The 113439-nt window shown below is 63.3% G+C and carries 104 protein-coding genes, 1 tRNA gene, 1 CRISPR repeat array and 1 riboswitch (2 of these 107 only partly in view); of the genes, 44 read left to right on the top strand and 61 right to left on the bottom strand.

Features of this window, described 5'->3' with window-relative positions; translation table 11 throughout:
• Positions 1-1937 carry the 3' portion of a malto-oligosyltrehalose synthase gene (treY, locus tag ACVCMJ_RS14925; protein ID WP_447082182.1) on the top strand. 610 nt of this gene lie to the left of the window's left edge, so the window shows 1937 of its 2547 coding nt (coding positions 611-2547); the start codon falls outside the window, past its left edge; the stop codon is at positions 1935-1937.
• Between the two features lie 15 nt (positions 1938-1952).
• A complete protein-coding gene (locus ACVCMJ_RS14920; RefSeq protein ID WP_447082181.1) occupies positions 1953-2951 on the top strand; it encodes a DNA topoisomerase IB in 999 nt (332 codons plus the stop codon).
• Positions 2952-2972: 21 nt separating this feature from the next.
• Here ACVCMJ_RS14920 and ACVCMJ_RS14915 read toward each other — a convergent pair whose 3' ends face one another.
• The 10 genes from ACVCMJ_RS14915 to ACVCMJ_RS14870 all read right to left on the bottom strand — a co-directional run bounded on the left by ACVCMJ_RS14915 (position 2973) and on the right by ACVCMJ_RS14870 (position 12622).
• Positions 2973-3878 (bottom strand): glycosyltransferase family 2 protein, encoded by a 906-nt coding sequence (locus ACVCMJ_RS14915; protein WP_447082180.1) that lies wholly within the window; start codon positions 3876-3878, stop codon positions 2973-2975.
• Positions 3817-4587: a PIG-L deacetylase family protein gene (locus ACVCMJ_RS14910; protein WP_447082179.1), complete on the bottom strand. Its 771-nt coding sequence runs from the start codon at positions 4585-4587 to the stop codon at positions 3817-3819. The genes ACVCMJ_RS14915 and ACVCMJ_RS14910 overlap by 62 nt, the downstream gene beginning before the upstream one ends.
• A gap of 312 nt (positions 4588-4899) precedes the next feature.
• Complete coding sequence (locus tag ACVCMJ_RS14905; protein WP_447082178.1) at positions 4900-6057, bottom strand: glycosyltransferase family 9 protein; 1158 nt, start codon at positions 6055-6057, stop codon at positions 4900-4902.
• Positions 6054-7046, bottom strand: coding sequence for a glycosyltransferase (locus ACVCMJ_RS14900; protein ID WP_447082177.1), 993 nt, complete (start codon positions 7044-7046; stop codon positions 6054-6056). Before ACVCMJ_RS14900 ends, ACVCMJ_RS14905 begins: the two co-directional genes overlap by 4 nt.
• Positions 7030-7638: a D-glycero-alpha-D-manno-heptose-1,7-bisphosphate 7-phosphatase gene (locus ACVCMJ_RS14895; RefSeq protein WP_447082176.1), complete on the bottom strand. Its 609-nt coding sequence runs from the start codon at positions 7636-7638 to the stop codon at positions 7030-7032. The genes ACVCMJ_RS14900 and ACVCMJ_RS14895 overlap by 17 nt, the downstream gene beginning before the upstream one ends.
• Positions 7629-8357 (bottom strand): SDR family oxidoreductase, encoded by a 729-nt coding sequence (locus ACVCMJ_RS14890; protein WP_447082175.1) that lies wholly within the window; start codon positions 8355-8357, stop codon positions 7629-7631. Before ACVCMJ_RS14890 ends, ACVCMJ_RS14895 begins: the two co-directional genes overlap by 10 nt.
• A gap of 87 nt (positions 8358-8444) precedes the next feature.
• Positions 8445-8861: a PRC-barrel domain-containing protein gene (locus ACVCMJ_RS14885; RefSeq protein WP_447082174.1), complete on the bottom strand. Its 417-nt coding sequence runs from the start codon at positions 8859-8861 to the stop codon at positions 8445-8447.
• 159 nt (positions 8862-9020) lie between these two features.
• Entirely contained in the window at positions 9021-11744 is a 2724-nt protein-coding gene (locus ACVCMJ_RS14880) for an ATP-binding cassette domain-containing protein (RefSeq protein WP_447082173.1), read from the bottom strand.
• Between the two features lie 10 nt (positions 11745-11754).
• A complete protein-coding gene (locus ACVCMJ_RS14875; protein WP_447082172.1) occupies positions 11755-12075 on the bottom strand; it encodes a DUF883 family protein in 321 nt (106 codons plus the stop codon).
• 82 nt (positions 12076-12157) lie between these two features.
• Positions 12158-12622, bottom strand: coding sequence for a hypothetical protein (locus tag ACVCMJ_RS14870; protein WP_447082171.1), 465 nt, complete (start codon positions 12620-12622; stop codon positions 12158-12160).
• A 351-nt stretch (positions 12623-12973) separates the two neighbouring features.
• Here ACVCMJ_RS14870 and ACVCMJ_RS14865 point away from each other — a divergent pair, with 351 nt between their 5' ends.
• A complete protein-coding gene (locus ACVCMJ_RS14865; protein WP_447082170.1) occupies positions 12974-14452 on the top strand; it encodes an RNA polymerase factor sigma-54 in 1479 nt (492 codons plus the stop codon).
• Positions 14453-14566: 114 nt separating this feature from the next.
• Here ACVCMJ_RS14865 and ACVCMJ_RS14860 read toward each other — a convergent pair whose 3' ends face one another.
• The 4 genes from ACVCMJ_RS14860 to galU all read right to left on the bottom strand — a co-directional run bounded on the left by ACVCMJ_RS14860 (position 14567) and on the right by galU (position 20326).
• Positions 14567-14719 carry a DUF3309 family protein gene (locus ACVCMJ_RS14860; protein WP_447082169.1) on the bottom strand — a complete coding sequence of 51 codons (153 nt, stop codon included), beginning with the start codon at positions 14717-14719 and terminating at the stop codon, positions 14567-14569.
• A gap of 97 nt (positions 14720-14816) precedes the next feature.
• Complete coding sequence (locus ACVCMJ_RS14855) at positions 14817-16181, bottom strand: sigma-54-dependent transcriptional regulator (RefSeq protein WP_447082168.1); 1365 nt, start codon at positions 16179-16181, stop codon at positions 14817-14819.
• A gap of 219 nt (positions 16182-16400) precedes the next feature.
• Positions 16401-19397: an ATP-binding protein gene (locus ACVCMJ_RS14850; protein ID WP_447082167.1), complete on the bottom strand. Its 2997-nt coding sequence runs from the start codon at positions 19395-19397 to the stop codon at positions 16401-16403.
• Between the two features lie 80 nt (positions 19398-19477).
• Positions 19478-20326 (bottom strand): UTP--glucose-1-phosphate uridylyltransferase GalU, encoded by an 849-nt coding sequence (gene galU, locus ACVCMJ_RS14845; protein ID WP_447082166.1) that lies wholly within the window; start codon positions 20324-20326, stop codon positions 19478-19480.
• Between the two features lie 152 nt (positions 20327-20478).
• Here galU and ACVCMJ_RS14840 point away from each other — a divergent pair, with 152 nt between their 5' ends.
• Entirely contained in the window at positions 20479-21486 is a 1008-nt protein-coding gene (locus tag ACVCMJ_RS14840; RefSeq protein ID WP_447082165.1) for an SDR family oxidoreductase, read from the top strand.
• Here ACVCMJ_RS14840 and ACVCMJ_RS14835 read toward each other — a convergent pair.
• The 9 genes from ACVCMJ_RS14835 to ACVCMJ_RS14795 all read right to left on the bottom strand — a co-directional run bounded on the left by ACVCMJ_RS14835 (position 21461) and on the right by ACVCMJ_RS14795 (position 32801).
• Positions 21461-22504, bottom strand: a complete 1044-nt coding sequence (locus tag ACVCMJ_RS14835; RefSeq protein WP_447082164.1) for a UDP-glucuronic acid decarboxylase family protein — start codon at positions 22502-22504, stop codon at positions 21461-21463. The genes ACVCMJ_RS14840 and ACVCMJ_RS14835 overlap by 26 nt on opposite strands.
• A complete protein-coding gene (locus tag ACVCMJ_RS14830; RefSeq protein WP_447082163.1) occupies positions 22498-23463 on the bottom strand; it encodes a glycosyltransferase in 966 nt (321 codons plus the stop codon). The genes ACVCMJ_RS14835 and ACVCMJ_RS14830 overlap by 7 nt, the downstream gene beginning before the upstream one ends.
• The gene (locus ACVCMJ_RS14825) at positions 23460-25202 is read right to left on the bottom strand and encodes a carbamoyltransferase family protein (protein WP_447082162.1); all 1743 of its coding nucleotides are present in this window, start codon (positions 25200-25202) and stop codon (positions 23460-23462) included. The genes ACVCMJ_RS14830 and ACVCMJ_RS14825 overlap by 4 nt, the downstream gene beginning before the upstream one ends.
• A gap of 10 nt (positions 25203-25212) precedes the next feature.
• Positions 25213-26301: a glycosyltransferase family 9 protein gene (locus ACVCMJ_RS14820; protein ID WP_447082161.1), complete on the bottom strand. Its 1089-nt coding sequence runs from the start codon at positions 26299-26301 to the stop codon at positions 25213-25215.
• Between the two features lie 27 nt (positions 26302-26328).
• Positions 26329-27627 (bottom strand): glycosyltransferase, encoded by a 1299-nt coding sequence (locus ACVCMJ_RS14815; protein ID WP_447082160.1) that lies wholly within the window; start codon positions 27625-27627, stop codon positions 26329-26331.
• 36 nt (positions 27628-27663) lie between these two features.
• Entirely contained in the window at positions 27664-28254 is a 591-nt protein-coding gene (locus ACVCMJ_RS14810) for a BON domain-containing protein (protein ID WP_447082159.1), read from the bottom strand.
• 87 nt (positions 28255-28341) lie between these two features.
• The gene (yfcF, locus tag ACVCMJ_RS14805; protein WP_447082158.1) at positions 28342-28980 is read right to left on the bottom strand and encodes a glutathione transferase; all 639 of its coding nucleotides are present in this window, start codon (positions 28978-28980) and stop codon (positions 28342-28344) included.
• A gap of 33 nt (positions 28981-29013) precedes the next feature.
• Complete coding sequence (locus tag ACVCMJ_RS14800; RefSeq protein ID WP_447082157.1) at positions 29014-31671, bottom strand: AAA family ATPase; 2658 nt, start codon at positions 31669-31671, stop codon at positions 29014-29016.
• Positions 31668-32801: a metallophosphoesterase family protein gene (locus ACVCMJ_RS14795; RefSeq protein WP_447082156.1), complete on the bottom strand. Its 1134-nt coding sequence runs from the start codon at positions 32799-32801 to the stop codon at positions 31668-31670. Before ACVCMJ_RS14795 ends, ACVCMJ_RS14800 begins: the two co-directional genes overlap by 4 nt.
• A 143-nt stretch (positions 32802-32944) precedes the next feature.
• Between ACVCMJ_RS14795 and ACVCMJ_RS14790 the strand changes: the two genes are divergently transcribed.
• Positions 32945-33751: a MipA/OmpV family protein gene (locus tag ACVCMJ_RS14790; protein WP_447082155.1), complete on the top strand. Its 807-nt coding sequence runs from the start codon at positions 32945-32947 to the stop codon at positions 33749-33751.
• 8 nt (positions 33752-33759) lie between these two features.
• Here the strand turns inward: ACVCMJ_RS14790 and ACVCMJ_RS14785 are convergent, their stop codons facing one another.
• From ACVCMJ_RS14785 to ACVCMJ_RS14770, 4 genes are all read right to left on the bottom strand, one after another.
• Positions 33760-34440: a TorF family putative porin gene (locus ACVCMJ_RS14785; RefSeq protein ID WP_447082154.1), complete on the bottom strand. Its 681-nt coding sequence runs from the start codon at positions 34438-34440 to the stop codon at positions 33760-33762.
• A riboswitch (TPP riboswitch) is annotated at positions 34431-34523 on the bottom strand. It overlaps the preceding gene by 10 nt.
• An 84-nt stretch (positions 34524-34607) precedes the next feature.
• Positions 34608-34928: a BON domain-containing protein gene (locus ACVCMJ_RS14780; protein ID WP_447082153.1), complete on the bottom strand. Its 321-nt coding sequence runs from the start codon at positions 34926-34928 to the stop codon at positions 34608-34610.
• A gap of 76 nt (positions 34929-35004) precedes the next feature.
• Positions 35005-35166 carry a DUF1328 domain-containing protein gene (locus tag ACVCMJ_RS14775; protein WP_447082152.1) on the bottom strand — a complete coding sequence of 54 codons (162 nt, stop codon included), beginning with the start codon at positions 35164-35166 and terminating at the stop codon, positions 35005-35007.
• Positions 35167-35384: 218 nt separating this feature from the next.
• A complete protein-coding gene (locus tag ACVCMJ_RS14770; protein ID WP_447082151.1) occupies positions 35385-35837 on the bottom strand; it encodes a hypothetical protein in 453 nt (150 codons plus the stop codon).
• Positions 35838-35993: 156 nt separating this feature from the next.
• Here ACVCMJ_RS14770 and ACVCMJ_RS14765 point away from each other — a divergent pair, with 156 nt between their 5' ends.
• A complete protein-coding gene (locus tag ACVCMJ_RS14765) occupies positions 35994-37118 on the top strand; it encodes a permease (RefSeq protein ID WP_447082150.1) in 1125 nt (374 codons plus the stop codon).
• 65 nt (positions 37119-37183) lie between these two features.
• Here the strand turns inward: ACVCMJ_RS14765 and ACVCMJ_RS14760 are convergent, their stop codons facing one another.
• The 3 genes from ACVCMJ_RS14760 to ACVCMJ_RS14750 all read right to left on the bottom strand — a co-directional run bounded on the left by ACVCMJ_RS14760 (position 37184) and on the right by ACVCMJ_RS14750 (position 40177).
• The gene (locus tag ACVCMJ_RS14760) at positions 37184-38395 is read right to left on the bottom strand and encodes a CynX/NimT family MFS transporter (protein ID WP_447082149.1); all 1212 of its coding nucleotides are present in this window, start codon (positions 38393-38395) and stop codon (positions 37184-37186) included.
• A gap of 44 nt (positions 38396-38439) precedes the next feature.
• Positions 38440-39828, bottom strand: coding sequence for a magnesium transporter (locus ACVCMJ_RS14755; protein ID WP_447082148.1), 1389 nt, complete (start codon positions 39826-39828; stop codon positions 38440-38442).
• Positions 39829-39979: 151 nt separating this feature from the next.
• Positions 39980-40177 carry a DUF3008 family protein gene (locus ACVCMJ_RS14750; RefSeq protein WP_447082147.1) on the bottom strand — a complete coding sequence of 66 codons (198 nt, stop codon included), beginning with the start codon at positions 40175-40177 and terminating at the stop codon, positions 39980-39982.
• Positions 40178-40583: 406 nt separating this feature from the next.
• Here ACVCMJ_RS14750 and ACVCMJ_RS14745 point away from each other — a divergent pair, with 406 nt between their 5' ends.
• Both ACVCMJ_RS14745 and ACVCMJ_RS14740 read left to right on the top strand, forming a co-directional pair.
• On the top strand, positions 40584-41090 hold the full coding sequence (locus ACVCMJ_RS14745) for a Dps family protein (protein ID WP_447082146.1): 507 nt from the start codon (positions 40584-40586) through the stop codon (positions 41088-41090).
• Positions 41091-41164: 74 nt separating this feature from the next.
• Positions 41165-41374, top strand: a complete 210-nt coding sequence (locus tag ACVCMJ_RS14740; protein ID WP_447082145.1) for a CsbD family protein — start codon at positions 41165-41167, stop codon at positions 41372-41374.
• Between the two features lie 79 nt (positions 41375-41453).
• On the opposite strand, the gene ACVCMJ_RS14735 is transcribed toward ACVCMJ_RS14740, so the two are convergent.
• The 4 genes from ACVCMJ_RS14735 to ACVCMJ_RS14720 all read right to left on the bottom strand — a co-directional run bounded on the left by ACVCMJ_RS14735 (position 41454) and on the right by ACVCMJ_RS14720 (position 45759).
• Positions 41454-41837, bottom strand: coding sequence for a BON domain-containing protein (locus ACVCMJ_RS14735; RefSeq protein WP_447082144.1), 384 nt, complete (start codon positions 41835-41837; stop codon positions 41454-41456).
• Between the two features lie 78 nt (positions 41838-41915).
• Positions 41916-43205 carry a cytochrome c gene (locus ACVCMJ_RS14730; protein ID WP_447082143.1) on the bottom strand — a complete coding sequence of 430 codons (1290 nt, stop codon included), beginning with the start codon at positions 43203-43205 and terminating at the stop codon, positions 41916-41918.
• Positions 43206-43215: 10 nt separating this feature from the next.
• On the bottom strand, positions 43216-44979 hold the full coding sequence (locus tag ACVCMJ_RS14725; RefSeq protein ID WP_447082142.1) for a GMC family oxidoreductase: 1764 nt from the start codon (positions 44977-44979) through the stop codon (positions 43216-43218).
• 9 nt (positions 44980-44988) lie between these two features.
• Positions 44989-45759: a gluconate 2-dehydrogenase subunit 3 family protein gene (locus ACVCMJ_RS14720; protein WP_447082141.1), complete on the bottom strand. Its 771-nt coding sequence runs from the start codon at positions 45757-45759 to the stop codon at positions 44989-44991.
• 272 nt (positions 45760-46031) lie between these two features.
• On the opposite strand from ACVCMJ_RS14720, the gene ACVCMJ_RS14715 reads away from it, so the two are divergent.
• Genes ACVCMJ_RS14715 through ACVCMJ_RS14700 form a run of 4 tightly spaced genes read left to right on the top strand, consistent with a single transcriptional unit; the run spans position 46032 to position 48930 of the window.
• Positions 46032-46910 (top strand): metal ABC transporter solute-binding protein, Zn/Mn family, encoded by an 879-nt coding sequence (locus ACVCMJ_RS14715; protein WP_447082140.1) that lies wholly within the window; start codon positions 46032-46034, stop codon positions 46908-46910.
• On the top strand, positions 46907-47704 hold the full coding sequence (locus tag ACVCMJ_RS14710) for a metal ABC transporter ATP-binding protein (protein WP_447082139.1): 798 nt from the start codon (positions 46907-46909) through the stop codon (positions 47702-47704). Before ACVCMJ_RS14715 ends, ACVCMJ_RS14710 begins: the two co-directional genes overlap by 4 nt.
• Positions 47697-48518: a metal ABC transporter permease gene (locus ACVCMJ_RS14705; protein ID WP_447082609.1), complete on the top strand. Its 822-nt coding sequence runs from the start codon at positions 47697-47699 to the stop codon at positions 48516-48518. Before ACVCMJ_RS14710 ends, ACVCMJ_RS14705 begins: the two co-directional genes overlap by 8 nt.
• A gap of 1 nt (position 48519) precedes the next feature.
• Positions 48520-48930 (top strand): Fur family transcriptional regulator, encoded by a 411-nt coding sequence (locus ACVCMJ_RS14700; protein ID WP_447082138.1) that lies wholly within the window; start codon positions 48520-48522, stop codon positions 48928-48930.
• Between the two features lie 48 nt (positions 48931-48978).
• On the opposite strand, the gene ACVCMJ_RS14695 is transcribed toward ACVCMJ_RS14700, so the two are convergent.
• Together ACVCMJ_RS14695 and ACVCMJ_RS14690 are read right to left on the bottom strand one after the other, a co-directional pair.
• Positions 48979-50223 (bottom strand): MFS transporter, encoded by a 1245-nt coding sequence (locus ACVCMJ_RS14695; protein WP_447082137.1) that lies wholly within the window; start codon positions 50221-50223, stop codon positions 48979-48981.
• Between the two features lie 27 nt (positions 50224-50250).
• Positions 50251-51015, bottom strand: a complete 765-nt coding sequence (locus tag ACVCMJ_RS14690) for an N-acetylmuramoyl-L-alanine amidase family protein (protein ID WP_447082136.1) — start codon at positions 51013-51015, stop codon at positions 50251-50253.
• A 305-nt stretch (positions 51016-51320) separates the two neighbouring features.
• On the opposite strand from ACVCMJ_RS14690, the gene ACVCMJ_RS14685 reads away from it, so the two are divergent.
• The 9 genes from ACVCMJ_RS14685 (at position 51321) to cas2 (ending at position 60454) form a co-directional block, all read left to right on the top strand.
• Positions 51321-51692, top strand: coding sequence for an antitoxin Xre-like helix-turn-helix domain-containing protein (locus ACVCMJ_RS14685; RefSeq protein WP_447082135.1), 372 nt, complete (start codon positions 51321-51323; stop codon positions 51690-51692).
• On the top strand, positions 51689-52408 hold the full coding sequence (locus ACVCMJ_RS14680; RefSeq protein ID WP_447082134.1) for an RES family NAD+ phosphorylase: 720 nt from the start codon (positions 51689-51691) through the stop codon (positions 52406-52408). The genes ACVCMJ_RS14685 and ACVCMJ_RS14680 overlap by 4 nt, the downstream gene beginning before the upstream one ends.
• Positions 52409-52728: 320 nt before the next feature.
• Positions 52729-55050, top strand: a complete 2322-nt coding sequence (locus tag ACVCMJ_RS14675) for a CRISPR-associated endonuclease Cas3'' (RefSeq protein WP_447082133.1) — start codon at positions 52729-52731, stop codon at positions 55048-55050.
• Between the two features lie 52 nt (positions 55051-55102).
• The gene (gene cas5c, locus ACVCMJ_RS14670; protein WP_447082132.1) at positions 55103-55777 is read left to right on the top strand and encodes a type I-C CRISPR-associated protein Cas5c; all 675 of its coding nucleotides are present in this window, start codon (positions 55103-55105) and stop codon (positions 55775-55777) included.
• Positions 55774-57573, top strand: coding sequence for a type I-C CRISPR-associated protein Cas8c/Csd1 (cas8c, locus tag ACVCMJ_RS14665; RefSeq protein ID WP_447082131.1), 1800 nt, complete (start codon positions 55774-55776; stop codon positions 57571-57573). Before cas5c ends, cas8c begins: the two co-directional genes overlap by 4 nt.
• Positions 57570-58466 carry a type I-C CRISPR-associated protein Cas7/Csd2 gene (gene cas7c, locus ACVCMJ_RS14660; RefSeq protein ID WP_447082130.1) on the top strand — a complete coding sequence of 299 codons (897 nt, stop codon included), beginning with the start codon at positions 57570-57572 and terminating at the stop codon, positions 58464-58466. Before cas8c ends, cas7c begins: the two co-directional genes overlap by 4 nt.
• Before the next feature lie 21 nt (positions 58467-58487).
• Positions 58488-59114: a CRISPR-associated protein Cas4 gene (cas4, locus tag ACVCMJ_RS14655; protein ID WP_447082129.1), complete on the top strand. Its 627-nt coding sequence runs from the start codon at positions 58488-58490 to the stop codon at positions 59112-59114.
• 3 nt (positions 59115-59117) lie between these two features.
• Positions 59118-60155 (top strand): type I-C CRISPR-associated endonuclease Cas1c, encoded by a 1038-nt coding sequence (cas1c, locus tag ACVCMJ_RS14650; RefSeq protein ID WP_447082128.1) that lies wholly within the window; start codon positions 59118-59120, stop codon positions 60153-60155.
• 5 nt (positions 60156-60160) lie between these two features.
• Positions 60161-60454: a CRISPR-associated endonuclease Cas2 gene (gene cas2 / locus ACVCMJ_RS14645; protein ID WP_447082127.1), complete on the top strand. Its 294-nt coding sequence runs from the start codon at positions 60161-60163 to the stop codon at positions 60452-60454.
• Between the two features lie 193 nt (positions 60455-60647).
• Positions 60648-63279: direct repeats of the CRISPR family, unit length 32 nt; unit sequence GTCGCGCCCCTCGCGGGCGCGTGGATTGAAAC.
• Between the two features lie 137 nt (positions 63280-63416).
• On the opposite strand, the gene ACVCMJ_RS14640 is transcribed toward cas2, so the two are convergent.
• Positions 63417-63542, bottom strand: coding sequence for a hypothetical protein (locus tag ACVCMJ_RS14640; protein WP_447082766.1), 126 nt, complete (start codon positions 63540-63542; stop codon positions 63417-63419).
• Between the two features lie 301 nt (positions 63543-63843).
• Here ACVCMJ_RS14640 and ada point away from each other — a divergent pair, with 301 nt between their 5' ends.
• Positions 63844-64761: a bifunctional DNA-binding transcriptional regulator/O6-methylguanine-DNA methyltransferase Ada gene (ada, locus tag ACVCMJ_RS14635; RefSeq protein WP_447082126.1), complete on the top strand. Its 918-nt coding sequence runs from the start codon at positions 63844-63846 to the stop codon at positions 64759-64761.
• An 8-nt stretch (positions 64762-64769) separates the two neighbouring features.
• Here ada and ACVCMJ_RS14630 read toward each other — a convergent pair whose 3' ends face one another.
• Positions 64770-65666 (bottom strand): hypothetical protein, encoded by an 897-nt coding sequence (locus ACVCMJ_RS14630; RefSeq protein WP_447082125.1) that lies wholly within the window; start codon positions 65664-65666, stop codon positions 64770-64772.
• A 313-nt stretch (positions 65667-65979) separates the two neighbouring features.
• Between ACVCMJ_RS14630 and ACVCMJ_RS14625 the strand changes: the two genes are divergently transcribed.
• Complete coding sequence (locus ACVCMJ_RS14625) at positions 65980-66282, top strand: hypothetical protein (RefSeq protein ID WP_447082742.1); 303 nt, start codon at positions 65980-65982, stop codon at positions 66280-66282.
• Positions 66283-66549: 267 nt separating this feature from the next.
• On the opposite strand, the gene ACVCMJ_RS14620 is transcribed toward ACVCMJ_RS14625, so the two are convergent.
• Positions 66550-66747 carry a hypothetical protein gene (locus ACVCMJ_RS14620; RefSeq protein WP_447082123.1) on the bottom strand — a complete coding sequence of 66 codons (198 nt, stop codon included), beginning with the start codon at positions 66745-66747 and terminating at the stop codon, positions 66550-66552.
• Positions 66748-67117: 370 nt separating this feature from the next.
• On the opposite strand from ACVCMJ_RS14620, the gene ACVCMJ_RS14615 reads away from it, so the two are divergent.
• The 3 genes from ACVCMJ_RS14615 (at position 67118) to ACVCMJ_RS14605 (ending at position 69438) form a co-directional block, all read left to right on the top strand.
• Complete coding sequence (locus ACVCMJ_RS14615) at positions 67118-68149, top strand: hypothetical protein (protein WP_447082122.1); 1032 nt, start codon at positions 67118-67120, stop codon at positions 68147-68149.
• Between the two features lie 404 nt (positions 68150-68553).
• Entirely contained in the window at positions 68554-69027 is a 474-nt protein-coding gene (locus tag ACVCMJ_RS14610) for a superinfection immunity protein (RefSeq protein WP_447082121.1), read from the top strand.
• A 189-nt stretch (positions 69028-69216) separates the two neighbouring features.
• Positions 69217-69438, top strand: a complete 222-nt coding sequence (locus ACVCMJ_RS14605) for a hypothetical protein (protein WP_447082120.1) — start codon at positions 69217-69219, stop codon at positions 69436-69438.
• A gap of 384 nt (positions 69439-69822) precedes the next feature.
• Here the strand turns inward: ACVCMJ_RS14605 and ACVCMJ_RS14600 are convergent, their stop codons facing one another.
• Positions 69823-70260, bottom strand: a complete 438-nt coding sequence (locus ACVCMJ_RS14600) for a hypothetical protein (RefSeq protein WP_447082119.1) — start codon at positions 70258-70260, stop codon at positions 69823-69825.
• On the opposite strand from ACVCMJ_RS14600, the gene ACVCMJ_RS14595 reads away from it, so the two are divergent.
• Positions 70259-70591 (top strand): hypothetical protein, encoded by a 333-nt coding sequence (locus ACVCMJ_RS14595; protein ID WP_447082118.1) that lies wholly within the window; start codon positions 70259-70261, stop codon positions 70589-70591. The two genes, ACVCMJ_RS14600 and ACVCMJ_RS14595, sit on opposite strands and share 2 nt — an antisense overlap.
• 26 nt (positions 70592-70617) lie before the next feature.
• On the opposite strand, the gene ACVCMJ_RS14590 is transcribed toward ACVCMJ_RS14595, so the two are convergent.
• Positions 70618-70878: a hypothetical protein gene (locus ACVCMJ_RS14590; RefSeq protein WP_447082117.1), complete on the bottom strand. Its 261-nt coding sequence runs from the start codon at positions 70876-70878 to the stop codon at positions 70618-70620.
• A gap of 397 nt (positions 70879-71275) precedes the next feature.
• On the opposite strand from ACVCMJ_RS14590, the gene ACVCMJ_RS14585 reads away from it, so the two are divergent.
• The 5 genes from ACVCMJ_RS14585 to ACVCMJ_RS14565 all read left to right on the top strand — a co-directional run bounded on the left by ACVCMJ_RS14585 (position 71276) and on the right by ACVCMJ_RS14565 (position 75923).
• On the top strand, positions 71276-71479 hold the full coding sequence (locus ACVCMJ_RS14585) for a DUF4224 domain-containing protein (protein ID WP_447082116.1): 204 nt from the start codon (positions 71276-71278) through the stop codon (positions 71477-71479).
• A gap of 72 nt (positions 71480-71551) precedes the next feature.
• Positions 71552-72265, top strand: a complete 714-nt coding sequence (locus tag ACVCMJ_RS14580; RefSeq protein ID WP_447082115.1) for a hypothetical protein — start codon at positions 71552-71554, stop codon at positions 72263-72265.
• Positions 72232-72516: a hypothetical protein gene (locus ACVCMJ_RS14575; protein ID WP_447082114.1), complete on the top strand. Its 285-nt coding sequence runs from the start codon at positions 72232-72234 to the stop codon at positions 72514-72516. Before ACVCMJ_RS14580 ends, ACVCMJ_RS14575 begins: the two co-directional genes overlap by 34 nt.
• Positions 72517-72885: 369 nt before the next feature.
• Positions 72886-74178: a tyrosine-type recombinase/integrase gene (locus ACVCMJ_RS14570; RefSeq protein ID WP_447082113.1), complete on the top strand. Its 1293-nt coding sequence runs from the start codon at positions 72886-72888 to the stop codon at positions 74176-74178.
• Between the two features lie 872 nt (positions 74179-75050).
• Positions 75051-75923: a rolling circle replication-associated protein gene (locus tag ACVCMJ_RS14565; protein ID WP_447082112.1), complete on the top strand. Its 873-nt coding sequence runs from the start codon at positions 75051-75053 to the stop codon at positions 75921-75923.
• 1029 nt (positions 75924-76952) lie between these two features.
• Here ACVCMJ_RS14565 and ACVCMJ_RS14560 read toward each other — a convergent pair.
• The gene (locus tag ACVCMJ_RS14560; protein ID WP_447082111.1) at positions 76953-79694 is read right to left on the bottom strand and encodes a class I SAM-dependent DNA methyltransferase; all 2742 of its coding nucleotides are present in this window, start codon (positions 79692-79694) and stop codon (positions 76953-76955) included.
• 1670 nt (positions 79695-81364) lie between these two features.
• Here ACVCMJ_RS14560 and ACVCMJ_RS14555 point away from each other — a divergent pair.
• Positions 81365-82189 (top strand): hypothetical protein, encoded by an 825-nt coding sequence (locus tag ACVCMJ_RS14555; RefSeq protein ID WP_447082110.1) that lies wholly within the window; start codon positions 81365-81367, stop codon positions 82187-82189.
• A gap of 21 nt (positions 82190-82210) precedes the next feature.
• Here ACVCMJ_RS14555 and ACVCMJ_RS14550 read toward each other — a convergent pair whose 3' ends face one another.
• Complete coding sequence (locus ACVCMJ_RS14550; RefSeq protein ID WP_447082109.1) at positions 82211-83362, bottom strand: IS3 family transposase; 1152 nt, start codon at positions 83360-83362, stop codon at positions 82211-82213.
• A gap of 389 nt (positions 83363-83751) precedes the next feature.
• On the opposite strand from ACVCMJ_RS14550, the gene ACVCMJ_RS14545 reads away from it, so the two are divergent.
• The gene (locus tag ACVCMJ_RS14545) at positions 83752-83886 is read left to right on the top strand and encodes a peptidase (RefSeq protein WP_447082108.1); all 135 of its coding nucleotides are present in this window, start codon (positions 83752-83754) and stop codon (positions 83884-83886) included.
• Positions 83887-84023: 137 nt separating this feature from the next.
• Entirely contained in the window at positions 84024-84692 is a 669-nt protein-coding gene (locus tag ACVCMJ_RS14540) for a recombinase family protein (protein ID WP_447082107.1), read from the top strand.
• Positions 84693-84800: 108 nt separating this feature from the next.
• On the opposite strand, the gene ACVCMJ_RS14535 is transcribed toward ACVCMJ_RS14540, so the two are convergent.
• Both ACVCMJ_RS14535 and ACVCMJ_RS14530 read right to left on the bottom strand, forming a co-directional pair.
• A tRNA-Leu gene (locus ACVCMJ_RS14535) sits at positions 84801-84885 on the bottom strand.
• 42 nt (positions 84886-84927) lie between these two features.
• On the bottom strand, positions 84928-85899 hold the full coding sequence (locus tag ACVCMJ_RS14530) for a GlxA family transcriptional regulator (protein ID WP_447082741.1): 972 nt from the start codon (positions 85897-85899) through the stop codon (positions 84928-84930).
• A 206-nt stretch (positions 85900-86105) separates the two neighbouring features.
• Here ACVCMJ_RS14530 and ACVCMJ_RS14525 point away from each other — a divergent pair, with 206 nt between their 5' ends.
• Genes ACVCMJ_RS14525 through ACVCMJ_RS14515 form a run of 3 tightly spaced genes read left to right on the top strand, consistent with a single transcriptional unit; the run spans position 86106 to position 89007 of the window.
• On the top strand, positions 86106-87518 hold the full coding sequence (locus tag ACVCMJ_RS14525) for an L-serine ammonia-lyase (RefSeq protein ID WP_447082105.1): 1413 nt from the start codon (positions 86106-86108) through the stop codon (positions 87516-87518).
• A 35-nt stretch (positions 87519-87553) separates the two neighbouring features.
• Positions 87554-88006, top strand: coding sequence for a PaaI family thioesterase (locus ACVCMJ_RS14520; RefSeq protein WP_447082104.1), 453 nt, complete (start codon positions 87554-87556; stop codon positions 88004-88006).
• The gene (locus ACVCMJ_RS14515) at positions 88003-89007 is read left to right on the top strand and encodes an LLM class flavin-dependent oxidoreductase (RefSeq protein ID WP_447082103.1); all 1005 of its coding nucleotides are present in this window, start codon (positions 88003-88005) and stop codon (positions 89005-89007) included. The genes ACVCMJ_RS14520 and ACVCMJ_RS14515 overlap by 4 nt, the downstream gene beginning before the upstream one ends.
• Before the next feature lie 90 nt (positions 89008-89097).
• Here ACVCMJ_RS14515 and nadE read toward each other — a convergent pair whose 3' ends face one another.
• From nadE to ACVCMJ_RS14500, 3 genes are all read right to left on the bottom strand, one after another.
• Positions 89098-89898 carry an ammonia-dependent NAD(+) synthetase gene (gene nadE, locus ACVCMJ_RS14510; protein ID WP_447082607.1) on the bottom strand — a complete coding sequence of 267 codons (801 nt, stop codon included), beginning with the start codon at positions 89896-89898 and terminating at the stop codon, positions 89098-89100.
• Between the two features lie 96 nt (positions 89899-89994).
• Complete coding sequence (gene ilvD, locus ACVCMJ_RS14505) at positions 89995-91689, bottom strand: dihydroxy-acid dehydratase (RefSeq protein ID WP_447082102.1); 1695 nt, start codon at positions 91687-91689, stop codon at positions 89995-89997.
• Between the two features lie 103 nt (positions 91690-91792).
• Positions 91793-92494, bottom strand: coding sequence for a Crp/Fnr family transcriptional regulator (locus ACVCMJ_RS14500; RefSeq protein ID WP_447082101.1), 702 nt, complete (start codon positions 92492-92494; stop codon positions 91793-91795).
• Between the two features lie 284 nt (positions 92495-92778).
• Between ACVCMJ_RS14500 and ACVCMJ_RS14495 the strand changes: the two genes are divergently transcribed.
• A complete protein-coding gene (locus ACVCMJ_RS14495; protein ID WP_447082100.1) occupies positions 92779-93468 on the top strand; it encodes a GntR family transcriptional regulator in 690 nt (229 codons plus the stop codon).
• A gap of 72 nt (positions 93469-93540) precedes the next feature.
• On the opposite strand, the gene ACVCMJ_RS14490 is transcribed toward ACVCMJ_RS14495, so the two are convergent.
• The 13 genes from ACVCMJ_RS14490 to ACVCMJ_RS14430 all read right to left on the bottom strand — a co-directional run bounded on the left by ACVCMJ_RS14490 (position 93541) and on the right by ACVCMJ_RS14430 (position 108985).
• Complete coding sequence (locus ACVCMJ_RS14490; protein WP_447082099.1) at positions 93541-94557, bottom strand: PdxA family dehydrogenase; 1017 nt, start codon at positions 94555-94557, stop codon at positions 93541-93543.
• Positions 94558-94599: 42 nt separating this feature from the next.
• On the bottom strand, positions 94600-95670 hold the full coding sequence (locus ACVCMJ_RS14485) for an ABC transporter ATP-binding protein (protein ID WP_447082098.1): 1071 nt from the start codon (positions 95668-95670) through the stop codon (positions 94600-94602).
• A 61-nt stretch (positions 95671-95731) separates the two neighbouring features.
• Positions 95732-97423, bottom strand: coding sequence for an ABC transporter permease (locus ACVCMJ_RS14480; protein ID WP_447082097.1), 1692 nt, complete (start codon positions 97421-97423; stop codon positions 95732-95734).
• 42 nt (positions 97424-97465) lie between these two features.
• Positions 97466-98503, bottom strand: a complete 1038-nt coding sequence (locus tag ACVCMJ_RS14475; RefSeq protein ID WP_447082096.1) for an ABC transporter substrate-binding protein — start codon at positions 98501-98503, stop codon at positions 97466-97468.
• 257 nt (positions 98504-98760) lie between these two features.
• Positions 98761-100134: an MmgE/PrpD family protein gene (locus ACVCMJ_RS14470; RefSeq protein ID WP_447082095.1), complete on the bottom strand. Its 1374-nt coding sequence runs from the start codon at positions 100132-100134 to the stop codon at positions 98761-98763.
• A 12-nt stretch (positions 100135-100146) separates the two neighbouring features.
• Positions 100147-101598, bottom strand: a complete 1452-nt coding sequence (locus tag ACVCMJ_RS14465; protein WP_447082094.1) for an MmgE/PrpD family protein — start codon at positions 101596-101598, stop codon at positions 100147-100149.
• A gap of 458 nt (positions 101599-102056) precedes the next feature.
• Entirely contained in the window at positions 102057-102989 is a 933-nt protein-coding gene (locus ACVCMJ_RS14460; RefSeq protein ID WP_447082093.1) for an SMP-30/gluconolactonase/LRE family protein, read from the bottom strand.
• A 10-nt stretch (positions 102990-102999) separates the two neighbouring features.
• The gene (kdgD, locus tag ACVCMJ_RS14455) at positions 103000-103905 is read right to left on the bottom strand and encodes a 5-dehydro-4-deoxyglucarate dehydratase (RefSeq protein ID WP_447082092.1); all 906 of its coding nucleotides are present in this window, start codon (positions 103903-103905) and stop codon (positions 103000-103002) included.
• Between the two features lie 234 nt (positions 103906-104139).
• Positions 104140-104871: a FadR/GntR family transcriptional regulator gene (locus tag ACVCMJ_RS14450; protein WP_447082091.1), complete on the bottom strand. Its 732-nt coding sequence runs from the start codon at positions 104869-104871 to the stop codon at positions 104140-104142.
• A 77-nt stretch (positions 104872-104948) separates the two neighbouring features.
• On the bottom strand, positions 104949-106223 hold the full coding sequence (locus ACVCMJ_RS14445; RefSeq protein ID WP_447082090.1) for a glucarate dehydratase family protein: 1275 nt from the start codon (positions 106221-106223) through the stop codon (positions 104949-104951).
• Positions 106224-106322: 99 nt separating this feature from the next.
• A complete protein-coding gene (locus ACVCMJ_RS14440) occupies positions 106323-107186 on the bottom strand; it encodes an ABC transporter permease (protein ID WP_447082089.1) in 864 nt (287 codons plus the stop codon).
• 2 nt (positions 107187-107188) lie between these two features.
• Complete coding sequence (locus ACVCMJ_RS14435) at positions 107189-107950, bottom strand: ABC transporter ATP-binding protein (protein WP_447082088.1); 762 nt, start codon at positions 107948-107950, stop codon at positions 107189-107191.
• An 18-nt stretch (positions 107951-107968) separates the two neighbouring features.
• The gene (locus ACVCMJ_RS14430) at positions 107969-108985 is read right to left on the bottom strand and encodes an ABC transporter substrate-binding protein (RefSeq protein WP_447082087.1); all 1017 of its coding nucleotides are present in this window, start codon (positions 108983-108985) and stop codon (positions 107969-107971) included.
• 303 nt (positions 108986-109288) lie between these two features.
• Between ACVCMJ_RS14430 and ACVCMJ_RS14425 the strand changes: the two genes are divergently transcribed.
• From ACVCMJ_RS14425 to ACVCMJ_RS14405, 5 genes are all read left to right on the top strand, one after another.
• Positions 109289-110461: an ABC transporter substrate-binding protein gene (locus ACVCMJ_RS14425; protein WP_447082086.1), complete on the top strand. Its 1173-nt coding sequence runs from the start codon at positions 109289-109291 to the stop codon at positions 110459-110461.
• Between the two features lie 71 nt (positions 110462-110532).
• Positions 110533-111612, top strand: a complete 1080-nt coding sequence (locus ACVCMJ_RS14420; RefSeq protein ID WP_447082085.1) for an ABC transporter ATP-binding protein — start codon at positions 110533-110535, stop codon at positions 111610-111612.
• Entirely contained in the window at positions 111609-112484 is an 876-nt protein-coding gene (locus tag ACVCMJ_RS14415) for an ABC transporter permease (protein WP_447082084.1), read from the top strand. The genes ACVCMJ_RS14420 and ACVCMJ_RS14415 overlap by 4 nt, the downstream gene beginning before the upstream one ends.
• 63 nt (positions 112485-112547) lie before the next feature.
• Positions 112548-113354 carry an ABC transporter permease gene (locus ACVCMJ_RS14410; protein ID WP_447082606.1) on the top strand — a complete coding sequence of 269 codons (807 nt, stop codon included), beginning with the start codon at positions 112548-112550 and terminating at the stop codon, positions 113352-113354.
• A 41-nt stretch (positions 113355-113395) separates the two neighbouring features.
• Positions 113396-113439, top strand: partial view of an aldose epimerase family protein gene (locus ACVCMJ_RS14405; RefSeq protein ID WP_447082083.1) — the start only. Its footprint extends 841 nt past the window's final position; 44 of the gene's 885 nt are visible here — the first part of the coding sequence; it begins with the start codon at positions 113396-113398; its stop codon lies off the right edge, out of view.

Below are 113439 nucleotides of genomic sequence, written 5' to 3'. Positions count from 1 at the left end.
CGGCCACCGATCAGTTGAACTGGCGGCGGTTTTTCGAGGTCAGCGAACTGGTCGGCGTGCGCGTCGAAGACCCGACTGTCTTCGACAGGACCCATGCGCTGATGCTGCACCTTTACGGCCAAGGCGTTTTCGACGGATTCCGCATCGACCACGTGGACGGGCTGGCCGCACCCGGCGAATATCTGCGGCGGTTGCGCACAGCGCTGAAACGGACTGATCCTCGGCGCGAGCCCTATCTGGTGGTGGAAAAGATTCTGGGTCCCGACGAGCACCTGGATCCGCGCTGGCCCATCGAAGGCGCGACGGGATACGACTTCATGGACGACGCCTGCGCCGTGCTCCACGCCCCGTGGGCAAGGACGCCGCTCAAGCGCCTCTGGCAAGGTCTGGGCGGCGCAAGCACCCCGGTGCCCGAGCAGATCCGCGCCACGCGCACGGAAATCCTGAAGCAGCATCTCGTCGCCGAACACGATGCCCTGCTGGCCGCATGGTGCCAGCGGGCCACCCAGGACCCGGAAGCGCGCGACCGGGGCCTACAGGCGCTGGGCCGCGTCATGGACGGCTGGCTGGCGGGGTTTCCGACCTACCGCAGCTATGCGGAGGACGGTGGGCCATCCGCCGCCGACCGGGCAGCGTGGGAACAGGCCACGCGGGCCGCACGGCTGGCGATCGGCCCCGACGACGAGCCGCTGCTGGGCCGATGGAGGGCGGAACTGGAACATCCGGCGGCCGGCACCCCGAGTCTCCTGCGGCGCGTACAGCAAATAACCCCGCCTCTGGCCGCAAAATCGGTGGAGGACACCTTCTTTTATCGATACGGAATGCTGCTCTCGCGTAACGAAGTGGGCTCTTCCCCCATCCGCTTTTGCCTGGAGACGGAAAAATTTCACCGCCGCAATCACTGGCGGGCCCTCCACCAGCCGCACGGCATGCTCTGCACCGCCACCCACGACCACAAGCGTGGTGAAGATGCCCGGGCACGCCTGGCGGTCTTGACGGAAATGCCCGGGCTGTGGGGACAATGGGCGCACGAGTGGCTGCGCCTCCTGCCGGAAAACGCCTGCACGAACACCGACCGCTACATGCTGCTGCAGACGCTGATCGGCGCGTGGCCACCGACATGGGGTCCCGATGTCCGCGCGATCGCGCCCGATTCGATCCGCGAATGGCTCGGGCGTGTCGCCCAATGGCAAACCAAGGCGTTGCGCGAGGCCAAGCTCCGGACATCCTGGACCGACCCGGACGAAGATTACGAGGCCGCCGCCGCGGCCTGTCTGGCCGCCATCGACCCCGGCGCCGTCGATGCGCGGCCTCTGGCGGAGCTCGCCCGGTTCGCCGCCTTCCTGGTTGCGCCCGGCCAGATCAACAGCGTGGCACAAACGCTGTTGCGCAACACATCACCCGGCGTGCCCGACCTCTACCAGGGCGCCCAGGCCTGGGACCAGAGCCTCGTGGATCCGGACAACCGCCGCCCCGTGGACTGGCAGGCGCTCCAGGCATTGCTGGCGACTCCCGAGCCGCTAGAGCCGGCGGCCTCTCAATGGCGGAACGGCCGCGTCAAACTGCACCTGATCCAGACCTGCCTGCGGTTGCGTGCCGACATCCCGCAGGCTTTCGAGTCAGGCTATACGCCGCTGCGCGTCCGCGGTCTGCATGCGTCGCGCGTGCTGGCGTACCTGAGGGGCGACGGCGCCCAGCGGGTTCTCGTGGCCGTGCCGCGCCTGTGCGCATTGCCGCTCGCCGGCTACGCGCAGGACCAGCGGCCCACGGCACGCGACTATTGGGGCGATACCGCCATCATGCGGCCCGACGGCTGCTCCAACCGATGGGTGGACAGACTGGCGCGGCGGGAACTGCGGGCCGCTCCGGACGGCGCCCTGCCATTGAGCGACGTGTTTCGCCATTGGCCGGTGGCCGTTTGCGCATCGGCCGACTGAGGCGGCCGACTCCACATGCCGCTTGCCTACACCGACGACTCCGAGCCTGGATACCGCCGCGAAGCGGACGGGGAAGGCGGCTTCCGATATCTGGACCGCCGAGGGCGGTCGATCCGCCACCCGGCGATACTCGCGCGCATCCGCATGCTGGCGATACCGCCCGCCTACGAGGATGTCTGGATCTGCGCGCGCGCCAACGGTCACTTGCAAGCGACCGGGCGCGATGCCCGCGGCCGCAAGCAGTACCGCTACCATGACGAGTGGATCGCGCAGCAGGACGCCCACAAATTCGGCCAACTCGCGGAATTCGGTGCGGCGCTGCCGCGCATCCGCCGCCACGTGCTTCGGGACCTCCGGCTGGCGGGCGTGCCCAAGGCGCGCATATTGGCACTGGTGGTCATGCTGCTGGACCACACGCTGATCCGCGTCGGCAGTACGCAATATGCGCGGATGAACCGCAGTTACGGTCTGACTACCCTCGAAAAAAAGCACACCCGCGTGGCGGGCACGCGGATCCGCTTTCAGTTTCGCGGCAAGAGCGGCGTCCAGCACGATGTCTCCTTGCATGACAGACGGCTGGCCACGCTGCTGCGTCATTGTCTCGAGATCCCCGGCCAACGGCTGTTCAAATATCGCGACCCGGAAGGCCGAAAACACGGCATAAGCTCGACCGACGTCAATACCTACCTGCAGGCCATCGGGGGCCAGGACTTCACGGCCAAGGATTTCCGCACCTGGGGCGGCTCGGTGATGGCGTTCGAATGCCTGCGACACGCCCCGGCGAAAAAGGAGTCGCCCCCTCCGCCGAAGCAGGAAAAAGCAGCGCTCAAGGCGGTGGCGGGACGCCTGGGCAATACCGTCGCCGTGTGCCGGCAGTGCTACGTCCACCCCGCCATCCTGGAGGCGCATTCCAGCGGTCGTCTTGACAAGGTAGGGCCGGCGCCACGGACGCCACGCGGGCTCGATGCGGCGGAACGCCGCTTCCTGGCGTTCCTGAGCCGATGGCCCGGATGAATGCGCCGCACTCACGCTCCACTAATGCAGGGCATGCTGGCGGCGAGGCGGCGCTTCGGCGCCCCGCACACGGGCCAGCAGGCTGCAGGTCCGCTCGCTCACGGGGCGGTGCCTGGCGCCGCTGATATGGGCATGGTGTGCGGCTTCCATCAAGGCATCCAGGCGCACGTGCCAGTCCGGCAACTGACGCAGCGTGCGCCACATCTCGCTGACGGCAGGCCTCCAGGGCAGCCGCATCCATGCGATCAGCAGCGCGTTGCGCGCGAGCAGCCGCCGCCGGGCCGCCGCGTCCCGATTGAGAGACGGCCAGTGTCGAGCCATGATCTGAGGCGCGTACAGGATGCGCCATCCCTTCTCCATCAGATCCAGAGCCAGGAGCAACTCCTCGCCCCCCAGGAACAGACCGGGCCAGTATCCCCCCACCTGACGGAAGGCCGAGACCCGCATCACGCACGCACCGGCCATGAAGCCGACCAGCGCCGGACCAATGTCCGGCTCCCCGGGCAGGGGACTGCGCGCCATGGGTTCACAGGCGGGATCCGGACTGCCCTCCGCTCCCACCACAATCGCCGCGCTCAGCACGGCCACATCCAGATGGCGATCCAGGATTTCGCAAGCCCTTGCCAGGGCCTGGGGCATCCACCCTACGTCGTCATCACAGAACGCCACGTAGTCGGTATCGGCGATTTCGACGCCCAGATTCCGGCCGGCAGCGCCCAGGTTGGTGGCCGAGCTGACAAGGTGGACGTCGGGAAAGTGCTTCCGGATCTGGCTGACCGTGTCGTCCGTGCTGGCATTGTCCACAACGATCAGCGGAGACTCGGGCGCCGAACGCCGCGCCCAGTTCAGTGCCCGGATCACCTCTTCACGGCGATTGTGGGTCAGCACCACCACGCTCACACGGTGGGATTGCAGTCGATTGTCCATAGTCCACCTGTTCGTCACCCAACTTCCAGTAATGCTCCGGGAGCGCGTCGTCACCGCGCCCCGGCGTCAGCCCCAGGGGCTCGAGCTGGCTCGCATAGGCCGCCACCGCCCGCCGCTTGACCGGCAGATCGGCGGGAACCGTGAGCCACGGAGTGGCCTGAATCCCGCGGGCGCGCAACGCAGCGAGCCGCTGCTGCATGAGCCCCGCGTAGCGCCTGTACAGCGCATCTTCGTAGGCGATCCAGGAAATGCGGCTCTTGGTGACCCAGCGCCTCGCGCGCAGCGCCGCATTGCTCACCCGAATGTGGTCCTCATGGAACAATCCGATGGGCAGCAGCACCATGCAGGGCCGCAGGCGCAAAAGCTCTTGCACGATGCGCGCCGCCAGCCCGGTGCACTGGCCGCCGTACTGGCCGTCGAGCATGTCGAACTCCAGCCCGATCGCGCGAAGCTTCTGCAGCGCATACTGGTTCTCTTCCCGGCGCGCGAGCATGGCCTCGCGCGCACCATGGAAGCCGCACCGCCGGTCCCAATCCGTAACGGGAGCATCTCCAGGAGGCACGCCAGCGCAAACGGTCAGCACGATACTGCCGGGCCTCCCCGCCAGAAAGGCGCCGCATCCCAGCACCGCATCATCAAAATGGGGGGACAGCACCAGAATGCCTCCGGATGCCGCGGGCACCGTCCCCTCGCTGCTTTCGGGCCGCATCGTTCTATCCTGCTGGACTCTATTGGTTGATCCTTGCAGAGCAAGCCGCGTGCCGCTGCAGAGTCTTCAGGCACGCCACTTGCCGCTCCAGCGGCACCCGTCGGTACCCCCCTCCCCGCCAGCGGGTTCACTCGATGAGGAGCTGGCCATGAAACGCCATCCAACCACCCCACCCGCCCGCGCCACCGAACAACCAGAAGACCGCTTTGGTCCCAGCGACAGCTCGGATACCGCCAGCGAACGGCCTCCCCAGGAGCGCGACTTGGAAAGCGACGCCGCAGGGACGGGCGCCCGGCCGGCTGCAGAGCCCCCCTATCTGGCACCCGACGCGGATCCCCAGGACGTGGAACCCGACAAGAGCGTCGACGCCGACGATGCCGGTCTCGCATATTCACCGCCCGATCCCGCCCGCAACGGGGGTGACTCCGACGTCTGAAGCGCCCGCCGGGCATGCGCGAGCACCTGCTCGACGGTGACGCCAAGCGCACAGGGATGACCGATGGGACACCGCCGATGCATGCAGGGACGGCACGGCAGATCCACCGACAAAACGTGATGGCGGCGCCTGTCCAGAGGCGCCCAGCGCCGCGTGTCGCTGCCGCATGCGACGATCAGGCTGCAGGCGCCGCGCGCCGCGGCGACGTGGGAGACCCCGGTATCGTTGGAGATCAGCAAGCGCACCCGTGTCAGCAGGGCCGCCAGTTCGCCGAGTGTGGTGCTGCCGCACAGATTCGCCGCCGGCACCGAGCATTGATGCAGGACATCGTCCACAATGCCGAACTCGTCGGCGGCCCCCGTGAGTCCCACCTCCCATCCCTCCTTTGCAAGCGCGCTGATCACGCTGGCAAAGCGGTCCGCCGGCCAGCGGCGGGACGGCAAGCGCGCGCCGGGGTGCACGAGCACCGTCCGGTCAGGATTCAATCCCTCTGTATCCAGCAGCGCCCGGGCGGCCAGGTCCTCGCCGGGGAACAGCGGCAATTCCAGCGCCGCGTTCTCCGCCGGCAGCCCGAGATGCCGCAGGAGCGCAAGATAACGAAGCGGCTCGGGCAGGTCGGTCGGCCACTCCATATGCCAGCCCGGCACCCCCTGACCGGGGTCGGGTACGAAACCCGCCTCGAGCCGGGCACCGAACTGCCGGACCACGCCATTCGACTGCGCGCCGCTCCCGTGCAACTGCAGCGCCAGATCGAAGCGCCGCTTGCGTACCGCGCCATAGAACGCCGGCAGCTCCGTCTCGCGGGAGGTTTGTTCGGGAAATGCGGTCAGCCCCGGGAATGGCAGCAATTCGTCCACGTAGGCCGAAAACCGGCGGACGAAATCAGCCGCGTTCGGCAAGCCCACCAACGCAATGTGGGCCCGCGGATAGGCGGCTCGCAAGGCCCGCAGGGCCGGGATGCTACACAACATGTCGCCCAACTGCAAAGCTCGCAGGACCACGATACTTTCGATCGAACAATCGCGAAGCGTCATGGAATTCCGCCTCCGAAACGGGCCATGCCGACCACCCGCCAGCCAATGGAGAGCGGCGGGATCAGCACTGAGGTCACCAGGAGATCCGCAAGATCCAGGGGCCGGCGCGAAGTGCCCCTGGCACGCCGCGCAAAGAACCACGCCGTCAGCAGCACCCACAGCCCGAACGAGGCGCCAGCGGCCTTCCACGCACCGGCAAGCGCGCACCCCACCGCGATCGATCCCGCCAAGGTCGTCAGGAGGTAGAACCACGGCAGCCCCGGACGAATCCGCTCACGGTAGAACTTCGGATGCTTCCGAAACAGCAGGGAATCGAACACGATTTTTCGCTGCATCCGCAGGGACGCCGCAAATCCGGCCGGCCGTATCGGGTGAAGGACGCGGGCGTCTGGCGCCCGCACGATCATCAAGCCCGCTTCCATCAATGAGAACTGCAGATCGGAATCTTCCCGCCATGCGATGCTGAAGCGCGGATCGAAGCCGTTGACCTTCTCCAGCGCTTCCCGGCGGACGAAGCAATTGGCAGTCGCAAACTCCGCCGCCGCGAGCCCCGACGCGTCGCGTTCGTAATCATTGGGCCGGGGAGGCACGGGCATGATGATCCGTCCGCTGACTGCGGATACGCCCGGCGGCATGGCCTGCAGACCCCGGACCAGCCAGTCGGAGGCCGGTACCGTATCATCGTCGGTAAACGCCACCACGGGCGCCCGGGCCTGGCGCCACCCTCGATTACGGGCGGCGGCCGGCCCATGTTCCCCACCGGGGACCAGATAACGCAACACCGGCCCATCGGGGCACCGCTGCGCCAGCGATTCCACGACCTCCAGCGTTGCAGCATCGGGCCCGTCGTCGCACACCAGTATCTCGACTGACTCCGCCGGAATCTGCTGGGCCTGCAAGGCCTCCAGGCACCGCCGCAGAAGCGCGGGCCGCCGGCGCGTCGGGATCACCACCGAGACCTGCGGACTCTGTTCACGCGGCTGCGACATAGTGTGCTTCCCGGGAGGCATGCAACCGCAGAGCCGCTTCCTCCAGGCTCTGCACCCGCCAGTCCGGCACGCGCGCCGGACCCGCCTTCCATTCGGTTTCGTGGCCGGCATCCAGAAGCGCACTATGGCAGCCCGCACGGTGCCCCGCCTCCACGTCATCCAGAATGTCGCCGATCATCCATGACTCGGACAGATCCAGATTCAGATCGCTCGCGGCCCGCAGCAGCAGCCCGGGAGCCGGTTTGCGGCAGCCGCAGAAACAGGCAAGGGGCGCCACGCGCCCCTGCGGATGATGCGGGCAAAAATAAGAGCCTGCGAGCGAGACGCCTGCCTGATCGAACAGCTCGTAGAGCCGTTCCCTCATTGCCTCCAGGGCCATACGGTCGAACCGTCCCAATGCCAGCCCGGGCTGGTTGCTGACCACCACCAGCGGCCGGCCGGTCGCAGCCAGCGCCTGCACTCCCGCCCGCGCCCCGGGGGCCCACCGCATCAGTGACGGATCGGCGTTGTAGGGCACGTCTTCCAGCAGCGTCCCGTCCTTGTCGAGAAAGATCGCCGCGCGTGCGTCGGGTGTCGCATCCTTCACGGCCATGATGTCTCCTTCATGGGAAGCACCATGATTTCGGGCACCACGCTTTCTTCCGGTTGAGTCAGCGCAAAAAGAATGGCCCGCGCCACGTGCGTCGGGTCCTGGAGTGTGCCGACGTCGATATCTGGGAACCGGTCCAGCAAAAATGGCGTGCGCATGCCGCCGGCGATGATGGCGCTGACCTTGATACCGCAGGGGCGCAGCTCGGCATGCAGCGCCTGGGTCAGGCCCATGAGCCCCCATTTGCTCGCATGGTACGCACTTGCATTGGGCCATGCGCGGCGCGCGGCCGTGGAGACGACATTGACGATATGCCCACTGGCGCCCAGATGATCGAGCGCCAGTTTCGACAGCAGGAACGGCCCGATCAGATTCGTGCGCACCACGCGCTCCCATCCCGCCACATCGACGTCCCGGATAGGGGCCGTGATGTCCACGCCGGCGCAGTTCACGATCGCATCCAGGTGGCCGAACGCCGAGACAGCGGCCGCCAGAACCCGCGCATCGTCTTGCGCATTTCCGACGTCCCCGGTGTAAGCCCGCACGCGACCGCCGTCACCGCGGAGGCGCTCCGCCAGCGTGTCGACATGCTCCGCGTGGAGATCCAGCGCCGCGACACAAGCGCCCTCTTCCACCAGCCGCGCGCACAGGGCCGCGCCCAGCCCGCTGCCCGCGCCGGTCACCAATATCACACGGTCCCTGAGTGCCTCGAAACCTCGCATGCCTGTTCTCCTGGTCAGATGCTGAAGATGTGCCGCCGAGCCCGTGAGGCCCATCCCGAGCTGAAGCCCGGGACGGCCGCCCGCGCCCTACCAGTAGGGATCCTGTCCATAGTAGGCATAAGTGCGGCGAGCCCACGCATCGTCGGCCATGGACGGCCAGTGGTCCTTGTCGAAACCGGGATCTTCCTTCAGCCGGTCCGCACTGACGTCCAGGACGAAGCATTCGCGGTCCGTATCGAGGGTGAGGGCCCCCCAGGGAATGGCATACAGCTTGTCGCCAATCCCCAGCACGCCGCCCCGCGAGAGCACGCCATAGGCAATGCGTCCGTTGAGCACATCGAGCATGATCTCGTCAATGCTGCCCAGCTTCTCGCCCTGGCTGTTGTAGACATCGTTGCCCTCCAGCGTACTGGCGGCCATCACCTCCGGCCCCGGTCCGGAAGCGTTCGACTTGGGGCTGCCGACGATGTCGGCACCCCGAACTTCTTCCTTGTCTCGATTCATGCTTGACTCCCTTTCCTCGATTCGGCGGACTTCCGTCCGCCTGCGGCAGTGCAACACTGCCTCCGACTGCCACCCAACCGGGCGACCCGCTTTCGGAGCCCACAGCGAAATGGCCCCGGTTGCCGGGAAAGAGCAAGTAGCGTGCCGTCCGGGCGGCGGTCAGTGTGGAGCGGGTACCGCTGGCAGACGCGCCCGCGGATGAGCCATCGCGGCGACGCTGGCAACGAGTTCGCGCGGATCCACCGGCTTCCCGAGGTGGATCTGAAAGCCCGCGAGCAAGGCCCGCAGGCGATACTCCGGCGCGTCGTGGCCGGACAGGGCAATCGCCGGCAAACGCTTTCCCAGAGGAACCTGCGCGGCGGCCTCGCGGGCCCGGACGCGGGCGATGACCTCGTCCCCATCGATATCGCCCAGCGACATGTCGCAGACCAGCACATCGGGCCACTGCGCGCGGGGCCGCCGCAATGCATCCACTACCGCGGTCCCGTTCGTCAACACTTCCAGCCGCGCTCCGGCCTCCGTCAGCACGGCCGCCAGCAGCGCGCGGGCTTCCTCCTGGTCGTCGACCAGCATGACGTCCAGTCCGTGCAGATCGCTGTGCTCGGGGGGAACCGGCGTTTGAGTTTCCACGGGCGCCACCGATCGCAGCGAAAATTCCAGCGTATAGCTCATCCCCCCTCCTTCCTCGGACCTCGTGCTGAACTGCCCTCCCTGCCGCTGCGTCTCGGCGGCCAGGGTGGCCGGATCCAGGGCGGCCGCCCTGGCCAGTACAGGGTCGGCCGGCACGTCGACTACGACGTCGGCTTCACGGGGCGCCCGCCCGTCGGTCACCGTCAGCCTCGTCACCGAACCCTCTCGCATGAGATGCAAGGCCATGCGTCCACCGGGCGGTGTCGAGCCCAGCGCGTGCAGGAAAAGATCCCAGATGAGCCGTTGCAAGGCCCCGGGATCCCCCGTAATGCGGGCTGCCTCGGCACCAATGAAGGTATACAGGTTGACGCCGCGACTCCGCAGCATGTCGCGGGTGGCATCCAGCACACCCGCCGCCAGCGCCACCAGATTGACCGGCTGATGCGCGGCCGCCCGGTCTGTTTCCTCGAGCGCGCCGAGCTGACGCTGCAGTTGCCACATCTGCGCATAGACGCCGCCTGTGGCCAGTAGCGTATCGTGCGTGCCCGACTCGATGACCCTGCCGTGGTCGAGCACGACGATGCGATCCGCGCCCACGATGGTCGAGAGCCGGTGCGCAATGATGAGCGTGGTGTGGTCGCGGGCGATGCGATCCAGCTCGTGCTGGATCGCTCGCTCCGTGCGGGTATCCAGCGCCGAGGTCGCTTCATCGAAGATCATGATGGCCGGCCGCTTGAGCAAGGCTCGGGCAATGGCGATCCGCTGGCGCTCGCCGCCCGACAGCTTCAGGCCGCGTTCGCCCACCGGCGTCTCATAGCCCGCGGGCAGGCTCTCGATGAATTCATGGACGCGCGCCGCACGGGCGGCCTCGATGATTTCCTCGCGAGTGGCGTCCGCGCGTCCGTAGCCGATGTTATAGCCGATCGTATCGTTGAACAGCAGCGTATCCTGGGGCACGATGCCGACCGTTCCCCGCAGACTTGCGATGCCGACCTGGCGCAGGTCCTGGCCATCGATCAGCACGCGGCCCTCGCCGGGATCATAGAAGCGCAGCAGCAAGCGCGCCAACGTGGACTTCCCCGAGCCGCTCCCGCCGACCACTGCCAGGGTGCTCCCGGCCGGGATGTGCAGGTCCACGTCCCACAGAATCTGGCGACCCGGTTCGTAGCCGAACGATATGTTTTGAAAGACCACCTCGCCGGGGCCCGCCTTCAGGGCGGGCAGTCCGGTTTCGCTACCCGGTTCTGGAGGCAGCAGCAAGAGCGCACAAACGTTCTCGGCGGCGATGAACGATTCACGGGCCTGCCGCACGATCATCCCCAGCGCATTCAGCGGCAGACAAATCTGGATGATGTAGGCGTTGATCAGCACGAGGTCGCCCACCGACATCCGGGCGCCCGCGACTTGCTGGCCGGCCAGCACCATCACCGCTCCCACTCCGAACGCGATGATGCCTGCCTGGCCGACATGCAGCCGGGACAGGGAATTCTGATTCCGCACGCCGGCATGCACCCATTGGTTCAGCACGTCGCCCAGTCGTGCCGCTTCGCGCCGCTCCGCGGAATTGAGCTTGACGGCCTCATAGTTGAGGAGGCTGTCGACGAGCCGCCCGCTCATTTGGGAATCGAACTCGTTCAGCCGCCTCTGCAGCGGCGTGCGCCGACGGATCAGTATGGACGTATAGCTGGCATAGGCCGCAAAAGTGAGGGCGACCATCAGCGCGAACCAGAGGCTGTAATCGGCCACCAGAACGATCACGACGGAGACGATCTCGACGAGGGTCGGCAGCAGCGAAAACAGCGCCGTGCCGACAAGGAAGCCGACGCCGGCAGTCCCCCGCTGCAAGTCGCGCGTCATGCTGCCCGTGCGTTGCCCCCCGTGAAAGGCGGCCCCCAGCGACTGCAGATGCCCGAAAAGGCGCAAGGTGAAATCGGCCACCGTGCGCTGCGCGATCGGCGCGAACACGACGTCGCGCAGTTCGGTGAAGAGACTGCCGCCGAAGCGCAGCACCGTATAGCCGAGCAGGAGAAATACGGGCAGAGTCAGGGGACCTGGACCGCTGAGCACGTCGACGATGTGCTTGAGCACCACCGGCACGGCCACCATCAGCAGTTTGGCGGCTACGAGCAACGCGAGTGCCAGACCCGTACGGCCGCGCTGGTCCCAGAGCGCTGCGGCGATCGTGCGAATCAGTTCACTGCGCGCGACCGCAGCCGCAGCCTCCTCGCCCATGGGGGGCGATCGACTTTCCATGGAGCGAGGTCTACCGCCGCATGGAACGACGCGCCAGGCAGAACGCCGTGATCGCACCGATCACGGCAGCCACCGCGATCGATTCCCAGGCGTGGCGGTGCGCACACTGGTCGGTGGCGCGGGCCAGGCGGCTCACCCCGTCCGTCGCAGCGTCCCGCCACTCACCCGCACGGTCAGCAGCGCTTTCCCATTGGCGCCGGAGCCGGTCCCGCCCCGTATCCAGGTCGGCCTCCGCGTAGGAAACGCCGCGTCTCAATAGCTCGCCGGTATCCCGCATGGCCCGGCCCAGCCGGCCTTCGTCGCCGGAGTCTTCGCGATGATGTCTGTGCATGGTTTCTCCCCGTTTCAAATGATCGTCCGGCGACGTGCCGGACTCGTGGCGCCCGTCGGCCTCGTGCCAACGGCCGCCGGCTTCAGGCTGACGCTGCGAATCGGGCTTCCTTGATGCAGGCGATGAACGCATAAGCGACGGCACCGGCGAAGGCTTCGTCGAACCATGGGTAGGCCCCGCTGACGCCCACCACCACGCCGTCGATGGAGACGCTGCCCCAGAGGGGCTTCTCGCCCTCGGTCAGGCACTGGGGCGCGATGTCGCACACCCGATGGCCATCCAATCCGCTGCGCCAACTCATCCAGGCCTTGCCGCGCGCATACGCGGCGTAATCCGCATCCCACTGCTCCCGGTCTCCCAGGCTCTCTTCATAGAGAATGGCCTCCTCGAATTCGGCCGTGCCCGCCGACATCAGCGGATTCATGACGACCACGTGGAGGAAGCCACTGTCGCCCGCCTCGCGCGAAGCCATCGCGGAAGTGATCATCGGCATCACGAGGCGCACGGCACGCGCCGCCGTCTCACGGTCAAAGAAGGCACCCCTCATGACCACTCTCCCGCCACAACCGCCACCGTGTTGTCCGCCACCCGCAGCCTCCAGATTCGCATTGCTTCAGCCGCTGCGGGCCGCAAGTCTCGTTCCCGCCGCCCCCCGCGCAGTCCCAATTCGCCGCAAAGCCCTATAAATATTGCCGACACCGGCACATTCTTCCCACGCCAACACACTGACCGCCGGCGCGACACACCGCCGCGCAAAACGTCATCAGCGTTGCAAGAGTAGGGGAAGCGGCTCGATCGGCCTTCCCGGCCGGCTTCCGAACGCCTGTACGAAAACCGGGCATGATTTTTGCTTTCAGTTTGGAGTCGACAGCCACTCTGTCCTTCAGGGGAACATCCGATGTACGCCAGACAGGAACTTCAGATGCGTCAGAGCGTGACGCTTGCGCCCAAGCTGCAGCAGTCCGTCAAACTGCTGCAGATGTCGACACTGGAGTTTCAGCAGGCAGTCCGCCATGCGCTGGACTCCAACCCGTTCCTCGAAGAGCCCGAAGACGGCCTGGATGGAGAGACCGACGGGACGCCCGGCGGTAATGCGCTGCCGGTCGTCCCGGACCAGAACGAAAGCATCCTTCCGATGGGGCCCGCGGACGAGGCCGTCGAGACGCCCGAAAACCTGACTGCCACCGAGCCACAGTCCGCCTACCCCGGGGATTACCCTCGACCTTATGTCGAAGGCTACAGCGATCCCACCGAGCGGGAAGCCACCGCCGGCTCCTTGCGGGAACAACTCTTCAGGGCGCTGGGCGCGCTGCCGCTCTCGGTCCGTGATCGCAACCTGGCCGCCTACCTGATCGACTCGCTGGATGGCGACGGCTATTTGCGCTGCTCGCTGGATGAGTTGGCCAGCGCGGAAGCGTTCGATCCAGCCCCCGAAGAGAGCGAGTGGCGCACGGCGCTGTATCACGTCCAGCACATGCTGGCCCCCGGGATCGGGGCGCGCGATCTGCGCGAATGTCTGCTTCTGCAACTGCGGGCCTCCCACCCTTCGGTGGCCGAAGATTCCGTCCACCGGCTCGCCCTCACCATCGTGGAGGACCATTTGCCCCGCATGGCGCGCAACGATTGGGCGGGATTGCTGCGCGAGCTCGACGTCGATGGGGTAGCCCTGAAGGAGGCCTTTGATCTGATCCGGACGCTGGACCCCAGACCGGGCCTGCGCTACGACGAAGGACCCGTCCAATATGTCATCCCCGACGTCGTGGTCGACAAGGTCTCGGGCCACTGGCGCGTCCGGCTGAACCGGGCTGCGATGCCGCAGGCGCGCGTGCACCGGCAGTACGCCGACTGGTTGCGAAATGCCCGCTGTGCCGACCGCGAACCCCTGGCGCAAGAACTGCAGGAAGCCCAATGGCTCATCCGCAATATCGAGCAGCGCTACACCACCATCCGCCGCGTCGCAGAGGCGATCGTGCTCCGTCAACGGCGGTTCTTCGACTACGGCGACGTGGCCCTGCGGCCCATGATGCTGCGAGAGGTGGCCGATGATCTCGAAATCCACGAGTCGACCGTCTCGCGCGCCACCGCCAACAAATACATGATCACTCCCCGCGGCCTGCTGGAATTCCGCCATTTCTTTTCCCGTGAACTGGGAACCCAGACGGGCGGCACCTGTTCCGCCAACGCAGTGCGGGCCCTGATCCAGGAGCTGGTGGAAGCCGAGGACACCACGCGGCCCTTGTCCGACGTGGACCTGACTCACCAGCTCGCCCGACATGGCATTGTCGTGGCCCGTCGCACGGTCACCAAGTATCGCGGGCAACTCCACATCCCCGCCGTCGAATTGCGGCGGGTTCACGCCCAGGCCAGCGCAGAATGAATGATGTCCCGCCGCTCCTGGGAGCGCCGGGACACGTGCCTGACGGAGGACGGGTCGGGAATCCCGAACGGGCTGCTGTGCACCCTGCTCTCGCCAGGCCCGTTCAGCGGTGCCTCAGATTCTTCCCATCAACAGCAGAACGATGGCGATGATGAGCAGCACCCCGACGGTGCCACCCGGAAAATAGCCCCAGGTGCGACTGTAAGGCCACGCAGGAATCACGCCGATGAGCAGGATAATCAACAGCACAACCACGATCGCGGACATTAGCTTCTCCTTGTTGGGGTGAACAGACAGCCCCTGCTGTCCGCCCCCTTACAAGCAAATCGCGTGCCTGACTTCGACGCGCTCACTCACGCCATGGTCAATCGTCCTGGCCGTCCGTACCGCCGCCCTGGGGCACCCGATAACCGTCAGCGGTATAGGTCTCCAGGCGGTTATAAAGCGTCTTGGAGCTGACCCCCAGCGTTTCCGCCGTCCGCTTCTTGATTCCGCCGCAATGGGCCAACGTCGCCAGGATCAAACGGCGATCGGCCTCGGCCAACGTGGTACCTACCGTGAGGGTGATGCCATTCGCGTCGTCCCCACTGCCCTCCGTTCCCAGGCCGACCGGAAGAGAAGCCGCATCGATCTCATCGCCATCGGCCATGATGTAGGCGCGCCGTACGTGATTGCGCAACTCGCGGACATTGCCCGGCCATTCGTACGATTTCATCCAGGCCAAGGCGGATTCGCTGAAAACGTTCGACGTGCCGCCCTCTGCGTTCAAACCAGCGAGAAAGTGGTTGGCCAGCAGTTCGATGTCATCCCCCCGAGCGCGCAGCGGGGGCAGCTCCAGGGGGAATACCGCAAGGCGATAATAAAGATCCTCGCGCAGCTTGCCTTCGCGCACCGCCTCTTCAGGTCTGCGATTCGTCGCCGCCACCACCCGCACGTCGCAGGACAGTTCCTGATGGGTCCCCACGCGCATGAAGCGGCCGGTTTCCAGCACGCGCAGCAGTTTCACCTGAAGATCGGCCGGCATTTCCGTGATCTCGTCCAGAAAGAGCGTGCCGCCGTCCGCGCGTTCGAAATAGCCCTTGTGCTGGCGCTCGGCGCCGGTAAAGCTGCCGCGCTCGTGACCGAACATCTCGCTTTCAATCAGGTTGGTGGCGATCGCCCCGCAATTCACGGCAATGAACGGCTTGTCACGCCGCTTGCTGAATTGATGGACCGCACGGGCCGCGAGTTCTTTTCCTGTCCCGCTTTCGCCGATCACAAGGACGGTCGCATCACTAGGGGCAACGCGGGAAATCTGTTGATAGACGGACAACATGGGCGCCGATTCACCAATCATGTCGCCGAAGCGGCCTTGATCGGACACCGCCGCGCAGCCGTGAGCCGCCGAGACTCGCCGAAAGATTTTCTCCAGGCGGTCCATGCTCACGGGCTTGATCAGATAGTCCTGGGCACCGAGGCGCAGCGTCTGCACAGCCGTTTCGGTGCTGCTCTGGCCCGTGATGACCACGATCTCCGCGCCGAGCGCCGCAGCGCTCCGGCAAACGTCGATGCCGTCGCCGTCAGGCAGGCCAAGATCGGCCAGCACCAAGTCGGGGGGCTGCATGTCAAGTTGAAGCATCGCGTCCCGGATGGTGTCGACCTCCGCCACCGAATATCCGCAATCCCTGGCGACTTCCGCCAGCGTCTCGCGTACCAACGCATCGTCATCTATAACAAGCACATGAGGCATGATCTCTCCGTTTTTAATCTTCTGCCAAACACCACAACGAAGCTCGGCACCCGTCCCGAGACGGGTGCCGACAATCCCCAGACAAAGTCATTATGCCGAACGACAATGCAAATGCTGCATGAAGGTTCGGATTATTTCCGATTTTGCATTTGCTAGCAGTTGAGAAACCATCGGCAGGAATACCGGGCTAGCGGATTGCCGAGAAGGAGGCAATTCCAGTCACGAAGCAGACGTCGGGATGTGCGGCGAATGCAGGCGGTTATGTTCCGCCAGCATGTGGCGCACTCGCGTCGCCAGCGCCTCCAGGGTGAACGGCTTGATGATGTAATCCATGCCCGGCCCGCGCAGCACGGGATTTCCGGAAGGGTCCTGCAAGTAGCCGGTCATGAACAGCACGGACAGGTCCGGATAGAGTTTGCAGGCCCGCGCCGCCAGCTCCGGGCCGTCCAGGCCCGGCAAGCCGATATCAGTGATCAACAGATCCAGGCGCGAGGCATCGGCCACCTGCTGAATCCCTCCGGGGCCATCGACGGCCGTCAATACCGTCACCCCAAGGCCGGCTATGGTCTCCGCCGCCATCTCACGAACCGTTTGATCATCTTCAACCACCAGGACCACCGCGTCGTGGACATCGTCATCCTGCAGGCCCACATCCGCCGCCAGCCGCAGGGTCTCCATGGATCGATGTCCTACGTGGCGGGGCAGCACCAGACGGACCGTGGTGCCTTCGCCCGCCGCACTGCGGACGACCAGCGTCCCTCGGGCCTGCTGAGCAAACCCGTACCCCATCGGCAAGCCGAGCCCGCTGCCCGCTCCCGTGGGCTTGGTCGTAAAGAACGGCTCGAATACCTGCGCCAGGACATCGGGGGCCATGCCACTCCCGTTGTCGCTGACTGCAATCTCGACATAATTGCCGGCCGGCAACTCGGGCGCCGTGTCCGACCCTGGGCCTTGGATTCTGACGTTGCGGGTGCTCAGCACGATGGTGCCCGAGGCCTCGATCGCATCACAGGCATTGATGACGAGATTCAGCAACACGCTCTCCAACTGGTTGACGTCGCAGCGTACCGGCCAGATATTGGGCGACAGATCGAACCTCAAGGCAATCCGCTCGCCCGTATACCGGCGAAACAGATCTTTCATGGAGAGCAGGACGTCGCCAGGATCGCAGGGCTGCGGATCCACGGGTTGCCGGCGCGAGAAGGTCAACAGGCGCCTGGTCAATTGTCCGGCGCGCCCGCAGGCCTTGCCGGCAAGCGTGATGTAGCGGCGCACTCCCTCGAAGTCCTGGCCCGCCAATTTGCGTTCCATCATGTACAGCGAACCCGTGATTCCCTGCAGCATGTTGTTGAAGTCATGCGCAATTCCGCTGGTCAAGCGACCGACGGCCTCGAGCTTCTGGGACTGGCGCAGGGCGGCCTCCGCTTCGGTCAGAACCCGCGCCTGCTCCTTGATGAGCGTCTCGTCCCGCCCGACCAGATACAGGTGCCCCATGGCGGAGGACATGGTCCAATGGATCCAGCAGTAGCCTCCCCCATGGCGGCGCATCCGATTCTCCATATGGAACAGCCCGGTACCCTCGCCGGATAACGCCTGGTTGACGATGGCGCGCGTGGCCGGCTGGTCCTCGGGATGGACCAATGCGGAAAACCCCATCGCAATGAATCGCTCGGGCGTCCACCCCAGGATGGCACGTGTGGCGGGACTCACGCTGAGAAACTGCGCGCCAGCATCCATCAACCCCAGGATGTCTGGCGACAGGCGCCAGACGCGGTCCCGTTCGGCGATGGCCTGTTCGACGCGCTCTTGCAATTGCAGCGCATGCTGGCACCGCTCGAGTGCGTTGCAAAGGCGCTCGGCGGTGTTCTCGACCGTCTCGCATTCCAGACGAGAAAGAGGCCGGGCATCCGCGGTGCGCGCAACCAGGGCGGTGTGAAATCGTCCCCAGTGGCCCAACGGCACGATCAGCCCATCCTGTCCCGAGCCCTCCAGCTGCCGCAGCGGCAGGGCGACATCGCCCTTCACGGCCTCTCGGATCGCAGCCAGAGCGTCCGCCAGGGGCGCTTGTGCATCATCACCATGCGGCCAGTGTGCCGTCGTTTCCAGCGTTCCATCGTCCTTGGCGAGCCTCAATACGCAGACCGAGTCGAGAGCCAGATGCTGTCCCAATGCCTCGCACGTTGCATCCTCGACTTTCTGGGGCTCGTTGAGCATGCGCAACTGGTCGCCCAATGAAAGCTGGAAGGCCTTGTGCCGCTGGTCTTCGAGCAGCTCGGCCTCGACGATCTTGCGCGCGGACACATCGAGCAGCAGCACGATGATCCGGTCGGATCCTTCCTGGCGCGAGCGCGCCTCGTACCAGGCGGGCGGCGGCCCGGGTATGGAATATTCGGCCTGCGCCGGCTCCCCGGTTTCCGCCACCCCCACGAACATGTCGATGATCCTGGAGGGAATCTGGCGGAGTACCTCGCGCAGCGAGCGGCCCACGCAGTTTCCGTCGCACACGCCATCGCAGCAGGCGCACTGGGACTGGAAGGCCGGATTGACCTCCAGCAGCCGAAAGTCGGCCACGGCGCCGCCATCGCTGCGAACTGCCTCCGCCAGGAAGAACCCTTCCCGCATACCCGCGAACATGCTGCGCCAACGGCGGGCGCTTCGCAGCAACTCATGTTCGGTGCGATGGCGCTCCATCGCCAGGCCGATGGTATGCGCCACCAGCGCAACGGCGTCCAGATTGTGCTGGGAGGGCAGAAGATTGCAGGCGTAGTAGTTCGAGAACACGCCTAGCAGCGCGCCATCCGGGCTCTTGATGGGCGTCGACCAGCAGGACTGGAGTCCCAATGGCCGCAAGGACTCATACCACGATTGCCATTCCGGGTGCTGGGGGATGTCGACCACGTAGGCCGGCTCGCCGCTGGAGCCGGCCTGCCCCCACGGGCCGAGCGCCGGACTGATGGAGGCACCACTGAATGCGGCGAGGTGGGCAGCCGGCAGACTGGGACCGACTCCGGAGGAGAAACGGCCCGCTCCGTCGGCCAGCAAGACGGACGTGCGCAGCGGCACGCTGGACTGAGCCTCGATCATTGCGAGGAGGCGCTCCAACACGCGGACCAGCGGCTCGCCTTCGTGAATGCGGCGCAGCAGGGCGCGCTCGTCTTCGAGCCGGGTCCGTGTATCGGACCAAGCGTTACCCAGCGGGCTGGATCGGGTCAACATCTTCCGGCTCCCCCATGCTTTCCATGCAGCCACCCGGCCCCGACAGGGCCACATGCCGAATCACCGTGGGAGGCTCCCGATCAGGCCACGATTTCCGCCTCGAACTGGTGATACTTGCGCCCAAGTTCGACAGTGGCCTGGTAGAAACCTTCCTTGCTGCCACAATCATATCGCGTACCTTCGTACTGGTACCCGAGGACCCGGCGCTTTTTCATCAGGGCCGCAATCCCGTCCGTGAGCTGGATCTCTCCGCCCACGCTTGGAACCAGATTCTCCAGGCATGCGAAGATCTCGGGCTCAAGGACATATCGTCCGACCACGCCCAATGTCGTGGGGGCCGTTTCCGGGGAAGGTTTTTCCACGATTCCCTGCAGCAGCATCGTATCGTCGCGCTGGCGCCGTCCGCGGACGATTCCATATCGGTCCGTATGCGCCAGCGGCACTTCCTGCAAGGCCAGCACGCTCGCATCGTGCTTCTGCGCGACCTCCAGCATCTGCCCGATCGCCGGGCGCTGTCCGTCGATCAGGTCATCGGCCAGCAAGACCGCAAAGGGCTCATCGCCCACCAGGGATCGTGCGCACAGCACCGCATGCCCCAGTCCCAGCGGCGATGCCTGCCGGGTATAGACGCATTCCACCTGGGGGGGCAGCACATCGCGCACCGCATGCAGCAACACGGTCTTGTGCCGCTGCTCCAGCGCGCGTTCCAACTCGGGGGCCCGGTCGAAGTGGTCTTCGATCGGATGCTTGTTGCGTCCCGTCACAAAGATCAGCTCAGTGATACCCGCCGCAATGGCCTCTTCCACCGCGTACTGGATGAGTGGTTTGTCGATGATGGGAAGCATCTCCTTGGGCATGGCCTTGGTGGCCGGCAAAAAACGGGTGCCCAGGCCCGCGACGGGGAAGACTGCCTTGCGTATCGTCTGCATGGTTTGTTCTCATCGAATGACGGCCAGCCAGCCGCAACAGACGGCAGGAAGCAATTGCCATGCCCGAGCGGCCGCCGCGTCGAGTCGGGAACGCGCCTTGCCATCCCAAGGCCGCACACTCCGTCCTCAAGCCCGCCTCCAGGAGAACCACCATGGCCAAGAAGACTTCCCACAGCGACGTCGAGCGCACCGCGTCCCGCCAGCGCGAGATTCAGCAAGAACAGGAATCCAGGGAACGGAAAGGCGGCTCCGGTGAGTCGCGGGACCAAGCCGCAAGCCACCGCTCGGCCGCGCCAGGACAAGAGAAAGAACCCAGTCCGCCGCAGCCGAAACAGCATCAGGAAAAGCCCGGCCATGAATCCGATCTGAACCCCGCACCCCGAAACCGCGCGCCGGCCTACCAAGGCAGCGGCAAGCTCAGGGGCATGGCAGCGCTGATCACCGGGGGGGACTCGGGCATAGGCCGAGCCGTTGCGATTCTGTTTGCCCGAGAAGGCGCGGACGTCGCCATCGTCTACCTGAACGAGCACAAAGACGCGGCGCATACGCGGGATGCCGTGCGGGCGGAAGGTGCGCGGTGCATCGTCATCAGCGGCGACGTGCGCGATTCCGCCTTTTGCGAGAGCGCCGTGGCGGAGACCGTCGGAAAACTGGGCCACCTGGACATCCTGGTCAACAACGCCGCCTTCCAGGAGCACGCCGCTTCGTTGGAAGAAATCTCCAATGCCCATTTCGAAGAGACCCTGGACACCAATATCGGCGGCTACTTCTACATGGCCCGCGCGGCGCTGCGCCACATCCCGAGCGGCGGATGCATCATCAATACGGGCTCGGTCACCGGACTGCGGGGCAGCGCCAAGCTGCTGGATTATTCCGCCACCAAAGGTGCGATCCATGCCTTCACCCGGTCGTTGGCCTCCAATCTGGTCGAACGCGGCATCCGCGTCAATGCCGTCGCTCCCGGCCCCGTCTGGACCCCGTTGAACCCGGCCGACGCCCCGGCCGACAAGGTGTCGAGCTTCGGGCAGCAGACCCAGTTCGGGCGCCCCGCGCAACCCGAGGAACTCTCCCCGGCCTATGTTTTCCTGGCGTCACCGGCCTGCGCGAGCTACATCACCGGCATCGTGCTGCCCATTACCGGCAATGCTGGCGACTATTGAGCTCCTGAATCACGGTCAGGGCAGCGCTGGCTGCGTCCGCTTCCGCGCGCTCCGATGCCCGCGCGAGCCAATGCTCGAAGTAGGCGGCCGTGCGGCGCAGGCCTTCGCGCGGCCGCACGGTGGGCCGCCATCCCAGCAGCCGCCGGGCGCGCTCGATGTCGGGGCGCCGATGCGTGGGATCGTCCGCCGGCCGCTCCTTGTGGACGATAGAGACCTCGCGCCCCGTCACTTCGCCCACGAGGCGGGCCAGCATCAGCATGCTGAGTTCTTCCGGATTGCCGAGATTCACCGGAGCGGATATTTCCGGTCCGCTCTCCATGAGCCGGACCATTCCCTCGATCAGGTCGCTGATATAGCAAAATGAACGAGTCTGCATCCCGTCGCCATACACGGTCAGCGGCTCGCCGGCGAGGGCCTGCATCAGGAAGTTGGAGACGACGCGCCCGTCATCCGGCGCCATGCCCGGTCCGTACGTATTGAAAATCCGGGCGATCTTGACGGTGATGCCGGTCTGCCGCGCGTACTCGGTGCACAGCACCTCCGCGCAACGCTTGCCCTCGTCATAGCAGGCGCGGGGTCCCACCGGATTGACGTTCCCCCAATAGGTCTCGATCTGGGGATGCACCTGTGGCTCGCCGTAAATCTCGCTGGTAGAGGCCTGCAACACCCTGGCTCCCTTTTCCTGCGCCAGATCCAGAACGCGCATCGCGCCCAGCACGCACGTCTGTATCGTGTCGACCGGATCCGCCTGGTAATGGACGGGCGACGCGGGGCAGGCCAGGTTGTAGATACGGTCAAGCCCACCCTCCAGCCGGATCGGCTGCGCCACGTGCTGCTCCAACAGCGAGAAACCGGAATGAAGGCTCAGCTCCGTCAGTTCCTCGCGGCTACTGCTGTGAAAGTCGTCCAGGCAAATGACTTCGCTGCCCTCCCGCAGCAGCCGCAAGATCAGGTGCCGGCCCAAAAAACCCGCTCCCCCCGTGACAAGAACGCGGGAATGGTTTCCCATCGTCAACATGTGTCCTCCAGTACCGTGTTGAACGCCGCATTCCAATCCGCGGCAAATCGCGCCATGCCGAAGCGGGCCAGCGCCTTGCGCCTGGCGTTCGCGCCCCAGGTGCGCGCCATGACCGGATCGCGCTCCAGCCGCAGGGCTGCATCCAGCCATGCCTGCTCTTGAGTGTCCACAAAGCCATCCTCTCCGTTGCTGATGAGGCTTGCGAGCTCCGTCGCGGCAAAGCCCACGACCGGTACGCCGCACAGCATGGCCTGCACGATCGACAATCCCAGGCTGGTATAACGAATGGGCGAAAAAAGATAGCGATACCGCCCCACGAGCCGCGAAACGTCCCGACCGGGCACTTCGCCCAGTCCCCCCGGCAGGTGCTCCGAGCCCATGCCGATCAGATCCAGCGACAACCGTTGCCGCGCGCGCTCGTACAGATCCAGGCCGAGGCGCCGGCCGCGGCGCTCGATGTGATTCACGACCGTGATGCCGCGCGGCAATTCGCCCGTCTGGAGCGGACCGGGATCCGGCAGGCCGTGCTCGATGACCCGGGCTGGCATCCCGGGGGAAAGCCACATGACCGCGTTGTAATGCGTGACATGGACCAGCAGGCCGCGTGGATGGCGAAAGGGATGCCAGCTGTCGGTGGGATGGGGCTCGGGCGTGTTGTGCTCGATGTAGATGCTGGGAAGGCTGCGCTGCGCCCGCGTCAGCAGTTCGGCGGCGTCCGCCAGGTTGTCGCGGGACTGATACACCACCAGATCCAGAGCCTCGTCCCGCAAGGCCGAGGGCGCCGTCAGGTGAAGGCCGTCCGGCCAGTCCAGGGCGGGCGTGGGCGGCGTGTACCCGTTGCGCCCGCCCTCGACCGGAATGATCCAGTCGTGCGGGAGCTGGGTCAGCGCGTGCAGATAGTTGCCATGCACGTTCCAGACGAGAATGCGAAGGCGGCGCGGGGAGTCCTGGCCGATCATTCGGATTTCTCCACCAGGAAGCTGCCGATCGCCAGTGCGTCCAGCGGCGACGTGAAGAACGCTTCGAGCGCATCCCGGGGCGTGCAGACAATGGGTCGGCTGCGGGTGTTGAACGACGTATTGACCAATACCGGTACCCCGGTGCGGTCCTGGAAGGCGCGCAACAGGTCGTAATAGAGGGGATTCTGCTCCCGACGCACCGTCTGGATGCGGGCGGTGCCGTCCGTGTGGCGCACAGCCGGAATGAGACCGGCGCGCCGGGGCAGCACGTCGTAGACAAACAGCATGAAGGGCGCCGCGATGGAAGATTTGGCGCCGGCGTCAAACCATTCGTGCGCGCATTCCTCGATGACCGCGGGGGCGACAGGCCGGAAGTCTTCGCGATCCTTCAGCCAATTCAGCCGCCCCTGCATGTCGGCGTCCATGGGCGAGGCCAGGATCGAGCGATGGCCCAGCGCACGAGGGCCGAACTCCATCCGGCCCTGGAACCAGGCAATGATCTTGCCCGCCGCAAGCAGCTCCGCCGCAGCGGTGGCAATGTCCGGCTCGCGACGGTACTTCAGGTGAGCACGGTCCAGGTCCCGTTCGATGTTCTCATCCGAAAAGGACGGTCCCAGATCCGCGCGAGTCATCGTCCATCGAGCGCCCCGGTGCGGTCCGTGAAAATCGTCGACGTAAAGGGCGGCGCCCAGCGCCGTGCCCGCATCCCCGGCCGCTGGCTGCACCCAGACATTCTCGAAAGGCCCGTCGCGCGCAATCCGCGAATTCATCACGCAGTTCAGGGCCACGCCGCCCGCCATGCAGAGATTCCGTTCACCCGTCCTGCGGTGCAGCCACCCCGCCATGTGCAACACCGTCTCCTCCAGCACCTTCTGCAGCGAACTCGCAATGTTCAGATGATGGGGCTGGAGGGTTTCACCTCGCCGGCGCGCCGGGCCAAACCGTTCCACGAGCCGCGCCGGCTGCAGGGAAAATCCGCCATCCTCCTCCAGCCGCAGGATGTCCCGGAATTCTGCCAACAGATCCGGCTTGCCGTACGAAGCCAGGGCCATCACCTTGTACTCGTCGCTGGCGCGCAAGAAGCCCAGATACTGCGTGACTTCCTCATACAGCAGCCCGAGCGAATGCGGCATCCGGATCTGCTTCAGGCGCGTGTATTCCCCGTTGCGGAACTGGCCGTAGCTGGTCGTCACGCCTTCTCCCCGCCCGTCCATCGTCAGCACCGCGGAGGACTGAGCCGGCGAAGCCAGGTACGCGCTGGCCTCGTGGCATAAATGGTGATCCAGATACGTCCAGCGCTCGCGTATCTCTTCAAGGGTCGCGCTCTCGAAGCGCGGCTTCAGGTGCAGCGGCGCAGCCGCCGCCAATTGGCGGGGCGCGTTCACGATATAGGATAGAAACAGGGGATCCCACGGAGACCTGCCGGCCTGTGGCGCCCCCGCGCGTGACGGCTCCAGGGGCAGCCGGATATCTCCGTCCGGCGTCACCGCCCCATGGTCCAGCAAAGCGGGATCGAAGGCATAGGCAATGTGGTCGACCGCCCGCAGGGCGATGCCGGCGGCGCCCAGGCAATAATCCATGGCATGGAAGGGAAGCTCCCAGGCCGTGAACGGCACGGGCCGCTTGCCGTGCTTGACGCGGGTGAAACGCTCTTCCTCAGCCGCCGCGATGACTTCGCCGTCGCGCACCAGCGCGGCGGAGCAATCATGAAAGGCAGCATTGACTCCCAGCGTATACATAATGACTCCGTTACGGCACCGTGGCGCGCATAGACAGCAATTCGCGTGCCGCTTGCACAACCTGTCCGGGGGTCACGCCGGCCAGGCATGCCGGCTCCCCGTACGGGCACACGCTGCGATAGCAGTTGCGACAAGGCACCGGGCTGTTGAGCACCCGCTGAGGCGCCTGCCAGGGGGTATGCTGCGGATTGGTCAGCGCGTAGAGTTCGACAATCGGCACCTGCAGGGCCGCCGCAATATGCGCCGGCCCACTGTTGTTGCAGACAAAAACGTCGGAGGCGCCAATCGCGGCGCCGAGTTCGCCCAACGTCAACGCCCCGCTGAGATCGATTAGATCGCGGGCAAGCCCGCTATGCCTGGCCACGGCGGCGGCAAAGTCCGCATTTTCCGCACCGCCGAGCAACAGCATGCGGCGTCCCTCCTGGCGCAGCCCGTCCAGGGCCTGGGCAAAGAGCCGGGCCGGATAGCGGCGCGACGACGCGGAAGCCCCCCCATGAGCGGCGATCCAACCTCCCCGTTCCTTGACGCCACAACGCGCCAGCTTGCGCCACAGCCCCTCCCGGTCCACCGGACGCACGAGAAATCCCAGACGGGAATCCTGCGTCGCAGCGCCCACCTTTTCGACCAGCTCGAGCTGACGCAAGACTTCATGCCGCTGGATCTGCGCGGGCTCGGGTTCCCGTACCCAGTCACTGAGCAGCTGATACGGATTTTCGCGGCTGTAGGCGAGCACGCGCGGCACGCCGGCCAGATGCAGCATCAGTGCCGCGGGCAGCGCGCTTTGGCTGTACACCGTAAAAATGACGGCGGCGTCCGGATGCAGGGCTGCCACCCGCTGGATGGCCTCACGGTCCCGTGCCGCGGTTGCAAAGGGGGCCTTGACCCACGACGCGTCGTATTCCATCACCTCGTCGACTTCGGCCAAATGAGGCGCGAGCACCGCGCCTGCGGTAGAAGTCAGCAGCGTCACGCGCCCGGCGATCGTCCGCAGCGCGCGCAGTGCGGGCGTCGTCATCAGGACATCACCCATATTGTCCAGACGGACGCCCAGGACATGGCGGATCCCACTCCAGACCACGGCGTCGCCGACTTCAGACATGACGCACCAGATCACCTCGCATGCCGATCAAGCCGCCACTGCTGTGGCGCTGCCCGAGGCGCGCACTCGCACATCGAGATGCGTGTGGCTGCCGCGAATCCCGCTCAGACCCCCGTACACGTCGAGCAATTCCGTGGCCACCCTCTTCCAGGTGTACAGCCGGCGCGCCCGGCGCAGTCCCGCATTGCCCATTTGCGCACGGAGCGCGGGATTGCGAGCCAGCGCCGCCAACCGCTCCGCCAGCGTCTCCGCATCGCGGGGAGGCACCAGGAAACCGGTACGGCCGTCCACGACCGTGGTCCGGATCCCTCCCGTGTCTGCGCCGACCACGGGCCGCTCGCAGGCCATAGCCTCCACAGGGGTGATGCCGAAGGGTTCATACCACGGCGTCGTCACGAACACATCGCTGGCGCCGTAATACCGGGCGAGCTCGAAGCGGTCCCGCCGGCCGGCGAACTCCACCACATCCGTGACGCCTTCCTCGGCACAGACGGCGCGCAGCCGCGCCACTTCAGGCAGTCGGGACACGCTGAGATCGCGTGCGTCTCCTCCGACCACGCAGAGCCGGGCATCCACCTTATGGCGGCGGCGCAAGCACGCCACCGCCCGGATGACGTTATCCACGCCCTTGCGAGGCACCAGACGCCCGAGCTGCAAAATGCGAAACCGGCCGTCCCGCCAACCCAGGTGCGCCCGCGCGGCGGCCATGTCGCAGGGCTGCATCTCCTGCGGATCGTAACCGCAGGGCACCACCGCAATGCGGCTGGCGTCCGCCCCGTAGAGCGCAACCAAGTCGTTTCGATCCTGCGGGCATTCGGCAATGATGCAATCGGCTTCGCGCACGACAGCCGCCTCCATCGCGAATCGCGCATCCGGAAAACCGTCGGCCTCGCCCTGATGCTGACGCCGCACCTTGCCAAGCGCATGAAAGGTCACGATCAGGGGGCAGCCGACGATACGCGCGGCCTTCAGGCCGACGCTGGCGGACATGAAAAAGTTCGCATGAACCACGTCATAAGGATCCGCCTGACTGATGAAGTGCTGGATCAGTCCACTTTCAAAATCCGGGAGCCACGGCAGCAGCGACTCCTTCGGGAGGAAGCGCGCTGGCCCCGCCTCGATATGGATGACCCGCACACCCGGGAGCCAATGGACGCAGGCTGCCTGATCCACCGCGTCCTTGCGGGTATAGATGTCGACCTGATGACCCGCCGCCGCGAATTGTCGGGCGATCTGGGCCACATAGATGTTCTGGCCGCCGCTGTCCACGCTGCCTGCGGCCGCCAGCGGGGAGGCGTGCTCGCTGATCAAGGCTATATGCGCCATGATGGTCTCCGGTGAGAGAAAAGGAGCATGCCCGCGCTATACCGGCCCGCTGGCATAACCGCCGCTGGAAAACACCTGGACGCGGTTCTCGACTTCTTCGACACCGGCGCACGCATGGGCGCAGTCTTCCACGGCGACGCGCGTTGCGTGGTCCGGGACGTTCCCCGTCAGGGTGGCCTTGGCATTCTGGACGCTGACCTCCACGTTTCCCACCTCGAGTCCGCTGTCGCGCAGCCGCTCACACAGCGCACCGCGAATGTAATCGTCGGTGCGCACGGAACGGGTCGAGTCGGTATACGGAACGCTGGAATCGACGGGCGATACGCCCTGTCCCTCCACCGCCGGGCGGACCGCCTCGCTGCGCGGGGCATCGTGGTGGTAATAGGGGTCCCGGACGGTGCGGGTCCCGGGGTATTTGCCGCCCTGCTCGTACTGCGCGCCGTGGGGATTGGCCTCGCCGTAGCCATACTCGGCGGGATCCTGGCTACCCGAGTCCCCGTGGGGCCGTTGCCCCGATGTGCGCTCCTGAGAGGTAGGAGGCTCGGCGTAGCTGTCGTCGCTCGCCTGGCGCCTTTGCGGGTCGTGAAGCGCTGGGCGATCGTTTTTGCCTGGATCGTCGTGATGCATCTCGGAACTCCTGGGTGTGCGCCGCCCAATGGCGACGACACTCCAGCGAGCAAGCAGCGTTCCCGAGAGGCACCCTGGGCCGCTGCCTCAGCGGATGCGCGCGCTCCACAAGCCGATCCAGCGCTGAACCGAGGATCGGTCCCACTGGCGATGGACGTAATCGACCAACCTGGAGGGTACGGCGTCTCCTGCACTGACCAGGCGGTTGAGCATGAAGGCCAGCTCGAAATCCGCGATGCTCCAGGTCTTGAATAGCTGGCCCGCACCCTGTGGAAGTGTGTGTTCGGCAAACGCGATCAACTTGGCGGCTGCCGCGCGCGCGGCATCGCTCAGGGCCGGCAGCGGCTGCGCCGGTTTCCGGAACAGATTGTCCGATGAGCGTTCCTGGCGGACCACGGCCAGGTCCGTGCGCACCCAGGCCTGGATCTGGCGCGCGCGGGCGCGCTCGCGTACATCCTCTGGATAGAGCGGCGCCCCCTCAAAGGCCTCGTCGACATACTCGATGATGGCCAGAGACTCGGGCAGCGCGAAATCACCCTGTACGAGCAGCGGCACCTTCCCCGTCACCGACAGCGCCTGGTATTCGGGCCGGTGCTGTTCGCCCTTGGCCAGGTCCACGGGCGATACCTCGAATGGAATACCCTTTTCGGCGATCGCCACGTAGGCCGCCATCGCGTAAGGGCTGACGAAATTCGCGTCGGTATACAAAACCAGTTTGTCAGTCATGACGGGATTCTCCTGTCTTGGAATTGAGTCAGCCTATAGCGTACTGCGGGCCGGGTGCTTCAGGATCTCCATCTCCATCGGCACGGCGCCCAGGTCCAGCCAGCGATCAGGATGGCAGGAAAACAGCAGGACCTGATGGCGCCCGGCGGCGTCGAACAGGATGCGCTTCATCTGCGCAAGCCGCTGCGCGTCGCTATGCACCAAGGCGTCGTCCAGGATGATCAACGTGGGCCGCCCGGCATCCCGGAGCAGATCGGCGTAGGCCAGCCGGCTGATGAGCCCGAGCTGTTCACGCGCCCCGAAGCTGAGCGCCGCGTAGCCCGCGTGCGATTCACCTCCCGGATCGCTGCGAGCCAACGTGTCCGGAATCAGGTGCTCGTCGACCGACAGCCGCGCATGCGCAAACAGGAGTTGAAGATAGTGCTCCAGCCGGCGCTGCAGCGGCGCCTGAATGCGGCGGGTCAAGGCGTCGCGCTGAGTCCGCAGAAGCTGCAGCAACAGGTCCAGCGCCGCGGCCCGACGCTCCAGCTCATTGCAACGCCGCTCCAGGTACTGAAACCGCTGAAAGGTGTCCGCCCGCCGTTCCTCCAGGCCGCTTGCGCCCAGTACCTCGAGCCGGCCTTGCAGGCTGGCCAGCTCCATGGACCGCTGGGCGGCAGCCGAGGCCAGGGCATCGGCCGTGGCGTTGAAGCGCTGAATGTCCTGGGCCAGGATATCGGGCTGGGCGGACCGAATCTCGCGCTGACGCTTGTCCATGCCATCCCGCAAGGCGGCCTCTTGCGCGCGCAACTCCACGAGCCGCAGATTCAAGGCCTTGCTGCGTTGTTGATGCTCCGGCGATTCGACGGACGTCCGCAGCCGGTGCCATTCCTCGCGAGCACTGGACGCCGCCTGCCGTGCCAGGCCCAAATCCCTCTCATGGCCGCTGGCGGCCTGTTCGGCTTGCCTGAGCGCCTCGCGTGCCCCATCGCGCGCGCGCTCCGCAGCGCCGACCGCCATCCCGTCGTCCTCCAGCGGCAGCGCCAACGGATCCATCTCGGCCCGCAAGGCGGCCAAACGGTCTGTCGCCTGGGCGAGACCCGCCGCCAGGCTGTCGAAGCCTTCAGGCGCCAGCGTCGCCAGCAGGGCCTCGGCCTGCCGGATATCCTGCTCCAGCGCCGTGCGCCTCTCGGCGAACACCTCGGCCTGCCCCGCATCCGCCACCCGCAGCTCGTCGAGCAGCCCCCGCAACGCGGATTCCGCCGCCTCCCGGCGGCGTCCCAGATCCGCCAGATCCGGGCCCCCGGGCAAAATGTCCAGGTGTCCCAGGCCCGGCAGGTCCAGTGCCGCGGGTTCGACCAACAACCGCTCGCCTCGGCCCTCGAGCATATCCCTACCCAGATGAACACTGCGTCCGGGCTGGAGATCGAAGCGCAGCCGCGTGGCTGCGGACTCCTGCGCGATACCAAGCACTTCGCAGTCCTGAGCCAGCGTCCTGATGCGCTTTAGCGCGGCGGCATCCACGCGTAGCGGCTGCAGTTCGGCCCGGTACGTCTTCAACTGTTCGAGCAGCCCGTTCGACCGATCCAGGCGCTGTTGCAGATACTCCTGCTCGTGCATCAGCCGCTGCTGTTCACGCTGCAGTGCCACCCGCTTCTCGCGCCGATATGCCTGCTGGCATGCCCGTTCCGCAGTCTGATAGGCCAGTCGCGCCCGCTCCAGGCCGGATTGAATCAGCGGCTTGCGCGCCTCCTGGATCCGCAGCGCATCGGCTGCCTGGTCGCGGACACGCTCGCGCTGGATCAGGTCGTCCCGCAGGCGGCCAAAAAGGCCAAGCTGCTCCAGGCACACCTGCTGCCCGGCCTGCGCATGTTCCAGCGCCTTGGCATCCTGCTCCTGGACCCGGATCCAATCCTGAACCTCGGCCAGGCGCGCCTGTGCCTGAGCCGCCTGCCGGCGATAGGACTCCCACCGGCGCTCCGCGTCTTCGCGCTGTTGTGTGCGCAATTCCGCCAGCCGGTCCACCTGCTGCCGATAGGCGGCAATCTCCGTGTCCAGCCCTTCCAGCTGGCGCTGACATTCGCCGAGCGCCTTCAAGGCCGCCGCACGATCGCCGGTGGGAGTGCGTTTCCGGGCGGTGAACAGCTTCAGCCATTCCTGCTCCACCTGCGCCATCAAGGCATCGCCCGCACTGCTGGCGACTTCCCCCAGGCTCTCATCCAGCACCGACTTCAGGTAACCGCCCGCATACCGGACCGAAGGTTCGATGTCCTGCCCGGCGCCCTGTTCGATCCACAAAAGGCCGGGGATGCCCCAGTGTTCTGCCTTGCTGGCTCCCCGGCCCGGGAATTGATAACCCAGCAGATCCGCCAGCTTCTCCTCGGCGGCTTCTCCGCTGAAGGGCCGCCCGGCGACTTCCAGGTCACAGCGCTGTCGCCTGAGGAATGTCTTGGTGAGCTTCCAGGATTCGCCCCGCCACTCGAATTCCAGCGATACGGTCGGCGAGGCGGCGCTGTCTCCCCACGGAAGCAGGTCCTCGACACTGCTGGACTTGTAGCGCTCCAGGAAAGCCGCGCGAATGGCCCGCACCACCGTGCTCTTGCCGGATTCATTGGGCCCGACGATGAGATTGACCCCCGCCGCGAGACCGCTGATTTCCAGCGGCTGCCGGAATTGACGAAGCTGCTCGATGCGCAGACGGTTGAGTTTCATGCCCGCCCCCCCGCGGCGCCGTCTCGCAGCATACCCGCCAGAAGCGCCAGCGCCTCCCGGGCAATCTCGGCGGAGCCGGAGTCCGCGGCGTCCTGGCGCTCGCGCAAATCGGCGATCACTTCGCTCAAATAGCCATCCGCCCGCAGGGCGGTAATGTCCTGCTCCGTCGGCACCAGCCGGAGCGCACCCCGGTCACACTGGACGCTGCGGCATTGGCCCTGTGCGATCGACAGCGCCTGCTGCAGCCGGGAATCTCCGTCCAGATCAATCTGCCCCGATACCGTCAACTCCAGCACCACATCGGGTTCAAGGTGCGACAGGCGCTGCAGCAAAGGCTCCAGATTGGATGATACGGACACCTCTTCCCGCCAGGACAGCCAGCGGTATTGCGTGACGGCGTGCGGCGTCACCGCAGGCGGCTCCCCCGGAGCGGACAGTTCCACCATCAGCACCTGCCCTGCGCCGTTGTCCTTGAATCGCTCGTATTCGGGGGTGCCGCTATACCAGACCCGGTCATTGATCTGCTTGAGGCCGTGCCAGTCGCCCAGCGCCAGATAGTCCAGCCGCGCTCGCTCGGCGCGGTCCGCCGCGATCGGGTTGGACGAATCAATGTCTTCGGCCAGGATGCCTTGGACACTGCCATGCGCCAAGCCGATGCGCAGCAGGCCCGGCGCCGTCTCCTTGGCATCGAACCAGTCGGTCAGATCCAGATGCGTCTGGCGCTGCGTCAGCGGCGCCGCCAGGACGGAGAACCCCAAATCCGCGAATTCGTACACGCCGGGTTCCAGCAATACATGCGCATTGGCCGGGATCGCGCCCAGGCGCGCCGCCTGCGTCCAGACACTCTCGGCCAGCGCTGCGTCATGATTGCCGGGGATCAGAATCCAGGGGCCGGCGAATCCCTGCAAGGCGTTGAATACCCGCCGAATGGTGCGGTCCGATACGGTCTGCGCATCGAATACGTCGCCGGCCACCAGCACCGCGTCAGCCTCCTCCGCTACCGCAAGTGATGCAATGCGCTCTACCGTCGAAAAGCGAGCTTCGGCCAAGACCACGGCGTCTTCGGGGGCAAAGCGCCCGTACTGGCGCCCCATCTGCCAATCGGCGGTGTGCAGGATCCTGACTGTCATCAACCTATTTTAGTGTGGAGACCGCAAAAGGTCGCGATGGCCGCCGCAGGCCCGAGCACGGGCGCATGCCGCGCTTGACGGGCGGAAACCGGGAGGACTAGGATGCGGTCACACAACCTTACCTATGTCACGGAGGCCTCTCCATGCGCCGTCCTGCCGCCCCAGCCCGCACGGGGCTCTGTTCCACTTTGCTGGCCTGCGCGTTGTTGGCGGCCGGCCTGGCTGTTCCAGGCGCCGCAAGCGCCGAGGGCCCGGACCAGATCGCGCTGGGAGGAGGGATGACGGTGCTGCCGAGCTATGAGGGTGCGCGGGACTACAGGGCGCGTCCATTTCCGGCCATCAATGCGCAGTCGGGGCGCTTTTTCGCGCGTACCGGCGATGGTTTCTATGACAGTACCGGAGATGGCGTGGGGCTGAACCTGGTCCAGACCCCGAATCTGACCTTGGGCGTCGGAGCCAACATCATGTGGGGCTACGACCAGGACGATATGCCCCACGGCGTCGGCGGTCTGCCGGACGCGGTGGGGGCCCATGCGTTTGTCTCCACGCGGCTGGCCGAGTATGTGCTGAAGCTGTCGGCCACCCAGGCTGTAACGCACCAGGACAGAGGGATGCTGCTCAACGCCCGCCTGTCCTATCCCTATGCCGCCACCGCCGCGCTCACGCTGACCCCCAGCGTGGCGACCAGTTGGGCCAACCAGAAGTACATGGACAGCTACTTCGGAGTGTCCCCCGATGCCTCAGCGAACTCCGGCGTGGATGCTTACGCGCCGTCGTCGGGGATCAAGGACGTATCGCTGCGCGTCGGGGCGAAGTATGCGGTCACCGACCGCCTCAACCTGACTGGCTCCATTGGCACCAGCCGGATCGTGGGCGAGGCGGCCAACAGCCCCCTCGTCCAGCAAAAGACGCAGATGCGGTCTTCGATCGGAGGCAGCTACGCGTTCTGACCGGGAGCCTAGAACGTGGCGCCCAGCCCTACGATGAAGCGCGTATCCCGCGATCCATCGTCCACCTGATCGCGGTGATTGGCACCGGCGACCGTACCGGAGACGGTGAGGTGCTTCGCAAACGCATAGCTCAGACCCGCGCTGTAGTCAGTCTTGTTGCTCAGGCCTTCTGTCTGGTAGTCCAGGTAGCCTAGCCCCAGATTCAGACTCACGGCCCCTGTGAGCGGATATGAATATGCGAGCTGGTAGTACAGGTTGCCTTCGTTCACATTGGCGAGCATGCCGCGATAGGCCTTGAAGGTGAGCTGACGGTAGCTGAGGCCGACATAGGCTTCGCCATCGTTCCAGGAGCGTTCGTTCGGGTAGAGGTAGTGGATGTAGCCCACGTCCAGCCCGAAGTCCTTGTTGATCTGTGCCTTGTAGCCACCGTAGAGGTCCATCTCTACGCGGGCGTCGCCAAAGTGACCCGTGGAGTTCCAGTTGCCGACGTAAAGGCCGCTGGAAGACGCATAATCCACGCCGCCCTGCACGGCCGGCCGGAATGCCTTGTCGCGCCCGTCCTGGTCCACGCCCCTGCTCTTGTAGAGCGAGACAGTGGAAAGATTGAAGGAAGTGTCCGCGTGAGCAACCGTATTGGCGCCAAAGGCCAAGCTGCCCAGCATGAGAATGCCGAGTGTATGTGCTTTCATGAATGCTTTCCTGCGCGAGGATGATCTCAATCAGGTTCCAAGGGACTATCTCAGCCGCTGATGCGGCACCCCTAGCATGCTTCGGAAGTGAAGCGGGACGGATTGTAGTGCAAAAAAACCCCCGCGGACGCGGGGGTAGGGTCGGACGAAGCCGAGGACGCCGGCGCTCAAGGCACCACGGTGATGTTGTTGCGCACCTCAGTCACGCCCTTCACGGTGCGTGCCAGTTCGGCGGCACGGTTCTTCTCGTGCTGGGACTTGGCAAAGCCCGACAATTGGACGATGCCGCCCTGGATGGTCTTCACATTGATGTCCAACGCCGAAGTATCGGGATCGTTCGCGAGTTTGGCTTTGACCTGCGCGGTCACGACGGAACCATCCACATATTCGCCAACGGATTCCTGCTTGTTGGCCACCGAGCATCCGACCAGGGTGATGGTTGCCAGACCGGCGACCACGGAAAATGCAATTTGACGGGCGATTTTCATAGTGTTTTATCCCTCTCAAAAATGGAATCTGGACAGAACTGGCAGGCAGACCCCCGCCAGCCTGTGCGGTTGCGCGTCAGCCCCTTCGCCGACCGAAGATCAGCGAAATGATGAACAGTATGACGAAGATGACGAACAGAATTTTGGCGATCTCTGCAGCCAAACCCGCAACACCGAAGAAGCCGAAGAAACCGGCGATGAGTGCAATGATGAAAAAGACTACTGCGTAGTACAGCATGGGCTCTCCTCATCGTGATTATCCCTACTGCTACCGGGGCTGCTTTTAAGGTATCATCGCCGCCCTGCGATACGTCGCTCAAGCTGTAACAATTTCGCGCCCGGTTGGCATGCCTCAACGGGTCTATTCACAGGCGTACGGCGGCCCTTCGACAGCTCCGCCGCCCGCCCTGCTTTCACACCAACTGACACGCATGTCACGAAATCACATAAGCGGATTCAATGCCCGTACCGCCCGTGATCGTGGCTTTCGCCATGGCCGTGGCCATGATCGTGCCGGTATTCGGCTCCGTGCCCGCGCTCCGGTCCGCGCTCATGGACCCGCGCATACTCGCCGCGGTGCCCGCGGTAATACGGCACATAACGGTTGACGTACCAGTCATCGCGCACGAAATAAACGGGGCGGCCGCAGGCGCCATACCGCGCGCAGTGCTTGCTCCAGTGTTGGGCATAGCCGGGCGGCACGCGCAAATAGATCGGAGGGGCACCTACGAACTGAGGCGCTGGGGCCACGACCACGGGCTGGGGATAGATCAGTTCAGGGGCAGGCGCTCCGCCGATATTGAGTTGGCCATAGAAGCCGGGCTCGCCGACGCTGATGGACACACCGACCTGGGCTACGGCGGGCACGGACGCTGCGGCGAGCAGAGCCGCCAAAAGGATATTCTTCATCTTTTTCAAAACCTCCAACAGTACATCCGCCCGATAGCGCATCACGGAAACCTCCGATTACCGACGGGCGGAAACGGCCATTCAGTGTAGGCAGTCGTCCACAGTGATATTGCTACGCATGGTATGAGGAATGACCAATCGTAGCGCCGGGACACAATGGGGTTAACATTTCGCCTGCGTTCCACCCCCAGACAATCCGTTGTGACTCATTCCGCCAGCACTCGACACGCCCTGCATCCCGCTTGGGGAATTGCTGTTTTTCTGCTGATCGCACTGATCGGCCTGTTCGCCGTCAAATGGTCGCCCTATTACGACCGCGCCTTCGTGGCCGCCCAAACGCATTCCATCGGCCAGTCGATCCTGGCCGGACCGGGCGGAGAACTGCCGCCCCCTTCTTTCCAGGCCGCACTGGGCTATGCCATGTCCTACGGGGCGGCCATCTGGAAGGCGCTGCTGCTGGGCCTGCTACTGGGCTCCGCGATGCAGGCCCTCCTGCCTGCGGACTGGATCCGGCGCTGGCTCGGCGGCTCGGGCACCGGCAGCATTCTGGCGGGCACCCTGCTGTCCATCCCCAGCATGATGTGCACCTGCTGCTCGGCGCCGGTCGTGAACGGATTGCGGGATTGCCGCGCGGCCCCGGGGAGCACAGCGGCCTACTGGCTGGGCAATACCATGCTGAATCCCGCCACACTCGTGTTCATGGGGTTCGTGCTGGGATGGCACTGGGTCGGGCTCAGGCTCGTCGTGGGGCTCGTCATGGTAGTCGGACTGGGATGGCTGCTCAACCATACGGGCCGGACAGACGGAACCCTCCCTGCCATGTCCGACGAGCCCCCCTGCTCTTCGGCGACAGTCCGGCCGGCGCTGGATGCCGCCCGCGCCCTGCGGCGCTGGGCCCGGGCCTTCACGGGCATGGCGCTGCGCCTGCTGCCGGAATACCTCGTGTTGGTATTGCTGCTGGGCGCCGCCCGCGCCTGGCTTTTCCCGGTGATGGACGGGGGCATGGACAACAGCGCGCTATGGATCGCGGCCGCCGCTGTCGCGGGACTGCTGTTCGTCATCCCCACCGCCGGCGAGGTCCCCATTGTCCAGGGGCTACTTTCGCTCGGCGTGGCCGCAGGACCGGCCGCTGCCCTGCTCGTGACGCTGCCCCCCGTCAGCCTGCCGTCGCTTTTCATGGTGGCCCGCTCATTCCGGTCTCGAGAGTTGGCGATTCTGGTCGCCGGTGTGCTGGCGATGGGTCTGCTGGCGGGCATTCTGGCCATCGGACTCGGGTTCTGAGAACAGGAGCACGACCGGGAGGATGGCGCCCCGGCAGCGTCCCGCCTTGGGTGCCCCGAATCGGATCAGCCGGCCTTGACGTGCAGGGCCCGGCCAGCGCCCAGGCCGCTCAGGCATCCCCCCACGGCAACCGCCGCGAAGAGCCACCCGGATGCGCCGAAATGCCCCGTCCAGCTCTTGATGAGGCCAATCAGCAGAGGCGCCCCGGAGGCCACCAGGTAACCCACCGTCTGGGCCATGCTGGATAGATGGGCCGCGACATGGGAATCGGGAGAGCGCAGCACGATGAGCGTGAGAGCCATGGCAAAGAAGCCCCCTTGGGCGATTCCCTGCACCACCGCCCAGAGCCAGACAGTGCCCAGCGGCGCGAACAACACGCCCACAAGCGACAAGCCGGCCACCAGGCTGAGGCCTACGCTGAGCAGGCGCTGGTCATGGAAGCGGGCGATCAGCGACGGCAGGAGCAGGCTGCCGAGAACATTCATGAAAATGCACACCGACGTGACCAGGCCCGCCTGCGTCCCATCCAGGCCGCGCTCACGCAGAATCGGCGCCAGCCAGCCCGATACACTATAGGCCAGTGAAGACTGCAGCCCCATGAACAGCGTGACCTGCCAAGCCAGCGGGCTGTGCCAAAGACGCCGCATGTCGCCCGCTGAACGCTTGGGACCGGAAGCCGCCGGACGGTGCCGGATCCGCAGGCCCCAGACCGCGGCCACGGCGAGTGGCGGCAACGCCCAGACGGCGACGCCCACCCGCCAGGAATCGCCAAAATGATAGGCCAGCGGCAGCGTCACCGCTGCCGCCAAGGCCGCCCCGCCATTGAGCGCAACGGTGTACAGCGCCGTCATGAGCGCAACGTGCCGGGAAAAATCGCGCTTGACCAAGGCGGGCAGCAGCACGTTGGTCACCGCGATGCAAGCACCCGCCAGCGCCGATCCCAAAAAAAGGCCGGGCAAACCCGGCCAGGCCCGCAGCGCCGTTCCGACGGCCAGCAGCAACAGCGCTCCCAGTACGGTACGTTCGATGCCAAACCGCTGGGCAAACGGTGGCGCAAACGGCGCGAAAGCCCCCAGACACAAGACCGGCAAGGTCGTCAAATAACCGGCCGTGGCGGATGATATCCCGGTCTGCTGAATGATCTCGGGCAGCAGCACGGACAGGGTGGGGAAGATCATCCGCAGGTTCAAGGCCACCAGCATCAGGATGATGGCCAGCCAGAACAGGCCACGACGTGCCGTCGTGGAAGGTGCCACCCGCGATTCGGATCCGGACATGAGCGCGCTCGAAAGAAAAGGGCCTCATTCTACCGAACGCCGTGTCAGAGATGGGCGGAAAGCAGCGTGGCCATCCCGAGAAACACCCCGAACCCGATGACGTCCTGGAACGCGGTTTCGAACGGGCCCGCTGTGGTCGCGGGGTCAAAGCCCATCCTCTTGGAAATGATGGGGAACAAGGTTCCCATGAACGCAGCGGTCACCATCGAGCAGGTCAACGCCACGCCGATGACCACCCCGAACATGAAATGCGTCGACCAGAAGCCGCCGATGGTGCCCAACACGGCGCCGCAGGCGACGGCCATCATCACCGTGGTGAGCACCTCCTTGACCACCGTCGCCATCGCGGCCCTGGTGCTCGTGGTCCCCATGTCGATCTTGCGCACGGTGATGGCAGTGGCCTGCAGCCCGACATTCCCCGATACGGCGGAAATGACCGGCATGAAGGCCGCCAGGAGGATCACCTGCTTGAGAATCGCATCGAACTGATCAATCAGCAAAGCGGCGGCCATTTCGATCACCATCGTGCCAAACAGCCAGGGCAGGCGCGTTTTTGCCGCCTGCACCGGCGACATGGCTTCCATCGCCGCCGCGTCGGTACCCACGGCTCCCCAATACCGTTCATACAGCTTGGCGATCGTGACCTGCATCAGGTCCTCCTGAGGGACCACGCCCACCAGGAAACCGTCCCTGTCGGTCACGGGCAGCGAAAGAAATTTGTGCTTGGACAACAAGCGGGCCGCCGAAGTGCTCTCGGTGTCGACCGAAACGCAGACGACCTGTTCTTCCATGGCGTCGGCGACCAAACGGTCCCCGGGCTGCATCAATGCGTCGCGAATCGAGATGACTCCCAACAAGCGTTCTCGTGTGCGGCCCGAGACCTCTTCCTGCCGCACCACCTGCATGTCGTTGGGCAGCTCCTTCTTGGGGTCGCTGCGCGGCACCTGAGCCAGCGCCTGGCGCAGGGTCATGGCTGGATCCAGCCGCACGAAATGCTGCGTCATCATGCGGCCGACGGTTCCTTCGGGATAGCACTGCTGCTGGGCCGCCTCGCGCACGACATCGGCCCCGATGAGGCCGGCATTGGTACTCTCTTCGATGGCCCGCTTCGATTGATCCGACAGAAGCACGGCGGCGTCCCGGCTCGGCAGCTGATCAATGAAGCCGGCCAATCGGTCTGGGGCCAGCGTCGCCGTGATCGTGGTGGTCAGTTCGGGCGCCAGAAGAGTGAGCACATGCGCCGCGCATGCGTCCTGCAAGGTATTGAAAGCCTTGACCGCGTCGGCGGGGTCCAGCCCTTCCAGCACCAGCGCCACCTCGGCGGGCGCCTGGTCCCGGAGCAGCCTCGCGATCGCATCCTCATCCACTGGCTCCTGCTCAAGCCTGAGCCGAACATCCTCAAGCAGTTTTTCCCAAAGCGATCGTTCGTTCAAAAGTCCCTCTCCCGGCCCAGCTGCGGCGGCCGGAAAGAGCAAATGGCGTGCCCGAGAATTGAAACCGGCGCACCCACCTCCTGCGGGATGACGGGGAGCTCGTCCCGAAAGCCCCCGGACAGATCAGGCGGCGATCATCCTGCGCCCATCCTCAGTCATCAGAATCGTCGGATGTATGTTCCGGTTTGCCTTTGCGTTTGGTGGAGGCGAGTTCCTCCAATTCCTTCTCGGACATCGATTTCACCATGGACTTCGACGCGCCCTTCAGCTTGCTTTTGCTGGTCTCGCCGCGCTTGGCCGACAACGCGGCTCCGGCAGCTTTCTGTTGGGCCTGTGATTTCGCTGGCATCTGCATCTCCTGTCGCACTGAAGCCGCCGACCGGCGAGCCGACCGGCCCCTGCGCGCCCGGAAGGGCGCGCCGCTTCCAGTCCCGTGCAGCAAATGCCATGCCGCGCCTGCCGAGGCGCCGCTGCCCGGCCCCCACCGCACCGGGTGACCGATTCGCCAGCACGCAGACGCTACGGGCGGTCACCGCTCGAGGAATACGCGTGAGGCCGCTGTATTAATAGTCTCTGACTATCGAATTGATAATAATAATGGCTTTTGTATTTTTGGCCGGAACCAGTAGACTTGTTTCAGGGGCACCACTTCCAGGGGCCTCTGAACCGCTGCCGGACAGGCGGCGTTGTGCCATGTTCGAGAGTCCCTGGAGCGAGCCGCATTTCCAAAATACCTGACAGCAAGGAGTCTGACTATGGCAACCCGGAAAACGGTCACCCGCAAGGGACGGCAGATGGACATCGGCATCTCGGAAACCGACAGGGCGGCAATCGCCAAGGAATTGTCCACGCTGCTGGCGGACACCTACACACTGTACCTGACCACCCACAATTTCCACTGGAATGTGACCGGCCCGCTGTTCAACACGCTGCATACCATGTTCATGGAGCAGTACACCGAACTCTGGAACGCCGTCGATCCGATCGCCGAGCGCATCCGCGCGCTGGGATTCGTGGCGCCGGGATCCTATGCCGATTTTGGGCGCCTGAGCACCTTGCCGGACGTCCCTGCCCAGCCGCCGAAGGCCCTGGAGATGATACGCATCCTCGTTGATGGCCATGAAGCGGCGGCCCGCACTGGCCGCCAGGCGCTCGAAGTGGCGGACCAGGCCAACGATCAGCCCACGGTCGACCTGTTGACGCAGCGGCTGGACCTGCATGAGAAGGCGGCGTGGATGCTGCACGCGCTGCTGGAGGACTGAAGGCGGGGGCCCTCGGGCACGGTAATTGCTGGGGATATCTTGATCTTTAACTTTTCACAGCAAGGAGAAGCAGCATGAACAAGGATACGATCAAGGGGAACTGGCTCCAATACAAAGGGAAGGTAAAGGAACAGTGGGGCAAGCTCACCGATGACGATCTAGATGTCATCGACGGCAAGCGCGACCAGCTCGTCGGCCGGATCCAGGAGCGTTACGGCATGACGAAGGACGACGTAGACCGGCAAATCAAGACCTGGGAAACCGATAACCGGTATGAGTGGTAGGCCGCCCTACCCTCCCGTCCCACAGCAGCGTTGAAGTGGAAGGGCCCCGCACCGGATAGAGTTCGGGCGGGGCCTTTCTCTACATCACCTGCAGGTCGTAATCGACGCTGCGCACACCGGGAACCTGGCGGGCAGCCTGCACCGCGTTTTGGGCGGCGGCCTGGCTGCTGACCGTCCCGCGCAGCGTCACAATTCCATTCAAGGTCCCGACCTGGATATTCGAAGTCTGCATGCCGGGAACCGCCGACACGGCGCTGACGACGTTGGCGTTGATGGCGGCATCGTTGGGGCTCACGACGGCCATCCCGCTCTCCGTGCCACGGTAATAAGTCGGCGGGGGCGATGCCGTGATCGACTCCCCCGGACCGCCATGGTCAGAGGGTTGATAAGGCGCCACGCAAGCGGACAGAACAAGCGCTGCGGCGCCCGCGGTCCACATCTTGAGATATCGGGATCGAATCATGATGGCCTCCTCAGGCATAAAAGTTCAGAGATGGAGTGAACTCAGCAATTCCCATGCCCGCCGATGGTATCGATCCGCTCAATGCTCCGACTGCGTCAGCATGCGCTTGAAGCGCGGTCCGTACTTGTGGAAATCCTTGCGAACGTCTCCCACATCGTCGGCAGACACGGCAGGCGCCTGATTGCCCCAGCTATTGCGTACATACGTCAGCACGTCGGCCACCTGCTGGTCGTTGAGTTTCCAGTCGAATGCCGGCATCGCGAGCCCGGTCGGCAAAGATGGGGGATCAGCCATAAAGTCGCCGCCCAATACGACCTGGATGAGCGATTCCGCATTCCTCGCCTGCACTGGGGAACTGTTCGCCAACGGCGGAAACGCGTGCGGCTGCCCTTTGCCATCCGCCATGTGGCACCCCATGCACTGATCCACGTAGAGGCCTTTGCCGCGCGTCATCGAGTCGCTGCTGACGGCCGCGGTCTTTTCGGCCTTGTCGCCCTCGGCGCCCTGAAACGGCAAATCCTTCAGATAGGTCGCCACCGCCAGCAAGTCGGTATCCGACATGTGCTGCGTCGAGTTCATGACGACTTCCGTCATGGGGCCCGCACTGGCCGTATCCTTGTTGGCGCCGGTCTTCAGATACTGAATGATGTCCTCCTTGGACCAACTGCCCAGCCCGTCGCGCTCCTGGCCCGTAAGACCGGGCGCGAACCAGCTCTCTCCGGCCTCGCCGCCCTCGAACGCATGATCGTCATCCGTGGCGCCCAATACGTTCTTGGCCGTATGGCAGGCGGCACAGTGCGCCGGTCCGTTCACGAGGTAGGCACCCCGGTTCCACAGGTCGGATTTGTCAGGAGCGGGCTGGTAGTTGCCTTCGTGAAAGAACAGCAGATTCCATCCCTTCACCAGTTCGCGCCAGCCCAGGGGCCAGATCAAATGGTTCTCGGGCGGCATAGCCCGTACAGGTTCCAACGTATTCAGATAGGCCTTGATGTCGTTCACATCCTCCCGGGTCATCTTGGTGAACCACGGATACGGGCAGGCCGGATAGATGGGCTTGCCGTCTTTGCGTATGCCTTCATGCAGCGCCCGATAGAAGTCGTCCGTCGTCCAGTTGCCGATCCCCGTCACCACGTCGGGCGTGATGTTGCTGGAGTAGATCGTGCCAAACGGGGTTTCCACCGGGTAGCCCCCCGCGAACGGCTTGCCGCCCTTGACGGTGTGGCAGGAAATGCAATCGCCGGCAGCCGCCAGATAACGGCCCCGCTGGATGCTCACGTAGTCGTCGGTCTGTGCGCAGGCGGCTGCCGCGAAGATCAGGCTTCCGGACAGCGCCGCAAGCGTGACCATCATGGGTTTGTTCACGTTCATGAGAATCTCCCTAGACCTGGACCAGGGGTCCGGGATGCTTCAGGTACATCTTGCGAATCGCGTCTGCCGCCCAGAACGCCAGCGCGCCCACCGTCCCCGTCGGGTTGTAGCCCGCATTCTGCGGAAAATTGCACGATCCCACGACGAACACATTCGGCACGTCCCAGCTCTGCAGATAGCGATTGACCACACTGGTGCGGGGATCGTCCCCCATCACCGCTCCACCGGTGTTGTGGGTGGTCTGGTACGGGATGATGCTGTAGGGCGGCTTGCGTTTCTTGACGCTGATGGAACGCGGCCGCATGGCCTTGGCGATGCCCTCGGCCTTGCCCGTCAGATAATCGGACATCTTGTAGTCGTTCTTGTGGAAGTCGAAGGTCAACCGCAACATCGGATTCCCATAGATATCCTTGTAGGTAGGATCCAGATCCAGGTAGGCCTCGCGGTGGCTCACCACGCTGCCATGGGTGGCGATGGAGACGTTCTTCAGATAATTGTCCGCCATGGCCTTCTTCCACCCGGCGCCAAATGTGGGCGTCCCCTCGGGAAGGCTATGTTGCAGGATGGGACGCCCGCCGGTGGTCCACAGTGCGAGGTAGCCACCGCCGATGAAACCCTCCGGCCCGTGGTCGAAATTGTCGCCGTTGAAATCGTCGATGGCCTGGCCGAGTGCCCCCGCCCCCATATACGGGTTTATCAGCTCATCGACAAAAACCTGGACGGCCGACGTGATCTGGTAGGCATAGTTGCGGCCCACCACGCCAAAATTTTTCGCGGGATCGTAGGGCTGGCCGATGCCCGACAACAGGAGCAGGTGGACATTGTGCTGAGCGAAGGCGCAGAGAATGACCAGTTCCGCAGGCTGCTCGAACTCGCGGCCCTCGCGATCCCGATACATCACTCCGCGAGCCTTCTTTCCGGACCGGTCCATCAGCACCCGGGTCACGTCACAGCCGGTGCGATACGCAAAATTGTCTTTCTTGAGCAGGACCGGCAGAATTGTGGACTGGGGCGAGGCCTTGGAGTTGTTGCCGCACCCGAACCATTCGCAATAGCCGCAATAAGTGCACTGCCCCATCTGCACGCCCAACGGGTTCAGATAGGGCCGTGACGTGTTGGCCGCCGGTGCCGGAAACGGATGATAGCCCAGCTCGCGCGCCGCCTTGTCGAACATAAGGGTCCCCGCGCTGCGCTCGAGCGGCGGAAGCGGATAGTCGCGCCGCCGATTGGCTTCGAACGGGTTGCCTTCCTTCCCGCGCTGCCCCGCGACGTTGGCCGCCTTGCCCGCTATCCCGCACAGATACTCGAAGCGGTCGTAGTAGGGCTCCAGATCGTCGTAGGTGACCCCCCAGTCCTGAATCGTCAGGTCCTCGGGAATGAAACTGGCGCCATAGCGTTCTTTCGTATGGGACTGCAATACGAAATCTTCGGGAAGAAAGCGCCAGGTCTGTCCGTTCCAGTGCACCCCTCCACCGCCCACACCCGCGCCAGGACGAAACGATCCCAGATGGCGCATGGGCAACGCGGTCTGGTCGCGGGTATTGCGAAAGCTCAAAGTTTCCCGCACCGGAGCCTGGAACAGTCCGTTGCGCACGGCATACCGGAGTTCGTCCTGAATGTGCGCCGTCGAAAAATCGGGCACGGTCGCGCGGTCCACCCCACGCTCCAGCGCCAGCACCTGCAGACCCTCGTCCGTCAGCTCCTGCGCGATAATGGATGCCGTCCAGCCAAAGCCGACCAGCACGACATCCACTGAATTCAATCGGGTCGCCATGGTCTCTCCTCAGATGTCGGCATTCAGCCGCGTGCCGTCCCGGCCCATGATGCCCACGGGCGGGTAGGGGTACGACTTTCCGTACTGCGTGATCTCGTGCACATAGTTGTATCGGGGGCCCGGAAATCCGATGAGGTCCCACCCCACGAAATTGCGGTTGCCGCCATACATGGGATCGGCGAGGAAGCCTTCCTGGGTGTTCTGCCACAATATGGAGAAGAAGGCGACGGCAGGCACATTGCCCAGATCGATCTTCTTCTCATCCAGGCCGTGCAATACGGTGTCCTGCTGTTCGGGCGAGAGATCGGCAAAAGGCTTGTGGTACTGCTGGCGGCAATGTTCATCCACCGCTGCAATGGCAAGCCGGTAGAGCTGTGCGGGGGTCTGCTGAAGCTGATAACCCTGTTGTTCCGTTCCCTTCGCCCAGGGTCCGCGCATGTACCAGGAATCTGCCCGGCCGTAGGGTCCGCCCAGTTGCCGGTCAATGAAAAACGGCACCTGGGCCTCCACGGCGCCGGGGTCCTTGCTGTCGCCGGGAATCAGGCGCCCGGTGGCGGCCACGATGAAACGGTACTCGTCGTTGGTAAAGAAAATTCGCGATAACGCCGGCCGCGGCGCCTCGTCACCCCAGGCCGGCAAAACCAGCGCCGTCGGAAGAATGACGGCCAGGTGCACGAACTGTCGGCGTGTGAATCGCTTGGCGGCCGGAGGTCCGTTTCCGTGTTCCGCCGAAGGGGATGGACCGAGATCGAATACATGTCCGCCGCGTGTGGTCTGCATGCTGCCTCCTGGTTGGGCAGCGGCGCAGCAATTACTGTGCCCGAGGCAAGGAAGGCTAAACCGCCCTGACTCCTGGCCTTTTTACCGGCTGTGGCACTATTTGCTGCGCAGGCATCGCGCCGCCCGCAGCCGCCGACGCTGTCCATCCCACCCTCGTCCGCGCCCATCGCACATCCGCCGTCCACCCCTTGACCGCCTTCGACCTCTGTCCACACTGCCGAAAGGCGGATGTTATGTTATAACGTAACCCTTCAACAACAAGCAGGAACCTCATGCGGCTGTTGGTACAAGCGGCTCGAGCGGCCGTCATGGCGATCGCGACCTCGGCGGGCAGTCTGGCTGCGGCCGCGCCCGTCCAGATCGTGGCCGCCGAAAACTTCTACGGCGATATCGCGGCCCAGATCGGCGGCCCGCGCGTGGCGGTCCACAGCATCCTCAACAACCCGCAACAGGACCCTCATATGTTCGAGGCGAGCCCGTCGGTGGCCCGCGCACTGACGCATGCGCATCTCGTCATCTACAACGGCGCCGGTTACGATCCCTGGATGGACAAGATCCTGTCGGCAACCCCGGGACAGGAGCGCCGAATCATCGTGGCGAGCCAGCTCATGGAGACCCCGCCGGGTGCCAATCCCCATCTGTGGTACGACCCGCGGACCATGCCCAAAGTCGCTACCGCGATCACTGATGCCCTGAGCGGGCTCGATCCCGAGGGGCGCCCCACGTATCAGGGCAACCTCGCCCACGTCCTGCGGGCGCTGGACGAGCTTCAGCACACGATCAGCGCCCTGCGCACGCGCCACGCCGGCATTCCCGTAACGGCCACGGAACCCGTGTGCGGCTACCTGTCGGACGCTTTGGGATTCACCATGCGCAACCAGGCGCTGCAACTGGCCGTGATGAACGATACCGAGCCCAGCCCGAGCCAGATCCGCGCCTTCGAAGACGATCTGAAAACGGGCCAGGTCAAACTCCTGTTCTACAACAGCCAGGAAGAGGACTCCTTCACAAAGCGCGTCAAACACATCGCCGAGGAACACCACGTTCCCATCGTGGGGGTGACGGAAACCATGCCTGACGGCCTGACCTTCCAGTCGTGGTTGCGCGGACAGCTTTCGGACATTGCGGCAAAGCTGGGCGACCATCCATGAACGACGCGCTGTCGCTGCACCATCTGAGCATCCGGCTGGCGGACCAAGTGGTCCTGTCGGATATCAGCCTCACAATCGGCGCCAACCGCTTCGTGGGGGTGCTGGGGCCCAACGGCGCCGGCAAGAGCACGCTGATGCGAGCCGCCCTGGGTCTGGTCAAACCAAGCGGCGGCACGATCTCGGTGCTGGGGTCGCACGTTGCGGTAGGCAATGCGGGGATCGGCTACATGCCACAGGTCCGCACCACGAACCTGTCGTTGCCGCTGCGCGGCTACGACTTCGTCGCGAGCGCCGTCAACGGTCATCGGTGGGGACCTTTCTGGCCGACGCGAAAAATTCGCGCCGAAGTGGAATGGGCGCTGGACCTGGTCGAAGGCGCCGCACTGGCCGACCGGCCGCTGGGACACCTGTCGGGCGGCGAGCGCCAGCGCCTGCTGCTCGCCCAGGCACTCATCGGGCGCCCCCGACTACTGCTGCTGGACGAGCCGCTGGCGGGGCTGGATCCGCGCCACCAGCAGGCGGTCGTGCGTCTGGTCGGACGAATCCGCAATGCGCTGTCGGCCACTGTTCTGTTCAGCGCTCATGACATCAACCCGCTGCTGGGCGCGCTCGATGAGGTGCTCTATCTCGGGCGAGGCCATGCGGTGCTGGGGCCGGTCGAATCGGTCGTGACCGGACCGGTGCTGTCGCGTCTGTACGGGACCCCGATCGATGTCGTCCGCCACCGCGAACGCATCTTCGTCATGGCCGGCAATACCGCGGCCGAAGAAGCCGATCATGTCCACGATGCTTGACTACGAATTCATGCGCAACGCCTTCATGGCGGGCGGTCTGGTCGCGATCCTGGCCGGCGCGGCCGGCTATTTTCTGGTGCTGCGCGGGCAGGCCTTCGCGGGCCACGCCCTGTCCCACGTCGGCTTTGCCGGCGCCACAGGTGCCGCACTGATCGGCACGCCGCCCATCGCCGGCATGCTGGCGTTCATGGTTCTGGGTGCCGCTGCCATGGGCGCGCTGGGCAAGCGCCTGCGTGGCAGCGACGTCGCCATCGGCGCCGTACTGGCCCTGTCACTAGGCCTTGGCATGCTGTTCCTGCACTTCTTCACCGCCTACGCCTCCCAGGTGACGGCTCTGCTCTTTGGCAATGTGCTGGGCGTCGACCGGTCCATGCTGCGCATCCTGGGGGCCAGCACGGTGCTGTGCCTGGTCGTGCTCGCCTTCATCTCCAGGCCGCTGCTGTTTGCAAGCCTGCAGCCGGAACTGGCCGAGGCCAAAGGCGTCTCGCTACGCAAGGTCGGCATCCTGTACCTCATCATCGTGGCAGTGGCCACAGCCGCCAGTATCCAGATCGTCGGCGTGCTGCTCGTCTTCACGCTGCTCGTGTGCCCGGCCGCGGCGGCGCAGCGCGTGACGAGCCAGGCCGTCGATGGATTCATGCTTTCAATCCTGCTGGCGCTCATCGAAGCCTGGCTCGGCATCGCACTGGCCTACGCCACCGACTGGCCGGTGAGCTTCTGGATCTCGGCACTGAGCGTGGCCCTCTATCTGGCGGCCTGCCGCCTCAGGAAGACACCGCAGCATGCTCTTCACCGGCGCCGCACTGGAGACTGAAATGTCCCATCCTACGGAATTGACCGAGCGCCAGTCCATCGTCCTGGACGCGCTGTCCCATCACGCAGGGCCGGCGAGCGCTTATGCACTGCTGGAACATCTGCAAGGCGCGGGCGGCCTTAGGGCCCCCCAACAGATTTACCGGGTCCTGGACAAGCTGCTCGAACGGGGGCTCGTCCACCGCATCGAGAGCCTGAACGCATTCGTCGCCTGCGACCAGCCCCACCATGACCATGCGCACGGACTGATTCTTCTGGCGATCTGCGACCATTGCGGACGGGTGGATGAATCGTCGGACGCAGTCGTCGAACAATACCTGCGGCGATGGGCCGACCGGCACGTCTTCCGGATGGGCGGCGTGTCGATCGAAATCCATGGCACCTGCGCACAGTGCGCGGCGCAGCCGGGCTGAATCGAATCGAATTGAATAGGATGTCGGAACCGGCCGGGCGGCCCCCGGCTAGGCTGTTGTTTGCCCCAGCGCGGTGTCCGTATCCGGCTTCGACAGCATCAGCACCGCGACCGCGAGCGCGAGCGCGAGCGGCACGAAAGACACCCACAGCACCATGCTCCACCCATAGGCCGACAGCAGTCCGCCCGACGAAAACGATCCGATGGTCATGAGGCCGAAGACGATGAAGTCGTTGAAGGACTGTACCCTTGTTTTTTCCTCTGGCCGATGGCACTCCAGCACGAGGGCGGAGGCGCCGAGGAAACCGAAGTTCCAGCCCACACCCAGGAGCGCCAGCGACATCCAGAAGTGAACCACGTCCACACCCATCAGCCCGGCCATCGCCGCCAACCCGAGGAGCAGCAGACCGGCCATCACCACACGCCTCGCGCCGAAGCGGTCGATCAAGCGGCCGGTGAAGAAACTGGGCAGATACATCGCGACGACATGCCACTGCAGCCCGACATTGGCCGACGCCTGCGATTGGCCATGCATGTGCATGGCCAGCGGCGCAGCCGTCATGAGGAAATTCATGAGCAGGTACGACACCGCCCCGCAGACGGCGGCCGCCACGAACCGCGGCTGTCGCACAATCACGGCCAGCGGCCTTCCGGCAGACACCCCGCCACGGGCCGGCAGGGGAATGCGTACTCCCATCAGCACGAACGCCGAAATCCCCGCCACGGCCGCCTGCACGAGAAAGGTGGTGGCGAACCGTTGCGGGAGCCACAAGTCCATGGTCCACGTCACGAGCTGCGGCCCGAAGATCCCGGCTGCGACGCCGCCCGCCATGACCAGCGACAGCGCACGCGCCCGCCGCTTGGGCGCAACGCCATCGGCCGCGGCAAACCGGAACGTCAGAACCACGGCGCCGTAAGCCCCGCCAAACAGCGTGGCCAGGCAGAACATCCAGAACCAACCCATCATGACGGCCAGTGCACCTGCCAGTCCGGCCAGCACGCCGGTGAACGTCCCCGCCACGAATGCCGTGCGCCGGCCAAAGCGCCGGGCCATCGCGCCCACGGGCAAAGTGCAGACCGCCATCCCTACGACGAAGACGGAAATGGGCAGCGTCGCCAGCATCGGAGAAGGCGCCAGCTTGTCGCCGACGATGGCTCCGGTGGCATACGTCACGACCGAGTTGGCCCCCGCCAGCGCCTGGGCAAGTGACAATCGCCAGAGATTGGAGCGTTGAATCCCCTCCGGAATCAGAAAAGGGTCGTCAGGAGAAGCCGTGGCGCTTTGATCCGTCATGGGCATGGCTGCGTTCAAAATCGGTAGTCAGGTGCCTGAGCATACGTCAAGCCGGCCGTCATCGTCGCGGCTCTCCTCGAGATACCGCTGAAACGCGCGCACTATTTTCCTGATCATTCTCGCGCGATTCCCCGGATCGTCCAGATAGGCCTCATCCCGCCGGTCCGTGATCACGCCCACTTCCAGCAGCACTGCGGGCGCCTTGCCATGCCGCAGCACGGCCAGGCGGTCATATTCATAGATGCCCAGGCTCCGATCCAGGAGCGGCCGGTTTTCGCCGGGGATGTCCTCGGCATGATGCAAGGCCGGCAGGCGGCCCAGTTGACGCAATTCGCGCCCCAGAAGCGTGGCCAAACGATACGATTTCGAATATTGGGGATTCTCGCGAGAAACGAACAGCGAATATCCCTCGGTGGGCTTGACGGTCCGATACCCTGGCAGGCCCTCTGCCTCGACCGCCACAAGGTACCTGGGCTGCGCCGAATCGTGGTGAATGGACAGAAAAAGTGTCGCCTGAAGACGATCCGCCAGCTCCGCGCGCTCGACCAGGCCAATGGTGTCTCCGGGTTGGCGTGTGATCTCGACCCGCCAGCCGGCATGGCGTAGCGCCGGAGCCAGCTCGCTCACGAACCGGTCGTTGTAGGTGACTTCCTTTGTCCCCCGGATACTGGTCGCGCCGCCATTCGCGGGGTTATGACCGGGGTCCAGGACCACCAGCGGCGCCGCATGGGCGCCCGCCATCAGAGCGCCTATCAGGGCACAGAGAGCGAAGGAAGACCTTACCGTACGCATGCAGGCCTCCTGTGAGCACCGATTGTCCAGTGTAGGGAGGCCGCCTCGGGTTGTCCAATGCGGGCGCGCCAGACGGTGGCAGCTCCGGTTCCCCGGCATGCGCTTCATCCTGGACAGCGCCGGTGAACGAGAAGATCGTCACAGGCACACGTGTTTATCAGTCACGGTGGAGGGTCGGCGCATAGACCTGGATATTTTTGTGTCACCTGAAATATTTCTAATAAAATTTTTCTTGTGATAAAGTCGGATGAGCGTGGACCGCAGTCTCCCTCCCCCGGTTCGGTCCCTGGATGACCCGGATACCCATGACCAACCTCAAGCGCGTTCCTGACGCAGATGCAGTCCTGACCAAGGCAACGACCCGCGCGGCCGATCTGTTGGGCCTGACACACAGCGAACTGGCGCAGGTCATAGGCGTCAGCGGTTCGACCGTGTCACGGTATGCGAGCCTGAAATCCCGCATCGAACCCGCCAGCAAGCCCGGTGAGCTGTCTCTGCTTCTGATACGGCTTTTCCGCTCCCTGGATCCCTTGGTCGGCTCCGACACCGAGAAGCGCAAGGCCTGGATGCATTCGTACAACCGGGCACTGAACGGCATCCCCCAAGAGCTGGTGCTCAAAGCCGACGGCCTGACCAGAACACTCGCCTATCTGGACGGCATGCGCGGGCCAACATGACGCGGCCCTCATGGACGCCTGACTGGCTCAGGACATCCATCCACACTATTGCCGAGTCCGAGGTCTGGCGCGGCGTCGAAGCTCAATCGTTCAACGCCACGACACTGCTGGTGGACAGCTTCGAGGAACACGATCTGCTGGAAAATCTGCTCGAAGGCAGCAAGCCTCCCCTTCCAAGGACCAAGACGAACGCACGGCACTTCCTCATCACTACACCCTTCCGATACACGCCTCTCCATGACAGCCGCTTTCGCCCCGCAGGACTGCACGGCATCTGGTACGGAGCCAGGACGCTGACAGCCGCATGTGCCGAGGTCGCCTACTGGCGCATGCGCTTCATCCTGGACAGCGCCGCTCTGGTGGACGAGAAAATCGTCACCAGCCACACGTTTTTCTCAGTCGCGGCGGGCGGCCGGGGCATCGACTTGGCGGTGCCACCCTGGGAGGCGGACCGGGAATTCTGGATCGGCAACGACTATGCCGAGACCCATCGGCTATCTGCCGCCGCGGAGGCGACCGGCATTGCAATCATCCAGTACGAGTCCGTCCGCGCACCGGGCCACGCCTGCTTCGCCATCTTTACCCCCGATGCCATCCGCGAGCCGCGCGGCGGCCTGGATGCCACCCGACAAGGCTGGTCGTGCACGGCCACACGCGATTTCGTCATGATCCAGTCGGAGGATGACCTGTCACAACGGTTCGAATGGCGGCGTTGACATGGGGTCGCAAGCGGACCGTTGGAGCTCCGCGCTACCCGGTGGTCTGGCCGCCTGAACGGATGTGGCCGGCAGCGCAGCGCGGAGGTTCGCGCACTGATTCGGTACAGAAAGCTCTGAAGGGCTGTGCGGCCAATCCCTTTCGCGGTTGAAGTCTAAGGGAAATCCCCTAGCATAGTTGATGAAACTAACTGTATTTCTGCATTACCATTTGTCATAAATTGTGAAGTCACGCCCGACCGACTATCTCGCGCAGCTTCCCACGCGTCAGTATTCGAAACCTTCTCCGTGTTCAGTCCCATGGTGGATGGCCGTGGCAGATGGACGACTTATACCCGTCAAAGACAGTTAATAGATCGCTTCAGGAAAGTATCCCTTTTATCAAAGGGCGCACGTTCTATGCGCATTCGACTGGAAGATCAGACCAGTCCGACTGGCAGCCGTTGAATGAGCATCTGCTTAACGTGGGTGAGCTGGCACAGAATTTCGCGAACGGCTTTGGCGCCGGCGGACTGGCCATGGCCGCAGGCCGCTTGCACGACTTGGGCAAATACACCCAGAAATTCCAGCAGCGATTGTGTGGTAACGCGGGGCGGGTGGATCATTCCACGCATGGAGCCAAAGTTGCGATTGAGCGGTTTGGCGACATCGGTCAACTACTGGCCTACGGCATTGCGGGTCACCATGCGGGCCTTGCCAACGGCACTGGCACGGGGGAACGAACGTCGCTGGCTGACCGGCTGGCGGCCCTGGATCTCCCTACCCTTGATGCCGTATGGGAACGAGAGATCAATCTACCTGCTCGATTGAATCCGCCAGGCGACTTCAAGCTATACGGCGACACCAATCAGCAAAAGAAAGCGCGTCACCCGTTCCAGCTGGCATTCCTGACCCGCATGCTGTTTTCTTGTTTGGTAGATGCCGATTTTCTAGACACCGACCGGTTCTATAACACGGCGGAAAAGCTCCCGAATCTTCGGGACGCCAAACCTGCATCCACACTCGCCGACCTGCGAAAGCAACTTGATCACTATCTCGGTCAGTTTGCTTCGGGCGGCACCGTGAATCAGATCCGCGCCCACGTTTTACGTCACGTACGCGCACAGGTTGCTCAAGCACCCGGGCTTTTTTCGCTCACTGTGCCTACCGGTGGCGGCAAGACACTGACTTCGCTGGCGTTTGCCTTGGATCATGCCATTCAGCACGGTTTACAGCGCGTGATTTTCGTCATCCCGTTCACCAGCATCGTCGAGCAGAACGCCGCTGTGTTTCGCCAGGCGCTAGGACCTTTGGGACACGCAGCGGTGCTGGAGCACCACAGCGCCTTCGTCCAGCAGCCACCGAAAGATGATCCGGAGAAATATCAAGCGCAGGAGAAACTCCACTTGGCCATGGAGAACTGGGACGCACCCATTGTGGTGACAACGGCTGTGCAGTTTTTCGAGAGCCTGTTTGCCGCCCGTCCGTCACAGTGCCGCAAATTGCACAACATTGCCAGCAGCGTGGTGGTACTGGATGAGGCGCAAACCATGCCGCTCAAGGTGCTGCGCCCGTGCGTGGCCGCAATTGACGAATTGGCGCGGAACTACCGCACCAGTATCGTGCTGTGCACGGCTACGCAGCCAGTGCTCAAAGCGCCTGACTTCGAAGGCGGTCTTACCGGCGTACGTGAACTGGCACCTGAACCCGCGCGACTATTCGACCAGCTAAAACGTGTACAGGTCAGGCATATCGGCACCGTCAACGACGACCAACTGATCGCCATGATGCGTGAACGGACCCGGGTGCTATGCATCGTCAACAACCGGCGACATGCTCGTGCCATTTATCAAGCCACTGCCGATATGCCCGGAGCACGGCACCTGACCACGTTGATGTGTGCCAAGCACCGCAGCGCAGTGCTGGCCGACGTGCGGCAACTGTTGAAGAATAATGAGCCCTGCCGCCTGGTCAGCACCAGCCTGATTGAAGCAGGCGTGGATGTGGATTTCCCCACCGTGCTGCGCGCCGAAGCGGGGCTGGACTCGATCGCCCAAGCTGCAGGCCGCTGCAACCGCGAAGGCCGGGCTAGTCCGCAAGACAGTGAATTACTGATTTTCGCGCCCCAAAACGACGACTGGGAACCACCCACTGAACTGCTTCAGTACGCGCAAGCGGCGCGTGAAGTGCTGCGCCAGGTCAAGGACGATCCACTCTCGCCCGAAGCCATCCGGAAGTACTTCGCACAACTATATTGGCAAAAGGGTAGCCGGGAACTGGACGTGCATGACCTGCTGGGTCTGTTGCGCGACAGTAAGGCTAGTACTCTGCCCATGGAAACGCTGGCGGCCAAATTCCGCATGATCGACGACACGCAGATGCCGGTCATCGTGCCATACGACGACTACGCGAAATCTTTGCTGAAGCGGCTTGAGTTCTCCGAAGGATGCGGCGGTCTCGCACGCCAGCTACAGCCCTATATCGTGCCCGTACCGCGCCAGGGTTTCGATGCCCTATACAAGGCTGGCGCTGTGAACCCCGTGGCACCTGAGAAATGGGAGAACCAGTTCATGATGTTGGCGCATGAAGGCTTGTACAACCCGCGATTCGGTTTGAGCTGGGACGAGCCAAGTTTGATCCGCACAGAGGATTTGAACTGGTGAACATCTACAGCCTGCCCACCAAGGAATCTGCAGCGAATAGTGAGGAACATCCATGGCTTACGGAATCCGCTTGAAAATCTGGGGCGAGCGCGCCTGCTTCACTCGTCCGGAAATGAAGGGGGAGCGAGTCTCCTACGACGTCATCACGCCGTCGGCCGCACGCGGCATCCTGGAGGCCATTCACTGGAAGCCGGCCATCCGCTGGCACGTCGACCGCATTCATGTCCTGAAGCCTATCCGCTTTGAGTCCATTCGTCGCAATGAAGTGGGTAGCAAAGCTTCTACGGCGAGCATCAAGAGCGCGATGAAAAAGAACTCGATTACGGGGCTCGGCAACGCTGTGGACGAAGACCGGCAGCAGCGTGCTGCGACGGTTTTACGTGACGTGGCTTATATCATCGAGGCACATTTCGATCTCACCGCCAAAGCCGGTGCAGAGGACTCCGAGGGCAAACACCTGGACATCTTCAGCCGACGGGCCCGCAAGGGCCAGTGCTTTCATCAGCCATGCATGGGCGTGCGGGAATTCCCCGCGCACTTCCAGTTACTGGAAGATGAGGATGCCATCCCGAAATCCGACAGCAGTTTTATGGGCGACCGCGATCTGGGCTGGATGCTGCATGACATCGACTTTGTCCACGAGCAGACACCACGCTTCTTCCGCGCGCAGATGGTTTCCGGCGTCATCGAGGTACCCGCTTGGTCCAGCGAGGAGGTCAAGTCGTGATTCTGCAAGCACTGGCGGGATACTACGAACGGTTGCTGGATGTCGGCGCGGACGGCATTGCGCCGTACGGATACAGCCCCGAGAAAATTAGCTACGAGATCGTGTTGGCGGCGGATGGCCGCGTGGCAGCGGTGAATGACATTCGCGATACATCGGCTAAGAAGCCCAGGCCGCGCGTCATGATCGTGCCACAGCCGCCCAAGCGCGCCAGCAACATCGCCCCCGGGTTCTTATGGGACAAGAGCAGCTATGTGCTGGGCACCAGCGCAACAAGCAAGAGATCCGAGCAAGAGCATGGCGCGTTCAAAGCCCTGCATTTAAAACGACTGGGTGAGTCCAACGACATCGGATTGAGGGCGTTACAGACTTTCCTGCAAAACTGGACGCCCGAGCAATTTGCAGATGCCGGGTTCACCGCGGATATGCTGGACACTAACATGGTGTTCCGGCTCGACGGCGAGCGGCAATACTTGCATGAACGCCCGGCTGCTCGGGCAGCATGGAGGCAAACGTCTTCTTCAGGCATCGACGCTATCTCGGATATGTGCCTCGTGACAGGAAGGAACGCGTCGATTGCACGCCTTCATCCATCGATCAAAGGTGTGAGGGGTGCGCAGAGTTCAGGCGCTTCCATCGTCTCCTTCAACCAGAATTCATTCACTTCCTACGGCAAAGCGCAGGGTGCCAACGCGCCAGTTTCCGAGGAAGCCGCGTTCGCCTACACCACCGCACTGAATTACCTCTTGCGTCCCGGCGAACAAAACCGGCAGAGGCTGCAAATCGGCGACACCACCGTGGTGTTCTGGGCCGAGGCTGACGATGTTGGGCAAGCCGAAGAAGCCGAATTGACCTTTGGCCTCTTGCTCAACGGACCCACGCGGACGGACGACGGAAAGGAAACCGCCCTGATCCGTAACACACTAGAAAATGTGGCGCACGGCAGGCCCCTAAGCGATCTGAATCCCGAGTTGCAGGATGGCACACGCATGTACGTACTGGGCCTTGCACCCAATGCCTCGCGCTTGTCCATCCGATTCTGGGAGGTTGGGACACTGGGCGACTTCGCACGGCGACTGGCACAGCATGCGGAGGATTTCCAGATTGAGCCCTTGCCGTGGAACACCGCGCCATCAGTTTGGCGCATCGTACTTGCCACGGTGCCCAACCGGACGGGGGCCAAACCCAAAATGGAAGATGCGGCCGCCAATCTGGCTGGTGAATTTCTCCGTGCAGTTCTCAGTGGGGGCCTGTATCCGCGCAGCCTGCTCGCCAGCACACTCATGCGTATCCGCTCGGACCATAACGTGTCAGGTCTGCGCGCTGCTATTTGCAAAGCTATCCCATGCCGTGAACGGCGGCTGGGCCTTCATCTTCAAAGCGAGGAGCCACCTGTGAGTCTCAACAAGGAATCCACCCATCCCGGCTACCGACTGGGCCGCCTGTTCGCCGTGCTGGAAGACGCCCAGCGCGGCGCGCTGGGAGGCCACGTCAACGCCACCATCCGCGATCGTTACTATGGCGCCGCGTCGGCCACACCGGCATCGGTCTTCCCTATTCTGCTGCGCAATGCGCAAAACCATCTGGGGAAGCTGCGCAGGGAAAAGCCCGGATTTGCTGTCAATCTCGAAAAAGACATCACCGACATCATCGGCGGCCTGCCGGGGGACCTTCCGCGCAGTCTGCCCATTGAGGCCCAGGGCCAATTTGCCATCGGCTATTACCACCAATCACAGACACGCTTCCAGAAATCCACCAAAGAGTCAGATACAACCGCCACCGAGGAGGCTTCGGCATGACTGCGATAACCAACCGCTACGAATTCGTTTACCTGTTCGATATCACGAACGGCAACCCAAATGGTGACCCTGACGCGGGCAACCTGCCGCGGTTGGATCCCGAAACCAACCGGGGGCTAGTGACAGACGTTTGCCTCAAACGCAAGGTGCGAAATTTTGTGACACTCGACAGGGATGGTGCACCCGGTCACGCTATCTACATGGCCGAAAAAGCCATCCTCAACCAGCAGCATCAGAGGGCATGGGAAGCCAACGGAATCAAGCCAGACAAACCGGATGACTACAAGAAGCTGCCCAAGGACGAAGCCCAAGCACGCGAAATTACCGATTGGATGTGCGCCAATTTCTTTGACGTGCGCGCCTTCGGTGCTGTCATGACCACGGGCGTCAATGCCGGTCAAGTACGTGGGCCGGTTCAGATGGCCTTTGCCACATCCATCGACCCTGTGATTCCACTGGAAATTTCCATCACGCGCATGGCCGTCACGACCGAAAAAGAGGCCGAAGTACAAAGCGGCGACAACCGCACAATGGGGCGCAAGCACATCATTCCATACGGCCTATATCGCGCACACGGCTTCATCTCAGCCAAACTTGCCGAGCGCACCGGTTTTTCGAATGACGACCTGCAACTGTTCTGGCAAGCCCTCACCAACATGTTCGAACACGACAGGTCCGCGGCTCGTGGCGAAATGGCTGCGCGCAAGCTCATCGCCTTCAAACACGACTGTGCCATGGGCAACGCACCGGCGCACGTATTGTTCGACACCGTCCAGGTCGAGCGTGCACAGACAGGTAATACCCTTGCGGCGCCGCGCAGTTTCGGCGACTACCGTGTCACCATCAGCCACGATGCCATTCCTGCAGGTGTCACGGTACAAGAGCTGATTTGAAATGACAGCGGGTTCACTACAGTGGACACAGACGATTTCATCCCACTATCGGCGTTGCAGCATTACCTGTACTGTCCCCGCCAATGTGCCCTGATTCATTTGGAACAGCTATGGGCCGAAAGCCGCTACACCGCAGAAGGCCGCTTATTGCACGAACGCGCGGATAAACCTGCTAGCGAGAAGCGCCAGCGGTTGCGCACTGTCACGGCCATGGCACTAGCGCATCGCGGGCTGGGTATCACCGGCATCGCCGACGTGGTGGAGTTCCACGCCTGCGATACAGGTGAGCAGCCGTACCCAGTGGAATACAAGCGTGGCCGGCCGAAGGCCCACCGCGCCGACGAAGTGCAGTTATGCGCGCAGGCCCTGTGCCTGGAAGCGATGCTCGACGTATCGGTACCCGAAGGCGCACTGTATTACGGCAAAACCCGTCGCCGCAAAGTCGTGGCGTTTGACGATACGCTGCGACGATTGACTCTTAATACCGTCGCCGCCATCCGTACGATGTTCGAAAATGGCCGTACGCCGCTGGCGGTTTACGACCCCAATCGCTGTGATAACTGTTCACTGCTTGATCTGTGCCTGCCGAAAATGCTGCGGCGAACACATAGCGTGCAGAGTTGGCTGGAACATCAGACGCGGGACTAGCCTATGCGCAAACAACTCAACACTTTGTACGTCACCACTGAAGGAGCATGGCTGCACAAGGACGGCGCCAACATAGTAATGAGCGTCGATAAGCAGGAGCGTGCCCGGCTGCCGGTACATATGTTGGAGAGCCTCGTCTGTTTCGGGCATGTACTGATTTCGCCGCCGCTGCTCGGCTACTGCGCCGAGCAATGCATCAGCATCAGCTTCTTGACGAGCTATGGGAAATTCCTTGCCCGCGTCGAAGGCCCCGTCTCGGGCAACGTGCTATTGCGCCGCGAACAGTACCGCATCTCAGATGATCCCACGCGCTGCGCCGCCATCGTACGCAACGTGTTGGTCGGCAAATTGCATAACCAGCGTGTGGTGCTAGGACGCGCCTTGCGCGATTACGGCGACAGACTCGGTGACAATAAGGCGACGCTGGAGCATGCATACAAACGCTTGCAGCGAATCACTGCCCAGCTGCCCGCCGACGCCACGGTCGATTTGCTGCGCGGTCACGAAGGTGAAGCCGCCCAAGCTTACTTTGGCGCATTCGATCAGATGATTCGAGTGTCCGACGCCGCACTGCGCTTTCGTGGCCGCAGCCGTCGACCACCACTAGACGCCGTCAACGCCTTGCTGTCATTCCTATACACCCTCATAACGCACGACTGTCGCTCGGCGCTGGAAAGCGTCGGGTTGGATCCAGCAGTCGGCTTCCTGCACCGAGACCGCCCCGGACGGCCAAGCCTGGCGTTGGATATCACAGAAGAATTCCGCGCATTGTTGGCAGACCGGTTGGCGCTTTCACTCATCAACCGACATCAAGTCACTTCCAAAGATTTTAGAGCCATGGACGGCGGCGCAGTGTTGCTGGATGAGGGGTCGCGTAAAACGGTGCTGACGGCCTACCAGGAGCGAAAGCGTGAACAACTGCTGCAGCCATTCTTGGGCGAAACTGTCGCTATAGGCCTATTGCCCTTCATCCAGGCGCAACTACTAGCACGGCACATCCGCGGCGATCTCGACGCCTACCCGCCCTTCTTGTGGAAATAGCCATCATGATGATTCTGGTCAGCTACGACATCAGCCACACTGAAGAGAGAGCTGGTGCCCGTCGCCTGCGCCACATAGCTAGGGCCTGCCGGGACTATGGCCAACGCGTGCAGTTCTCCGTTTTCGAAATCGAAGTCGATCAAGCACAGTGGGCCAAACTTAAGGCGTGCTTGCTGGATATCATTGACCACGACATCGACAGCCTGAGGTTCTATTTCCTCGGAAAGCACTGGCAGGGCAAGGTCGAACACTTCGGTGCCAAGGCCGTACTCGATCTGAATGCGCCGCTAGTTTTTTAAGTAGATATTCCTTCGTGCGCGAGCCCCAAGCGATCATGGATCCCCAGCAACGGATCGCACTCGCACATGGTACTGATTCCAAATAAAAATAAGGCGCCCTCACGCGCCCGAGGTCTCATGTATTCTCGCAATCACGGAGGTTCGCGCAAAACCTCTGCTTTCTCGAATTCCCTCAATAAGTTATAAACGCGTGGTCGCGCCCCTCGCGGGCGCGTGGATTGAAACGTCAGGTACGCGGGGTCGAACTGGTCGTCGTGCGCGTCGCGCCCCTCGCGGGCGCGTGGATTGAAACTCAAAGCCTGGGCGAACGAAGCTGGGTTCTTGCTGGGTCGCGCCCCTCGCGGGCGCGTGGATTGAAACTCATAGGCATGGATGAAGCGATGCTCGCCCGTGGGTCGCGCCCCTCGCGGGCGCGTGGATTGAAACGTCAGCTTGGATTGCGGCATACAGCCTCCCACTTGTCGCGCCCCTCGCGGGCGCGTGGATTGAAACCGCAGAAGCTGTTGTGGGCGGAGCACCAGCGTCAATGTCGCGCCCCTCGCGGGCGCGTGGATTGAAACTCCGGATGACAGCTCGCACTTGTCACCGATATCGTCGCGCCCCTCGCGGGCGCGTGGATTGAAACTCCCGATCCTGGGCGCACTCCGCCATCGCCCGCTCGTCGCGCCCCTCGCGGGCGCGTGGATTGAAACAGATCAGCCACGCCGGTTAGGCCAAGTTCGTCGCGTCGCGCCCCTCGCGGGCGCGTGGATTGAAACCCCTCGGCTTTGGCCAGGGCTGCGCGGGCGGCGCGTCGCGCCCCTCGCGGGCGCGTGGATTGAAACTGCCTCTTCCATGTCGGGGTCCTGCTCGAACTCAAGGTCGCGCCCCTCGCGGGCGCGTGGATTGAAACCGGTACGGTCGTGTGAACTCAACTGCGCGGCTCACGTCGCGCCCCTCGCGGGCGCGTGGATTGAAACATCGCTATGTGCGAGGGACACGCTCCTTGGCAGAGTCGCGCCCCTCGCGGGCGCGTGGATTGAAACAGTGGGAATCGATCTGCTGCGTACCAGTGGCTTGCGTCGCGCCCCTCGCGGGCGCGTGGATTGAAACGCAATCGTGACGGACGACGCGGCCGGCGGCATGGGTCGCGCCCCTCGCGGGCGCGTGGATTGAAACGCGGTTCGATCTGTGCAGCTCTGCCGCCCACGCCGTCGCGCCCCTCGCGGGCGCGTGGATTGAAACACGACCCAGACCCATGGATTTGCGGCCCATGAACGTCGCGCCCCTCGCGGGCGCGTGGATTGAAACAAGGCTTCCCTCAGTGCCGCATGCTCTACACAGTCGTCGCGCCCCTCGCGGGCGCGTGGATTGAAACAGTGCTCATGTCCGCTCCCTGGCTGCCACAAAGGCGTCGCGCCCCTCGCGGGCGCGTGGATTGAAACGTGATCGACACCACCAGCACCTCGAAGTCGGACGTCGCGCCCCTCGCGGGCGCGTGGATTGAAACGTGCTGACTGACAACCTGGACATCAAGCGCGTGGCGGTCGCGCCCCTCGCGGGCGCGTGGATTGAAACTTGCGCCCGGGCGTCCTGACCGGGACGTTCGCCGGTCGCGCCCCTCGCGGGCGCGTGGATTGAAACGGGCCCTGGCCTGGGTCGGCATCCGCTGGGCCGGGTCGCGCCCCTCGCGGGCGCGTGGATTGAAACGCAAAAACGGCATGAGCCTGCTTGATGCAGCAGCCCTTGGTCGCGCCCCTCGCGGGCGCGTGGATTGAAACGCAAAGGACTACCTGGGCAGATCGCTCTTCCAGAGTCGCGCCCCTCGCGGGCGCGTGGATTGAAACGTGCAGGAATTTCGCGGCCTGGGCTTTCGCGAGGCGTCGCGCCCCTCGCGGGCGCGTGGATTGAAACGATGCAGCCCGCTTGGACGGCAGCCCGATCACGGCGTCGCGCCCCTCGCGGGCGCGTGGATTGAAACTGCGCCTTCGGCCTGGGCAAGACCATCATCCAGGTCGCGCCCCTCGCGGGCGCGTGGATTGAAACTTTCAGGTCCGCTGGCAGCACCGCCATGATGCAGGCGTCGCGCCCCTCGCGGGCGCGTGGATTGAAACGATCTCGACCTATCGCCCAAGCTGGTCGTGGATAGTCGCGCCCCTCGCGGGCGCGTGGATTGAAACAGGTCGGTCCTGCTGATCTTGATCTCGACGTCGAGTCGCGCCCCTCGCGGGCGCGTGGATTGAAACAACCTGGAGCAGATCTACGACTTCGAGCACCACGGTCGCGCCCCTCGCGGGCGCGTGGATTGAAACATGGCGCTGTTCGCTGGCGACGACCGCCGCGACGTCGCGCCCCTCGCGGGCGCGTGGATTGAAACGTATGGAGCTGATCTGATGCAGCAGCAAATCACGATGTCGCGCCCCTCGCGGGCGCGTGGATTGAAACAAGTCCTGCCATCTGATCCCACTGTGCCTCGCACAGTCGCGCCCCTCGCGGGCGCGTGGATTGAAACCATCATATCGGACTGGCGGGCAATGGAGTACGCGGTCGCGCCCCTCGCGGGCGCGTGGATTGAAACATCGTCTGACAGTTCCCTGTCTGCAAAGTCTGCATGTCGCGCCCCTCGCGGGCGCGTGGATTGAAACGTCCCGAACGTGAGCCAGTGCGGTTCCCACAGCGGGTCGCGCCCCTCGCGGGCGCGTGGATTGAAACTGTCGAATGCCGTCGTAGCCAGTCATCCCGCTATAGTCGCGCCCCTCGCGGGCGCGTGGATTGAAACTAGTTCCCGGCGGGTCGCATTCATCTCGCGCCTCAGTCGCGCCCCTCGCGGGCGCGTGGATTGAAACGACATGATCGACATCATCACGTTCGGCGGGGCGCGGGTACGGCAACTGTCGGGATTTACGTCGGCGTTGATCCAAAAAATGTCACGTCAAACTTGTCAGTGGTGGCCCCCCTTCGCCCACCATGCGGCCGGGATATTCTAGGCGCGGCAAGCCATCCGTGATGTGGTCCGTGCAATGGTCATGAGCCGCCTACCGAGGCAGTGTTCAGCAACGCGCAGTCCATCATTCGTTCTAGTTTGCCATCCCCGCCCGGTGGCGTGCAGGCCCTCCAGAACGTCAGAATCAAGCCGGATGGTGGTAGTGATCTAATGAACCGTTGCGGTAGAGCCTGCAGGCCGGCTGCGTCGCCACGCCTGGATTTCTTCGGGAGTGTGGACGCGATTATGATCCCCGCTATTCAACGGATAGACTCCAGTGGGTCGAGCTCGAATTGGCTCAGTTCGTTGGTCTCGGGCATGGTTCAGCTCGTGTAGGAAATGGCCGGAACCCCCGTCGCAAGAAACAGAGTTTCCGCGGACGAAATCCGGTCTAACCTGACACCCATCAGCAATTCGAGGTGACACCATGAACCCTCATGCCACGACAACTCGCGCGGACGAGACCGACGAAGCAGCCGGGTCTCACACCCGCTCGCAGGCACCGCGCGCCGGAACGCCACCCACTGCGCACGCCGCGCTGGTCGCGGAGGCCTGCCGCCTGATCGAATCGTCGGACACTCCCCCCAGCCTTGATACGTTGGCCGGTCAGGCCGGCCTGAGCCCTTTCTACTTTCATCGCGTGTTCAAGGCCGAGACCGGGCTGACGCCCAAGGCCTACGCCGCGGCACACCGCGCGCGTCGGCTGCGCAGCGAGTTGAGCGCGGCCGGCAGCACGGTCACCGAGGCGATCTACCGCGCGGGCTTCAATTCCAACAGCCAATTCTATGAAGCTTCCCGAGAAATCCTGGGCATGCGCGCCAAGGAATATCGCGCCGGCGGCATCGGGACAGAGATCCGGTTCGCCGTCGGTCAATGCTCGCTGGGCTCGATTCTGGTGGCACAAAGCCAACGCGGCATTTGCGCCATTCTGCTGGACGACGATCCCGATCGCCTGGTGCGCGGCCTGCAAGACCAGTTTCCCGAAGCCGAACTGATCGGCGGTGACGCGGATTTCGAACAATTGGTGGCGCAGGTGGTAGGCTTCATCGAAACACCTGCGATCGGACTGAACCTGCCGCTGGATGTGCGCGGCACGGCGTTCCAGCACCGCGTCTGGCAAGCGCTGCGAGAGATCCCGCCGGGCACCACGGCGAGCTACGCCGACATCGCCCGGCGCATCGGCGCACCCCGGGCGGCACGGGCCGTGGCCCAAGCCTGCGCGGCCAATTCCATCGCCGTCGCCATTCCTTGCCATCGCGTCGTGCGCAAAGATGGCGACCTTTCGGGCTACCGCTGGGGGGTGGCGCGCAAGCACGAACTCCTGCAACGCGAAGCCAAAGTCTGAGCGCCGATTCAGCGCTCGCGGGCCCGGCCGCCGATAGTGGCAGCCAAACTCGCGACGAAGGCGCCGACCAGTAGCGACACGAAGGCCCACAATGAAAACGCGGCCAGTGCCTTGCGGGCGCCATCGGCCGCCTCGCGCGTCTTTTGCTCGGCTTGCTGCGCGGCCTCCTTGGCCTGAGTCTCCACCTGCGTCAGCCGTTGCTTGGCGGTGGCCTCGTCCACACCGGTGCGTTGGGCGATCAGTCCGGCCAAGTAGGCCTGGTCCGCCTCGGATACCTTGCCCGCGACGATGCCCCGACCCAGGATGCGCGTGATCTCTTGGCGCACGTCACCGCCACTGGATGATGCGGAGGGAGCACTGGGGCGCAACAGCATGTCGGTGAAGTAGTCGAGCCCGAATTGACCGGCACCCGACTGACCCGAGTTACCGGCGACAGCAGCGGCTGCGCCTGCCCCCGCGCCCGCAAGCGTTGCTCCCGCCTTAGCCGTTCCCGACACCACCGAGGCCGCCGTGGACCCCAGGACGATCACGCTGATCACGGCACTCAGGGCCCACACCAGAAAGCCGTGGGCCGTGTCGCGGAAATAGATCTCGTCGGTCGTCGCGTCCGACCAGGTCGTGCGCAGCCTCCCCGTGACATAGCCGGCCACCCCGTACGCGATGATCTGTGTCACCAGGAGCCAGATAACGGACCCGATGGCCAACGCCGAGGCCGAAGCGCCTTCATTGCTCCATGGGGACATCGAAAGAAAGCCCAGGCCGGTTCCCGCGGTGACCAACATCGTGGATACGGCGGCGGCGATGACGGCACCTGCGATGACGGCTCCCCACCGGACAGCCGAACGAGAAGATTCCGTGCCACCGGCATATTCGGCACGGGCGATGATGGACTCGGTATTCTGCATGACATTTCCTTTTTTGATTGACGTCACGTATGTCCGGAATCAATGCCAGAGCAGCGCGATCAAGATAATGATGGGAATCGGTACGCCCAACAGCCATAAAAGTATGGATCGCATGATGTCTCCTTGAAGAGCCGACGATGCCGACATGCCGAGCCTTGGAGCAATAGTCGTGCCCGGCCTTCCCTCCGAGGGCTTGGGGCGGAGCGCTGGAGCAACCAAACGGCCGAGACCCATCCGCCAAACGGCTAGGCACGTTGCTTGCTGCAGGGGACCGTGCGGGATGCCTCTCGCATCCGCTTTTTTGGAGTCCGAGATGACAGAGCAAAGTCAGAACCAAGGCCATCAACAAGGTCAGCACGCCCAGCAGGGCCAACAAAAGCAGGCAGGCCAGCAAAATCAGTCCGGTCAGCAGAACCAAATGGGTCAACAGAACCAGTCGGGTCAGCGTAATCAGACCGGCCAGCAAGGACAGTCCGGCCAGCAAGGACAGTCCGGCCAGCAGGGGCAGTCCGGCCAGCAGGGGCAGTCCGGCCAGCAAGGGTCAGGCCAGCAAGGGTCAGGCCAGCAAGGGCAGCAGGGCCAACACGGACAGTCCGGTCAGCAAAATCGCAAGTAATCGACCAGGTCGGCTTGCCCTGCCGCCGCTTTGAAGCGAAGGCCGCTGAATCAGCGGCCTTCGTCTTTGTCGGGTTAGCCCAGGGAATCCGGCGTTTGCAGGGAATCCGGCGTTTGCAGGGAAGCCGAACGCAGGCAATCCATAAGGCACGGACCGCCGACGACGAGATAACGGGCTGCGGCGACCGCACACAAGTGCGGCATGGCAGTCCGCAGCGCGGAAACTGCCCGAAAGTAGTGAAAAGGGGCACTGGGGCCCCAGCCTTGATCAGTGCTTGCCAGGCACCAGATTTGGGGCGTTTTCGTCGCCCGGTATGTTGTCGGATTCGTCCGGCAAGGGCTTCGTCCCCGGGTGGCGCTGGGGATGGGCGTCCGAGTCCAGCTCCGGCTTGCGTCCAGGCCGCTCTATCAGGGCGGCGTCAGAAGGTGATTCTTTCCGTTTGTCCGGCTGCTTGTGTTGATTCATCCCGGCCTCTGTGAAAGGTGATTGGGCCCTCAACGAGCATGGGAAAACCTTAGCAGATAAACCCGTGACCTCATTGTCCATTTGGGTCGCGGTGTAAGCAAATGATCCCACGGCAGGCTGGCCCAGCGCACCACGCTTTCATGGACAAGTGAGCCTCGGGCCGGTGCTTTAACCGCCGCGCGCCGCCCCGCACACAGCGGCTATGCGTAGGGGCTGGTCTCAACTTGTATCCGGATCCGTCCATCAAATTATGTTGTGACGAATGTTAATAGTTCGCATTGAGACCGCCATTGGGGTCCATACTGCACGAGTAGTGACTTTGACGCGCGGGCCCATGGGCTAACGTGTCGACCGACAAAAAAGGCACTTCATGAGCACTGTAGAACCCATCATCAGTGTGGAGCCAGCCAACCTGGCCCCGGGGTCACTGGCCGAATTGTTTTCCAAGGGCGCGCTGGCGGTAATGGTTGAATGCCCGTCCACGTTGCGCACGCTTTGGAGCGGCCTGCTTGAAAACCAGGACGAGCGACTGCCCTGGTGCGGCACGATGGGCGATATGGCCCGCAATCACTACGCCGGCGGCGGTCTGGGCGAGCATGTCGGCGACATGTTTCACTACACGCCGTATCGGATTGCCTATACTGCGCGCAAGTTCGAGCTGGTTCAAGATCCTGCCACTTCGCAGATCGTGTCGGTTCCCGAGCATTTCATACAGGGCACCAAGCGATTCAAAACGCCTTCGCCGGTACTCGAAATCTGCTGGAAAATGATTCACGACATAATGGACTGGCTGGGCCCGCCCACCCGGCCGCCAGCCAGATTTCAGGCGGTGGTTCACCGTTTGAAGTACGAATCCGATCTGCAACTGACCGACCAGCATTACGCTTTGACCAAAAGCGCGATAGGCCGCTGGGCTCAGTTGGGCTTTGACATCGATAAAATGCGCGAAGAGGCGCGTGGCCCGCTCGATCACAAGGGCATCAGCGACATTTGCGCCGTACTGAGTCTTTCCCCTCCGCTCGGCAAGGTGGTCGAACGTATGAACCGGGCGTTTGCGCGTAACGACGCACGCCGGGCTCTGCCGCAAGGCGCCCGGTTGATCGGCAAGCCACATCACGATGGGCGCTTTTTCAGTGCAACCTGCGGCGAACGCAGTCATATATCCACCGAAGTCTATGACGGTCGGCACTGGATCGAACTACCGGTAGACTGCCATCATTTAGTTGTTATTCCCGGCCTGCAGGCGCAGACCGCCTTTGGACTGAAGCCCACCTTGCACCGCGTTCTTCACCGGGGCGAATCGGCGTCCGCCGCCGACGAAGGATCCGATATCACCCTGCTTCTGGGCAGTAAAGAAACAGGTGGACGGCACAGGGCCGGTGGGTTCTTCCCGGCTTTTTGACACGGGTGCTGGCGCGGCGACACAGCCGTTGATCGCCACATTGACCTGGAGCTGCGCACGCAGCTCGTTGTGGCCCGCCAGAGCCGATCTTTCGTCGGCCGGCAGCGTCTGCAACGATGGGGTTGCCCAGCATTCGGTGGAATCACACACTGTTCCTCCTCCTATCGCCTGATGGCGCCGAGAGGCGCCTGGCGGATACGCTGACGCAACGGCGGAGCGTCACGACCCGCATAGGGTGGCGCAACAGATAGCCCCGTCCGCGGTACGTGCTTGCATGATGGACGTTAGGGGAGCGATCGATGGAAGACGAGCGAACAAGGGCGGCTGAAGCCTGGGCGAGAGCTGGATCTTCGTCCTTATTCCCCAGAGAGCAAGGGCGAGCAGATCGCGGCACCAGCGGCGGGATGACGATTCTGCGCCTCTTGCTCCTGTTGCTCTGGGTCGGGTACGCCTTGAGCATGGCACAAGTTCCGGCATCCGAACTCAACGGCTTTGGGACGATGGTCTCCTTCTCGCTTTTTGCGGCCGCGCCCCTGCTGTATTTTTTACCCACGATCGAGGCGGCATTGCGCTTTCATCCAAATCAGACGTCCATCACCCTGGTGAATCTCCTGCTTGGCTGGACCCTCCTGGGATGGGTAGTCGCTATCGCATGGGCGTGCAAGAGCCAGACGGTTCCGAACGGTCGTTGGGATCCGGACTACGGGGCTTACTGCTCTCAGCGCCAAGTCGGAGCGGGCATCTCGCGACAAGCGGCGGCATCGGCGCGCATATCGGCCGTCGAGGAGCTGACCAAGCTCGCGGACCTGAAGGATCGCGGCGCGCTGACACAGGAAGAATTCGACGCCCAGAAGGCCAAGATACTGGCCCGGCCGTGACATCGTGTCAGACCGTGGGACACGAAATGGCAATCCCAGCTTTCAGCAGTGCCTGAAGCAGATCGGACTGCTTCTCGGCGCCAAGACGGAGTGCCCGCAATATGCGTGTGGCGATCTCGCCTCACTCCCGCCCGCCCGGCCAGGCACGCCCATTGCCCTTCCCTGCTGATCCCCCCACAGGAGCAAGCCATGACAGCGGCGACCCCCGACACTGACCCGCTCAAGCGCGAATCCCGCGGCGAGACGAGCAAGATCCCGGCTGCCGATGTCGGCAAAGGCGGAAGGCCAGCCGGCAACCCCGGGATCGACGTCCCTGCGCACCCGGGACGGCCCACGCCCGGCCCTAAGAACCCCAAGCAGCCCGGTGGGCCGCCCGAGCCGGTAGATCCGGGAAAGCCTCCAACGCTGTAGGGGCGGCGCCATTGCCGGCGAGCTACGTGCCAGCCCCGGCAGGCGGTCCCGCTTCCGCGCGCTACGGACGCTGTTGCCATGACATCGAGCGTGGCGGCGACTCGCAATCACGGCAGCACGCGGGCCACAAAGCTGAAGGCGGCCTGGTGTGGTGCGGAACACCGCGCACAATGAGTGCGGAATGTCCGACTCATACAACAACCTGACCTGTTGATTTTAGATGGTGCCCGGGGCCGGAGTTGTGTTTCTGCCCCTGGGCACCATGAAATTCTCCAAGTAATCAAGGAATTACAGCAACCTAGCGAACCGGCAAAGGATGGTTTTTGTGGTAGATTCTTTGGTAGTCTTCCATGCAAACCACCCTTGGTATTCTTCGCGTGACTCTCAGATACTCTTTCGTTCACGGTAGCCCAGCAAAATCACGCGATCCGCCTTCTTCTCGAGCACAGCCAATTCAATGGCCTGATAACCGCTGTTTTCGAAGTCGCGGGCTTCGAAATAGTGGACGCCAAAGCGCTCTGCAGCGTCCGGGCTGGCCGTCCAACACTCAGCTATGACCGCTTTGGCGGCTTTCCCGTACTGCGCCCACCACGCGCGATCGCCGGCATACAACACATCAGCGAAGGGCGCCAGCAGGTATGAATTGTTCACGGCGATGACCGAGTGCCCAGCAGCCTCGACCAGATCGCAGTCACGGGCGGTCAGGCTCGGGCCGCTGGCGATGCAAACGACGTGCGGTCGAATGGAGGAATGGCTGAGTTTCTGATCGTGGGCGACGCAGTGGTCGCCAAGGAGACTTTTCCAGCGAATGGGATTGACCATGACTGATCTGAGCTACGAAGAGCGCAAGTGCCTGCGACGGGCAGCAGAGGACGCCCGGGACGCATGCAACCCTCACTATGGGCCGTTCGTGGAAGCGGTGGCGCACCCGCTGCGAATCCTCGCGTTGCTGGATATGGCCGATAGGGCGGCTGAGCCCACCGCCCAGGATCGGAAGGATGCGGAGCGCTGGCGGTGGGCCACGGCGCTCGACGACAACTCGGAGACGTTGCACAGCATCGTCCTGAGCTTCGGGGGCGATCAGGCGAAGATCAACGAGCGCGTTGACGTATACCGCGCCTGTGCCGCCCGTGCAACGAAGGAGCGGGCATGAGACCCGCTCTCCACAGACCCAAGGCTCTATCTTCTGAAGCGTCCCCACAGATAAGCAATGGCCGCAACCACCGCCACGCTGGTAATCGGGTTGGCCCGAATAGCGTTTTTCGAGCAGGCCAAGGCTGTCTCGAAAGCGTCACGCCCTTCGTCGATGGCGTCTTTGGCCGCAACCCTGGCCCTTTCGCTGACCTCGGATGCCTTATCGGCTACCGTCTGAATCGTCCTGTCCGCAGCGCCTGCGGCCTGGTCGATTGCGTCTTTTGCATCATCGCCAACTGTCGCCATGAAAGTTCTCCTGGGAATCGGCACTTCGTGCCGGCCATTCAGTATCGCGCCCCCAAAAAAGTTGGAGGGTTTCGGATGCAACGGCCTATTTCGGGATGTCAGCCGGCGCGAGTTCGGTTGCGCGCCGCTCCTTGTCCAACCTTATCCACTGACTCGGTGGACAACCCTATGGAAAACCCTATGACAGATCGGCGACGGCAAGAACTGGCGCGGTCCGCTGATGGAACGATCAGTGAGCAGCCATGCAATACGAACTGACACAGCGGCGCGCCGATTTTGAGGCTTGGGCCACTGACCACTACGCCGAGTTCGGCGCCGTGCCGAACTTTACGAGGTCCACAAAGCAGTCCCATAACTATACGGACCTCAACCCGGCCGGGTTTTTGTTGGAGGTCACATGGATCTATTATCATCGGATGCCCTGCGACAACTGACAGGGTCCGCCAGAGCGTCAAAGCAGCGAGGGTGGCTGGATGCTGAGGGCATCCCGTATAAGGAGCGCGGATCGCGCCTCATAGTTTCCGCGCGGCACGTCGAGGCTTGGATCGAGGGTCGGCCTGTACAGCGCATCGTGAGGCCGGATTTCAGTGCTGTGAGGTGATTCCATGACGAATCAATACCCGCGCCTGCGGTCACACATTCGCCGACGCAAATCGGGCCGCATCGTGACGTATTGACGTATTACACCTACGACATGCGCGGAACCGGAAAACCGGACATCGGCCTTGGCGCCGACTACAGCCACGCCATCAAAAAGTGGGACGAGATCCACAACAGGAAGCCCCGTATCGCGGGCACGCCCTTGGAGGCGTTCGAGGCGTGGGAAACAGAGGTGCTGCCAGGGTATGAGAACGCCGAGACGCGCAAAGGCTATGCGAAGCATTTGCGACAACTCAAGCCTGCATTCGGGAAGGCCACATGGGAAGGTGTTGAGGTTGCCGACCTGAAGCGATATCTGAAGAGACGGACCGCGAAAACCCAGGCGAACCGGGAGTTGGCCGTGCTGTCGATCATATGGAACTGGGCTCGCGTCGAAGGATACACGGACACGCCGTGGCCGGCCGCCGGCATGGAGAGGTCACGCTGGAAGAACAAGGAAAGGGCGCGGGAGTTCGAGGTCACAGACGCGCTATTCGCTGCCGTGTACGAGGAAGCCGACGAGGTACTCAAGGACGCTATGGACATCTCGACGGCAACCGGATACAGGGTGACAGACACGCGTCTGGTGCCAATGCCAACCGATGGTGTCCTGCGCAACGCGGCACACAAGACAGGCAAGCGCGCACAGTTTGAGATCGCACAGTCACCTGTGCTGACAGCCATCGTGGCCAGGCTATCCGCGCCAACCACGTCATGTTGCTGTCCACGCCAACCGGCCGCCCCGTAACCTATTCGATGCTCCGCGATCGGTGGGACGCGGCGCGCAAGGCGGCTGCCAAAAAGGCCTCCGAGAACGGCGACTCTGACCTGGCCGAACGCATTCGCGCCATGTACCTACGCGACATGCGCAAGCGCGCCAGCGACCTAGCCGACAGCGATGAATCCGCATCCAAACTGCTGCAGCATTCCAGCGTCGAATTGACACGCAGGCACTACCAATGCGGAACGTCAGATTCTCGCAACAACGCAAGCCATTGATTTATAAGCTGGTGCCCGGGGCCGGAATCGAACCGGCACGCCTTGCGGCGGGGGATTTTGAGTCCCATGATTTACGTTCTAACGAAGAATCACAGACTATCTAAAATTTTATAGTTCGTTGATTTATATACATTAATTTAATTTCTCTAGTACCAGGAACTCTCACTTCCTACCATAGGCTCTCAGTGTAAACTGACCTTTCTCTGACCTTTTTCTAAAGCCATGAGTAGATCAGCTGCCGCCAACGCGCTCCCCTCATCCAAAGACCTCAAAGCTCTGAAGGTCGAAGATGGCTACGTCACCCTTACTAAACTGCCCGCAGGATCTCTCCAAGCACACGCGCGCAAAAAGGGCACGGTGCAGTTCTACATGCGCTACACCTACAAGGGAAAGACCCACCGCGAAGGTCTAGGCACATGGGACCCATCTCTCGTGCAGAACCGCACGAGCCCATCCGACGAAGCCGGAGGCCTCCTGACAATCAGCGCGGCCTTCGAAAAAGCTCGCGGCTGGGCCAAAGACCATCTTCGCCAGAAACCCACAGGAGGCAGGCCGGCGGCCAGGGACCGCAAGATAGCAGAACAGGCCGCCCACGAGCTGGAACGCGAAGCAGCAAAGCAGACCCTCGGGAAGTTGTGTGACGCCTATGTGGAGCACTTGAAGGCAAGCGGAAGATTGTCATGGGCAGAGGTCGGCAAAATTCTGAAAACCCACGTCAAATCGCCTTGGCCTGAGCTCACAGCAAAACCGGCTCGCGAGGTCAATTCCGAGGATATCCTGCGGATTCTCGGCCGCGTGCACAAGGCCGGTAGCAGGCGCCAGATGGGTAAGTTGCACGCCTACCTGCATGCAGCTTACAAGCGTGCAATGGATGCCAGCACCAGCGTCACCGGCAGCGAAGCCTTCGGTGCCTTCCACGTGAAGACGAACCCACTGGCCGGCATGGAAAACGAAGGAAAAAGTCGCGCCGACAAATCCCCCCTCAAGCTCGCGGAGATGCGCCGTTACTGGCGAATCCTGAGTGAGTCCCCAGATACCAGCCGCTCCGGACCGCTAAAAATCCACCTTCTCCTATGCGGGGCCAGGCCGGCACAGCTTGTAAGACTCAAAGTTGAAGACGTCGATCTCGAACTTGGCGAACTCACGCTGTTCGACGCAAAAGGACGTAGAGACGAAGCCGACCCATACCACCTACCTCTGCTCCCGAACGTCGCTCAACTACTCCAGCCCGTCATGCAGACGGCATGCACGAACGGACCCTACATTTTCAGCACCGACCTGGGACGTACACCCATGAGTCCGCGTACGCTGGCGACCTGGGCAAAGGATTTGGTGGCCAGCGCACCCGAAACACGGACCATTCAAGGCTTTCAGCTCAAGCGAGTCCGATCTGGAGCCGCAACGCTTCTATCTGAAGCCTTGGTGAGCAAGGAACTTCGTGATGCTCTGCAGTCCCATGGGCTAACCGACACAGAGCGCCAGCACTACAACGGGGCCGAGTGGCGAGCGCCAAAACGTTATGTGCTCAACTACCTCCTCTACTCCGTAAGTCAGGCAGAGGAGGCTCGCTCACGCTCAGCCGACCAGGATTTGCTCGCGCCCACGGCGATGAATCTCGCAGGAATGGGCGAGGTTTTCAAGGAAACTGACGCACCGCAGTAATGCACGCAAGAGGCGCAACGCCTCTTGTGAGGCGGCCGACCGCTACCACCATCAGTCTCGCCAACATCATCCTTTCCCAAGCCATTAATTAAGAATAATGTAATATAACGATTCATTTAGAAATATTTAGCATCACTGCGGACCCCTGGGTAGCCCCCATAAACCCTCCCACAGCACAAAAACACCGTTCTGAGGACCGTGAGCTATACCTTTCACCAAGTCGTGTTGACGAGGTGGAACGCCACGGTCCTTTCCGAGGCAGGAAACAGAACAATGACCACTCAAGCCCCCACCGCCCTGGACCAATTACCGGAGGACCCGTACGCCCTACTGGACCTACCTACCTTGCTTCATCACACGCGTATCAGCCCCGCCAGCTGGTACCGTGGCCTGAAAAGGGCTGGCGGATATCCACAACCCGTACGCCATGGACGCAGAACGTTCTGGCACGCAGGCGTCGCGCGCGCGCTTCGCGGAGAACCTGGCTTTCCACCAGAAGAGTGGGGCATTGGCTCCCTCTACGATCCCTGCCTCCGGGAAAACCGCAACGAGTCAACAATCCACTAGAACGTGAGCACGGTGCCCGCACAGAGCGTAGGCATCGCGTCAATCCGCCGCATGTCAGCGGAGGTCATATTGTGCGTAGCGCTGTAGTACCAGGGAATTAATTAATAAATAGCTGATTTTGCGGCACAGATGGAGTCTGTGTCGTGAACCACCCCGCCCCCCCAAAATCTCCCTCCCATAAAGGCCAGGGTCACATCGTTGCCTCGCCCGTAGCTCTTGCGGACGAACCTGTCGCACCTGTATACGTCGCAGTCCCGGCCCCCAACGGTGCTGCGGTGATCTCGCATGAGCGCGACCGGGTTCCCATGGACCCTGCGGAACTTGTCAATAAGATCACAACAAGTGTTACGACTGGCGGAGAACGCACCACCTCTTTCCCTGGTCCGGGCGCCAAAGGCTCCGTGGAGCCTCTTGCTGGATCAAGCGATTCTCTCGCGCCTGCACCAGCGGAAAAAGGCGGACACCACGCACGGTTGCGGCCAAAGCCGCGCAGCCGACCCGCAGCAAGGCGAAGGCTGAAAGCTGCGCTCAGGGAACAGCGACGCATTGCACGCGAACTCGGGCTGGAGGCGGTTTGCGTCACGCTGACTTACCGCGCAGGCGAGACCTACACGTCGAAGGACCTGAGCAAATTTCGCGCGGCCCTTTTCGCCCATGTGAGGCGCTCCCACCCTACCCTGAAAATCCCCTTGCCATATCTGTGGGTTCTGGATCGCGGTGGCGTGGGCGAGGTGAAAGACGACGTTGTGACGACAGGCGTTCTCCACTACCACCTACTCCTCTGGGTGCCCCGGGGCTTTCCGCTGCGCGAGCGTCTCGCCAAATGGTGGGCCCACGGATCTACTTGGCACGAGCGCTGCAGGCGCCCGAACGATTGGACGACTTACATGACCAAGGCCACACGGGCGACATTTCCGAAAGGCAGCCGGCTGTATGGCTGCGGCGGCCTTGACGACGTGGGGAAGCTCGCAGTCGCACGCGCGGGCTGGCCACGCTGGCTGCTGCGCCATATCCCGCGCGGGGAGCATGCGAATCGGATCGTGGGCGCTGGATGGGTGCACATTGAGACCGGCGTGCTCTATGAAAGCCCATACGTCTGGCGGAAGGGACGCTGCATACTCAAGAGTTCCCTCCCGAGCTGGGAAGCCCCATTCCGGCTAGGAGTAATAAGTTCCTGATGGGCTTCCCCCGGTTTCTGCGTCCAACGGCCCTACGCCCCAGGCGGATACTGGCGTTCGCGAGATGGCGATTTCAGATGGCTGTTGCACGAACTCACCCTGGATGGCCCCACAGGCCGACGCATCCATTTCTGTGCACAAGGGCGCGGTGAGTGGTGCCATGCGTGGGCGATGGGGCAAGGGATGCTCCGGTATGGGCCATCCAGTGGGGTAGTGCGGCGCGCAACGGGGGCTTGTTGCGTCCGAGGACTCAACAGCCTGCATCGAAGACGAGGGCACGCTGGCGCCATGCAGCAATCGTCGCCTCGGAAGCGAAGAAGGCTGGGAACGTCGAATGGGTAACGTCACCCCTCAAGCTGGCGCTCAGTGCCAAGCCGACCTCGATCGCCTCGGGGTAAGGCAGAAGCGGTCCGTCGGAAAGCGATATAGCCGCAACTTCCAGCTCGGGCAAAATCACTTCGGCCCACCACCCAATGGGCAGCGTAGGCGCCGCCTCCGCAGGCAGACCTGGCTCAAGGTGGTACGAAAATAGGGCGACAACGGCCTCAGTCGTACCCCACGCCACCGAGGCGTAAGGATCGAGCCGCTGGGACGGAACCTCGCTTGGCTGCAGATGACTGCGTGCCCAGCCCAGGAAGTCCAAGCCTTCCCTTGGGGGAGTAAGATCCGCACGCGGACCAGGCAGCAGCAGCTCGCTCGGAAGGACGTACCCGGCATCGTGCGCGAGGGACCCCTCGAGCCCCTGCGTTGTCGTGCAGGTCGCGTGAACCAGAACCGGGGTGCCAAGGATGGCGGGCACTCCAGTGAGTAGGGCTGAGAATAGGGAGACAACCCTGGGCCGCATCCGCCTTGGACACTGGGCAAGGAGGTCCGTAAGATCCGCGCTGGTCGCACCATCCAGCCATGACCTTGCAGCGGCCATGGCGCGGTCAATGCGTACGGTGCGCAGATCCTGCGTAAGCTGCGCCAGTCGCTCTCGTGTGCTTGCAGCCATAGATGCCTCGTGTCGTTCGTCTCGGGATCGTACTCCTAGGGTGCGTCGGGCGCTGCCACATCTTCTCCCTGGTGCCTGCGGCGTGGCCGTCGCTTGGGCTGCGGGGCAATCAACGCTGCCGTGAGCTTCTGGTACAGCGTAATGAGGTGGGCGATGCGCCCCGAGTCGCTGGATGCTCCTTTGTAGCCATAGGCAGCATCCACGGCACGATCCAGCCTCTGATGGGCACGCACGAGATCGGGCGGCATGGCGAGCGGATCATACAGGTCAGCCAAGCTGGAGCCGGGATGCGCTGCGCGCGCATCCAGCACCCCTTGCGCGGCAGTCTGAATGGCGTCTCGTTGCTTGTCCGTGGACGTGGGCCACGGAAAATTGTTGTACACGACTGCGGCGGAGTAGCGGTAATCGCTCTTGAGCCGACCACACACGGTACGCGTCCAGGCGTTGTGCATGGTCGAGGTCAGGACGCCGAAGTGATAAAGCGACCCGTTAGCGAGCATAAATACGAGGTCGCTGCAGAATGTACTCGGCTGCTCGAATCCAAGGGGGATAAGTCGTCTCCGCTCGGACGAAACCTTGGGTAGCAGAATGTATGGTTGATGCGGTATCAATTCCGTCCCGAACCGCGTTGGCGTTGCTGCCGCTCTCACTGTCTGTGCCCGCCTACTTCGAGAGCGGAATTCTCTGACCGCCTGCACGCGTTTCAGAACCTCTGGCATGGCTCGTAATTGTGCTGGAGTGCAGTCGCCAAGCCACAGGCACCAGCGCTCGTAGCCATTCAGAAACTCAACTGAGCCGAGCCACCTGTGGAAAAAGGGCGCACTCGCGGGCTCGATGGCGATGAAGGCATCGCGCTCCTCTCCTGTGAACAAAAAGTTACCGTCGTCTATCGGCTGGCTACCAATACCGATTTCGGGCACGTCACACAGCGGTTTTGACCTGCGCGCGAAGATGACGTCTGCTGCATCGACCAGATACGGGTTGATGTTCTTTGCCTTGATGGCCTGCGGCTCGCCGCGAAGGTGCTCATATTCAAAGATAACTTTGTCGGCAACGTCTTCCAGACCGAAACCCACGATGACGCAGTGCACGGCCGCATTGCCTCGGGCCTCGTTGCTCCAGGCAAAGGTGCGATGGGCGAAGTGGATTTTGATCCCTTGAGGCAGCATCCAGCCCCACAACACACCCACCTGCTCACCTTGCGTGATGCTGTTCGTCGAGACCAGCCCCGCTCGGATGGATGGGTGGGGTGCCATGTAGCGGGCAGCCTTCACATACCAGGCCGCAACAAAGTCCAGCAGGCCCGCGCTTTCAATGCCCGTGAAGACGGCGTGGGCGTCCTGCCGCTGGCCGTCGTCCATGTACTTGGCGCCCACGAACGGCGGGTTCCCGAGCAGGTAGTCGCAGGACTGCGCGGGCAAGACGTGCTCCCAGTCCAGCTGTAGTGAATTCCCGTGCACGATGGTGGCGCTGTGCCGCAGGGGGATGCGCGCAAAGTACATGCCGAATTCTTCGCTCACGCGCATGTTCATCTGGTGGTCGGTGAGCCACAGCGCCACTTGCGCGATCTGCACCGGGAACTCTTCAATCTCGATGCCGAAAAATTGATCAACGTCCAGGAAGATCAATTGATGGACGTCGAGCGCCATCTGGTGATCGGTGTGCGCCGCCCGCAGCACCTCAAGTTCCAGCAAGCGCAACTCGCGGTAAGTGATGACCAAGAAATTTCCGCAGCCGCAGGCGGGGTCGAAAAAGTGCAGTCTGCGCAGTTTCTTGTGAAAGTCGAACAGCCGGTTACGGTTGCGCTTCACCTTCTCGAACTCAGCCCAGAGCGCGTCCAGGAACAAGGGTTTGATGAGCTTGAGGATGTTCTCTTCGCTGGTGTAATGCGCCCCCAGGTTGCGCCGCGCCTGGTCATCCATGATGGACTGGAAAAGCGACCCGAAAATCGCTGGCGAAATGCGGCTCCAGTCCAGGCCACAAAGATCCAGCAGGCTCTCGCGCATGCTTGAATCGAAGGCCGCTGGTGGCAGCGTGTCTGCGAAGAGCTTGCCGTTTACATAGGGGAAGGCGGCGAGCTGCTCGTCAAGAATCTTCAGCCGTGATTCGGGTGGCGTGTTTAGCACGAAGAACAGGGACGCCAGCTGCGCAGCCAGGTCGGAGCCATCTTCGGATGTACGTTGCTCCAGAAAATCTTGGAAGGCACCCTTCTCGAAGATCGCCGTGTCGTCGGCAAAAAGGCAAAACAGCAGGCGCACAAGATATTGTTCCAGCGGGCGCCCCGTGTAACCGACCGCCTTGAGCTGATCGTGGAGCCGCCCCATGCGCTCGGCCGCCTTGATGTTGATGGGGTCCTGAGGCTTGATGACTTGGGTCTGGTAGCCGGCGATGAAGCCAAATGCGCGTACGAACTTGTGCAGCTCTTCAAGCCGAAATTCCTGCTCACTGCCCTCTTCCAGGTCGTACAGCCGGAACCGCGCGAAATCGCACACCATCACATAGCGCGGCAGGTCGCGCTCGGCAATGCCTGGAAAGTAGTCCATAGCCTGGGTGTGGGCGCGGTCCAGGTCCTTGCCACGCGACTTCATCTCGACCAGCAAGACGCCGCGCCAGAAGAGGTCCACAAAACCCTGCCCGCCGCCGTACTTCTTCACGGCATACTCGAAGGACGCCACCCGCCGGTCGGTGATCCCGAAAACTTCGAAGAAGTCGATCAGAAACGGCTTGGCCTCGCCGTTTTCGTAGCTCGCATCCGCCCACTGCTTGGAAAAGCGCATGGCACGCGTTCGGATTTCGTTCCACGACAACGGCATTGGGGGCTCCAGTTCCAGATTTCAAAGTGTTGCAAATGCTATGACGATTCTATCCGACCGCACGCCGGGAGATGCGGAGCGTGAACATGAAGGACATGGCAGACACGTTCGCCGTCATACGCGGACCTCAGGTACGATGGCGGTGTACTTGGAGGAAGGGTCGTGAGCATTCTTGGATTGCTGGTCATCCCTGGTCTGATTGCTGCCGGTGGCGTGTGGATCGCGACGAGGCCCACAGGGCGTAGCGGCTCGCCCGCTCGACGCACCCTTACCGACCACAAGGCCTCGCGCGGGGCAGGCGTGCGGCCAAAGGGGCGAAAGGCCCCTTTTTAAAGGAAGAAGCCGGGCACCAGAGTGGCGCCCGGCAGAGAAAACATTGGTCTTGAGCACAGGCTCAAGGGCTAAACAGTTCATTCCCTCCATCTGTTTACGGGTCAAATCCTTGCCGGGTCGCCACAGACGCACCCGAGATCAACGCCTATGAGGCCGTCGCTCGCCAAAGCGAACGGCCGGCACCGCGCACGCGCCAACGCGCGCGGGCTTTTTCATCATCACGGAATCACTCTTTTCGTTCTGTCGCTGCCACAGCTCCACTAGGTTTTCGGCCCAGCTTCACCGCCGAAGCAGCTCGCTCATACTCTGTCGGGATTTTCGCAGTCGTGAGCTGCGTGCCGATGGGTGCCATCCCACCGACCCTCCCAGAGCATTTTGCGCCACTTAGCTCATCATGTTTCGTGCATTGGAGAGCGCCACATGCTCACCAGAAGGCATCAGCAAACGGGCTGGTTACCGTATTTCAGCGCGGAGAACCGGGAGAAGTCCGTCGCTTACTTTTCAATGCTGTTGTGAGCCCTCTGGCTTCCACATAATCGCAGGCACTGTAGGCCCTCTGTGGCTTTCCAACTTTCTCGACTGCACCGGGACTCGGCGCAGTTACAGGTTTAAGCTCTCAGCGCGGCGCGCGGCCTCCACGGTGCTACCCGCGGTCACCGACGCGCTCGCCCGAGAGGTCTGGTGCACTTGCACCATCCTCCCGAGGCACACCTCGCGGTGTGCGATAACGCAGCCATCCTGTCGAGCACCAGTTACGCAGTTCCCTGCGTCCCTGGGATGGGACTTACACCCATTTTTCTAATGAGCAGGGCCACTCGGCTATTTCTTTCCAAGGCCCGTTTCGTGTTCGCACCGGTAGTTTTCATGGGATAAAGCAGCGGGATTGCTTCGGGGACATCCCCGAGATTAGCCCGCCGCCTCCCCCTCGCACCCGACGAGCTCCATTACGAGCATCGGGCGCCACAGAACTCGGCCTCCGGCAAAAGAAGCCTCGGGGCACCGCCCCAGAATGTGCGAAGAGGGGTTGGCGCCCCCCTTTGCATGATCGTGATGATGATGCAGGTGAGGTTGGCGCCTCTGGTGTGAAAATTTGTCTCCTGTTTGATGGGTTCCTGCGCTGTATAGCTCCCGCCAAGACAACGCCTGGGCCATTTCGCGCGCTGTTTTCTCCCAGTTCATTTATTCGATGTAAGGCGCCTCTCATCACATGCCGCAAAGGGCTCCTTTTGAAGGGCAGAAAGGCTCCCGCAAATCGAGCGGCCTCTTGGATTAAAGGTCTCGCCTGCGTGCTATACCCTGGCATGAAAACCTTGCAAATCCCGCGTTCGCGCACTGCTGGCATGCAACTGCTGCAGCTTTTGGCTGCGAGCGGCCACGTCCACTGGATCGCGGGCACGATCACGCGCGAAAAGCTCGCGCGCTTCGTCCCGAAAATTGTCGCCAGCTTCCCCATCCTGCGCGACGCGCCAGGACGCGCCTATGATCGCAAACGCCACCGCGCATCCGTGCACCTGGTTGTAATCCCTTTGGGGGTTGATTCGGCCTATTGGGTACTGGTTTCCACGCATGGCAAGGGTGGGCTCGCGGATGAAGATGCCTCCGACCTCGGGGTAGTGCGTGACATGCGACTGAAAGGCCAGCACCTTACATTTCTGCACTACGAATTGCTCTATCAAGAGAAGCGCCTACCCAAGGTCAGCGGATCTACATGGACCTGGCGTATCGCTCCGGCGCGCTACCGGGAGCTGGAAGCGCAGATCTCCCAGGTCGGCCGTGAGCGTGATTCCGGCTCCGTCGCCAATCTCATTTCCATCAACGGCTCAATGCCGATGTTTGGCGGGGTGCGCGGTCAAATCATGAAGCTCAATCACGAAGCACACAAGCTCGCACGCAAGCGCAGCGGTCTGACTCTCCCATTTACTCAGCTTCCCTATCTGCGCCGACAGCGCATCTACGAAGATCCGCCACTCACGCTGCGTGACTGGCTCACCATCACGCCGGGAAGGACCAAGGGCATGAGCCTCGCAATTGACTCCGATCGTAATGACTCTGGCGTGGGGGGTGACTACAACGAGCCTGACTTTGAGCCTAGTGATTTCGAGTCTGGTGACTCCGAACGTGGTTGACTGTGAATCGCCCCGGGTTTTCTAGACGGTCCCGGTTTTCAAAAAGTGCTGATTCTCGAATTCTACCGGTGAACAATCGCCGGCATGGCTGTGACGCCGCCTCGGGTTGTAGAACATCTCGATGTAGTCAAAGATATCCGCTCTGGCCTGTTCGCGGGTGGCGTAGACGCGGCGGCGAATGCGCTCGCGCTTGAGCAGCTGGAAGAAGCTCTCGGCCACGGCGTTGTCATGGCAATTACCCCGGCGGCTCATACTGGGTTTGAGTCGATGGGTCTTCAGGAAGTCGCGCCAATCGTGGCTGCCGAACTGACTGCCCTGGTCGCTGTGGATGATGACTTCGGCCTTTGGTCGACGGCGCCAGACGGCCGCCAGCAAGGCGTTGAGCACCAAATCTGCGTCGATACGACTGCTCATGGACCAGCCCACCACGGTGCGGGCAAACAGGTCCAGCACCACGGCCAGATACAGCCATCCCTCATGGGTGCGGATGTAGGTGATGTCGGTCACCCACGCCTGATCGGGCCCGGCCACGTCAAACTGTTGCTGCAAGAGGTTCTCAGCCACAAGGCTGGGGCGCCCGCCTCGATGCCCCGGCCGACGCTTGTAACCCGTTTGGGAGCGCAGGTGGTTCTCCCGCATGAGCCGTGCCACCCGGTGTTTGCCACAGCGCTCACCCAGATCCCGCAGATCGTGGGTGACCTTACGGTAGCCGTAGACTTGACCGCTGTCGTGCCAGCTCTGGCGGATGAGCCCCACGAGTCGTCGATCCTCCAGGGCGCGAGCGCTGTGCGGAGAACGGCGCCAAGCGTAGTAGCCACTGGGATGGATACCGAGCACTGAGCACATGCGCCGCACCGGAAAGACCGTCGTGTGGTCGCAAACAAAGGCGTACTTCACTGGGACTGCTTCGCGAAGTACGCCGCGGCTTTTTTTAAGATGTCGCGCTCCTCGGTCACCCGCCGCAGCTCCGCCTTCAGACGCCGGTTCTCGGCGGCCTGATCGGTATTCAACGCGCTGGCTTCCGTACTGCTTGCGCCACTGATACAAGCTCCAGGTGCTGACTCCCAGGCGGGCCGCAACATCCGCGACCTTGTGACCGCGTTCCGTCGTCTGGCGCACGGCCTCGACCTTGAATTCCTCGGAAAATCGCTTCTGCATGGCCTTCGTACTCATGATGACTCCTCAACGCCTCATTATGAGGCATGCGGGTATCTAGGAATTCCGGGGCGATTCACTGGCACGGAAGATGACTCCCCTCGACGAGGAGTCTGCCATCGTCCTCACCTCGCTGTCCATTTGTAGTGATCCTCGCCCAGGTCAGCCTGGCGCTCAAGGGTAAATGCTGCGCACGCCGACTCGCCCGGTCCCTACGGGCTGCGGCCTCGCCGGCGCCCTTGCGCGCCAGGCTTTATGCCCTGGGCGCCTAGGCGCCATGGACAGCAAGGTGAGGACGACAGGCGTCTTCTGCGCCCGGGCCAGGAAAGCAGCTGCCTTCCCCGGCACCACCCAGCTAGCCTGTGCCCTCTCGGCATTCGAGGGGCACTACCTTACAGGAGATACATATGTACGAAATCAACCCGGCGAGCGGTTTGCCTATGACAGGCGGTATTGGCGGTGTGGATGTGGGCGGAAACCCCTGGGGGGCCATCAACCCCTGGTCCTCACCCTACCCGGATGACGACAGCTACGACTGGTAGGCCCTGGCCTGCGCCCGGCGCTATACAAGGAGGCTCATTGAGGTCCCCTCGATGCGCCGGGCGCATATGAGCCCTGAACCCTGCAAATGAGCCATCCCATAGAACGCGGCGCATTTGCGTATACCCAAAGGAGCCCTATGGACGAACGGCAAACATCAGCAGCACCAACGCACCCCAGGATCGCTCGCGTCTACCTACGGGTTAGTACTGACCAGCAAGACCTGCTGCGGCAGGAGGCCATCGTGGATCAGACAAAGGCAGCTGGCTACTACGTTGCTGGTGTCTACCGTGAAAAAGCCTCGGGCGCCCGCGCTGACCGCCCCGAACTTTTGCGGCTCATCACCGACTTGCAGCCTGGCGAGGTAGTGGTCGCCGAGAAAATCGACCGCCTCAGCCGTCTTCCGCTTGCAGAGGCGCAGCGCCTGGTGGAGTCGATCCGCGAGAAGGGCGCGCGCCTTGCAGTCCCTGGGGTGGTGGACCTTTCAGAGCTGGCAGCAGGATCGGAGGGGGTTGCCCGCATCGTCCTTGAGTCTGTGCAAGAGCTTCTGCTACGGCTCGCGCTTCAGATGGCTCGCGAGGATTACGAGACCCGCAGAGAGCGGCAGCGCCAAGGGATTGAGCTTGCAAGGAGCCATGGCCGTTACCGAGGTCGGCAACCCGACGCCAGACGCCGATCGCAGGTGCTGGTGTTGCGCGCAGCAGGCCAGAGCATTGCCAAAACTGCGGAGATGAGCGGATACAGCAAAGCCCAGGTTAAGAGAATATGGGCTGATCGCACCCCTGAAAATTGCGAACTAAAGCGATAGAGCCACCGTCCAGCGCTTGTCACTAAAACTGACCTTATACTGACCTCAATCAAAATCAGGTCGGAGCTAAAAAGTCAGAGGGTGGTTGAAGAACCGCATGAATACTAGTGGTGCCCGGGGCCGGAATCGAACCGGCACGCCTTGCGGCGGGGGATTTTGAGTCCCCTGCGTCTACCAATTTCACCACCCGGGCGGGGTCGAGACGACAGATCGTCGCCCCGGAAATGGACCGCCATTATACGGTGTTTTTGGCCGCAGCCGCCCGGCGGCGCCAGAGCCCAGGCGCCACATCATGTGCGCTGCGGAACGTACGGCCCATGTGAGCGGCATCGGCAAAGCCGCAGTCCGAGGCGATCATGGCGATACTCTTGTCGGTATGCGCCAGCATCCACTCGGCCTGGCGCAATCGAACATGACGTGCATAGGCCTGCGGCGTCATTTGCAGGTGCTGGTTGAATAGACGCTGCAATTGCCGGGGGGACATCCCCACCCTGTCGGCCAGAACGGGCAAGCTGAGCGCATGACCGGCGTACTGCTCGATCAGCAGCGCAGCCCGCTGCAGGGCGGGCGGACACCCCGGGGGCAAGTCGGTGGGCGGCGGCTGGATCTGCTGGGACGACTCGACGGTTTCCAGTTGAAGCCGACGCAAGGCGCGGCGCACCTCTGCGCTTGGGAGATGGCGATCCGCGATCCGCACGGCTACGTCCATGACTGCGAGGCCCCCAGCACATGTCACGCAGCGGCGGTCGAAGACGGATTGGCGATCGACCACGATCTGCTCCGGAGCGAACGACGGAAATCGTTGTACGAACTCCCGATATTGCGCGCCCGCCACACAGACGCGGTGTCCGGCGAGCACGCCCGCCTCCGCCAATGCGTACACACCGTTGCATAGTCCGGCCAGATAGCGCCCAGCTTGGGCCGCCTGGCGCAGCCAGATCAGCAGTTCCCGGGAATAGCCATCCGGCGGCGCCAGGGGACCGCCCACCACGACCACCTCGTCGAATCGCAGGGGATCGCCCAGGAGATCCGTCGGGACCACCTGGATCCCGCCTGCCGAGCGTACCGGAATCAGCGTATCCGCCACCACTTCCCACGCGCAGCGCGCGGGCGATCGGTCCTCGGCGGCCAGCACGCCCAGCAGATCGGCGAAGGCGGCAAATGCCCCCATCGCGAACTGAGGGAGAAGGATGAAGCCTATCCGCATGTCAGTGTCGTTTTTATTCATTTAATCATGACAGAAAGTCGCGTTTATTCTAATGCTACCTCAGGTACATGATCTTCGTCGATATTCCTTAAACCAAGACACATGTCTTCAGCGTGACTTAATCCCTGTCTATGTCGTAATCATTCAATCAATATCCGGCCACCTGACTAGAATGCAAACGGACGGCACTCGCTCAGGACCGCATCATGGCGCTTTCAGTCTTCGACATCTTCAAGATCGGCATCGGTCCATCCAGTTCTCACACCGTAGGTCCCATGCGCGCAGCGAGGAACTTCGCCCGCAACCTGGACACTCGCGGGCTGTTGGACCGGGTCACGCGCCTGTCCATCCATCTCTACGGGTCGCTGGCCGAAACCGGCGCCGGCCACCGCACGGACATGGGCATCATGCTGGGTCTGATGGGCGAAGCCCCCGACACGGTGGATCCTGCCGCGATCGACGACCTGATAACGGCTGTGGAACACCATCACCGCCTCACGATCTGGCGCAAGCATCCCGTCGCCTTCAACCCCGCGCACGTATTCTCCGGCCGCGTGAAGCCCATGCCGGAACATCCGAACGGGATGCGCTTCATCGCATACGGCGCGCTGGACGGCGTGGTGCTGGACGAGCGCTACCTGTCGATCGGCGGCGGATTCATCCGCGCGCTGGACAGCGTGGAGACCGACGAAACCGTGCCCGAACACGATCCCATGCCCTACCCGTTCTCTTCCGGTGCGGAGCTGATGGCCGCTTGCCAGCGGCACAAACTGACCATCGCGCGGCTCGTGATGGCCAACGAATCCGTCCTGCGGCCCGAGGCCGAGGTGCGAGCCGGGGTGTTGCACATTGCGCAGGTCATGGACGATGCAATCGATCGCGGTTGCGGCCTGCAAGGCACCATCCCGGATCCTACGCTGCCGGGCGGCCTGAAGGTCCGGCGCCGCGCCCCCGCCCTCTACGCCGAGCTGAAGGCCAAATCAGACCGCATGGCGCCGCCCTTTCCCGCCAACCCGGACGACGTGATGTTCGCCATGGATTGGGTCAACCTGTACGCCATGGCGGTGAACGAGGAAAACGCCGCCAGCGGCCGCGTAGTGACCGCTCCGACCAATGGCGCCTCGGGCCTGCTGCCGGCGGTACTGCGCTACTACCGCACCTTCGTCCCGGGATGGTCGGAAGGCGGCGTGGTGGACTTCCTGCTGACGGCGGCGGCCATCGGCTTTCTGTACAAGGAAAATGCATCGATTTCCGGCGCTGAAGTCGGCTGCCAGGGCGAGGTCGGCGTGGCCTGTTCCATGGCGGCAGCCGGCCTCACCGCAGTACTGGGCGGCAGCGTCGCCCAGATCGAAAATGCGGCCGAAATCGGCATGGAACACAATCTGGGCCTGACCTGCGACCCGGTGGGCGGCCTCGTCCAGATTCCGTGTATCGAGCGCAACGCCATGGGCGGCAACAAGGCCATCAACGCATCCCGCCTGGCCCTGCACGGCGACGGCAAGCACCATGTATCGCTGGACACGGTCATCGAAACCATGCGCCAGACCGGTGCGGACATGAAATCGAAATACAAGGAGACTTCGCGCGGCGGGCTGGCCGTGAATGTGGTTGAATGTTGATTGGCTCACTCCGGGAATCAGGGAACTTGCAGACCATGAATACGACCGCCGAACCGACACCCACCGATGCTCTCCACGCCCGCATCCAACGGGACTTCGACCGTTCGGGGCTCATGAAGCAGCTTGGCGCCCAACTGGCGCAGGTCTTGCCGGGTGAAGTCACCATCGTGCTGCCCTACTCCCCCGGCGTCACCCAACACCTGGGCTACTTTCACGCGGGCGCTACGACGGCCATCGCCGACACCGCGGGCGGCTTTTCCGCCATGACGCTCACCCCTGACGATCAGACCGTGTTGTCGGTGGAATTCAAGATCAACTTCATGGCGCCCGCTCAGGGCGAATCCCTGGAGGCCGTGGGCCGCGTCCTCCGGCGCGGGCGCACGATCACCGTCGTGCAGATCGACGTCTACGCACTGAACGCCGGCGAGCGTAAATCCGTGGCGCTCATGCAGCAAACCATCATGAACCTCCCGTTGCCCCCCGCATGAGCGCATCCATTCCCTTTTCCGTCCTGGATCTGGCGCCCATCAACGAAGGCGGCAGTGCGCGTGAATCTTTCGCCCACTCGGTGGATCTGGCCCAGCACGCCGAGCGATGGGGCTACCGGCGCTACTGGATGGCGGAGCACCACGGCATGCCGGGCATCGCCAGCGCCGCCACTTCTGTGCTGATCGGCCACGTGGCAGGCGCAACCCGCAGCATCCGTGTGGGGGCGGGTGGCATCATGCTGCCCAATCATGCGCCCATGGTCATCGCCGAACAATTCGGCACGCTGGACGCGCTTTATCCGGGCCGCATCGACCTGGGCCTGGGCCGGGCGCCCGGCTCGGACCAGGCGACTGCCCGCGCCCTGCGGCGCACGCTGGCGTCGGACCCGGATGCCTTCCCGCGGGACGTATCGGAACTCATGGACTACTTCGACGGCTGCGGCCCGGTGGCGGCCGTACCGTGCGCAGGGGCCGACGTCTCGGTGTGGATTCTCGGTTCCAGCCTGTTCGGCGCGCAGCTTGCGGCCTACCTGGGGCTGCCCTACGCGTTCGCCTCGCACTTCGCTCCGGCCCAGATGATGGAGGCCATCGCGCTCTATCGGGCGCGCTTCAAGCCGTCCCGCCATCTGGACAAACCGCACGTCATGCTGGGCTACAACGTCTTTGCAGCCGATACGGACGACGAAGCCCGCTTCCTGGCCACGTCGTGGCAACAGTCATTCATCAATCTGCGCACCGGGCGGCCCAGCCGGCTGCCGCCCCCCTTGCGTGGCTACGCTGAATCGCTGCCGCCCGTCGCACAGCAGCTGTTGGACCACATCCTGTCATGCACGGCCATCGGCGGTCCCGATACGGTAGCCGCGCAGATGCAGGCCTTTCTGGACAAGACGCAGCCTGACGAACTCATCGTCACCTGCAATATGTACGATCACGCCGCACGGCTGCGGTCATTCGACATCGTGGCCCAGGTGCATGGACAGGCCCAAGCGGGCGAACGGTAAAGGGAAAGCGGAGCACAGCCCACACCAAGGCCGGCGCCCACCGCACTATCGGCGGCAATCCGGCAATCGCCACAGGGCGCCGGCAGGACGTCAGGGAGCCACCGGCAATGCGCGCTTGTGGGCGCTGCGCCGCCACGTCTCCACGATGATATCGAACACTTCAGGCGGTACGTCCCTGCCCTCGAGGAAGTCGTCGATCTGCTCGTAGGTCACGCCAAAGGCGTCTTCGTCGGGCTTGAGCGGTTTGAGCAGTTCCAGGTCCGCCGTCGGGACCTTGTAAACCAGTGTGTCTGGCGCGCCCATGAGCTGAGCCAGCGCGCGCACCCGCCGCTTGTTCAAGCCGGCCAACGGCGTCACATCCGCCGCGCCATCGCCGAATTTGGTGAAGAAACCCATCAGCGATTCGGCCGCGTGATCGGTGCCGATCACCAGGCCATGGCGAGCGCCGGCTACGGCATATTGCGCAATCATGCGCTGACGCGCCTTGATGTTGCCATGCAGGAAATCCCGGTGGGCGTCATCGCGAAAGGCGTGACCAGCCGCTTCGAGGGACGCCAGCATCGCGTCCGCCGCCGGCTTCACGTCCACGGTCAGGAGTTCGTCGGGCCCGATGACCTGCAGACAGGCCTGAGCGTCCGCCTCGTCCAGTTGGGATCCGTAGGGGAGACGCATGGCGACGAAGCGCACGTCGGCACCCCGGCTGCGCACCTGCTCTACGGCACGCTGAGACAGGCAGCCCGCTGTGAGCGAGTCGACCCCGCCGCTGATGCCCAGCACCAGGGCGCGAGCCCGGGTGCTATGCAGCATCTCGGCCAGGAAATCCACGCGGCGCGCGAGCTCGATCCGCGCATCAAAGACCTCGGTCACATCCAGCGCCAGCCGGATCTGCATCTGTAGCGCCTGTTGTTCGGGATTCAGCAAGGAAATCTCCTGGAACGCAGTCGGGCGGCCATCGTCCCGGACCGGGACGACGCCGAGACCGCGCAATCAGCTTCTGTCTTCAAAACGATCCAGTACGGCCCCCGTGCTGGCATCCGAGCAATTGAACGCGAACTTCGCCTGCACACCGCGCGTGTAACGCGGCGCCGGCGCCTTCCAGGCTGCCCGCCGCTTCGCAATCACATCATCGGGCACGTTCAATTGCAGCAACTGCTGGTGCGCATCGATGGTGATGGAATCGCCGTCTTCCACCAGCGCAATCGTGCCGCCCGTCGCCGCCTCCGGCGCGACGTGGCCGACCACCATGCCCCAGGTGCCACCCGAAAAGCGGCCATCGGTGATCAAGCCGACCGAGTCGCCCAGGCCTTCGCCGACCAGCGCGCTGGTCGGAGCCAGCATCTCGGGCATGCCCGGACCGCCCTTGGGGCCCAGATAGCGCAGCACCATCACATCGCCCTTGTGGATCTTGCCGCCCAGGATGGCATCCATGGCGGACTGCTCATCCTCGAAGACCCGCGCGGGGCCCGTCATCACCGGGTTCTTCAGACCAGTGATCTTGGCCACCGCGCCACGCGTGGCCAGATTGCCCTTCAGGATCGCCAGGTGGCCCTGCTTGTACAGCGGGCGGTCGATGGGATGAATCACGTCCTGGTCGGGACTGGGCGCATCCGGCACATCGGCCAGCACTTCGGCGATCGTCTGCCCGGTGATCGTGATGCAATCCCCATGCAGCAGCCCGGCCTTCAACAGGATCTTCATGACCTGCGGGATCCCGCCGGCCTTGTGGAAATCCACCACCAGATACTTGCCGCTGGGCTTCAGGTCGCAAATGACCGGAACCTTGCGTCGCATGCGTTCGAAATCGTCGATGGTCCATTCCACCCCGGCCGCATGCGCGATCGCCAGGAAGTGCAGGACCGCATTGGTCGATCCCCCGACCGCCATGATGACCGCGACGGCGTTTTCGAGGGCCTTGCGCGTCACGATGTCGCGCGGCTTCAGATCCAGCTCGACCGCCTTGAGCAGCACCCGCGCGGATTCGGCCGCCGAATCGATCTTTTCCTGGTGCACGTTGGCCATGGTCGAGGAATACGGCAGGCTCATGCCCATGGCCTCGAAAGCCGAGCTCATGGTGTTGGCCGTGTACATGCCGCCACAGGAACCGCTGCAGGGAATCGCGTGCGTCTCGATCTCGTGCAGATTTTCCACAGACATGCGGCCCGCGGCATGCTCGCCCACCGCCTCGAAAACGCTGACGATATTGAGATCCTGGCCACAGTATTGGCCCGGCAGGATCGTGCCCCCATATACATAGATGGACGGTACGTTGGCCCGCAACATGCCCATCATTCCGCCCGGCATGTTCTTGTCGCAGCCCCCAATGACCAGCGCCCCATCCATCCACTGGCCCTGTACACAGGTTTCCACGCAATCCGCAATGACCTCGCGCGATACCAGGGAATATTTCATCCCCTCGGTTCCCATTGCCATGCCATCGGAAATCGTCGGTACGCCAAACACCTGGGGATTGCCGCCGGACGTCTTCACGGCTTCGGCCGCCGCATCGGCCAGCGGCTGCAGGCCGCTGTTGCAGGGCGTGATGGTGCTCTGGCCGTTGGCGATACCGATCATCGGCTTGCCGAAATCCCCCTCGGTGTAACCCAGGGCGTAGTACATCGAACGGTTTGGCGCACGCGCCACACCTTGCGTGATATGAGAAGAACGCAAAGGCTTCTTGGACATGGGGATCGTCTCCGGTATTTCAGTTTCAGCAAAGAGTGTTTCAGTGTAAGGCTTGTGACGCGGAGCGGGCGATTTCACGCCGACCGTTGCCGTTCATTGGATCTCAGAAGCTGCGGCGGACCGACTGTGCCAGCGCCTCCAGGACTTCGGGATTCCGGATGGCCCACTCGCGACGCGCGCCGGCCAGCATTCCCTGGTCCACCCAATCCGCCAGCAAACGGCTCAGCGTCTCGGCACGCACCCCCAGGTGCAGGGCCAGCTGGCGCTGTGTCAAGGGCAGGCGAATCGCCCCGGTGGCATCGGCCTGGCGCAACAGATAGTCGGCCAGGCGCTGGGCAGCCGTGCTGTCGCTGATCCATTCGACCTCATTGATCCGATGATAGACGCGATCGCTCAGGCGGGTGAGCAGCCGCATGGCCAGCTCAGGCCAGAACCGGCAGGATTCCAGCAGCCCCTCGCGCTTCAGACACAGCACCACCGCATCGCCCCGTGCGCGAGCCTGCATGGGATAGCGGCCATGGCTCATGAACATGGCGGTCTCGGCCAGGAGCTGCCCGGGCTGAAAAATATGGAAGACCCGGTCCTGGAGGTCGCGCGTACGGCGCAGCACCTCTACCTCGCCGCTGTGGACGTACAGGTACTCGATGGCCTCTTCGCCCTCGCGAAAGAGCGTCTCACCGTCCTGGATATGCAGTGTCGCCGCACCGCGCAACAGAATGGCCGCCACGTCCGTCGGCACGTCCTGAAACAGCGGGTGCCCCAGAACCTGGGCGGGAGAATCCTCTTTCGGAGCGGGCTTGATCATGTCTTCATCATACAAAAAACCGCTTTATGATGAATGGCTTCCCGCCGTGACAGACCCAGACCCGCATGCCGCGCCGGAACAGGCTCTCGCGCGCGGCGACCGCTGGGGGGAACACGGTCGAGGCACCTCGGCTGGCAGACCCGCGGCAGTGTAAAATGGGCGGGTCGGGCCTGCTGCCGTGCTGTCTGGCGCGAAGACAGCGGCCTGATCCGGCCGCACACCCTTTCTTTCCCCTATCGTCTATGGCATCCAGAGATGCGCTCCACGACCGCGACGACGCTCAAGTGAACGCAGACGACTTTGATCTGCCGTTGCGGCCGGTGTCGCTCGCCGACCGGGCCTACCAGCGCATCGAGGCCCTCATCCTGTCTGGCAGGGTCAAGGGCGGGGAGCGGCTGATCGATGCGAATCTCGCGAAGGCACTATCTGTCAGCCGCGGGCCGGTGCGCAATGCGCTGGCGCGGCTGGCCGAGGCCGGGCTGGTGGAAACCGTTCCCTACCGTGGCACGTTTGTCCGCACGATCGATTACGACGATGTGATGGAGATCTACGAGGTGCGGGCGGCTGTGGAGCGCGCCGGGGTGATGGCAGCCAGCCGCAACATGACGCCCGAGGTGCTGGCGCGGCTCAAGCGGCTCGCCTCGAACATGGACGACAGTTTCCGGCGTGGCGATACCGAGCAGTACTTCAAGATCAACCTCGCCTTTCACGAGCTGATTCATCAGACCAGCGGCAATCGGCGGCTGCTCGAACTGTACGAGCGCTACACGCGCGAACAGAAACTGTTCCGCCATTTCGCCCTGACCAACGGCGGCATCGAGGACTCCAACAAACAGCACTTGCGGATCATGCAGGCGCTGGAAGACGGCGACGAGGAACGGGCGGGCCGCGAAATGGAAATCCACGTGCTGTCGGCCAAACAACGGCTGGAACAGTCGGTGGCCAGCATCAAGGACGAATATCTGCCTGCGTGACGGCTGGGTGTACCGGCCGATAGCCCAGCCGAGCACCCCGCGCCACCGGCGCCCCGATACACCGCCCCGCCATCAGACGGGCGCGATCGACTTTCGGTAGGACGCGACCCGAGCTGCAATGGTCAACGCCTGTGCCAACGCGCCCGTGTCGGCCTGGCCCCGGCCGACAATGTCGAAGGCCGTCCCATGGGCGGGGGTGGTAAAGACCACCTTCAGGCCCGCCGTCATGGTCACGCCGCGGTTGAACCCCAGCAACTTGGTGGCGATCTGCCCTTGATCGTGGTACATGGTGACCACGCCATCAAACTCGCCCCGCTGAGCCCGCATGAAGATCGTATCGGCCGGGACGGGTCCGGTGCACTGGACGTGCTCGCTGCGGGCCGCCTCGATCGCCGGCATGATGAGGCGGGACTCCTCGTCGCCAAACAGTCCCCCTTCGCCGCCATGCGGGTTGAGTGCCGCGATCCCCAGCCGCGGCGACTGCGTGCCCATCGCTTTCAGCGACTCATTCGCCAGCCTGATCGCCTGCAGGATCCGGTCCTTTGTCACCAGGTCCAGGGCCTCGCGCAGGCTCACATGCGACGTGACCCGGAAGGTGGAAAACTCGCGGATGATGTTCATTTCGCCAAAGAAACCGGCGTGATGCGTGAGGTGCGCGAATAGCTGATGTTCATCGTGAAAATTCCAGCCGCCCCGATGCAAGGCCGCCTTGTTCAGCGGCGCGAAGGAGACGGCGTCGATCGCACCGGACAGCGCCAGCTTCACGGCATATTCCAGCGTCTGGCCCACCGCGCGGCCCGACGCCGGGGACACCTGTCCGCGAGCGGCCTCGGCGGGGTCCAGCGGCGAGAAATTCAACAGAGGGATCGCAGGGTCATCCCAGTCAATCTCCGGCACCGTCCGGTATTGCCGAACCGGCAGCGCCACACCTGCGTCCCGGGCCCCCAGGCTCAGCACCCGGGGATCTCCAATGACCACGATGTGCGCTTGCGGCGCATCCCCGCTCGCCAGGAGCCGGGCACAGATCTCAGGCCCTATGCCCGTCATGTCGCCCAGCGTGAGGCCGATAACCGGTAACGCGTTCACCATGTGACTCACTCCTGATGGTTCAGAACAGTCGGCCGCGCCCGGCTATTCAGCCAGCGCTCGGCAACCCTGCGGCGGCATATGGATCCAGACCGTCTGGCCGGGCGCCATCTTGACACGCGCCGATACGACCGCCCTCACCTCGCCGCCATTGACGAGATCCACGACATAATCACGGGTCGCCCCCAGATACGATTGACGCCTCACCACTCCGGCCACCCAGTTGGGATCGTCCGGAGAATCCGGTCGTACCGACGCCAGTTCCACATTCTGGTAGCGGACAGACACCAGCGTATCGCCCGCAGCGACAAACTCGCCCGAAGCGCAACGCAAGGCCATCCCGTGGCCGCAGTCCACCGTGTCACCGCCATCCCACTTGCCGCGAAAAATATTGGTGCCGCCGATGAAACGCGCCACGAACTCATTGCGCGGCGCCCCGTAGATCTCTTCCGGTGTGCCAGCCTGCCGGATGACGCCCCGGTCCATGACCACGATGAGATCGGCCGTCGTCATGGCCTCCGACTGGTCGTGCGTCACATAGACGGTCGTATAGTGAAACTCGTCATGCAGGCGCCGGATCTCGAAGCGCATCTCCTCGCGCAGGTTGGCATCCAGATTGGACAAAGGCTCATCGAGCAACAACGTCCTGGGCTCGACCACCAGAGCCCGCGCAAGAGACACTCGTTGCTGCTGTCCTCCCGAGAGCTCGCCCGGATACCGCGCCGACAGCTCCCGCAGATGCGTCATATCGAGAACGGTCTCGGCGCGCTGGCGGATCTCGGCCGCCTTCAGATTGCGCAGCTTCAGACCATAGGCCACGTTGTCGTAGACGGTCATATGGGGCCACAGCGCGTAGCTCTGGAAGATCATGGACATGCCGCGACGGTCGGGACTGAGAGTCGCATGGGCCGAAGACATTTCGAGCCCATCCACCGTGATGGTCCCGCCGTCGGGTGTTCCGAAGCCCGCGATCAGCCGCAGCGTCGTGGTCTTTCCGCATCCCGACGGCCCCAGGAGACAGACGAGCATCCCTTTCTCGATGGACAGCGACAGACCATCGATGACGGTGAGCGGCCCATAGCGCTTCGTCAGACTTGATATCTCCAGAAATCCCATTTGTCTTCTCCGATTCTTGTCGTTTGCGGCCGCGCTTTGGCGTCGATGCGAGGGTCCGGACTTACTTGGCCAGCCGCTGCCTGAGCGGGTCATTTCCAGTGGTGTATGTGGCGAGCCATATGATGAGGAACGAGATCGTCAACAGCAGAATTCCGAGGACCGAAATGGATCCGAGCCGATTCATCTCATTCAGGTCATAGATCATGACGGAGATCAGCTTGGTATTCGCGGTCGTGAGCAGGATGGCCGCCGACAGCTCCCGGATCGTGCCGACGAAAACGAAAGACCAGGTCGCCACCACGCTGGCTCGAAGCAATGGCCCGAGGATGTGCAGCAAAGTGCTCAGCCGATTTTCTCCCAGGATGCGGGCCGCATCTTCGAGTTCGGTATGCACGCCTTTCAAGGCCGTGAGCATCTGCTGGTAGGCCGCCGGCAACGCGATCGCGGTGAAGGCGAGCAGAAGGATCCACAGGGTTCCATACAGTCGGAATGCGGGCTGCGTGTAGGCAATGAAGAAGCCCACGCCCAGGACGATGCCGGGGATGGCAATGGGCACCGTCGCGAGTATCTCCAGAAACCGCGCGCCGCGCACGGCCTTGCGCGAGACCATATAAGCGACGAGCGTGGCAATCACGGTGGTGATGGTGGCGGTCAGGATGCCGAGGAAGAAAGTGTTCCAGATGGCCAATCGCGTATCGGACAAGCCGAAGAAAACCGCTTTGATGTGAACGAGCGTCAGGTTGCTCCAGGTAGGCAGGTCCGTCACGAACGGCGTGACGGCCGTTTTCAGGAGCGCGAGATAGGGAATGATCACGGTCAGCGAGACGACGCAGAACGCAAACAGAGTAGCGAGAGGTTTCCAGTGCCTCAACAACGTGATGCGGGCGACTCCGCTCTTGCCGCCCAGGACCGTATAGCCTTTTCGCCCCAACACCACGCTCTTGCCCTGAAGCAGCAGGATCGCCACCAGCAACAGCGGCAACGAAGCCGCCGACGCGAGATTCAGATCAGGCGGGAATTGGAAGAAGCTCCAGATTTTGGTGGTCGCCACATCAAAGCCGGCCGGCAGGGCGAGGATAGCTGGCGCACCAAACATGGTGAGCGCTTGCAGCATGGCAATCAGGCTGCCCGCCAGCAAGGCCGGCAGCACCAAAGGGATCGTGACTTTGCGCAGTGTCACGTAGGGGTGGGCGCCCAGAATGGAGGAGGCCTCCTCAAGGTCGGTAGGCACCCGGTCCAGAGCGTTGGCCACCAGCGTATACACATACGGGAAGGTATAGCAGGAGATGACGAATATCAGCCCCCATATCGTGTAGATATTGACGATATGCTCGCCGCGCGGCTGCCCCGTGTAATAGCGAAACAGCTCATTGATCAGGCCGCTGTTGGGCGCCGCCAGGATTTCCCATGCGATGGCCCCGAGAAACGGCGGGGTGACGAAAGATGCCATGACCAGGATGCGAATCAAGCGCCGCGCCGGCAAATCGGTCCGGGACGTGCACCACGCCAGCGGCACCGCGATCACGCAGCAAAGAATCCCCGTACCCACCGCAATGATGACGGAATGCCAGAACGCTTCCAGGATGGAAGGGTCCGTGACCAGGCCGGCGAAGTTGGCGAAGGTGAAGGCTCCGCCATCTTCAGTGACGCTGTAATAGGCGATCCACAATAGCGGCATCAGAACGAGGAACCCGAGCGCTGCCGCCAGCACGTAGGAGGTCGGTCGAAAAAGGTCGACTCCTGGTCTCAGCATCTCAGATTCCCCGCGTCCGCCCGCCTGTTTCGCCGTTATCGATCAACCGCCAAAGTACTTCGAATAAGTGGCCTTGATGGTCTTGACGTGCCGCTCCATGTCGGCGGGATTCGCATGCAGCAGCTTGATCTTCGACAAAGGCATACGGTCGGGTTTTTCCTTGACGTTCGGGTTGAAGGAACGCAGCCCTCCTACATCGCTCAGCAATTGCTGCGCGGGCTGTGAAAACAGATAGCTGTAGTACAGGCGCGCCGCGTTCAGATGCGGGGCGTCCTTGAAGACGGCCGCATTGCCTTCCACCAGCGACGAGCCCTCCTTCGCGTAGACGGGCTTGATCGGCTGGCCGGCTTCCATCAGGGTGAAGAGCACGTACTCGTTGCCGTCGGCCATGATTTCACGCTCGCCGATGGCCACCTTCTGCGGCGGCACCGTCGCCGACTGGACTTGCAGGACGTCCTGCTTGCTGAGCTTCTCGAAATAGTCCCAGCCCAGCAGCTTGCTCAGGACATAGGTGTCGGTCATGATGGAGCCGCTGTACGACGGGTGCGCCTTCACGATCTTGCCCTTCCATTTCGGATCGAGCAGGTCGCGGTAGCTCTTGGGAGCGTCCTCGCTCTTGACCAGCTTGGTGTTGTAACCGATGACATTCAGCGTGGCGCGCACAACCGCGTAATAGCCATCCTTGTCCTTTTCGGCGGCCGGCCATTGCGTGAGGTCCTTCGGAACGACTGGCGTGATCCAGCCCTTGCTCTTGAAATAGACGAAATTCATCGGATCGGAGGATTCGATGACATCGGCGTTATGGATGTTGGCATTGTGTTCCTGGAAAATCCGCTGGAAATTCCGTTCGGCGCCCGATCGCTCCACCTGCACCTTGATGCCGGGATACTTCGCTTCGAACGCCTGTGCCAGACGCTCGGCCGCCTTGAGCTCGATGGCCGTATAGAACACGACCTTGCCTTCTTTCTGGGCGGCACTGATCAGTTGCGGCGTCACCTCATAAGGCGCGGGCGCCTGGGCCCAGGCGCCGGCTGAACAGCCGACGAGCGCGGCGAGCAAGCCCGCGGAAAGTCCTTTCATTGACAACATTGATGTCTCCTTGTTCATGCGCACTCCCGGCAATCGCGCGTCGGGCCTCTTCAGGCCACGAGATCGGCGCAATGGGGAGAATGGCAATTTCAGTCGGTCTTGGTTCTTGTATTGAATGGACGCGAGCCTTCACGAAGATTATTCCCAAAGCCCTCCGATTGGTGAATGACGAGAAATCCTGGCCCTCTCCGGCTCGGACCGGACCGCCATGCGGCGGGGACAGAGACGGCGCGAGATCCGCGGGTGCATCACGGTCTTGCGTTCGCGAGCAGCCCCGCAATGTCGGACCGATCGGCCATCTGCCAGACACTGGCCCTGAGGGCTGCAGCCTTGTTCGCGCCCAGCACCGGTTCCACCAGTGCATCGAACTTGGCGCCCAGCATGGCGTCCGACATGGGATGTTCGAGGCTGCCGACCGCATGATCGACATGCTCGTGGAATTTCCGCCCATCCTTGCAAACAACGGTCACATCGGCTGCCGCCTCGTCAATATTGTCGTCCACGGCCACAACGATCTTTCGCCGCAGGGCTACGACGTCATTCCGGTTGACGACCGCATCCGAATATTCGGCTTCACCGGCCCGACCGAACATCAGGCCGACGGCACAACTGTGGTAGACGCTGAACTTGCCCTCCAACCCGCTGCGCGGTTCCTTTTTGCCGGTGAGTTCGAGCACGAGGCCATGGACCTTGAGAGTGACCGCCTCGATATCCCCGGGCTTCAGGGCATGCGCGTTCCGGATGCGGATGCAGCCATCGATGCTGGGGTGGATGACGATGCCGCAGGCAAATGGCTTGAAGGCGTTCAGCGCGATCTCGAACCGCTCCCCGAGCGCTTCCGTGATCTCGGTCCAGTCCACCTTGGCCGAGATGGTCTGAGCGTAACCCCGGGCAGCCTCGATGGCTCTTTCGGAAGCTGTGAAACCGTGGCGGGCCATCAGCGCCGACATCAGTCCCGCCCGGGCCGCAGCCCCGGGATGCATGGGCTTGGTCATGCTGCCGAACTGTTCGCGGAAGCCCACCGGCTGCGATGCCGCAATTCCCAGCGCCATGACGGTCCGCTCCACATCCAGCCCCAGCATGCGGGCACAACCCGCCGCCGCGCCAAACATTCCGGTGCTGCCAGTGATGTGCCAGCCCCGATCATAATGATCGGGGTACATCATATTGCCGATCCTGCACGACACATCGATGCCGACCACCAGGGCATCGAGCAGTTGCCGCCCCGACGCCCCCGTTTTTTCGGCCAGCGCCAGAAGAGCGGGGGCCACAGGCCCGGCGGGATGGATGATGGTTTTCAGGTGTGTGTCGTCGAAGTCGAAGGTGTGCGACGAAATTCCGTTCAGAAAGGCCGCACCGGCGATATCGGCGCGCTCGCTTCGCCCCAGCACGGTCGCCTGAGGAGACGGGTCGAGTTCCTGTACAGCGGCCAGTGCGGCTCGCAGAGTCGGGTGGTTGGCGGCGCCGATGCTGCATCCCATCCAGTTCAGAAATGTCCGGTGGGCGGCGCTCTCGACGTCGTCGTTCCAGCCTTTCGAAGGGTGATTCACGACGAACTCGGCCAGTTGCCGCGTCACCGGAGGAGCATCCTTCTGCGCCTTGACGGAAGTATTGATGGTCATTGTCGTTCTCTCCTATTCCCGAATCTCTCTTGCCGGGCCGCGGCACAGCGCCAGCAGGGTGCAGACATCATCCAGAACCTCGAGATGCCGCACGACCTCGATGATTTCTTCGGTGCGACGGCTCTCCCAGCGTGCGAATTCCGCGCACCCGCGAAACTTGTCGGCCACTTCGTCATAGCTCATGGGATGCTGCGGACTTCCCTTCCCAAAATCGGCGACGCCGCGGATATGCCGTCCATCCTTCATCCGGATGTCCAGGATGGTCGTCATCTTGTCGTAGCCCGCCGCCTCCGCATCGGGATGCACGCGAAAGTTCACCTTCTCGATCCAGGCCTTGACGTCGGGACGGTTGACCACTTGATCGGTAAATTGCGGCAGGCCCGCGCGCCGCTCCAGCAGCAGGATGGCCATGCAGAATTCCATGGAAAACTTGGCCTGCAGGTGCGTCGTTGGCCGGTGATGAATCAGCGCGTTGGGCATGTGTTGATTGGTGCCCACATCGATCGATTCCACCCCTTCGGGCTTGATGTCGTGTTCCAGGACCAACTCAAGAAATTTCGTCATCCCGGGATGCGTCAGCGAACCCGAGGGAAACGGCTTGATCGAGACCCCGGGATCCAGGAACGTCCAGGGATCGCCGAGTTTGCCCGAGATCGCCCGCGGGTCGAAGCCGCCGCCGGCCGCCCGAAAAAAGCCCCGCCCCGCCTCGAGAATCTTGTCCGTGGCCGTCCACCCCAAGGCTGCGAAGTCCGCCGCAACAACGCCGCTTTCCGCGGCGCGTCCGGCGTGGAAGGGCTTGGTCATCGTGCCGAAGTTCTCTCGCAGGCCGGCCGACTGGCTGCCCGCGATCGCGAGCGCGTGCGCCGTTTGCGCCGGATCCAGACCCTTGAGCCGAGCGACGGCGGCTGCAGCGGCGAAGGGGCCGCACGTGCCCGTCGAATGAAACCCCTGCTGGTAATGGCGGGGATTGATCGCTTCGGCAATCTTGCACTCGACCTCGACGCCGATGTTGTAGGCCGCCATGGCCTCCCGGCCGCTCGCATGCAGCACTTCAGCTGTCGCCAACACGGCGGGCAACGACGGCGCCGTCGGGTGCGTGAGCAAACCATAGACGCGATCCTTGCCGCTCGCGAGCTGCGTGTCGTCGTAATCGTCCGCGTGAATCGCCACGCCATTGGCAAAGGCGGCAAACCGGGTCGGCGCCCGCAGCGTGGTTCCAATCACCGTGGCTTCGCTGCATCCCTTGATTTTCCTCAGATACGCATTCACTAGCGCGCCGGACTCCGCCACGGAGCCGGCCAGTGCGAGGCCGATCCCGTCCAGAATGGATTTTCTGGAAACGTCCAGGAGCGCGGGCGGCAAGTCGGCGGAAGCCGTGTCGGTGGCAAAGTGCGCGACCTCCCGCGTCAGTCCCGGGATCTCTGAAAAGTCGTTCAGGTTTCGAATGGGTGCGGACGAGCTCATGAGCCTGGAGTCTCCATTGAATGGCGAACGGTGGATTGGAAAGGCGGACGGGACTGCATCAGCGGCCGCTCCGGCGACCGGCACCCGCACAGGACTTGACGGGTAGCACGAACCGAGGCCGGTAGACCCCGGAACTCGACAGCCAGGCGGCTCGCTGCTGGTTTGATTCCACACGCTTCCATGCCGCCGAATCCCACGCCCGCCCCAGCTATCGATTGTGTTGGTCCAGTGATGCCAATGCGGCGCCACAGAACCGCAATCAGGCTGCAATTATCAAATTGAGACTGTCATCTGTCAACTGTATCCAGTTCACAATTAAGCAAAAGTGCCCGTCCAGCGGTCCATCGGACGCATGGCGAAAAGAGCTCGCAAATGGAATCGGGGGCGGCAGACATGGAGATCCACGTCGGAATCGCCACGGGTGATTCGCGAAATGGCCTGGAAGCGTAGGACCGCCGCTATGCGCGGGAGCGCCCCGAATATTCGGGTTCCTCGATCCCTTGCACGCCCGGCCGCAAAGCGAATACGGCACCATCCGGCGCCTCCGGCGCAGCTCCCGGCAGGCGGATCGTGGTGACGAACAGCGTAGCCAGGTCCGGCCCGCCAAACGCACACATCGAGGGTTTGGCCACCGGCACGCGCAGGCTGCGATCCAACTGTCCAGCCGGTGTGTACCGATGAACCAGGCCGGCATCATTGCCAGCGATCCAGTAGCAGCCATCGACATCGATCGCCGCACCATCCGGACGGCCGCCCGGCAACGCCCGGATGAACATCCGGCGGTTGCGGGGCACGCCTTCGTCCGTGTCATAGTCGAACGCCCAGACGCACTGGCGCCGGGGATGCGAGTCGGACAGATACATGGTTTTCCCGTCCGGGCTGAACGCAAGGCCGTTCGGCGTCAGGAAATCATCGAGCATCCGGTCAAGCCGTACGGTCGGACCCCATCCCTGCAAGCGATACAGAGCGCCCGCCGGCGCTGCCAGCGACATGTCCATCACCATGGACCCTACCCAAAGGCGGCCTTGTCTGTCGCAGCGGCCGTCGTTGAAACGCATGCCGGCGCGGTCGTGCTCCACGGGCACGACCCGGTCCGCCGACACCGCGCCATCCGGCCCCGGCCCCAGGTGGTAAACCCCATCTTCCATTGCACCCAGCCAGCCTCCGGCCACTGTCGGCGCAATGCAGGCGAGCTGCTGCTGGAACTGCCAACTCTGATGCTGCTGATCCGCCATCCGCCACCGATGCAGCCGGCCCTCCGGGATGTCGACCCAATACAGCGCCTGTTCCGCCGAACGCCAGACGGGGCTCTCACCCGTCTGGCAGCGCAGGCCCAGGATAGGCTCCGCACCGGGAGTGCCCGGCGCAGCGAATGGTCGCGCGGAAGACACGCCCGAATGCTCAGAGCGCTTCGATGATCTTGCGCAGGTCGGCTTCCTCGCCCGCCGTGAGGTCGCTCAAGGGCGCGCGCACCGGACCGGCGGGATGACCCACGATCCGTGCGCCGGCCTTCACGATACTGACGGCATAGCCGGGCTTGTGCTTGCGGATCTCGAGCAGCGGCAGGAAGAAGGTGTCCAACAGATGGCCGATCGTCGCGTCATCGCCCGCCTTCACGGCGGCGTAGAACTTCATGGCAGCGTCAGGAACGAAGTTGAACACAGCGGAGGAATACACCGGCACGCCCAGCGCTCGATAAGCCTGGGCGAACACCTCGGCGGTCGGCAACCCGCCCAGATAGGCCAGCCGGTCGCCGAGGCGGCGATGCACGCGCACCATATTCTCGATGTCCCCCACGCCGTCCTTGAAACCGATGAGGTTCGGACACTGATCGGCGACCTGCTCCAGCACATCGGCCTGCAACCGGCACTGGCCGCGGTTATAGAGGATGACGCCAATGTCCACCGAATGACAGACTTCGATGACGTGGCGGGCAATGCCGTCCTGAGGCGCGTCGGTCAGGTAGTGCGGCATGAGCAGCACACCGGCTGCGCCCTTGCGCTGGGCCTCGCGGGCAAACGCAATGGCGGTGCGGGTCGGGCCGCCTGCGCCCGCCAGGATGGGGGTGTGCCCCTCACATGTCTTGACCGCCGTTTCCACGACGCTGGAGTACTCGTCCAGTGTCAGCGAAAAGTATTCGCCCGTGCCGCCCGCGGCAAACAGCGCCTTGGCACCGTAGGGCATGAGCCATTCCAGGCGCGCCTGATAGGACTTGGCGTTGAAGTCGCCATTGGCGTCAAAGTCCGTCACCGGGAAGGACATCAGGCCGTCGAGCAGGATTTTCTTCAGTTCTTGATGAGAGATCATGTAAATAGCGTCCTCAAAATGGGAGAGGAAGCGGCGGCCTCATCCCGATGGTGTCATACGTTATCATATGACATCGGACGACAAGCAGCAACACCCCTATCCGGAAGCTAGTGATTTCCCTAATCGGCCCACGCCGTTCTCTCCGACTGAGAGCATCGGAAAACTCATACGATGACTAAGCCAAGGCGCGACCCGCCGGGCCCAGCGCAGGCCCGCTGCGGGGACCCGTCCCCTTCAGGATTCCTGGACGGCTTCCTGGGCGCGGCGCAAACGCTCGCGACTGTTGGCCAGGTGCGTGCGCATCGCGGCGCGCGCAGCATCCGGATCCTTGCGCACGATCGCGTTGTAGATGTCTTCGTGCTCGAGGTGAACGCGGCTCAGGTAGCTTTCCCGATCGCCCTCGGCCAGCGAGGCGGAGTCCACCCGCGTACGGGGAATGATGGCTTTGCCGAGCTGCTTGAGGATATCGTGGAAATAGCGGTTGCCGGTTGCCGTCGCCACCAATAGATGAAACGCCACATCCGACGTCACGGCGTTGCCCGTTCTCTTGTGAATGTTCTCGGAAAACTCGTCCAGTATCGTCCGTAGCTGCTGGAGCTGTGCATCCGTGCGCCGCAACGCCGCCAGTCCGGCTGCCTCGGTTTCAAGGCTGATGCGCAGTTCAAGGATCGCCAGCACGTCCAGCATGGTCAGGATGCTTTCCGTGCGGATCCTCAGCTGCTGTTCGTTCTGGGGTTCCAGCAGGAACGTGCCGATGCCATGCCGTGTCTCGACCAGGCCGGCCGCCTGCAACCGCGAGATCGCCTCGCGGATGACAGTGCGGCTGACACCAAAAGCGTCCATGAGCTCGGACTCCGTGGGCAGTTTCTCGCCCACATGGAACTCGCCGCTACGGATGCGTTCGGAAAGCGCAGACACCACAGTCTGGGTCAGGCTGCGCGAACGCCGAGCTGGTACAGTTGCCATGTGTCACCCTACAGGTTGGAGAGCGTCATCATACAGCGCGGCATATCCCGCCTCGTATGATGACGGACTATCTGATTTCAAAAACGTGGCACGCGGCCACTCCAGTCCGGCTGATACTTGCGCATCTGTGCGGCATCGTTGCGCGAACGAATGCCGCACTCCAGAAATTGTTCGTGCAGGCGTCGCAGGGCATCCTGATCGATGTCCACCCCCAGGCCCGGCGCATCACCGAGCACGATGGCCCCGTCGTGGAATCGAAGCTGGCCGCCACGGATCACTTCCTCGTCCGGATCCAGCCACGGATAGTGCGTATCGCAAGCGTAGCTCAGCAACGGCACGCTGGCCGCCAGATGCGACATGGCCATCAGACTGATGCCCAGGTGCGAATTCGAGTGCATGGACAATCCCATGCCGAACACTTCGCACATGCGCGCCAGCAACTGAGTCTCGCGCAGACCGCCCCAGTAATGGTGATCCGAAAGAATGATCTGGCAGCCGTTTGCCGCCACGTTCTTGCGAAACTGCGCCATGTCCGTCACCACCATATTGGTGGCGAGCGGCATGCCGCTGGCCCGATGCAGTTCCGCCATGTCGGCCAGCGTCGGGCACGGATCCTCGTAGTATTCCAGCAGGCCATCGAGCGCCTTGCCCATCTTGATGGCCGTGGGAAGCGACCAGTTCCCATTGGGATCGATGCGCAGCGGTTTGCCGGGGAAGTGGCGCGCCAGGGCTTGAATGCCGGCCACTTCCTGCTCCGGCGCGAGCACCCCGCCCTTCAGCTTGAAGCTGCCGAACCCATGACGGTCCACCATGGTCTGCGCCTGGATCACGAGCTGGTCCGGCGTCAGCGTCTCGCCCCAGGAGTCGGCCGGATAATCAGCATCGATATGGCGCGCGTATTTGAAGAACAGGTAGGCGCTGAAAGGGACCGCGTCGCGTACGCGGCCGCCGAGCAGATCCACCAGCGGCATGTTCAGCGAGCGCGCCTGCATGTCCAGCAGCGCGACCTCGAAAGCGGAGTACAGCTTCTGAGCGTTTTTCACCGGATCGGTACCCGGTGCCAGCAGAAACTCGGCGCCCGACTCCACGCGAGTCCCCGCGACGGCCTTTTGCACCCGCGACCGGAGACCGTTGAGATCGAACGGATCCAGCCCCACCAACTCGGGCTGCAGGGCCGAAGCGAGCTGCAGGAACGACGCGTCGCCGTAGGACTCGCCCAGACCGACGTGCCCTGTATCGCTCTCCAACTCGATGATGGAGCGCAGCGCATAGGGCTCGTGGATGCCGGCGGCGTTCAGCAGCGGCGGATCGCGAAAGGCAATCGGGGTGATCTTGACGGATCGCAACTTCATGAATACTTGTCCGGATGAGAAGGTAGATGGATAGGTGATCTGGGGATCGGCCCGCCAAGCCACCGTGGCTGCCTGGCACCTGGCTGGTCCGCAGGTTCCCTAGCTTTGCATGCCCCAGCGGCGCACGGTCTTTCGTTCAATCAACCGGAACACGATGTTTTCGACGAGCAAGCCAATGATGATGACGGTCAGCAGCCCCGCAAAAACGGCCGGGATATTCAGCAGATTTCGATTCTCGAAGATATACCAGCCCAAGCCGCCCTTTCCCGACGCCACCCCGAATACCAGTTCGGCCGCGATCAAAGTGCGCCACGCAAAGGCCCAGGCGACCTTCATGCCTGTCAGGATGGATGGAAAGGCGGCAGGGACCAGGATCTTCGCGACATAGCCCAGCCCGGTCAGCTCATAGTTGCGGCCTACCATGCGAAGCGTGTGCGAAACGGAGAGAAATCCGCCCTGGGTGTTGAGCGCCATGACCCAGACCACGGAGTGCAGCAGCACGAACACGATACTGGTGGCCCCCAGCCCGAACCACAACAGGGCCAGCGGCAGCAACGCAATCGCCGGCAGCGGATTGAACATCGCCGTCATGACTTCCAGGAAATCGGTACCGATCCGCGTGCTGATGGCGAGCACCGTGATCACCGCCGCGATGGCGATGCCCAGCGCGTAACCCATCAACAACAGGCGGATGGACGTCCATACCCGATCCAGCAGCACCCCGCTGCGGACGCTGTCCACGAAGGACACAAACGTATCCGACAGCGTCGGGAACAGAAGGTCGTTGTCGACCCAGCGTCCATAGGCCTGCCAGGCAACGGCCAGCACCAGGATGATCAGCGCTTTTCTCAGGAAGGTATTGCCCCAGAACTTCTGCCACGGCGACAGTTCCCGCCGCAGCACCAGGGGACGGCCGTTCGACACGTCTCCGGCTTTCCGCATCGTAATGGTGGCGTGACCCATGGTCATTCCTTTGCTGTTTCAGTGAAAAGCATGTCGTGGATCTCTTGTTCGAGCGATGCAGCGCTCCCGTCCATGGACGAAACAGAGTCCACGTCGCCGACCTCGGCCTTGACCTCGCCGGGGTGCGGCGACAGCAGCAGAATCCGGTTCCCGATGCGAATCGCTTCGGCGATCGAGTGCGTCACGAACATCACGGTGAAGTGCGTGTCCTCCCAAAGCTGCAGAAGCTCGTCCTGCATTTGCTGCCGGGTCAGGGCGTCCAATGCCGCAAAGGGCTCATCCATCAAGAGGATGTCCGGCTCCATGCCCATCCCGCGCGCGATCGCCACACGCTGCTTCATGCCGCCTGACAGCGTGTGGGTGTAGCTGTCGGCAAATTTCTCCAGATGAACTTTCCGGACATAGTTCATCGCCCTGTCGCGCGCTTCTTTTCGCGGCATCTTGCGCGCCACGATCAGCGGAAACATGACGTTTTCCACCACCGTCTTCCAGGGCAGCAGCTGATCGAACTCCTGGAAAACCATCATCCGATCGGCACCGGGGCGTGTCACCGGCTTGCCCTTGATCCGGATTTCTCCTTCGTCCGGCGTCAGATACCCCCCGACAGCCTTCAACAACGTGGATTTCCCGCACCCCGAGGGCCCGAGCAGCACGAACCGGTCGGCGCTGTTCACGCGGAAGCTCACCCTGTCGGTGGCCGTGACGATGCTGTCCTGAGTGCGGTAACGCAGCGTCACGGAATCGACTTCAAGCAGGTGCGGCATGGAGTTCCCCCGACAGAATCAGTTGCCGTTCAGCGACGCCGACACGGGCAGGAAATAGTCCGTCCACTTCGCGGGCTTGACCTTCAAGATTCCAACCTTGTGCATATGGTCGGCAAACTGCATGGACCCTGCGGGCGCCAGCCCGAAATCCATCATGCCAGGCTGCTTGAGAAGATCCATCAGTTCGTCCACACTGGTCTTGTCGCCGCTCAATTCGCGATAGATGTCCACCGCCTCACGAGTATGGGCCTTGATGTAGTCCACCGCCTCCTGGGAGGCTTGCAGAACGGCCTGGATGATCTTGGGGTTGGCGTCCGCGAACTTCGTGGTGGTGAACAGGGTAGACTGCGACAACCCGCCCTTCACGATATCGGACGAGCGAATGACGATATGCGCGTTGGGAACCGTCTTCAACTCGCGATAGGAGTACGGCGGGGCCCCGAAGTGAGAACCGACTTCGCCCTCGGGATTGGCGAGCATGGCGGCCGCATCCGGGTGCCCGAGCTGCACGGTATTGGCATCCAGCCGGGACCATTGATCCGCGCCAAAGATCTGCGCACTGGCCATCTGGAGCAGTAGCGCCTGCGTGGAGACACGCACCGTCGGCACGGCGATCTTGTCCTTCGGGCCATAATCCTTCAACGAATGGATCTTCGGATTGCGCGTGACCAGGTCTTCCGGCAAGGCCGAATTGGTGGCGATCCCCTTGACCTTGCCCTTGGTCCGGTCCCACAGCAGCAGCAGATTCCCCAGCCCGCTATTGACGATCTGGACATTGCCGGAGAGCAGCGCGTCCGTCGCGGCGCCGCCGCTGCTGAAGGTACGCCAGGTCACCTTCAGGCCCGGCACCCCGTCTTTAGCGGCAGCCTTGGCAATCAGGCCCTGCTTTTCCATGACCAGGGCGGGCAGATAAAGAATGCTCGGCTGCTTGGTGATCGTGATTTCGTGCGCTTCCTGAGCCTGAACCGCCAGCCCCGTGAAGGTTGCGGCTACGCACAACAGCGCGCCTGCGCCCACCCGTGATGCGAGTTTCATAAGGCCTCCGACCTATGTTGTCATACGACAAAATACTCTAGAACTGCGGGCATCGCCCGCCTATTAGGGAATGTACTAGTCGAAGTGAGTTCCTGACACATTACCTTTTAAATCAATGCATTACTGTGAAACGTTCTGCTCTCCAGCCAGCTCCGACGGGCTCATTTCCAGAAACATATTGCGCGTCTCGAGAAGCAGCTTATATGATGACTTATAAGGAAGGACCCTTGCGGCACCGTGGCGCCGGACCCATTCCGGATGGCCGGTTTCTTCCCCGCAGCGAACCTCACTAGGAGACATTCCATGAAAGGCATCAAACAGTCCCTGCGACTGGGACGATTGTCCGCGCTTGCAGGCGCCGTCACGCTGGCCTGCTCGGCGGCAACGGCGCAAGCGGCGCCCGTCGCACTGAACATCGTGGACGTGGCGGGCGACCTTGCCGTCACACAGAAAGCCCTGGAAGCCTTCCGCGACCAGAATCGGGACCTGGTGTCCAGCATGACCTTCACGAATGCGCCGGCGCCGCAGTTGCCCGGCAAGATCAAGGCCATGCAGAACGCCGGCCGCGCGGACATCGACCTGGTGCTGACCGGCACCGACGCCCTGGCCGCGGGCATCGAGCAGGGGCTGTGGATCAGGCTGCTGCCCGACCATGAAGATCTGTTCAAGGCGGACGTCGCCAGCTACCACCCCGCTGCCGCGAAGATGCAGAAACTGGCCCAGGGATACGGTCTCGAAGTCGCGTTCATGCAGTCCGGCCCCTTGCTGGAATACAACCCCAAGACGGTCAAGAACCCGCCCAAGACGCCCGAGGAACTGCTGAAGTGGTGCCAGGCCAATCCCGGCAAATTCCTGTATGCCCGCCCGGCCAACTCGGGGCCCGGACGCACGTTCCTGATGGGCCTGCCGTATCTGCTGCACGACAAGGATCCCTACGATCCCATCAACGGCTGGGACAACACCTGGAAGTTCCTGAAGCAATTGAACGACTGCGTGCCGTACTACCCGGGCGGAACCTCGGCCATCATGAAGGAACTGGGCCAGGGCAGCCGCGACATGACGGTCACCGTCACCGGATGGGATATCAACCCGCGTGCCTTGGGTATTGTGCCGGAGGACTTCAAGATCCAGCCTTTCGACAACTTCACCTGGGTGACGGACGCGCACTACATGGTGATCCCGAAGGGCGTTTCGGCTGAAAAGCAGAATGTCCTCTTCAAGCTCATGAACTTCATGCTGCAGCCCAAACAGCAAGCCATGACGTACGACGCCGGCTACTTCTACCCCGGCCCCGCCGTCGACAACGTGCCGCTGTCGGCTGCGCCGAAGGAAAGCCAGGACATCATCAACCGGTACGGCCGCCAGGAATATGCTTCCCTGACCACCAGCCGTCCCAGCGCCGTCCCGCTGGATGCCAAGGCCATGGTCGCCGCGTTCCAGAAATGGGACACCGAGGTCGGTGCGCTCAAGAAGTAAAGTGGCATGAAACGCCGCCCGCCCCCCCGAACCGCGGGGGCAGGCGGCCCGCATTCTCCGGATAACGCAACATGAACGAAACCTTCAAGCAGCTTCGCCTGGACGCCGTCGGCCGCAAATATCCCACCGCTTCCGGTTCGGCGGTCGCCGCCCTGAGCGATCTGAGCCTGAACATCCAGCGTGGTGAGTTCATTGCCTTGCTGGGGCCGTCTGGCTGCGGCAAATCCACCGCCCTGAACTGCCTGGCGGGCCTGACGGACCTGACCTCCGGCAGCATCTGGCTGGACGAAACCCGGATCGACACGCTGCCGCCCGAGCGCAGGGGCTTTGGCATGGTGTTCCAGAACTATGCACTGTTCCCCCACATGAGCGTGGAAAACAACGTGGGATTCGGACTGCGCATGCGCGGCGTGCGCAAGGCCGAAATCACCCAGCGCGTGGCCGCCGCGCTGTCGCTGGTGCAGCTCGAGGGCCACGCCAAAAAACTTCCCGGCCAGCTCTCCGGTGGCCAGCAGCAGCGCGTTGCCATTGCGCGCGCCATCGTGATCGAACCGCCCGTCATTCTCATGGATGAGCCGCTGTCCAATCTGGATGCCAAGCTGCGCGTCGAAATGAGGGCGGAAATTCGCCGGATCCACACCCAGCTCGAACGCGCCACCATTTACGTGACGCACGACCAGGACGAAGCGCTGTCCATGGCCGATCGTATCGTGGTGATGCGCACCGGCAGCGTGCAACAGGTCGGCACGCCGCGCGAAGTGTACGGGCGCCCCCACAATCTGCACGTGGCCCGCTTCATGGGCTACCGCAACGTACTGCCTTTCCAGGTCCTCCGCCAGGAAGGCGACCGGCTCACGCTGCAAAGCGGATCCACCGTCCTGGGCGGAACATCCCTGTCCGTGCATGAAGGCACCCGGGATGTCGCAGTCGCCATGCGGCCGGATGATTTCGAACTGGCCGGCGAGCACGACGACAACAGCCTGGCCGCCACCGTGAAATCCATGGAATTTGGCGGGCGCACATCGCTGCTCGTCGTCGCCACCGAGATCGGTGACCTGTTCACCCGGCTGTCGGGCCAATTCGAAACGGGCGACAAGCTACGCCTGCGCATTCCCGTTGACCGCACGCTTGCCTACGCGGAGGCCGTATGAGCGCAGCGAGTGCCTTGCCGGCGCCCAGGGCGGACCGTCGCGGCTGGCTGGCCGCGCCGGCAGTGCTGGTGCTGCTGGCGCTCTTCGTGTATCCCTTTCTGTACGGGGTGGTGATTTCCTTCCAGCCAATGGAAGGCGGGCGCTTCTGGTCCAATTACGCGCACTTTTTCAGCACCGCGACGCAATGGGGCACGCTCTGGACGACGTTCAAGCTGGCCGCGCCGGCCACGCTCATCAACGTGGCGATGGCCGTACCGGTCGCCTTTGCCCTGCGCCGCAACAGCCGCTCGCAGCGAATCGTGACGACGCTGCTGGTCATCCCCATCACGCTGGGCACCGTGCTGATCGCCGATGGCATGCTGACCTTTTACGGTCCCTCCGGCTGGTTCCCGCAGATCATCCACGCGCTGGGGCTGTACGACGGCGAGATCCGGTTGACCCATAACTACTGGGGTGTACTGATCTCGCTGATCATCTCGGACTTCCCGTTCGTCTTTCTGCTGACACTCTCGTATATCTCCGGGATCGACCCCACGCTGGCGAAAGCCGCCGGCACGCTGGGCGCCGGCGCCTGGCAACAGTTCCGGCTGATCTACCTGCCGCTGCTGGTGCCCGGCCTGAGCATGGCCGCCGCGCTTTCATTCGTGCAGACCTACGCCGTGTTCCCATCGGCCATCCTGCTGGGCGCGCCGGCGGGTCCCACCCGCGTCATTTCCATCGCCGCCTACGAGGCCGCCTTCGAACAATATGACTACGGCATGGCCTCGGCCATCGCGATCGTCATGGGCTTCGTGCAGCTCCTGATCGTGGGCGCCATCTTCGCATTCCGCCAGGCGTTCTACTCCGGCCCGGCAACCAGCGGCAAGGGGTGACATATGTCGACACTCAATCAATATGCCCCCGGAACCGCAAGGCGGTGGGGCTGGCTGTGGCGGATGACCATCTGGACGTTGATGGGGTTCTTCCTGCTGAACGTCGTCTTCATGATCCTCACCGTGGTCGTGGACTCGGTGGCGACGCGCTGGTTCGCCACTTTGCTGCCCGAAGGCTTCACGCTGCATTGGTACGCCCAGGCCTGGAACGAGTTCCAGCTTTCACACATCCTCCTCGTGACCCTGGAAGTCGTGGCCTCCGTGGTCATCCTCTCCATCCTGCTGGGAGTACCGGCCGCGTATGCGCTCGCACGGGCGAAATTCCCCGGCAAGCGGCTGGTCCTGCTGCTCATCCTGATCCCCATGCTGGTGCCCTCCGTCACCTACGGCATCCCCATGGCGACGGCCTTCTACAAGGCAGGAGTGGGCGGAACGCTGCTCGGGGTGATCCTCGCGAACCTGGTCCCGGCGCTGCCTTTCGTGATCCTCGTCATGACACCCTTCATCGAGCAGATCGATCCCAGCCTGGAATCGGCGGCCCGCATTTTTGGCGCACGGACCTTCCAGTATTTCCGTTTCGTGCTCATGCCGCTCTTGGTGCCCGGCATGCTGGCCGCGGGCCTGCTGGTCCTGGTACGCACGATAGGGCTGTTCGAACTGACCTTCTTCACCGCCGGGCCGGATTCGCAGACGCTGGTGGTGGCCCTGTACTATGCCGTGTTCTCCTCGGGGGTGCGGGCGCCCCAAGCCATCGATGCCATGGCAATGATGTACATGGCCATTACGCTGGTCTGGGTGCTGATCGCACTGCGGTTCGTCAGTCCCACCCAACTGGTCAGCCGCGTCAAGGAGGCGCCCCGCGAGGCCTGACGCCGAAACGGGCCACTGACACAATGACGCCGACGCTCTGGATGAACGCAGCCCCCGGCGCCTGCCTGGCGCTGCGCTGCGGCCC

Source organism: Castellaniella sp. UC4447_H14 (assembly GCF_052978285.1).
The sequence above is the reverse complement of the archived record's forward strand: the minus strand, read 5'-3'. Positions and strand labels throughout refer to the sequence as shown.

Coding starts and splice junctions, on each gene's coding strand:
- ACVCMJ_RS14920 (WP_447082181.1), top strand. CDS start 1,953: ATGCCGCTTGCCTACACCGACGACTCCGAGCCTGGATACCGCCGCGAA.
- ACVCMJ_RS14915 (WP_447082180.1), bottom strand. CDS start 3,878: ATGGACAATCGACTGCAATCCCACCGTGTGAGCGTGGTGGTGCTGACC.
- ACVCMJ_RS14910 (WP_447082179.1), bottom strand. CDS start 4,587: ATGCGGCCCGAAAGCAGCGAGGGGACGGTGCCCGCGGCATCCGGAGGC.
- ACVCMJ_RS14905 (WP_447082178.1), bottom strand. CDS start 6,057: ATGACGCTTCGCGATTGTTCGATCGAAAGTATCGTGGTCCTGCGAGCT.
- ACVCMJ_RS14900 (WP_447082177.1), bottom strand. CDS start 7,046: ATGTCGCAGCCGCGTGAACAGAGTCCGCAGGTCTCGGTGGTGATCCCG.
- ACVCMJ_RS14895 (WP_447082176.1), bottom strand. CDS start 7,638: ATGGCCGTGAAGGATGCGACACCCGACGCACGCGCGGCGATCTTTCTC.
- ACVCMJ_RS14890 (WP_447082175.1), bottom strand. CDS start 8,357: ATGCGAGGTTTCGAGGCACTCAGGGACCGTGTGATATTGGTGACCGGC.
- ACVCMJ_RS14885 (WP_447082174.1), bottom strand. CDS start 8,861: ATGAATCGAGACAAGGAAGAAGTTCGGGGTGCCGACATCGTCGGCAGC.
- ACVCMJ_RS14880 (WP_447082173.1), bottom strand. CDS start 11,744: ATGGAAAGTCGATCGCCCCCCATGGGCGAGGAGGCTGCGGCTGCGGTC.
- ACVCMJ_RS14875 (WP_447082172.1), bottom strand. CDS start 12,075: ATGCACAGACATCATCGCGAAGACTCCGGCGACGAAGGCCGGCTGGGC.
- ACVCMJ_RS14870 (WP_447082171.1), bottom strand. CDS start 12,622: ATGAGGGGTGCCTTCTTTGACCGTGAGACGGCGGCGCGTGCCGTGCGC.
- ACVCMJ_RS14865 (WP_447082170.1), top strand. CDS start 12,974: ATGTACGCCAGACAGGAACTTCAGATGCGTCAGAGCGTGACGCTTGCG.
- ACVCMJ_RS14860 (WP_447082169.1), bottom strand. CDS start 14,719: ATGTCCGCGATCGTGGTTGTGCTGTTGATTATCCTGCTCATCGGCGTG.
- ACVCMJ_RS14855 (WP_447082168.1), bottom strand. CDS start 16,181: ATGCCTCATGTGCTTGTTATAGATGACGATGCGTTGGTACGCGAGACG.
- ACVCMJ_RS14850 (WP_447082167.1), bottom strand. CDS start 19,397: ATGTTGACCCGATCCAGCCCGCTGGGTAACGCTTGGTCCGATACACGG.
- galU (WP_447082166.1), bottom strand. CDS start 20,326: ATGCAGACGATACGCAAGGCAGTCTTCCCCGTCGCGGGCCTGGGCACC.
- ACVCMJ_RS14840 (WP_447082165.1), top strand. CDS start 20,479: ATGGCCAAGAAGACTTCCCACAGCGACGTCGAGCGCACCGCGTCCCGC.
- ACVCMJ_RS14835 (WP_447082164.1), bottom strand. CDS start 22,504: ATGTTGACGATGGGAAACCATTCCCGCGTTCTTGTCACGGGGGGAGCG.
- ACVCMJ_RS14830 (WP_447082163.1), bottom strand. CDS start 23,463: ATGATCGGCCAGGACTCCCCGCGCCGCCTTCGCATTCTCGTCTGGAAC.
- ACVCMJ_RS14825 (WP_447082162.1), bottom strand. CDS start 25,202: ATGTATACGCTGGGAGTCAATGCTGCCTTTCATGATTGCTCCGCCGCG.
- ACVCMJ_RS14820 (WP_447082161.1), bottom strand. CDS start 26,301: ATGTCTGAAGTCGGCGACGCCGTGGTCTGGAGTGGGATCCGCCATGTC.
- ACVCMJ_RS14815 (WP_447082160.1), bottom strand. CDS start 27,627: ATGGCGCATATAGCCTTGATCAGCGAGCACGCCTCCCCGCTGGCGGCC.
- ACVCMJ_RS14810 (WP_447082159.1), bottom strand. CDS start 28,254: ATGCATCACGACGATCCAGGCAAAAACGATCGCCCAGCGCTTCACGAC.
- yfcF (WP_447082158.1), bottom strand. CDS start 28,980: ATGACTGACAAACTGGTTTTGTATACCGACGCGAATTTCGTCAGCCCT.
- ACVCMJ_RS14800 (WP_447082157.1), bottom strand. CDS start 31,671: ATGAAACTCAACCGTCTGCGCATCGAGCAGCTTCGTCAATTCCGGCAG.
- ACVCMJ_RS14795 (WP_447082156.1), bottom strand. CDS start 32,801: ATGACAGTCAGGATCCTGCACACCGCCGATTGGCAGATGGGGCGCCAG.
- ACVCMJ_RS14790 (WP_447082155.1), top strand. CDS start 32,945: ATGCGCCGTCCTGCCGCCCCAGCCCGCACGGGGCTCTGTTCCACTTTG.
- ACVCMJ_RS14785 (WP_447082154.1), bottom strand. CDS start 34,440: ATGAAAGCACATACACTCGGCATTCTCATGCTGGGCAGCTTGGCCTTT.
- ACVCMJ_RS14780 (WP_447082153.1), bottom strand. CDS start 34,928: ATGAAAATCGCCCGTCAAATTGCATTTTCCGTGGTCGCCGGTCTGGCA.
- ACVCMJ_RS14775 (WP_447082152.1), bottom strand. CDS start 35,166: ATGCTGTACTACGCAGTAGTCTTTTTCATCATTGCACTCATCGCCGGT.
- ACVCMJ_RS14770 (WP_447082151.1), bottom strand. CDS start 35,837: ATGAAGAATATCCTTTTGGCGGCTCTGCTCGCCGCAGCGTCCGTGCCC.
- ACVCMJ_RS14765 (WP_447082150.1), top strand. CDS start 35,994: ATGGGGTTAACATTTCGCCTGCGTTCCACCCCCAGACAATCCGTTGTG.
- ACVCMJ_RS14760 (WP_447082149.1), bottom strand. CDS start 38,395: ATGTCCGGATCCGAATCGCGGGTGGCACCTTCCACGACGGCACGTCGT.
- ACVCMJ_RS14750 (WP_447082147.1), bottom strand. CDS start 40,177: ATGCCAGCGAAATCACAGGCCCAACAGAAAGCTGCCGGAGCCGCGTTG.
- ACVCMJ_RS14745 (WP_447082146.1), top strand. CDS start 40,584: ATGGCAACCCGGAAAACGGTCACCCGCAAGGGACGGCAGATGGACATC.
- ACVCMJ_RS14740 (WP_447082145.1), top strand. CDS start 41,165: ATGAACAAGGATACGATCAAGGGGAACTGGCTCCAATACAAAGGGAAG.
- ACVCMJ_RS14735 (WP_447082144.1), bottom strand. CDS start 41,837: ATGATTCGATCCCGATATCTCAAGATGTGGACCGCGGGCGCCGCAGCG.
- ACVCMJ_RS14730 (WP_447082143.1), bottom strand. CDS start 43,205: ATGAACGTGAACAAACCCATGATGGTCACGCTTGCGGCGCTGTCCGGA.
- ACVCMJ_RS14725 (WP_447082142.1), bottom strand. CDS start 44,979: ATGGCGACCCGATTGAATTCAGTGGATGTCGTGCTGGTCGGCTTTGGC.
- ACVCMJ_RS14720 (WP_447082141.1), bottom strand. CDS start 45,759: ATGCAGACCACACGCGGCGGACATGTATTCGATCTCGGTCCATCCCCT.
- ACVCMJ_RS14715 (WP_447082140.1), top strand. CDS start 46,032: ATGCGGCTGTTGGTACAAGCGGCTCGAGCGGCCGTCATGGCGATCGCG.
- ACVCMJ_RS14710 (WP_447082139.1), top strand. CDS start 46,907: ATGAACGACGCGCTGTCGCTGCACCATCTGAGCATCCGGCTGGCGGAC.
- ACVCMJ_RS14705 (WP_447082609.1), top strand. CDS start 47,697: ATGCTTGACTACGAATTCATGCGCAACGCCTTCATGGCGGGCGGTCTG.
- ACVCMJ_RS14700 (WP_447082138.1), top strand. CDS start 48,520: ATGTCCCATCCTACGGAATTGACCGAGCGCCAGTCCATCGTCCTGGAC.
- ACVCMJ_RS14695 (WP_447082137.1), bottom strand. CDS start 50,223: ATGACGGATCAAAGCGCCACGGCTTCTCCTGACGACCCTTTTCTGATT.
- ACVCMJ_RS14690 (WP_447082136.1), bottom strand. CDS start 51,015: ATGCGTACGGTAAGGTCTTCCTTCGCTCTCTGTGCCCTGATAGGCGCT.
- ACVCMJ_RS14685 (WP_447082135.1), top strand. CDS start 51,321: ATGACCAACCTCAAGCGCGTTCCTGACGCAGATGCAGTCCTGACCAAG.
- ACVCMJ_RS14680 (WP_447082134.1), top strand. CDS start 51,689: ATGACGCGGCCCTCATGGACGCCTGACTGGCTCAGGACATCCATCCAC.
- ACVCMJ_RS14675 (WP_447082133.1), top strand. CDS start 52,729: ATGGACGACTTATACCCGTCAAAGACAGTTAATAGATCGCTTCAGGAA.
- cas5c (WP_447082132.1), top strand. CDS start 55,103: ATGGCTTACGGAATCCGCTTGAAAATCTGGGGCGAGCGCGCCTGCTTC.
- cas7c (WP_447082130.1), top strand. CDS start 57,570: ATGACTGCGATAACCAACCGCTACGAATTCGTTTACCTGTTCGATATC.
- cas1c (WP_447082128.1), top strand. CDS start 59,118: ATGCGCAAACAACTCAACACTTTGTACGTCACCACTGAAGGAGCATGG.
- cas2 (WP_447082127.1), top strand. CDS start 60,161: ATGATGATTCTGGTCAGCTACGACATCAGCCACACTGAAGAGAGAGCT.
- ada (WP_447082126.1), top strand. CDS start 63,844: ATGAACCCTCATGCCACGACAACTCGCGCGGACGAGACCGACGAAGCA.
- ACVCMJ_RS14630 (WP_447082125.1), bottom strand. CDS start 65,666: ATGCAGAATACCGAGTCCATCATCGCCCGTGCCGAATATGCCGGTGGC.
- ACVCMJ_RS14625 (WP_447082742.1), top strand. CDS start 65,980: ATGACAGAGCAAAGTCAGAACCAAGGCCATCAACAAGGTCAGCACGCC.
- ACVCMJ_RS14620 (WP_447082123.1), bottom strand. CDS start 66,747: ATGAATCAACACAAGCAGCCGGACAAACGGAAAGAATCACCTTCTGAC.
- ACVCMJ_RS14615 (WP_447082122.1), top strand. CDS start 67,118: ATGAGCACTGTAGAACCCATCATCAGTGTGGAGCCAGCCAACCTGGCC.
- ACVCMJ_RS14610 (WP_447082121.1), top strand. CDS start 68,554: ATGACGATTCTGCGCCTCTTGCTCCTGTTGCTCTGGGTCGGGTACGCC.
- ACVCMJ_RS14605 (WP_447082120.1), top strand. CDS start 69,217: ATGACAGCGGCGACCCCCGACACTGACCCGCTCAAGCGCGAATCCCGC.
- ACVCMJ_RS14595 (WP_447082118.1), top strand. CDS start 70,259: ATGACTGATCTGAGCTACGAAGAGCGCAAGTGCCTGCGACGGGCAGCA.
- ACVCMJ_RS14600 (WP_447082119.1), bottom strand. CDS start 70,260: ATGGTCAATCCCATTCGCTGGAAAAGTCTCCTTGGCGACCACTGCGTC.
- ACVCMJ_RS14590 (WP_447082117.1), bottom strand. CDS start 70,878: ATGGCGACAGTTGGCGATGATGCAAAAGACGCAATCGACCAGGCCGCA.
- ACVCMJ_RS14585 (WP_447082116.1), top strand. CDS start 71,276: ATGGATCTATTATCATCGGATGCCCTGCGACAACTGACAGGGTCCGCC.
- ACVCMJ_RS14575 (WP_447082114.1), top strand. CDS start 72,232: ATGTTGCTGTCCACGCCAACCGGCCGCCCCGTAACCTATTCGATGCTC.
- ACVCMJ_RS14570 (WP_447082113.1), top strand. CDS start 72,886: ATGCGCTACACCTACAAGGGAAAGACCCACCGCGAAGGTCTAGGCACA.
- ACVCMJ_RS14565 (WP_447082112.1), top strand. CDS start 75,051: ATGGACCCTGCGGAACTTGTCAATAAGATCACAACAAGTGTTACGACT.
- ACVCMJ_RS14560 (WP_447082111.1), bottom strand. CDS start 79,694: ATGCGCTTTTCCAAGCAGTGGGCGGATGCGAGCTACGAAAACGGCGAG.
- ACVCMJ_RS14555 (WP_447082110.1), top strand. CDS start 81,365: ATGAAAACCTTGCAAATCCCGCGTTCGCGCACTGCTGGCATGCAACTG.
- ACVCMJ_RS14550 (WP_447082109.1), bottom strand. CDS start 83,362: ATGAGTACGAAGGCCATGCAGAAGCGATTTTCCGAGGAATTCAAGGTC.
- ACVCMJ_RS14545 (WP_447082108.1), top strand. CDS start 83,752: ATGTACGAAATCAACCCGGCGAGCGGTTTGCCTATGACAGGCGGTATT.
- ACVCMJ_RS14540 (WP_447082107.1), top strand. CDS start 84,024: ATGGACGAACGGCAAACATCAGCAGCACCAACGCACCCCAGGATCGCT.
- ACVCMJ_RS14530 (WP_447082741.1), bottom strand. CDS start 85,899: ATGCGGATAGGCTTCATCCTTCTCCCTCAGTTCGCGATGGGGGCATTT.
- ACVCMJ_RS14525 (WP_447082105.1), top strand. CDS start 86,106: ATGGCGCTTTCAGTCTTCGACATCTTCAAGATCGGCATCGGTCCATCC.
- ACVCMJ_RS14520 (WP_447082104.1), top strand. CDS start 87,554: ATGAATACGACCGCCGAACCGACACCCACCGATGCTCTCCACGCCCGC.
- ACVCMJ_RS14515 (WP_447082103.1), top strand. CDS start 88,003: ATGAGCGCATCCATTCCCTTTTCCGTCCTGGATCTGGCGCCCATCAAC.
- nadE (WP_447082607.1), bottom strand. CDS start 89,898: ATGCAGATCCGGCTGGCGCTGGATGTGACCGAGGTCTTTGATGCGCGG.
- ilvD (WP_447082102.1), bottom strand. CDS start 91,689: ATGTCCAAGAAGCCTTTGCGTTCTTCTCATATCACGCAAGGTGTGGCG.
- ACVCMJ_RS14500 (WP_447082101.1), bottom strand. CDS start 92,494: ATGATCAAGCCCGCTCCGAAAGAGGATTCTCCCGCCCAGGTTCTGGGG.
- ACVCMJ_RS14490 (WP_447082099.1), bottom strand. CDS start 94,557: ATGGTGAACGCGTTACCGGTTATCGGCCTCACGCTGGGCGACATGACG.
- ACVCMJ_RS14485 (WP_447082098.1), bottom strand. CDS start 95,670: ATGGGATTTCTGGAGATATCAAGTCTGACGAAGCGCTATGGGCCGCTC.
- ACVCMJ_RS14480 (WP_447082097.1), bottom strand. CDS start 97,423: ATGCTGAGACCAGGAGTCGACCTTTTTCGACCGACCTCCTACGTGCTG.
- ACVCMJ_RS14475 (WP_447082096.1), bottom strand. CDS start 98,503: ATGAAAGGACTTTCCGCGGGCTTGCTCGCCGCGCTCGTCGGCTGTTCA.
- ACVCMJ_RS14470 (WP_447082095.1), bottom strand. CDS start 100,134: ATGACCATCAATACTTCCGTCAAGGCGCAGAAGGATGCTCCTCCGGTG.
- ACVCMJ_RS14465 (WP_447082094.1), bottom strand. CDS start 101,598: ATGAGCTCGTCCGCACCCATTCGAAACCTGAACGACTTTTCAGAGATC.
- kdgD (WP_447082092.1), bottom strand. CDS start 103,905: ATGATCTCTCATCAAGAACTGAAGAAAATCCTGCTCGACGGCCTGATG.
- ACVCMJ_RS14450 (WP_447082091.1), bottom strand. CDS start 104,871: ATGGCAACTGTACCAGCTCGGCGTTCGCGCAGCCTGACCCAGACTGTG.
- ACVCMJ_RS14445 (WP_447082090.1), bottom strand. CDS start 106,223: ATGAAGTTGCGATCCGTCAAGATCACCCCGATTGCCTTTCGCGATCCG.
- ACVCMJ_RS14440 (WP_447082089.1), bottom strand. CDS start 107,186: ATGGGTCACGCCACCATTACGATGCGGAAAGCCGGAGACGTGTCGAAC.
- ACVCMJ_RS14435 (WP_447082088.1), bottom strand. CDS start 107,950: ATGCCGCACCTGCTTGAAGTCGATTCCGTGACGCTGCGTTACCGCACT.
- ACVCMJ_RS14430 (WP_447082087.1), bottom strand. CDS start 108,985: ATGAAACTCGCATCACGGGTGGGCGCAGGCGCGCTGTTGTGCGTAGCC.
- ACVCMJ_RS14425 (WP_447082086.1), top strand. CDS start 109,289: ATGAAAGGCATCAAACAGTCCCTGCGACTGGGACGATTGTCCGCGCTT.
- ACVCMJ_RS14420 (WP_447082085.1), top strand. CDS start 110,533: ATGAACGAAACCTTCAAGCAGCTTCGCCTGGACGCCGTCGGCCGCAAA.
- ACVCMJ_RS14415 (WP_447082084.1), top strand. CDS start 111,609: ATGAGCGCAGCGAGTGCCTTGCCGGCGCCCAGGGCGGACCGTCGCGGC.
- ACVCMJ_RS14410 (WP_447082606.1), top strand. CDS start 112,548: ATGACCATCTGGACGTTGATGGGGTTCTTCCTGCTGAACGTCGTCTTC.